This window comes from Micromonospora sp. DT47 (assembly GCF_049844475.1).
In the GTDB taxonomy this organism is placed as follows: Bacteria; Actinomycetota; Actinomycetes; order Mycobacteriales; family Micromonosporaceae; genus Micromonospora.
Genome location: NZ_JBNCLC010000007.1, coordinates 113137 through 221960, shown reverse-complemented (window position 1 = coordinate 221960; position 108824 = coordinate 113137). Strand labels below are relative to the sequence as shown.

The window sequence follows — 108824 nt, the reverse complement described above, 5'->3', positions numbered from 1 at the left end:
TCGACGCGGAGCGGGACGAGACCGCCCGGCTGATGACCACCGAGATGGGCAAGACGTACGCCGCGGCAAAGGCCGAGGTCACCAAGTGCGCCACCACCTGCCGCTTCTACGCCGCGAACGCGGAGCAGATGCTCGACGACGAACCGGCCGACGCCCGGGCGGTGAAGGCCACCCGGGCGGTCGTCCGTTACCAGCCGATCGGGCCGGTGCTCGCGGTGATGCCGTGGAACTTCCCGCTCTGGCAGGTGATGCGGTTCGCCGCGCCGGCGCTGATGGCCGGCAACACCGGCCTGCTCAAGCACGCCTCCAATGTGCCGCAGACCGCTCTCTACCTGGAGGACGTGTTCCGCCGGGCCGGCTTCCCGGAGGGCGCGTTCACCACCCTGCTGGTCGGCTCCGAGGCCGTCGACCGGATCCTCAGCGACCCGCGGGTCCGCGCCGCCACCCTGACCGGCAGCGAGAGCGCGGGCCGCTCGATCGCCCAGATCGCCGGCCGGGAGGTGAAGAAGACGGTGCTGGAGCTCGGCGGCAGCGACCCGTTCGTGGTGATGCCCTCGGCCGACCTGGACCGGGCCGCCGAGGTGGCCACCACCGCCCGTTGCCAGAACAACGGCCAGTCCTGCATCGCCGCCAAGCGGTTCATCGTGCACACCGACGTCTTCGACGCCTTCGCCGAGAGGTTCACCGCGAACATGTCCGCCCTGCGGGTCGGCGACCCGATGGACGAGAACACCGACGTGGGGCCGCTGGCCAGCGAGAAGGGCCGGGACGAGATCCACGCCCAGGTGCAGGACGCGGTGGACAACGGCGCCACGGTGCTCTGCGGCGGCGAGCTGCCCTCGGGCGACGGCTGGTACTACCCGCCGACGGTGGTCACCGACCTGACGCCGCAGATGCGGATGTGGTCGGAGGAGGTCTTCGGGCCGGTCGCCGGGCTCTTCCGGGTGTCGTCGTACTCCGAGGCGATCGAGGTCGCCAACGGCACCAGCTTCGGCCTCGGCTCGAACGCCTGGACCCGGGACCCGGACGAGCAGGAGCGCTTCGCCACCGACCTGGCCGCCGGCAACGTGTTCATCAACGGGATGACCACGTCCTATCCGGAGCTGCCCTTCGGCGGGGTGAAGAACTCCGGCTACGGCCGGGAGCTCTCGGCGCTCGGCATGCGGGAGTTCTGCAACATCAAGACGGTCTGGGTGGGGGAGGGCGCCGCCTCGGCCGGTGCGGGTGCGCAATCGGAGTAGTAGGCAGCTTTAACCGGACACCGTCATGGGTAGGGACAGTCGCCATGACGGTGTTCGGCTTCCACGCTTCGCACGAGCAGATCCATCCCGCCAAGCTGCTGGAGGCGGTGATCCACGCCGAACGGGCCGGCTTCAAGGCGGCCATGTCGTCCGACCACTTCTCGCCGTGGAGCGCCCGGCAGGGGCAGTCCGCCTTCGCCTGGTCCTGGCTCGGCGCCGCCCTCCAGGCCACCAACCTGCCCTTCGGCGTGGTCAACGCGCCGGGGCAGCGCTACCACCCGGCGATCATCGCCCAGGCCATCGGCACCCTCGGCGCGATGTACCCGGGCCGGTTCTGGGCCGCGCTCGGCACCGGCGAGGCGAGCAACGAGCACATCACCGGCGACGGTTGGCCGCGCAAGGACGTGCGCAGCGCGCGGCTGCGCGAGTGCGTCGACGTGATCCGGGCGCTGCTGGCCGGCGAGGAGGTCAGCCACGACGGCCTGGTCCGGGTGGACCGGGCGAAGCTCTGGACCCGCCCGGAGCAGCCGCCGGCGCTGATCGGCGCGGCGGTCAGCGTCGCCACCGCCCGCTGGTGCGCCGAGTGGGCGGACGGTCTGATCACCGTCAACGCCCCCACCGCCCACCTGCGCGAGATGGTCGACGCGTACCGGGGCGCCGGGGGCCGCGGCCCGCTGCACCTGCAGGTCCACGTCAGCTGGGCGCCAGAGCAGGCCGAGGCCGAGGCGATCGCGTACGACCAGTGGCGCAGCAACGTCTTCCCCCCGCCGATCTGCTGGGACCTGGACACCGCCGAGCACTTCGACGTGGTCAGCGAGGAGGTGCCGATGGAGAAGGTCACCTCCTCCGTCAACGTCTCCGCCGACCTGGGCCGGCACGTCGGTTGGCTGGAGGAGTACCTGGAACTCGGCTTCGACCAGATCGCCCTGCACCACGTCGGGCAGGAGCAGCGGTCCTTCATCGACACGTTCGGCGCTGAGGTGCTGCCGAAGCTGCGCACCGCCGGTTAATCACGGCGGAAACCCGGGGGGGCCTAGGCTCGTACCCCATGGAAGCTCTGTTCGAGGTCGTGGTCTTCCTCGCGATCGCGACCTTCGGCGCGGCGCTGGCCCGCCGGCTCGGCCTGCTCGCGCCGATCCTGCTGGTCGTGCTCGGCCTGGGGCTCTCCTTCCTGCCCGGCGTCCCCCAGGTCCGGCTGGACCCGGACCTGGTGCTGGTGGGCATCCTGCCGCCGCTGCTGTACGTCGCGGCGCTGGAGACCTCGGTGCCCGCGTTCCGGCTCAACCTGCGGCCGATCCTGCTGCTGGCGGTGGGGCTGGTGCTGTTCACCGCGTTCGTGGTGGGCACCGTCGTGCACCTGCTCCTGCCCGACCTGCCGTACGCGATCTGCCTGGCGCTCGGCGCGGTGGTGGCGCCGCCCGACGCGGTCGCCGCCACCGCGGTGGCCCGGAAGGTCGGGCTGCCCCGGCGGATCGTGACGATCCTCGAGGGCGAGAGTCTGGTCAACGACGCGACCGCGCTGGTGCTGCTGCGGGTGGCGACGATCGCCGCGACCACCGCCACCGGGAGCGTCGGGGTGGGCGACGTGGCCCGGGAGGTGCTGGTCGCCACCGGTGGCGGCATCCTGGTCGGCCTGCTCGGCGTGGTGGTCTTCGGCTTCCTGCACAAGCGGACCGCCGACCCGCTGCTGGACAACGCGCTGTCGCTGATCGTGCCGTTCGCGGTGGTCTTCGCCGCCGAGGGGATCCACGCCTCCGGGGTGGTCGCGGTGGTGGTGACCGGCCTGGGCATCGGCCACAAGATGCCGCTGCTGCTGTCGGCCGCCTCCCGGCTCCAGATCGGGGCGTTCTGGCGGCTGACCCGGTTCCTGCTGGAGGGGCTGGTCTTCCTGCTGGTCGGCCTCCAACTGCGCGAGGTGGTCCGCGACCTGGACGAGCCGTTCGGCCGGCTGGCCGGGATCACCGTCGCGGTGCTGCTCGCGGTCTTCCTGACCCGGTTCGTCTGGGTCTTCCCGGCCACCTACCTGGCCCGGCTGGTGCCCCGGGTGCGGCGCCGCGATCCCGCCCCGCCGGTGCAGATGCCGATCATCATCGGCTGGGCCGGGATGCGCGGAGTGGTCACCTTGGCCGCGGCGCTGGCGCTGCCGCTGACCCTGTCCGGGGACCGGCCGTACCCGCGGGCGCTGTTCATCTGGCTGGCGTTCGCGGTGATCGTGGTGACCCTGGTCGTGCAGGGCGCCACCCTGCCCACGGTGGCCCGGCGACTGAAGCTGCCGTCGGACGACCCGGTGCAGGACGCGCTCACCGCCGCGGCGGTGCAGCAGCAGGCCAGCCGGGCGGCGCGGGAGCGCCTCGACGCGCTGGCGGAGGGGGCGCCCCAGGCCGTGGTCGAGCGGCTGCGCGGACTGGTGCAGAGCCGCAGCAACCTGGCCTGGGAGCGGCTGGGCGGCGCCGAGCGGGAAACCCCCTCCCAGGCGTACGGTCGGCTGCGACAGGAGATGATCGACGCCGAGCGGGAGGTGTTCCGCTCGGCGCGGGACGCCGGCCGGATCCCCGAGGAGGTCCTGGTGCGGGCCTATCGTGACCTGGACCTGGAGGAGTCGTTGCTGCGACAGGAGACCGAATGAGCTGTAAGCACCTGGCCGAGGCGGGCGCCGCCGAGCCCCGGACCACGCAGGAGTGCCCGGACTGCGTCGCCATCGGCAACGACGACTGGGTGCACCTGCGCGCCTGCCTGAGCTGCGGGCACGTCGGCTGCTGCGACTCCTCGCCGTACCAGCACGCGTCGAAGCACTTCGAGTCCACCGGGCACCCGGTGATGCGCTCGATCCAGCCGGGGGAGGCCTGGCGCTGGTGCTTCGTCGACGAGGAGATCGGCTGAGCCGACCGGCTCAGGGCAGGCGGCGGGCGAGCACCTGGCCGGGCCACGGCTCACGGCCGGGCCGCTCCACCTTGAACGGGTCGGTGGCGGTGAAGCCGCAGCTCTCGTAGAAGTGGACCAGCGCCCGGTCGGCGCCGGCGTAGCAGTCCACCCGGAGCAGACCCAGGCCGCGTTCGCGGGCCAGCTCCGCCGCGTGCGTCAGCAGCCGGGCCCCGATCCCCCGACCGGCGTGTGCCCGGTCGGTGACCAGCAGGTTGACGTACAGCTCCGGCTCGGTGGGCGGGGGAACGTAGTCGGTCGCCCCGCCGACCACCAGCGCGCCGACCGGGGCGTCGCCCAGCACCGCCAGCCAGAGGCCCCCGCCCGCAGCCCAGCTCTCGGCCTGGGCGATCCGGCGCGGATCGCCGGAAGCCGGCTCGGTGCCCCACTGACCGGTACGACCCCGGGCCACCAGCCAGGCGGTGGCGGCGTCGAGCAGCCGCAGCACGGTGGCCGCGTCGGCCGCGGCGCCGGGGCGGAGGGTGAGGGTCTCCTGATCGGTCATGGCAGACATGCTGCTACAGCGGTGAGGGTCGATGCGCGGCGTGTCCGCCGGCGGTGGGGACCACGGGGTCGTCCCGGGTGGCGACGGCCCGGCGGGTCAGCGCCGGGATGCCCAGGCCAACCAGCGCGAAGAGCGCGGCGAGCCCGATCCAACCGGCGCCGCCGCCGTCCAGGACCGCCCAGGTCAGCAGCGCCGGCCCGGCGGCCCGGGCCAGGTCGGCGAGCAGCCCGTCCACCCCCTGGTACGCCCCGATCGCGTCCGGCGCCGCCAGGCCGTACGCCAGTCCCGCCCCGGCGGTGCCGTGCCACAGGTCGCCGACGGTGTAGACGGCCGTGGCGAGCAGCAGCAGGCCGGTCGCCGGCACGGCCGGCGTGCCGGCGGTGGCCGCGTAGAGCAGCATCGCCCCCGCCAACACCAGTCCCGCGCGGCGCATCGCCCGGGCGGCCGGGACGGCGGCGTCCACGCCCCGGGACAACCGCACCGCCAGCAGCACGGTGAGCACCGTGTTGACCAGCAGCACCGCCGACACCACGACCGGCGGTGCGCCGGTGCGGCTCACCGTCCACAGCGGCACGACCAGGGTGAGCGCCGTCCAGTGCAGCGCCAGCACCGCCGACGCCCCGCTGACCGCCAGGAACGGCCCGTCCCGCAGCGCCCGTCCCCGGCGCGGCGCCCCTACCCGTGTCCCGGGCGGTGCCGGCGGGTAGGCCGGCAGGCGCAGCAGCAGCGCCGCCGAGACCAGATAGGTGATCGCGTCGCCGACCACCAGCACCTGGTACGCCAGGTGCGTGTCGGCCGCCAGGGCGAACCCGGCCAGCCCGGCGCCGACGGCGATGCCGACGTTCGCCACCGCGCGTAGGGTGGCGAAGGCGTGCACCCGCCCCTCGGGTCCGCCGACGGCGGCGACCAGCGCGGCGCGGACCGCCAGGTTGCCGGAGGTGAGCAGCGCGTCGAGCACCGCCACCGCCAGGAACGCCGGGAATGAGCCGACCAGCAGGTAGGACGCGGCGACGGCGGCCTGGAGCAGTTGCAGCAGCGCCCGCAGCGTACGCGGGTCGCGCCGGTCGGCCAGGGCGCCGAGCGGGACACTGGCGGTGAGCCCGACCAGGCCGGCGACGGTCAGCCCGAGCCCGACCGAGGCGGCGCTCAGCCCGACGTCCCGGGTGAGGTAGAGGGCGGCGCCGGTCAGCCAGAGCCCCGAGCCGACAGTGTTGGCCAGGGTGGCCAGCGCCAGGGTACGCAGCCGGCCCGGCGGTGGGATCGGCGAGGCGGTGGCCCGGTTCATCAGCGCGGCGGCGTCACCGGGACGGCCGTGGACAGCTCCGCGATCAGATCGGCCACCTGGTCACCCCAGTGCGAAGTGATCACCAGGTCGCGGTCGGGATCGACCCAGAGCAGGTGCCGGCCGCCATTGCCGCGCGCGCAGCGCCCGCTGGTCGGGGCGCCGGGCTGGATCCGTCCAGCGTCGTTGCGCCACCAGAGGTAGCCGTAGTCCGGGTTGAGCGCGCAGGGCGACCAGGCCCGGGCGACCCATCCGGCGCTCAGCAGCCGCCGGCCCTGCCACCGGCCGCCGGTCAGGTGCAGCTCGCCGAGCAGGGCCAGGTCGGCGGCGGAGATCCACAGGCCGCCGCCCCAGTGCGCCCCGCCGCTGACCACCGGCACAGGGCGCCCGCCGATGTCCACGACCGAGTCGGCGTACCCGTGCCAGGACCAGGAGCGGGACGCGCCGAGCGGATCGAGCACGGACTCCCGCAGCTCGTCGTCGAGGGGGCGGCGGAACAGCAGGGTCAGCGCCAGGCAGAGCAGATTCACCCGGACGTCGTTGTAGGCCCAGCCGGTGCCGGGCGGGCCTTCTCGTTCGAAGCCTTCGCGCCGGCTCTGCGCGTCCACTCCGGTCGGTTTGCCCCACAGTTCGCCGCTCCAGCCGCTGGTCTGCTGGAGCAGGTGCTCCCAGGTGATCCCGTCCAGCCGCAGCCGGGTGAGGATCGGATGGTCGAGCGTGTCGAGCAGCAACGCGTCCGGGGCGAGCAGGCCCCGGTCGAAGGCCAGGCCCGCGAGGGTGGCCAGGACGCTCTTGGTGCCGCTGAACAGCATCTCGGGCTTGGCCGGGTCGCCCCAGGTGGCGATGACCTCGCCGCGGTGACGGACGACGCCGCTCGCCCCGGTGCCCGGCAGCAGCGGACCGGTCACCTCGCGGTGGGACTCGTCGGCGACCTGGGCGGCGAGGTAGCGCGGCATGTCGTCGATGCCGGCGGTGACCCGCTCGGCCTGGCGGGCCACCGCCGCCCGGACCGTGTCGAGGTCGGGCGTGGGCGGCTGACCTGATGCGTCGACGTTGACGGTCACGGCCTGACGCTAGGCCGACGGCGTCGCCGTCCGTGGCCCCGGCCAGGGCGACCTCGGTCACACCGCCCGACCAGCGGAGGCAGCTACGCCTGGAACGGCGTACCGACGTCCTGACCTGCGCTCCCGCCAATTCACTGGTCGCCGGCCCCGTCCTGTGGTGGAGTCAGCGGCCGTGGAGCGGATTAGAACGGCGAAGGCGGACGAACTGGCTGACCTGCAACGGATCGAGGTCGCCTCCGGGGCGCCGTTCCGGGACATCGGCATGGTCGAGATCGCCGACGCCCCACCGCTCGCGCTCGAAGTCTTCGCCGCCTGTCAGCGGGCCGGCCGGGTGTGGGTGGTGGTCGACGCCGGGGACCGGCCGATCGCCTTCGCCGTGGCGGACCTCGTCGACGACTGCGTCCACGTCCAGCAGATCAGCGTGCACCCGGACCACGCCCGGCGGGGCGTCGGGCGGCGGTTGCTGGACCACGTCGCGGGCTGGGCCGCCGCGCGAAAGCTGCCCGCGTTGACCCTGACCACCTTCCGTTCCGTGCCGTGGAACGCGCCCTACTACGCCCGCTGCGGCTTCGTGGCGCTCTCCTCCGCCGACCTCACCGCCGGGCTGGCGGAGGTGCTGGCGGCGGAGGCGGCGATGGGGCTGGACCCGGCCGACCGGGTGGCGATGCGCCGCCCGGTGCTTGCCGCGTGACCGGCTAGCCGCGGCGTGCGGTGCCGCCGTACAGGTGGACCCGGTCGTCCACGTCCCGGGCGTACGTCGGGTTGAGGAACAGTTCCGGGCGCGCGACGGCGTACGCGACGTGGACGGTCCACTGCTCGAAGTGCCACGCCGGGGCGCAGGCGCACCCGGTGAACCGGAAGTTGGCGCGGTACCGCCCGACCTGACCAGGCTCGAGGGTGAAGAGCTGGACGCTGATCCGCCGCAGCGGGTAGGCCGCGCGGCCCGGCAGTCGGTCCACCACCGCGCGACCGTCCGCCAGCTCGATCCACAGCCCCGCCTCCCGCGCCGCCTCCGCGCCGGTGCTCAGCGTCGCCACCGGCTGGTAGCCCGTCGTCTCGTCGGCGAGGACCTCGTGCACGAGGATCCGCTCGTCCGGCGGTTGCGGCAGGCGGTACGCCTGCGGGATCGACCGCCGCAGAGCGGCGTCCGGCGCGCCCCGCGCCCGCGATCCCCACCGGACCCGGACCCGCTGGACCACCAGCGCCGCGTCACCGTCCATGCCGGCCACCATGGCGTACGGATCGGACGCCGTCCATCGGATTCCGGGCCCCGGGCCGGCGGGACGGGCGTCAGGTGGTGGGGCGTCGACCGAGCGAGAGCCCGGAGTCGACGTAGCCGTGCCGTCGGTAGAAGTCGACCGCGCCGGTATTGCGGTGATGGATGCCGGCGGAGAGCCAGGAACCCGTCGGAATGTGAAACGACAGTGAGATTCACCGCGCCACGTACCGTCGTCCTGATCTCCTAGAGACAACAGCGCCCTTCGCCTGGCAGGCTGCCTCCCATGACCCTGAAGCTTCGTTCCGTCGGGACGAGCGACCGTGGGCTGATCCGCAGCGGAAACCAGGACGCCCTGCACGCCGGTGCCTGGCTCGTCGCCGTCGCCGACGGCATGGGCGGGATGGCGGCCGGCGACCTGGCGAGCCGGATCGCCATCGACGCGGTCGCTCCCCTCGACGTGGAGACCCCCGAGGACGCGCTGGTGGCCGCGCTGCAGGGTGGCATAGAGCTGGCCAGTGAGCGGATCCGCCAGGCGGTCGCAGAGGATTCGGAACGGCAGGGCATGGGTACCACGCTGACCGCCCTGCTCTTCGCCCGGTCCGGCAGCTGCCTGGCCCTGGCGCACATCGGGGACTCCCGGGCCTACCTCTTCCGCGAGGGGACGCTCAAGCAGGTCACCCGGGACGACACCTTCGTCCAGATGCTCGTCGACCAGGGCATGATCAGCCCGGAGGAGGCGGCCAGCCACCCCCGGCGGGCCGTGGTCACCCAGGCCCTGCAGGGCGACGAGGTCTCCCCGTCGTACGCGACGATGGTTCCCTGGGCGGGGGACCGCTGGGTGCTCTGCAGCGACGGCTTGTCCAACGTGGTCCGCTCGGACACCCTCGCCGAGGTCCTCGGCGAGACCCCGGACCCGGAGCTGTGCGCCCGCCGCCTGATCGACCTGGCGCTGCGCGCCGGCGGCCCGGACAACATCACCGTGCTGATCGCCGACATCGTCGGGGACTAGCCGCGGTCAGCGCCGCCGGTGCGTGGTGTGCCGGGTGGGCGCGGTGGTGGTCGGGTCCTCCGGCCAGGGGTGGCGCGGGTAGCGGCCGCGCAGCTCCGCGCGGACCTGCGCGTACCCCGTGCGCCAGAAGGACGCCAGGTCGGCGGTGACCGCCACCGGGCGGCCGGCCGGGGAGAGCAGGTGCAGCAGCACCGGCACCCGCCCGTCGGCGATCCGGGGCGCGTCCCGCCAGCCGAAGGTCTCCTGGAGCTTCACCGCCAGCACCGGGGCCGCCGGGTCGGCGTAGTCGAGGCGGACCTTCGAGCCGCTGGGCACCTCGATCCGTTCCGGGGCCAGCTCGTCCAGCCGGGCCGCCTGCGGCCAGGGCAGCAGCCGGCGCAGCGCGGTGGCCACGTCGACCCGGGCCAGGTCGGCGCGGCGTCGGCCGGCGGCCAGCTCCGGGCCGAGCCACTCCTCGGCGGCGGCGAGCAGCGCCTCGTCGCTGACGTCCGGCCAGTCGTCGCCGAGGGCGAGCCGGCAGAACGCCATCCGGTCGCGCAGCGCCCGGGCCGCCGGCGTCCAGCCCAGCAGCGCCAGCCCCTCCTGGCGCAGGCCCTCGCGCAGCGCGGCGGACAGCTGCTCCCGCTCGGGCCGGGCCACCGGCCGGGTGACCAGGTCGATCGCGCCGAGCCGGACCACCTCCCGGGCCACCACGTCGCCGTCGGCCCAGCCGACCTCGCGTCGCTCGCGCAGCAGCGGCCCGCCGGCCTCCCGCGCGGTCGCCTCGTCCACGGCGGCGGCCAGCCGGATCCGCGCGGTCGGCGCGCCGGGGGAGCGGTCGGCCACCGCGACCGCGAGCCAGTCGGCCCCCGCCAGCCCCGACCCGGGCGCCAGCTCCGCCGCGGTCCCGCCGGCCATCAGGTACGACGTCCCGCCGGTCCGGCGCACCCGGGCCAGCCGCTCCGGGTACGCCAGACCGACCAGCAGCCCGGCGGCCAGATCGTCGGGGAGACGGTCGCCAAGCGGCCGTCGGGTCCCGGCGCCGGTGTCGCCCGGGGCGGTGTCGGCGTTGCTCCGGCCGCCCCCTCGCCGGTCCGATCCGGAGTCGGGCCGGCCAGTGCGGCCGCGCCCGTGGCCGGCCTGCCCTCCGCGCGCTCCCGCCCCGTCGGGCAGCGCGGCGCGCAGCCGGCGGACCTCGGCCCGCCAGCGGGCGGTCGCCGCCGGGTCGGTGTTCGCCCGCAGCCGTCGCCACCCGGCGACGAGGTCGTCGTCCCGGCCCGTCAGGCCCTCCTCGGCGAGCAGCGCGACCAGCTCGGCCGCCCGGTCCGCGCCGACCCGGCCGGCGCCGTCGAGCAGGGCGCGGGCCAGCCGGGGATGCGCGCCGGCCGCGGCGATCGCCCGCCCCCGCGGGGTGATCCGGCCGTCGGCGTCCACCGCCCCGAGGGTGGCCAGGGTCTCCCGGGCCACGGTCAGCGCCGCCGGCGGTGGCGGGTCGGGCAGGGCCAGGCCGGCGCCGTCCGGGCTGCCCCACGCGGCCAAATCCAGCGCGAAGCCGGTCAGGTCCGCGGTGGCGATCTCCGGCTCCGGCTGCGCGGCCAACCGGTCGTGCGTCGCCTCCGACCAGCACCGGTAGACGTACCCGGGGGCCTCCCGGCCGGCCCGGCCGGCCCGCTGGGTCGCGGCGGCCCGGGACACCGGGACGGTGACCAGGGCGCCCAGCCCCCGGGACAGGTCGGTCCGGGCCACCCGGCTCAGCCCGGCGTCCACCACCACCCGCACCCCGGGCACGGTCAGGCTGCTCTCGGCCACCGCCGTGGCCAACACCACCCGGCGGCGGTCGGCCGGGCGCAGCGCGGCGTCCTGCGCTGCGCCGGGCAGCCGCCCGTGCAGCGGCAGGAGGGCCACCCGGTCGGCCAGGTCGGCCAGCCGGCGGGCGACCCCGGCGATCTCGCCGGCGCCCGGCAGGAAGACCAGCAGGTCCCCGTCGCGCTCGTGCAGCGCCCGCCGGACGGTGGCCGCCACGTGGTCGAGCAGGGCCGGGTCGACCCGACCGGCGCCGGCCGGCGCGACCGGCCGGGGCGGCGGCGCCCAGACCCGGGTGACCGGGTGCAGCGCCGCCTCGGCCCGCACCACCGGGGCCGGCCCGTCGTCGCCGCCGAGCAGCGCGGCGAACCGGTCCGCCTCGGGCGTGGCGGACATCGCCAGCAGCCACAGGTCGGGGCGAAGGGCCGCCCGGGCCTCCACCGCGAAGGCGAGCGCCAGGTCGGCGTCGAGCTGCCGCTCGTGGCACTCGTCGAGCAGCACCGCGCCGACCCCGGGCAGCTCGGGCTCGTGCTGGAGGCGGCGGACCAGCAGGCCGGTGGTGACCACCTCGACGCGGGTGCCGGGACCGACCCGGCGTTCGCCCCGGACGGCGTACCCGACCCGGTCGCCGACCCGCTCGCCGAGCAGCTCCGCCATCCGTCGGGCCGCCGCGCGGGCGGCCACCCGGCGGGGCTGCGCGATCAGCACCTTGCCGGTGACCCCGTCGGCCACCGCCAAGGGCGCCAGGGTGGTCTTGCCGGTGCCGGGCGGGGCCACCAGAACCGCGGCGCCCGCACCGGCCAGCGCCCGGGACAGCGCCGGCAGCACCGGCCGGACCGGCAGGTCGATGAGTACGTCGGAGAGCACGGCGGGGGCGGTCCGGGGGTCAGCCGGGGCGTACCGTGTCGACGCCGGTGACGAAGGACGCCCAGGCGGAGGGGGAGAAGACCAGCACCGGCCCGGGCCGGTCCTTGCTGTCCCGGACGGCGACCACGGCGCAGGCGGTGGCCACCTCGACGCAGTTACCGTTGCCGATGCTGCGGGTGCTGGTGCGCCAGTCCGCCCCGGACAGGTCGAGCGCGGTCATCCGGTACCTCACGTCTCCTGTGGCGTGCCGCGATCCGGTCACGCAAAGTGACGAGCAGTCTCCTCCAGGCGGGCCACGGAGTCCGCCGGATCCAGTGCCATCCGACACAGCTCCTCGTGCACCAGGCTATACCCGCGCACGTGCCCGGCCTCCTCCAGAGCCAGCCCCATCGTGAGATTGTCGAGGTAGACCACCGAGGCGTCGGCCGCGTCGGGGAAGTTCAGGATGACGTAGGGGGCACTCATCGCGGGGTGCCCGCCGGCCCCGAACGGAAGTACCTGGATAGTGACGTTCGGTGATCGAGCGGCGGTCGTCATGTGGTGCAGCTGGTCGGCCATCACCGCCGGGCCGCCGACCGGGCGGCGCAGCACCGCCTCGTTCAGCACCACCGACAACTCCACCGGCGACTCGCGGCGCAGCACCTCCTGGCGGCGCAGCCGGGCGGCGACCTTGCGCTCCAGCCCCTCCTCGCCGGCGGTGCGCCGGAAGACCTCCCGCGCGTACGCCTCGGTCTGCAGCAGTCCGGGCACCGCCTCCGCCTCGTACGTGCGCAGCGTCGTCGCCTCCGCCTCCAGTCCGACGTAGAACTCGAACCATTCCGGCAGCACGTCGCTGTAGCTCTGCCACCAGCCCCGCTGCCGCGCGTCCCGGGCGATCTCGATGAGCACCTCGGCGTCGGGGCCGGTGACCTCGTAGAGAGCGAGCGCCGCGCGGACGTCGCGGGGCCGGACGCCGATCTGGGCGTTCTCGATCCGGGACAGGTTGCTCTTGGACATGTCGAGCTGGCGGGCCGCGACATCGAGGGTCATCCCTGCATCTTCGCGCAGCTGGCGGAGTTCCCGGGCGATGCGGCGGCGCCGGACGGTGGGGCTGGTGGTCACCCTCCGAGTCTGTCACGGCAAGATCCGCAGGTCGCGTGAGCACGGAGTGCAACTGTCAAATCTGGGAGTTGCATTGCAAGGGCGGCGCGGGCATCCTGTCACCCGGCGTCGATCACCTGTGGACAATTCGCGTTGGAGGCTCGTTTGCTGATCGCCGACGAGTTCTTCCTCATCGCCCACAACGACAGCCGGGGCAAGGCGAAACTGCACCCGAGCGCCACCGGGCTGGGCCTCGCGGGCGCCCTGCTCGGCGAACTCGTCCTGTTCGGACAGATCACCGTCGCCAACGGACTCGTCACCGTGATCGACCGCCGCCCGCCGGCCGACGCGCTCGCGCACACCGTGCTGGACCAGTTGGTCGGCGAGTCCCAGCACCAGGCGGTCCGCACCTGGCTCAGCTTCCTGGCCCAGAGCGCCACGGGATCGGTGGGGGAGCGGCTGGCCCGCGCCGGCGTGCTGCGCCGGCAGGAGAACCGGCGGCTGCTGCGAACCACCGTCAGCTACGTCCCCATCGATCTCAACGCCGTCGCCTGGCCGGCCACCCGGCTGCGCGCCCTGCTGGAACGGGCGGACCCACCGTCCGTGCCGGACGGCACCCTGCTCGGGCTGGTCGCCGCCGCGGGGCTGACCCGCGAGGTGCTCTGGAGCGCCGGCCCCCGCGCCCACCACCGCCTCGGCGCGCTGATCCAGTCGTTGCCCGCCCCGCTGAAGGAACTCGTCGCGCACACCGAGGCCGCCGTCGGCGCGGCGGTGCTGCGCGGCGCCCCCTGATCTCCACCACCACCCCCTATCCCTCCTCGAACCGGAGCAGCCCCCATGCCCCCGACAGCAACGCTGGAACGCCCCAGCAACGTCTCCGACGCCCTGGCCCGTGGCCGGCTCGGCATCCCCTCGGTCATCTTCTTCGTCCTCTCCGCGGCCGCGCCGCTCACCGTGGTGGCCGGTGTGGTCACCACCGGCTACGCGGTCACCGGCGTGACCGGCATCCCGCTGGCCTTCCTGGCGGTCGCGGCGGTGCTCGCGCTCTTCTCGGTCGGCTACGTCGCGATGGCCCGCCGGGTGGAGAACGCGGGCGCCTTCTACGCGTACATCGCCCGCGGGCTGGGCCGACCGGCCGGCGTGGGCGCCGCCTGGGTGGCGCTGATCGCGTACAACGCGCTCCAGATCGGCCTCTACGGCGCGGTCGGCGCCGCGGCCGAGCCCGTGCTGGCCCAGCTCTTCGGCATCACCGTGGCCTGGTGGGTGGTGGCCCTGGTCGCCTGGGCGCTGGTCGCCTTCCTCGGCGTGCTCCGGGTGGACATCAACGGCCTGGTGCTCGCCGTGCTGCTGGTCGCCGAGATCGCGGTGATCCTCGTCTTCGACCTGGCGCAGGTGACCCACCCCGCCGGCGGCTCCGTCAGCTTCTCCACCCTGTCGCCGGAGAACCTGTTCGTGCCGGGCGTCGGCGCCATCCTGGTGCTGGCCACCACCGGCTTCACCGGCTTCGAGTCCGCCGTGGTCTTCAGCGAGGAGAGCAAGGACCCGAAGCGGACCGTGCCGATGGCCACCTACCTGTCGGTGGCCATCATCGCCGGCCTCTACGCCTTCTCGGCCTGGAGCATGACGGTGGCGACCGGGCCGGACAAGATCGTCGACGCGTCCCGGGAGCAGAGCACGGGGCTCATCTTCAACCTGGCCGGCGAGCACCTCGGCGACACCGCGGTGAGCATCGGCCAGGCGCTCTTCCTCACCTCGCTGCTGGCCGCGATGATCTCCTTCCACAACACCACCGCCCGGTACGCCTTCGCCCTGGGCCGGGAGCGGGTGCTGCCGGCCGTGTTCGGGCGGACCTCGCCGCGCTCCGGCGCGCCGCGCGTCGCGTCGCTGGCGCAGAGCGTCCTCGGGCTGGCGGTGATCGTCCTCTACGCGGTCGTCGGCTGGGACCCGCTGGTGCAGCTCTTCTTCTGGGGCGGCACCGGTGGTGGCTTCGGCGTGCTGCTGCTGATCGCCGCCACGTCGGTCGCGGTGATCGCGTTCTTCGCCCGTACGGCTGTCGCGGAGACCCCGTGGCGGCGTCTCATCGCCCCCGGCATCGCCGCGGTCGCGCTGATCGTCATCATCGTGGTGGCGGTGGCCAACTTCGCCACCCTGCTCGGGGTGGCGCCGGATTCGCCGCTGCGGTGGATCATCCCGGCGGTCTACCCGGTCGCCGCGCTGCTCGGCGTCCTCTGGGGGCTGGCCCTGCGCGGCAGCCGATCCGACGTGTACGCCCGAATCGGGCGCGGCGCGGAGAGCGCGGCGGCGGCCGTCCTGCCCACCACGAGCGAGGCGCCGAGGTGACCGGCGTACCGGTCGAACGGCTCGGTGCGGGCGAGACGCGCGCGGTCGCCGAGCTGATCGCGACGGCGTTCGAGCCGCTGGCGGTGACCGCCTGGCTGGTGCCGGACGAGGCCAAGCGGGAGGCCGTGCTGGCCGGCAACTTCGAGATCCTGGTCGACCACGCCATGCGCCACGGCCTGGTCCACGGCACCGCCGACCGGTCCGGGGTGGCGGTCTGGTTCCCCCAGGTCGGCGAGCCGGCCCCGCCGCCGGCCGACTACGACGACCGGGTCGCCGCGGCCTGCGGTGAGTGGACCGGGCGGTTCCAGCACCTCGACGAGCTCTTCGAGGCCAACCACCCGCACGGCGCGCACCACCACCTGGTGTTCCTGGCGATCGCCCCGGGGCGCCAGGGGCGGGGCATCGGCACCGCGCTGCTGCGGCATCACCACGCGGTGCTGGACGCCGAGGGCGTGCCCGGGTATCTGGAGGCGAGCACCGAGCGCAGCCGCGACCTGTACGCCCGGCACGGCTACCGGGAGTCGGAGCCGTTCCGGCTGCCCGACGGTACCCCGTTCTTCCCGATGTGGCGGGAGCCCGCCGGACGCTGACGACAGCGCACCACAGGGGCCTCGACCGCGGGTCGGGGCCCCTGTCCCGTTCCTCACATTGACAGCCGCCACCGGCCGGGGTGACGGGGTCAGCTGTGCGCCGGGTTCGCCCGGGCCGGGTTCGCGGCGCAGGCGCTGGAGCGGGTGCCGCAGGTCAGCGCCGGCTCGCTGGCCGTCGCCGCGACCGGGCTGCGCCGGCACGCGCACACCCCGCTGATGCTGCTCGACGACGCCTACCGGCGCGGCCTCCGGCGGCTGCGGGTCGGGGCGGAGCGCTGCCCGGACGCGCCGGTGGTGGATGTGCTGGACCTGCTGGTGCTGCGCCGGGACCGGGACACGCGGAAAGGCCCGGCCGGCGCAGCGCCGACCGGGCCCCGAGGAACGTGACGGTGACCGGGCCCGCCGGCCCGGCCGCCGTCAGCATCCCCTAGTACGTTCCGTCGAGCTGACCCCGCAGCTTGGTCAGCGCCCGGGCCAGCAGCCGCGAGACGTGCATCTGCGAGACGCCGATCTGCTCGGCGATCTGCGACTGGGTCAGGTTGCCGTAGAAGCGCAGCGTGAGGATCTTCTGCTCGCGCTCGTCGAGGGTGGCGAGCGCCGGGCCGAGGGCGACCCGCAGCTCGGCGAGCTCGAACTCGTTGTCCTCGCTGCCGAGCATGTCGCCCAGCTCCGTCGCCCGGTCGCCGTCGCCGGTGGGGGTGGACAGCGACACCGCGTTGTAGGCGCGGGCGCCTTCCAGGCCCTCCAGGATCTCTTCCTCGGTGAGCTTGAGGTGGGCGGCGATGTCGGCGACCGTCGGCGAGCGGCCGAGGGTCTGCAGCAGCGAGCTGTTGGCGTCGGAGATGGCCAGCCGCAGCTCCTGCAGGCGGCGGGGCACCCGGATGTCCCAGGTGCGGTCCCGGAAGTGCCGCTTGAGCTCGCCGATGATGGTCGGGATGGCGTAACCGGCGAAGTCGACACCGCGGGACGGGTCGAACTTGTCGATCGCCTTGATCAGGCCGACGGCGGCGGTCTGGGCCAGGTCGTCGGTGGGCTCTCCGCGGCCGCTGTAGCGGTGGGCCAGGTGCTTGGCCAGCGGCAGCCAGGCCTCGATGGCCCGGTCCCGCATGGCGGCGCGGGACGGGTGGTTGGCGGGCAGCGCGGCCATCGCGTTGAGCAGATCGGCGGCGCTGTCGGTGAGCGCGCGCGGGTCCAGCTTCTCGGTGGTGGACGGCGTTGTGGTCGCCTGCTCGCTCATCGTTGACGCGGTCATTGGTGGTCCTCCCTGCACCTCGTCCGCGGACAAAAAGACGTGACGCTTTGGTTTAGCTTCAGATGGGCCGTTCGGGACTCACCTTAGCCCGATCGGGGAACAGAAATCTAGCCGAAAGGCTGATGTACTTAAGTAATTTTCATTCATGAAAGGCCCAAAAACGGGCATAACTCAGCCGGTTTCTGATCACGGTTACCGGGCCGACCGGTTGATGTGTGGGGCGCCGTCCATCCCATACCGCCCGGCCGCCCGGACCGGAACGGTGATCGAGCGGTCAACGTGAAATGCGACAGTCGGGCAGCAGTCTCGGCTTTCCGTCAGTGTCCCGCCGACGGGACCGCCCGTAGCGTCGCTGGTGTACATCCCCTGGTACGGAGGCACCGTGCTCGATCCCGCGGATCCGCAACTCGTCGTCGACAGCCGCACACTGCACTTCAGTTGGCTGCCGGCGGATCCGGACGCGGTCGCCACCCTGGTTCCCGGCGGTCTGCGGCCCCGCCCGGACCGGCAGGTCTTCATGAACCAGTACGTGGTCGAGGACGCCGCGCAGACCTCCGGCTTCGGCGCCTACTCGCTGACCTACCTGGGGGTGGCCCTGACCGGGGCGGACGCCCCGGACGGGGTGACGCCGGGCGGCTGGTGGACCCACTACGTGGCCTCCAGCCCCCGGGTGCGGGCCTACGCCGAGGCCCGGGGCGCCCCCGCCGTGGCGGGCCGGACCAGCATCGACATCCACCGCGACGTGCTGGTCGCCGAGACCGCGGTGGGCGGGGTGCCGCTGATCCGCGCCCGGGCCCGGGTCGGGGAGACCAGTCACCAGGTGCGTACCGGGCACAACCGGTACTTCACCCGACGCGACGGTCAGCTCTACAGCGCCGTCTACCCGTTCGTCTCCGAGCCGGTCGCGCCGTTCGAGATCGAGTCGGTGGAGTTCCTCCAGCCCGCTCACCCGACCTACGCGCTGCGCCCGGAGAACCCGCTGCTGATCAACTGGGGCTTCTACTCACCGCGCACCTCGTTCGCCTACCCCGGCGGGCTGAGCCGGTACCCGGCCGGGGGGGCGATCCCCCGACCCGGGCCCGAGCGGACGGGTCACCAGGTGCCGGCGCGCCGGGCCCGCAGCGGCCGGCCGTCCGGGTCGTAGACCAGCCGGTACGCCGGCAGCGCCCAGAGCCGGGTGTGCCAGGCCAGCCGCTCCGGGCGGTGCGGGCGCAGCCGGCCCGGCGGCCGCGGGCCCTGCCGGCCCGAGTCGTACCACCGCTGGAGGGCGTCGGCGGTCGAGGTGATCGCCCGCACCGCGGCGTCCGGGTCGAGCAGGTCGCCGTCCTCCCCGCCCTCCGGGTCCCGGTCCAGGTGCTCCCGCCACAGCCGCAGCCGCAGGTCCCGGGCGAAGACCCGGGCGCCGTCGCCGTGGCCGGCCGCATCGGTGGGCGCCCGCTGGTCGCGCGTCTCGTCGACCACCGCACAGGAGAGCTCGCTGTCGTGCGTCCAGGACCGGCGGTTGAAGTTGTCACTGCCCACGCTCGCCCAGACGTCGTCGACCACGCAGACCTTCGCGTGCACGTAGACCGGCTCGCCCTCCCGGTTCTCCACGTCGAAGACGTGCACCCGGTCCGGGGCAGCCTTCTGGCACAGCGAGAGCGCCTGCTCCCGGCCCACCATGTTCGGCGGCAGGGCCAGCGCGCCGTCGACGTCCGGGTGGCGGGGGACCACCGCCACCAGGTGCAGGTCGGGCTGTGCCCGCAGCGCCCCGGCGAAGAGCTCGGCCACCTCGGTGGACCAGAGGTACTGGTCCTCCAGGTAGATCAGCCGGCGGGCCCGGCGTACCGCCTTGGTGTAGCCGCGGGCCACGGTGCGCTCGCCGTCCGGGGCGAAGGAGTACCGCGGGCGTACCGCGGGGTAGGTGCGCAGCACCTGGATGTGGTGCGGGCCGCACGGCGGCGGGTCGGCCGGCTGGTCGGGCAGCGGGTCGGGGCTGAGGTCGGAGCCGCGCAGCCGGTCCCGCAGGTAGGCCAGCGGGTTCTCCGAGTCCAGCGGCATCGGGTCGGTCCACCGTTCCCGGAACGTGGTGTCCAGCGCGCCGACCACCGGCCCGCGCAGCGCCAGCTGCACGTCGTGCCAGGGCGGGTGCGGGCCGTACTTCGGGGACATCGCCACGGCCTGCGGGTCGCCCCGGTGGTCGGCGTCGTCGCGCCGGCTGTGGCACAGGTCGATCCCGCCGGCGAAGGCGACGTCGCGCTCCGGCGCGCCCGGGTGGCGCAGCACCACCAGCTTCTGGTGGTGCGAGCCGCCCCGGCGGACCCGCTGGTCGAGCAGGACCTCGCCGCCGGCGGCGCAGACCGCCTCGCTGAGGCTGCGGTTCTCCGTCTCGCTGTAGGACAGGGCGTCGAGGTGGGAGCGCCAGATCAGCCCCTTGACGACCACGCCCCGCTGGGCGGCACGCGCGAAGAGCTGGACCACGGTCGGGCCGTCCGGGCGCATCCGCTCGTCCGGGTCGCCCCGCCAGTCGGTGAAGAAGAGGTGATCACCGGCGCGCAACGCCTCCACCTCGGTGACCAGGCGGTCGAAGTACGCGGCACCGTGAATTAACGGCTCGGCGGTGTTTCCGCTCGCCCAGACGGGTAATGCCGATAGCGGGTTGGCGCGTTCCTCAGCGGTCAGGAACCAGTCCTGTTTCGCCACGTTCCAGCCTCCCGAGGTCGACAACGTCCTCACGGTAGGTCCCCCGCCGCGGGTACGCACGCCGGCTGCCGCCGGCGACGCCCCCTGGTGAGGGCCACCGCCACAGCAAGACGCGAACGCCGAGGAGGCCACAGCATGCCCGCCGAGACCACGAACTCCGTGTCCGAGTACCGCCCGCAGGCGGTCGAGAGCGAACGGGGCGTGATCCTGGCGGTGTTGCTCATGGTGATCCTCGGCGTGGCCGGCATCTTCGCCGTCTCCTAGGCCGGACCGGTCGCCGTCCGGCGCCGGACCGGGCGCCCCGGAGGACCGGGGCGCCCGCTGGTCGGCGCGGGTCAGGGGCGGTCGCCCTGGCCGCCGGTGTGCGGCAGCCGCTCGGCCGGCACCACGCCGAGCTTGCCGGCCTGGAAGTCCTCGAAGGCCTGGATCAGTTCGGCGCGGGTGTTCATCACGAACGGCCCGTAGTGCGCCACCGGCTCCCGGATCGGCTGGCCGCCCATGATGTAGAGGTCCATCGCCGGGGTGTTGCCGTCCTGCCGGGCGTCGGCGGTGACCCGCAGCGCGTCGCCGGGGCCGTGCACGGCCAGCTGCCCGGTGCGGAACGGTCGCTGGTCGGTGCCGACCGTGCCCCGGCCGCCCAGCACGTAGACCAGCGCGTTGAAGTCCGGCCGCCAGGGCAGGCTCAGCTCGGCGCCGGGCTGGAGCGTGACGTGGGCGATGGTGATCGGGGTGTGGGTCGACCCCGGGCCGTGCTGCCCGGCGACCTCGCCGGCGATCACCCGGATCAGCGCGCCGCCGTCGGGCGTGGTGAGCAGGGCCGACTCCCGGCCGCGGATGTCCTGGTAGCGCGGGGGCTTCATCTTGGCCACCCGGGGCAGGTTGACCCAGAGCTGGAGGCCGTGGAAGAGGCCGCCGCTCATCACCAGGTGCTCCGGCGGCGCCTCGATGTGCAGCAGGCCGCTGCCGGCGGTCATCCACTGGGTGTCCCCGTCGGTGATGGTGCCGCCGCCGCCCTGCGAGTCCTGGTGGTCCATGATCCCGTCGATCATGTAGGTCACCGTCTCGAAGCCGCGGTGCGGGTGCCACGGGGTGCCCTTCGGCTCGCCCGGGGCGTAGTCGACCTCGCCCATCTGGTCCAGGTGGATGAACGGGTCCAGCTCGGTCGTCGGCACCCCGGCGAACGCCCGGCGGACCGGGAAGCCCTCGCCCTCGTAGCCGCTCGGCGCGGTGATCATGCGGCGGACCGGGCGGTAGGTGGTGGTCTCGTCGAGCCGGGGGAGGCGGGGCAGGACGAGGACGTCGTCGACGGTGATGGCGGGCATCTCGGGCTCCTTAGCTGTCGCTGTGGGTGGACGACGCGTCGCGGTCGGCGCGCAGCCGCCGGCCGAGCCGCTCGAAGACCCGGGTGAGGCAGGCGACCTCGGCGTCGTCGAGGTCGTCCATGAGGTTCCGGCGGACCGAGGCCAGGTGGTGCGGTGCGGCCTCGCGCAGGGCCAGCAGCCCCGCGGCGGTGAGCACCGCCTCGCTGCCCCGGCGGTCCTGCGGGCAGGACTGCCGGGCGACCAGGCCACGTCGCTGCATGGACGAGATCTGGTACGTCAGCCGGCTGGGGGAGAAGACCAGCCGGCCGGCCAGTTCGCCCATCCGGAGTCGTTGTCCCGGCGCCTCGGAGAGCAGGACCAGGACGTGGTAGTCGGCGAAGCTCAGCTCGCTCTCCGCGCGCAGGTCGTCCTCCAACCGGGTGAACAGCCGCTGGCTCGACTCGATGTACGCGCGCCAGGCGGCCATCCGCTCGCGGTCCAGGCTCTCCGTCATGGCTGCCACAATAACACTCTTTCAAATTTCAACAAGCCTGTCTTCGCCCGGCCGGCGCGCACCGGCCGGGGGCTGGCGAGGCGGAGATTGCAATTTGAAGAAACTGCTCGCAAAGGAGGCGCGCAGTGGTGCCTCGGCGTGCCAGACTCCGGGCCGTGGACCACTTCGAGCTGACCGCCCCCGGCCTCCTGCTCCGACCCTGGCGGGACCAGGACGCCCCGGCCGTGCTGGCCGCGTTGCGCGAGCCGGCCATCGCCCAGTGGAACCCGTCGCCCGGCGGCACCGACATCCCCGGGGCGCGCGAGTGGATCCGCCGGCGCGCCGACTGGTCCGCCGGCGACCACGTCTCGCTGGCCGTGACCGGGCCGGACGGGGGCCCTCTGCTCGGCTCGGTGTCGCTGCACCGCATCCACGCCGGGGACGCCTCGATCGGGTACTGGACGGTCGCCGGGGCGCGCGGCCGGGGCGTCGCCTCCGCGGCCGTCACCGCCCTGACCACCTGGGCGTTCGCCCGGCTCCGGCTGCATCGGATCGAGCTGTGCCACGCGGTGTCCAACCCGGCCTCCTGCCGGGTCGCCGTCCGGGCCGGCTACCCGCCCGAGGGCACGCTGCGCGAGTCCTACCTCTACGGAGACGGCCGCCGGCACGACGAGCACCTGCACGCCCGGCTCACCACCGACACCTGAACAGCCGGCTGAGACGGTGTCCACCAGCGTTCGCCGAGTTGGCCGTGAGGAATTGTCGTACGGGTGGTGTTGGCTTCGGTTCGTGCCTCGTCGTCGGGATCCGTCCGCGCCGCCAGTCGTGCACCGCACCGCGCGTGTCGGTTTGCGGGTGACGTCGGGGCAGCGGCGGCGGTGTTTCGGGCTGCTCCGGGCGGCCGGTGATGTGTGGGCGTGTGTGCTGGAGGTCAACGCCTGGCGGCGCCGCCGTGGGGACGCGCCGTTGGTCGGTTTATCAGCAGTTGTGCCGGGAGTTGGCGGCGTCGGGGCCGGGCACGTTCGGCGAACTGGACTCCACGGGCGCGCGGTCGGTGTTGCGTCGGTTTTCGGAGGCGTGGTTCGCGGCGGCGAAGCGCCGCAAAGCAGGTGACCTGTCGGCGCGGTTCCCGCGGCGGCGGCGTGGGTTGGTGCCGGTGCGCTGGTATCACGGCACGTTCACCATCGACGGGCGCAGGGTGCGGGTCCCCACCGCCAAAGGCACCGCGCCGCTGTGGGTCCGACTGGGGCGAGACCTGCCCTATCCGGTGGAACAGGTCCGGTCGATCACCCTGCTGTGTGAGGGCGGCCGGCTGTTCCTCGACGTGAGCGCCGAAGTCCCGGTCACGGCCTACCCGCCCGGTGAGGGACCGGATCCGGGTCGGGTGGCCGGGGTGGATCTGGGGATCATCCACCCGTACGCGGTGGCCGGCCCGGACGGGGAGGGGTTGCTGGTGTCGGGGCGGGCGATCCGCGCCGAGCACCGCATGCACCTGGCCGACACGAAAGCCCGCCGCCGTGCCGTCGCCCGCCGGGCGCCGAAGCCGGGTGAGCGGGGGTCGCGGCGGTGGCGGCAGTACCGGCGTCGGGCCCGGCGGGTGGAGGGTCGGCACCGGCGTAGGGTCCGCCAGGCCCAGCACGAAGCCGCCCGCACCGTCGTCTCCTGGACGGTGCGGCACCGCGTCGGTGTCCTGCACGTGGGCGACCCCCGTGGGGTGCTCGACCTGCCGGCGGGGCGGCGACACAATCTGCGGCTGCGGCAGTGGCAGATCGGCCGCCTGATCCAGGTCCTGACTGACAAGGCCACGCTGGCCGGTATCACCGTCCGGCTGGTCGACGAGCGGGGCACCTCCTCCACCTGCCCCGCCTGCCACCGGCGAGTGCCGAAACCCCGTGGGCGGACCCTGTCCTGCCCACACTGCACGTATTCCGGGCACCGCGACGTTGTCGCGGCGGCCAGCATCGCCACCCGCACGCCGGGCGGCGGATCCACCACCGGGACAGCCATCGTGCTGCCGCAGGTGGTCACGCACCGTCGAGCCGGACGGCACCTGCCAGGTGCCGGCCGGTCCCGACGTGACCCCCGCCGCCCACCACGGGCGGCGCGAGGGTCGGTTGGCCCGCGGAGGCCCGCCCCACCATCCGGTGGGGAGTCGCTCGCCCCCACGGCGAGGATCCACAACACCCACCGCAAACCCGGTGAACGTTAGTGAACACCGCACTAGGGTCGGAGAGTGGACGATCTCGAACTTGTCGACTGGCGGGAACAGGTGGCCCGGCTCTACCTGTCGGACCTCGACCTGACCGGGTTCCGCGCGGCCCGGGACGAGCTGTTCGCCGGGCACCCGCAGAGCCCGGTGCCGCCCGCCGACCGGGCCGCCTTCACCGGGCTGGGCTGGTTCCCGCCGAACCCGGACGCCGTGGTGGAGGCGCCGCTGCGCCCCGCCTCCGGCGAGGAGAGCATCGACACCGGCGGGCCCGACGGAGTGGTGCGCTACCGGCGGGTCGCGGTGGCGGAGACCCCCTGGGGGCCGCTCACCCTGTGGTGGATCGAGGCGTACGGGGGTGGGCTGTTCGTGCCGCTGCGCGACGGCACCTGCGGGGCGGACAGCTACGGCGGCGGCCGCTACCTGACCGACACGGTCAAGGGCACCTACGGCCGGGGCCTGACCGTGCTCCCCGGCGGGCGGGTCCGGCTCGACGCCAACTACCTGTACAACCCGAGCTGCGCGTACGACGACCGGTGGGCCTGCCCGCTCGCGCCGCCGGAGAACCGGGTCGACGTGCCCATCCGGGCCGGCGAGCTGGCGTACCGCCGCTGAGACGCGACCACGTCCCGGCGCGGGATGCGCCGGGACGTTGGAGTGAGGCGGGTCAGCGGGCCGTCGCGCCGGTCGGCGTCAGATGCATCCGGCCCAGCAGCTGCCGGGCCTGGTCAGCCAGGTTGGCGTCCACGGTGACCGCGTACTGGCCGGCGCGCAACGAACTCGCCGAGGTGAAGTCGCGTTGCCCGCCGGACATGGCGTGCGCGACCGCGCCGAAGACGGCGCCCCAGATCGCGCCGATCACCAGTCCGACCAGGATCACCGCCACCCAGTTGCCGACCGTGAAGATGCCGAACAACAGGCCGATGAAGAGGCCGAACCAGGCGCCGGTGCCCGCGCCGAGCAACGCCGCGCGTCCCGTGGAGAGCCGGCCGAGCACCGTCTCCACCAGGGTCAGGTTGGTACCCACGATCGCGGTGTGCTCCACCGGGAACCGGTTGTCCGCCAGATAGTCCACCACGCGCTGGGCGGAGGGATAGTCCGGGTACGACCCGATCGTCACGGTGGGCGCGCCGGCCTGCGGGCCGTGCCCGTCCCCGCTCGGCGTGGTCGGCCGTCCCGCCGGTCCGGACGGGAGGTTGTCGCCGCCCGGCATCCCGGGTCGCCAGGTGGCGGTCGGGCTCGAGGGTCTGGTCATGAGCATCCTCCTTCGTCAACGCCCCGTGTTCCCGGCGAGGTGGAGCGGTAACGCCGCCGCGGGCAGGAATGCCGGTCCGCCGGCCCGGGTAGCCACGTGGACAGCGGAGGTTGACGATCCGCGGGGCCATGCCCGTACGGACGCGGCGGGGCAGGATGACGGTCATGCGCCTGACCATCATCGCCGACACCCACGTGCCGAAGCGGGCCCGGGACCTGCCCGCCCCCGTCTGGGCGGCGATCGAGGCCGCCGACGTGGTGCTGCACGCCGGGGACTGGGTGGACGTGGCGCTGCTCGACGAGATCGAGGCCCGGTCCCGCCGGCTGGTCGGGGTGTATGGCAACAACGACGGCCCCGCCCTACGCGCCCGGCTGCCCGAGGTGGCCCGGGTCGAACTCGACGGGCTGCGGGTGGCGGTGGTGCACGAGACCGGACCGAAGAGCCGGCGGGAGGACCGCTGCGCCGCCCGCTTCCCCGACTGTGACCTGCTGGTCTTCGGGCACTCGCACATCCCGTGGGACACCGTCGCGCCGGGCGGGCCGCGGCTGCTCAACCCGGGATCGCCGACCGACCGGCGGTCCCAGCCGTACCCGACCTACCTGACCGCCCGGGTGGCGGCAGGACGGCTCGACGCGGTCGAGCTGCACCGCCTGCCCCCGCGCTGAGGCCCACCGGCCCCGGCCGGTCTCCTCCTGGAGCTCGTCGATCCGCCGGGACGCCTCGGCCTCGGGTCCCCGTCCTTCATGCCGGCGCGCAACGGGCACATACGATCACCGGGTGGATTCGGACGTGGTCGTGGTGGGGGCCGGGATCGCCGGGGTGGCGTGCGCTGGCGAGCTGGTCCGGGCGGGGATCCCGGTGCAGATCCGGGAACGCGGCCGGGTGGCCGGCGGCCGGATGGCCAGCAAGCGGTTCGACGGCCGGCCCGCCGACACCGGTGCCGCGTACCTCACCGCCGACGACCCGGACTTCGTCCAGGTGGTCGAGCGGTGGCGCACCGCCGGGCTGGTCCACGAGTGGACCGACACCTTCGTCGCCTACGACGCGGACGGCCGCCGCGAGGTGACCGGTCCGACCCGCTGGGCCGCACCGCGCGGCCTGCGCTCGCTGGTCGAGGAGCTGGCCCGGGAGCTGCCGGTGAGCGTCGACCGGCTGGTCGTGACGGTCGAGCCCGGACCGGCGGTGGACGGCCGGCGATGTGCGGCCGTGGCGCTGTGCATGCCCGGCCCGCAGGCGGCGCTGCTGCTCGACCCGGCGCTGGCCCGGGCCACCCGGGCCGCCCAGGAGCAGCGCTGGTCGCCGTCGCTGTCGGCGGTGCTGCGCTTCCCGTCCCGCCGCTGGCCGGACTTCCGGGGCGCCTTCGTCAACGACCACCCGGTGCTCGCCCTGGTCTGCGACGACGGCGACCGGCGGGGCGACAGCGCCCCGGTGCTGGTCGCGCACACCACGCCCGAGTTCGCCGCCGGGCACCTGCCGCAGCCCACCGCGGCCGGCCCGGCGATCGAGGAGGCCGTTCGCGACCTGCTCGGCCTGCCCGAGCCGGCCGAGCTGGTCCACGTGCACCGGTGGACGTACGCCAAGCCGGCGCCGTCCGGCGGCGACGGGACGTACCACCTCGAGGCCGACGGCGTCGGGCTGGCCGGGGACGCGTTCGGCAAGCCCCGAGTGCAGAGCGCCTGGCGCTCCGGGCGGGACCTGGGCCGGGCCCTGGCGCAGCGGCTGCTCGCCGAGCGTGGTTGACCGCTGCCGGTGCGCGTAGCGGCGGCCACCGTCCCCGCCCCGCGGTCAGCTCCGGACACCGCCGAGCGCGGGCTCGCCCTGCCCCCGCCGCTCTGACTCGTCGGACGTACGCTCCCCGGCCCGGTCCAGCAGCTGCATGACCGGGGTGGCCGCGATCCCGTGCACCACCACCGAGACGATCACCACCAGGCCGACGGTGGCCCAGACCAGGTCGGCCTGCGGGAAGTCCGCCTTCGTGGTGGCGTACGCCAGGTAGTAGAGCGAGCCCACGCCCCGGATGCCGAACAGCGAGATCACCCAGTGCTCGGCCGGCCGCCCGGGCGCGCCGCGCAGCGACAACCAACCGAACAGCGGCCGGAGGACGAAGACCAGGGCCAGCCCGACCGCCGCCGCCTGCCAGGTCAGCGGGGCCAGCAGGCCGCCGATCACCGCGCCGCCGAAGAGCAGCAGCAGCAGGACGGTCAGCAGTCGTTCGATCTGCTCGGCGAAGTCGTGCAGCACGGAGTGGAACTCGTGGGTACGCTCCGCGGCCCGGATCGCCCGGGCGGCGGCGAAGACGGCCAGGAAGCCGTACCCGCCGACCACCTCCACCAGCCCGTACGCCAGGAATGTGGCGGCCAGCGCGAGGAAGCCCTCGGCGTGCCGGGCCAGCCGCAGCTCGCTGGGGGCGCGGAAGAAGAGCTTGCCGAGCAGCCAGCCGATGAGCAGACCGCCGCCGACCCCGACCGCGAGCTTGTAGAGCACGTCGACGGTGAACCAGTCGGAGAACCACTCCGCCGGGGCGAGGCTGGTGCTCGCGATGGCGATGGCGGCGTAGACGAACGGGAAGGCGAGCCCGTCGTTCAGGCCCGCCTCCGAGGTGAGCGCGAAGCGCACCTCGTCCTCGGAGTCCTCCACGTCGGTCGGCTCGCCCACCTGCACGTCGGCGGCGAGCACCGGGTCGGTCGGGGCGAGCGCCGCGCCCAGCAGCAGCGCGGCCGCCGGCACCAGGCCGGCCCACCACCAGCCGAGCAGCGCCACCGCCGCGATGCAGAGCGGCATCGCGATCGCCAGCAGTCGCCAGGTGGACGACCAGCGGGCCCAGCTCAGCGGGCGGTCGATCTTCAGCCCGGCGCCCATCAGCGCGACGATCACCCCGACCTCGGTCAGGTGGGTGGTGACCTCGGGATACGCCAGCGGGTCCGGCGACGGCAGCCCGGTGGGGAGCAGGAAGACCAGCACGCCGAGGCCGAGGAACGCGATCGGCATGGACAGCGGGCGGCGCTCCAGCACCCGGGGCAGGATCCCGGCCAGCAGGGCTCCGACCCCCACCAGCGCGAACGCGACGTCGACCGGCTCCACGGCACCACCTCTCGCACCTCGCCTGCGGCGCGGGCGAGGTGGGGGACTGTGCCCCGTGATCCGGCGGGCTAAGCCTGGGTGTCCGTCTTGTTCCCGGGTGACGTCCGTCCCCCTCGGGCGAGGGGGGAGTCGGCGAGACCGGCCAGCAGGTCGGCCGGATCGTCGTAGACGGCGACCGCGCCGGCGCCGGCCAGCTCGCCCCGGCTGGTGCCGCCGCAGGTCAACCCCACGCAGGGGATGTCGAGCTGGCCGGCGGCGGCGACGTCCCAGACCGCGTCGCCGACGAAGACCACCCGCCGGGCGTCGAGGCCGGACTGTTCCAGGGCGGCGACCAGGATGTCCGGCGCCGGCTTGCTCTGCGCGGCGTCGGCCGAGGAGGTGACGGTGTCGATCACGTCGTCCGCGTCCAGCGCCGCCCGCAGCGCCGCCGCCTCGTGTTCGGCGGCCGAGGTGGCGAGGACCACCCGCAGGCCCCGGGCGGCGCAGCCCCGGAGCAGCTCCGCGGCCCCGGGCAGCGGCACCAGCCGCTCCCAGTACTCCCCGAAGAAGCTGTCGTGGGCGTCCCGGAGCTTGCCGTCGGCGCCCCGGTCCCGCTCCGGGCCGAGCAGGTGGTCGAGGAGCTTGTCCGACCCCATGCCGATGGACCGGTGGATCAGCGCCATCGGCACCCGGTGGTCGGCCTGCCGCAGCGCCTCCCACCAGCTCACCGTGTGCAGGTACGTGGTGTCGACCAAGGTGCCGTCGACGTCGAAGAGGACACCGGTGGGACGCTCGCCGCTCATGGGCGTCCTCCTACCCGCTGCGGGCCGCGCTGACGCGCCGCCTCACCCGGACGGGATGAGGATCTCGAACCAGACCGTCGAGCCGCGGACCGTGGGGTCGGTGCCCCAGGCGTCGCTGAGCTGTTCGATCAGGCCGAGCCCGCGCCCCCGGCTGCTCAGCGTGTCGGTCTGGGCGCGGGTCACCGCTCCCCGGGTGCCGGAGTCGGCCACCGATACCAGCAGCCGCTCCGGGCTCAGGTCGATCACCACCCGCGCCTCCGTGCCGGCGTGCAGCAGGGCGTTGGTGGTCAGCTCGCTGGTGCAGAGCACCGCCGCCCCGACCACCGCCTCGGGCACCTGCCACTCGGTGAGCTGCCCGGTCATCCAGTGCCGTACCCGGCTCGGCGCGGTCGGCTCGGCCGGCATCTCCATGCTCGCCGAGCGGCTCGGCTTGAGCGCGTGCTCGACCGCCAGCACCGCCACGTCGTCCTCGGTGGCGCCGGGGACCGCCGCGGTGGCCACCGCGCAGAGCGCCCGCGGGTCACCGCTGGCCGCGTCGGCCACCGCCGTGGCCAGCCCGTCCAGGCCGGCGGAGAGGCTCTGCCGCCGTCGCTCGACCACCCCGTCGCTGTACAGCAGCAGGGTGTCCCCGGGGGCGAACGGCACGGTGGCGGTGCGCGGCCGGCAGCCGAGACCGAGCGGGGCGCCCGTGGGCAGCTCGATGAACGTGGCGGTGGCCGTGCCGTCGGGCAGGCAGCGCCGGATCAGCGGCGGCGGGTGCCCGGCGCTGGCCAGGGTGATCTCACCCCGGTCGGCGTCGACCACGCCGAAGACCACGGTGACGAAGAGTTCCTGGGTGCCGGTCTCGGTGCCGAGGCTGGCCACCAGGCGGTCCAGCCCGGTGAGCACGGCGTCCGGGCGCGGGTCGGCCAGCGCCAGGGCGCGCAGCGCCGCCCGGACCTGCCCCATCCGGGCGGCGGCCTGCACGTCGTGGCCGGCCACGTCACCGAGCACCACGCCGAGGTCGCCGGTGGGCAGCAGGAAGGCGTCGTAGAAGTCGCCACCGGCGGCGTTGCCGTCGACCCCGGGGTCGTACCGGGCGGCGATCCGCAGCCGGGGCAGCGCCGGCAGCTGCTCCGGCAGCATGCTGCGCTGCAGCAGCTGGGCGGTGCCGTGCTGGGTCTCGAACCGGCGGGCCCGCTCGGCGGCCTGGCCGACCAGCTCGGCCGAGGCGGCGAGCAGCGCCCGTTCCGCCGCCGACCAGCCGTGCGGGCTCTGGTAACCGACGGCCAGCCCGCCGCGGATCACCGAGGACCGCAGCGGCAGCGTGGCGAGCGCGCGGATCTTCTGGTCGTGCCGGTCCACCGCGCTGTCCCGCAGCGGCTGACCGTCACCGGTGAAGTAGGGCACGCCGCTGCGGGCGGTCACCACCACCGGGGCGGGGGAGTTCGCCGGGGTGGGGCGCCACAGCGGGGGCAGCCGCTCGTCCGCCTCGTCCAGCAGCTCGCCCCGGATCCGCCGGACCGACCGCCAGGCCAGGCCGTCGTCGACCGCGAGGGCCACCCGGTCGGCGTCGAAGGAGTGCAGCGCGTACCGCAGGGTCACCCGGGCCACGTCGTCCAGGGTGAGCGTGCCGGAGAGCGCGGCGGCGAAGTCGCTGAGGCTCTGCAGCTGTTGGGTCAGCTGGGTGGTCTGCGCGGCGACGGTGAGCACGCCGACGATCCGGCCGGTGCTGTCCCGTACCGGGGAGTGGCCGCGGGTGAAGACGGTGTGGTCTCCGGTGGCGGCGAGGTGCCGGTCCACCGGCAGCACCGACTCCTTCTGCAGGAAGGACTCCCCCTGCCGGTAGGCGCGCTCGATCACGTCACCGACGCCGGCGGTGTGCCACAGGTCGGCGTAGACCTCGGCGGCGGGCCGGCCCAGTGCCGTCGGGTGCCGGTCGCCGATGAGCTCGGAGTAGCCCTGGTTGTAGAGCATCACGAAGTCGGCGCCGTAGTAGAGCGCCATCGGCACCGGCGAGGCGAGGATGGCGTCCACCAGCGCGCGGACCGCCGGGTTCCACTCCTGCGGCGGGCCGAGCGGGGTGCCTGCCCACGGGTGGGCGAGCACGGCGGCCGCCACCTGCGAGACCGGGGCCGGTCCGGGGGTGGCGGCTGGTGGCGTGGGGACTCGACCGACCGTGCCTGGCATGTCACGCAGCCTAGCCGGAGCGCGCGGCGGACGTTCCGATCATGCCCCCGGCCGGCCCGGCGCGCCTGCGGGAAGGGGCGTTCTAACTGGTCAGGGGCTCTTTCACGAGGGATGTCGGGAATTTGGTGGCGGCCGTCGCGGCGTGCCGCCGAAGCGACCGGGTATGCGGGCGTCGCAATCCATAGGACAGGAGGGACATCATGCCGGAAAACCTGGCGGTCAGGCAGGCCGACATCGGAGACGCCCTGGCCGATATGTGGAGGTCGGTGCTGCTCTTCATCCCGAGGGCCATCGCGTTCATCGCCATCCTCGTGGTGGGTTGGCTGATCGCCCGAGCGGTCCTCAAGATCGTGGACAAGGCGCTGGAACGGGTGGGCTTCGACCGGGCGGTCGAACGGGGTGGCGTCAAACGGGCACTCGATCGGACGAAGTACGACGCCAGCGACATCCTGGCGCGGCTCGCGTACTACGCCGTCCTGCTGTTCACCCTGCAGTTCGCCTTCGGCGTCTGGGGTCCCAACGCGATCAGCGACCTGATCCGGGGGGTGGTGGCGTGGCTGCCGCGGGCCTTCGTGGCGATCATCATCGTGGTCGTCGCGGCCGCGATCGCCAACGCGGTGCGGGACCTGGTCGCCGGTGCCCTGGGCGGCCTCTCGTACGGCAAGGTGCTGGGCGACCTGACAGCGATCTTCATCCTGGCGCTCGGTGTCATCGCCGCGCTGAACCAGGTGGGCATCGCCACCACGGTGACCACGCCGGTGCTGATCGCGGTGCTCGGCACGGTGGCCGGCATCCTGATCGTCGGCCTCGGCGGTGGTCTGGTGAAGCCGATGCAGAGCCGCTGGGACACCTGGCTGAACCGGGCGGCCGAGGAGTCGCGGGCCATCCAGGAGCACCGTCGGGCCCGGGCGGCCGGGCAGGGCGACATGAACCGGCAGATGGCCGACCGGGCCGGCGAGCGGACCCAGGCCATGCCGCGCGCCGAGCAGGCCGGGTCGATGGCCGGGGGCCGGGGCACCTACCAGTCCGGCAACGTCGGCGACGAGACCCAGCAGTTCCGCCGTCCGGGCAGCTGAGTCGGGGCGGAGCGCAGGGAGGGTGTCCGCGCGCGGCGCGGGCGCCCCCTCCCGTCGCGTCCGGCCGGGTCAGGCCGGTTCGAGGTGGCGCGGGTCGAGCGTGCGGGCCAGCGCGCAGACCGCCAGCAGGCGGGTGAGCAGCCATTCCGGCTCGGTCCAGTCGGCCGCACCCTCGGGCGGGAGCAGGCCGTGCTCGCGGGCCGTGGAACGCAGCCCCTCGGCGTAGCCGGCCAGGGCCGCCGGGGTCAGCGGGCGGCGGTCGCCGTCCAGGCTGTCGCGGACCGCCGCGGCGTGCTGGTCGACCATCGCGAGCAGGCCCGGGCGGGCGGCGGCGGCGGCGAGGCCGGCGGCGCCGACCGAGGCGGTGAGCAGGGCGAGGGTGGACCGCGCCGCGCTGGCGGCGGTCCGGGTCGCGACCTGGTGGTGCGGCACACGCATGGGGACCGAGGTTAGCCACCGGGTAACCGCCGCGGCCTCGGCCACTCGGCCGGTACCGGGTCCTCCTCCGGTCGGCCGACCTCCTCCGCGGGGATTGACCCGGGTGAGGGTGGGCAGAAGGAGAACGGCGCGCGTACGGGCGCAACCGGCACCGTGGAGGGACGGATGGGACAGCACGCGGACGGCCCCGACCAGCAGCACCGCCGGCCCGACGGGGTGACCGACGAGACGGTGGCCGCGCTGGGCAAGCTCAGCGAGGCGCTGGAGACGGTGGAGCGGGCCCGCGGGCACCTCTACGAGCTGCACCAGCTGATCGGGCACGCCGACCTGATGCTCGACGACGCGGTCGAGCAGCTCCGGGCCGCTGGCCACGACGAGCTGGCCGAGCGGGTCGCCAGCGAGATGCTCGGTCGCAACGTGATCGCCGGGCGCTGGACGTTCCAGATCGTCGAGGACTTCGACGACGGTTACTACGGGCTCTTCCGGGAGCTGGACCGGCAGGCCCGCGACGAGCTGGTCGGGGGGCGACGCCACCTGTACGAGGCGGAGATGAAGGAGCGGCGCCGGACCCGGGGCCGGCGGGGGCACGAGGCGCGCCCCGGCGGCGACGGCTAGTCGGTCGCGTCCGCCGTGCGACGCCGGCTGGCGTCGTCGGCGATGATCACGGTGGCCACCATGAGCGCGACGCAGAGGCTGAACAGCCAGGAGTCGTCGGCGGTCAACTTCGCGGCGACCGGAGCGTGGATCGCGGCGAGCAGGAAGCCGAGCCAGGCCAGGCGGCGCTGACGTGGGGTGAGGATGCCGGAGCCCTGTTGCATCCCGAAAGTCTTGCTCGACGTCCTGTGGTTGCTGCCAGCCGAGCGGTGGATTCTGGACGACCTGTCCGGATTTCCGCCCGTCCGGGCGTTGATTTTTGCCGGTTCGGGGGACGCTGCGGGCGCCGTGACTCGTTCTCGGCTGATGGGGCAGGATGGGTGCCCGTTCCGGCGCGGTGCGGCGACACGGCGGTGTCCCTGACCCGGGGATGCCGCCACGTCGCCGGCACAGGGGTCGGTCGACGCCGGGTCGTCCGGCTCACACGTCGGGACCGGTCCGTCCGGTGGTGGACGGGCGGTACGCCCGCTCCGTATCGGTCATCTCGCGCCGCTCGGCCTCCGGCCCGGCGCCCCGGTCGACCGCCTCGGGCCCGTGCCCGAAGGCGGCCTCCCCACCCGCGTCGTTGCCGGTGACGTCGTCGGCCTGCCCGTCGATGGTGGACCGGGCGATCGCCCGTTCCAGCTCCTCCAGCGGGATCTTCTGCTCGTCCCGCCACACCCTGTCGTCGTTGTCCGTCATCCCTTCGCCGTACCCGGCGCCGGTGATCGCAAACGGCCAGCCGTGGGCAGCGCGGCCGGACCCGGACACGGCGATGGCCGCCGGGAGTGCCGGCGGCCATCGGGACGTGTGTGTTCGGGGGAGGGATCAGGGCTGCGGGCGGTCGACCGCCCCGCGCCAGGCGCCGGTCTCCTGACCGCGCCGCTCGATGAACTGCTTGAACCGCTCCAGGTCACCCTTGGCCCGGCGGTCGACCACGCCCAGCTTGTCGCCGGCCTGCTCGACCACGCCGTGCGGCTCGAAGTCCATCTGCAGGGTCACCCGGGTGCTGCCCTCGTCGAGGCGGTGGAAGGTCACCACGCCGGCCTGCTGGGTGCCGCTGGACGACTTCCAGGCCACCCGCTCATCGGGGAGCTGCTCGGTGATCTCGGCGTCGAACTCACGCCTGACTCCGGCGATCTCCACGGTCCAGTGGGTCATCGTGTCCGACAGCTGCCGGACGTCCTGCACCCCCTCCATGAAGTGGGGGAACTCCTCGAACTGGGTCCACTGGTCATAGGCCGTCCGGATCGGGACGGAGACGTCCACGTGCTCGATAACGCCGCTCATGAAGGTTCCTCCTCTGCCCGCTGGTGGTCGTGGGCGGATCGTGGGCCGATCCGCCTCACCAGCGCGTCGTCTCGTTCTTGTGCCCGAGCGCGGCCCACACCTCGGAAACCGTCTGGTACCGGATACCGTCGGGCAGCCGCTCCAGCTCGGCGATCAGGTCGGCGGGCGCCTGGTTGGCCCGGGCGTTCTCGATCAGCGTCTCGCGGTCGCCGGGCAGGGCCGTCATGGTGATGAACCGGCCGAGTCGACTGCGCCCCTCGACATCGTCGGCGCTCATCCCCTGTGGGTTGCCGCCGCGAGACGCGCCGGCCGTCACCGTCTTCGGCTCCGGCTGGTCCTCGCCGGCCGGTTCCGGCTGGCGGGACTCGTTGACCCGTGAGCCGGCGGCGCCCGGCCCCTGCACGAGGCCGCTGACCTCCTGGCTCATGTTGTCGTCAACCCTGGGTCCGTGCTTGCTGCTGCCACGTTCCATGCCTTCTGAGCTACCCGCAGCGCCTCCCGGGAAACGCCGAACCCGGCACCCGGTCACGAATCGGCGGCGGCCTTCGGCGGCAGCACCGGCTCGCCCGGGTCGTCCGCCCCGGCCTGGAGCACCCGCCCGCGCTGCAACTCGGCGTTGATCTGCACGCCGAACATCAGCGCGCAGTTGGACAGGTAGAGCCAGACCAGGAAAGCGATGACCGCGCCCAGGCTGCCGTACGTGACGTCGTAGGAGCCGAAGTTGGCGACGTACAGGCCGAAACCGAAGGAGGCGACGACCCAGGAGAAGAGCGCCACCGCCCCGCCCGGGGTCAGCCAGCGGAACCGGGGCTGCCCGACGTTCGGGGCGATCCAGAACAACAGCGACAGCAGGGTCATCATGATCAGCGCGAGCACGGGCCACTTCGCCACGCTCCACACCGTGCGGGCCAGCCCCCCGGCACCGACCAGGTCGCCCACCGCGTCGGTGACCGGGCCGCTGACGATCAGCCCGGTGGCCACCACCGCGAGCAGCAGCAGAGTGAGCGCGGCCATGCCGATCTGCAGCGGGCGCAGCCGGTAGAACGGCCGCCCCTCCGGCACCCCGTAGATCGCGTTGGAGGCCCGGGTGAACGCGCCGATGAACCCGGAGGCGGACCAGAGCGCACCCAGCAGACCGAAGCTGAGCAGCACCTTCGCCCCGCTCTGCTGGTCGACCACGGTGCGCACCACGGAGACGAAGCCCTCGTTGCCGACCACCGAGCCGGCCCCGATCTCCCGGGCCAGGTCGAGCACCGTGTCCACGGTCCGCTCACCGTCGGAGACCAGGCCCACCAGGGCGACCACCACCACCGTGGAGGGGAAGACGGCGAGCACGCCGTAGTAGGTCAGCGCCGCCGCCCAGTCGGCGCAGTTGTCCTTGACGAAGTTCCGCCCGCTGCGGACCAGCGCCCCGCGCCAGGTGGACCAGCTCAGCTGGCGTACCCGGCGGGGCAGCCGCAGCCCCTGTCGGCCGCCGGCAACCGCGGTCGGCCCCGTCGTCGCTGCCATGCCCGCTCCCTGTCGCCCCGGCCGCCGGATGACGGCACCCGGCCTCGCCTGACCCGCCGGTACCCGATGCCGAAAATCGACAAACCCGGCGGCGGAGTTTGCCGATGAGGGCGCGGGGAACCGTCTACCCAGACGACGCGGAGGAGGATGAGATGCCCGGGCGCGAGGTGTTGCCCAGCACGCTGCGGCGCTCCCCGGAGAAGGCGCAGCGCACCTGGGAGAAGACGCACGATTCGGCGGTGGAGACCTACGGCGAGGGGGAGCGGGCGCACCGCACCGCGTTCGCCTCGGTCAAGCACGAGTTCGAGAAGGTCGGCGACCACTGGGAGCCCAAGGGTCGCAAGGGTCCCAGCGACCGCCAGGCCGAGGGCGGCGGACCCGCCCGGCGGGCCCCCACGGCCGCCGGGGTGGACGCCAACGCCCCGAAGGACCACCTGATGGAGGTGGCCCGGAAGTTGGAGGTGCCAGGTCGGTCCCGGATGACCAAGCCGGAACTGGTCAAGGCGATCCAGAAGGCGAACGACCGGCAGACCCGCCGGGCCCGCGGCGACTGACCGCGGACGCACTTTCTTTCACGGAACGAGTGGCTATTCCGCGCGGAATAGCCACTCGTTCCGTGAAAAGAGGTGGAGGTCACCAGTGGCCGCCGCCGGGGGCCTCCAGGTGCACCGTCTTGACCGTGCTGAACTCGTCGAGCAGCTCCGGGCCGTACCCGAAGCCCTGGCCGCTGCCGCGGCGCGGCTGCGCGGCCCCGCCCGGCGCGCCCCCGAAGACCGCGTTGACCTTGACCGTGCCCACCGGCAGCTCCCGCCAGGCGCGCTGGGCGTGGCTCATCGAGGGGGTGAGCACCGTGCCGGCCAGCCCGTACGGCGAGTCGGCGGCGCGGCGCAGCGCCTCGCTGAACGAGTCGACCACGACCACCGCCGCGACCGGCCCGAACGTCTCCTCGCGGATCAGCGCCATCTCGTGCCGGCAGCCGGTGACCACCGTCGCCGGGTAGAACGCGCCCGGCCCGTCCGGCAGCGTCCCGCCGGCGCGTAGCGTCGCCCCCTCGGCCACCGCCGCCGTCACCTGCCCGTGCACGTGGTCGCGGTGCCGCCGGTCCACCAGTGGGCCCAGCTCGGTCTCCGGGTCCCGACCGGGCCCGACCCGCAGCGCCCCGGCCCGGTCGACCAGCGCGTCGACGAAGTCCTCGGCCACGTCGCGGTGCACGTAGATCCGCTCCACCGCGACGCAGATCTGGCCCGCGTTGGCGAACGACCCGACCGCCGCCTGCCCGGCCGCCCAGACCGGGTCCACCCCCGCGTCGACGATCAGCGGGTCGCTGCCGCCGTTCTCCAGCAGCGCCTTCGCGCCGGTCCGCGCGCAGGCCGCGGCGATCGCCCGGCCGGTGGCGGTCGAGCCCACATGGGCGACCATGTCCACCGGCTGCCCGGCCAGCGCCGCGCCCACCTCGGCGCCGCCGGTCAACAGGGAGAGCACCCCGGCCGGCAGCGCGCCGTCCAGGACCTTCGCCAGCAACCAGCCGGTCGCCGGGGTCCGCTCGCTCGGCTTGTAGAGCACCACGTTGCCGGTGACCAGGGCCGCGCCGAGCAGTCCGCAGGAGACCGCCACCGGGTCGTTCCACGGGGTGATCGCGGCGACCACGCCGCGCGGCTCCGGCGCCATGAAGTCGATCGCGCCGGTGCCGCCGTGCAGCGTCCGGCCGCCCCGCAGCGGGCCCAGCTCGGCATACTGGCGCAGCGTGCCGATGCCCGCCTCGACCCCGCCCCGGGCGTCGGCGAGGGGCTTGCCCATCTCCGCCGTCGTCGCCAGGGCCAGCTCGTCGGTCGCCTGCGTCAGGGCGTCCGCGGCCCGGTGCAGGGCCGCCGCCCGCTCCGCCGCCGGAGTCGCCGCCCACTCCACGGCCACCCCCCGGGCGGCCTCCACCGCCTTGGCCGCCTCGTCCGCCGTCGCCACCGGGACGGTGCTGACCGGCGAGCCGTCGGCCGGATCGTGCACGACCAGCTCGCCGCCCGCGCCGCCCGCGCCCCATACTCCACCGATGAGCTGTTCAACCCTGTACATGCGGCGGTGGATGCCCCGGCCCCGGCGAGGCAAACGCGTTTCGCCCCATTGCGGGCCGGGTAGGCGGATCCAGTGATCACGACCGGCACGGAGACCGCGGACGCCGTCGTCGTCGGCGCCGGGCACAACGGCCTGGTGGCCGCCAACCTGCTCGCCGACGCGGGCTGGGACGTCCTGGTGCTGGAGGCGACCGCCGTGCCCGGCGGCGCGGTGCGCTCCGCCGAGGTGACCGCCCCCGGCTACCTCAGCGACCTCTACAGCTCGTTCTACCCGCTCGGGTACGCCTCCCCGGTCCTGCGCCGCCTCGACCTCGGCCGGTACGGCCTGGAGTGGACCCACGCCCCCGACGTGCTGGCCCACCTGCTGCCCGACGGGCGGGCCGCGGTGATCAACCGGGACCCGGAGGTGACCGCCGCCTCGCTGGAGGCGTTCGCGCCCGGCGACGGGCAGCGCTGGCACCACGCGTACACCGACTGGCTCGAGGTGGCCGACCCGATGCTCGGCACCATCACCACGCCCTTCCCGCCGGTGCGCGGCGGCCTGACCCTGCTGCGCCGGCTTCGGGTCGGCGGCGCGCTCCGGCTGGCCCGCCGGCTGGTCGTCCCGGTCCGCAAGCTCGGCGACGAGCTGTTCGACGGCGACGGCGGCCCGGCGCTGCTGGCCGGCTGCGCGCTGCACACCGACCTCTCCCCGGAGGAGGCCGGCTCCGGCGTGCACGGCTGGCTGCTGGCCATGCTCGGCCAGCAGGTCGGCTGGCCGGTGCCGGTCGGCGGCGCGCAGAAGATCACCGACGCGCTGGTCGACCGCCTGGTCGCGCGCGGCGGCCGGATCTCCTACGGCGCCCGGGTCGACCGGGTGCTCACCGCCCGGGGCCGGGCGATGGGGGTACGCACCGTCGGCGGGGCCACCTGGCGGGCCCGCCGGGCGGTGCTGGCCGACGTGCCCGCCCCCGCGCTCTACCTCGACCTGGTCGGCGCGGCGCTGCTGCCGCCCCGACTCGTGGCGGACCTGGCCCACTTCAAGTGGGACGGCTCCACCCTGAAGGTGGACTGGGCGCTCTCCGCGCCGGTGCCGTGGACCAACCGGGCGGTGGCCACCGCCGGCACCGTGCACCTCGGCGCGGATCTCGACGGGCTCACCACGTACGCCGCCGCGCTGGCCCGGGGCGAGGTGCCGCACGACCCGTTCCTGCTGGTCGGGCAGATGACCACCGCCGACCCGAGCCACTCGCCAGCGGGCACCGAGTCGCTCTGGTCGTACACCCACCTGCCGTTCCGGCGGGAGTGGCGGGCCGAGGAGATCGCCGCGCACGTCGACCGGATGGAGGACGTGCTGGAGGCCGCCGCCCCCGGCTTCCGCAGCCTGGTCGTCGGCCGGCACGTGGCCGGGCCGGCCGACCTGGAGAAGGGCGACCCGAGCCTGGTCGGCGGTGCGCTCGGCGGCGGCACCGCGGCCGCGTACCAGCAGTTGTTCCTGCGCCCGATCCCCGGCCTGGGCCGCGCCGACACCCCGGTGGACCGGCTCTTCCTGGCCAGCTCCTCCGCGCACCCCGGTGGCGGCGTGCACGGCGCGCCCGGCGCGAACGCCGCCCGGGCGGCGCTGGCCCGCGACCGCGCGGTCACCGGCGGCCTCTATGCCGGGGTGATCGACGCCGCCCACCGGGCGGTCTACCGCTGAGGCCCGACCGCCCGGGCCGGGGGTCAGCGGTCCAGGTTGCGGTGCCGGGTACGGAGCTTGAACGGCATCAGTGCGCTTTCCACCTTGGTGGCGGTGGTCATCTTCGAGTCGCCGTCGCGGCGCTCCTCGAAGCGGATCGGCACCTCCAGGATGGTGTGCCCCAGCTTGGTGGCGAGGTAGTGCATCTCGACCTGGAAGCTGTAGCCGTTCGACTGCACCCGGCTCAGGTCGATGTCGCGCAGCGCGTCCGCCTGCCAGATCTTGAAGCCGGCGGTCAGGTCGCGGATCCGCACCCGCAGCAGGGTGTGCACGTAGAGGTTGGCCCAGCCGCTGAGCGCGCGGCGGTAGAGCGGCCAGTTCTCGTCGAGCTGCCCGCCGGGCACGTACCGGGAGCCGATCACCACGCCGGCCTGGGTGGAGAGCAGCGCGCCGAGCATGCCGGGCAGCGCCGCCGGCGGGTGCGACAGGTCGGCGTCCATCTGCGCGACATAGTCCGCGCCGCCGTCGAGCGCCCGGCTGAGCCCGTCGACGTACGCCCGGCCCAGACCCTCCTTGCCGGCCCGGTGCACGACCTGGATCCGGTCGGGGTGCTCGATGGCCAGCTTGTCCGCCACCTCACCGGTGCCGTCCGGCGAGTTGTCGTCGACCACCAGCACCTTCAGTCCGGGCAGCGGCAGGGCGAGAAGCCGGTCGACCAGCACCGGGAGGTTGCCCGCCTCGTTGTAGGTGGGGACCACGACGGTCAGGCGCGCGTCCCGCCACGGCGAGGGCAGCTCCACGGGTTCGATCATCTCGGACATCCTCAGTCGGCCGACAAGTTCCCCCAAAGGGTAGCTAGTGGCCTGCCCGGGCCCCCGCCGAGGTTCCCCGCGACCCCGGGGTCAGCGCTCCGCGCGCTCATCCGCCGTCTGCCGGCTGGCGATGTCGGAGAGCCGGCGCAGGGTCTCGTTGTTACGCTGGTGCAGCACCAGGTCGTTGAGCTTGTTGCGGACCCGGCGCAGCGGCCCGGCGGCGAAGTCCTCACCGATGCGGACCCGGGTGGCGCCGTCGCCGACCGGTTCCAGGGTGAACACCACGATCGCTTCGCCGGCCGGCCACAGCCCGGCCTTCAGCGCCAGTAAACCCGGCGGGCGTGGTCGGCGTTAGCTTCTCCGGGGCGACGGGTAAGGCGGCACCGGCGACCCGTGCCCGGCGCGGACGGCGATGAGCCGTACCGCCGGGTAGATGATGTTTACTCCTCAGGGCTCCGGGAACCCGCCGCGCGTGCGACGGGACCAGATGGAGCCGGATCAGCGCAGGTCAGGCCGGGTTGACCCGGCGTCTGACCGGGCCGCGACCCGGCCGGGCCTGTACGACGCGGTGCTGTTGGACCGGGACGGCACGCTGGTCGAGGACGTGCCGTACAACGGCGACCCGGAGAAGGTCCGGCCGGTGCCGGGCGCCCGGGAGGCCCTGCACCGGCTCCGCGCGGCCGGGCTGCGCCTCGGCGTGGTGACCAACCAGTCCGGGCTGGCCCGCGGGCTGTTCACCGCCGACGACCTGCGGCGGGTCAACGCCCGGGTGGAGGAACTGCTGGGCCCCTTCGACACCTGGCAGATCTGCCCGCACGACGAGCGCGCCGGCTGCGCCTGCCGCAAGCCGGCCCCAGGCCTGGTGCACGCGGCGGCGCGGGCGCTGGGCACCACCCCCGACCGGTGTGCGCTGGTCGGGGACATCGGCGCGGACATGACCGCCGCCGGCGCGGCCGGTGCCGCCGGCATCCTGGTGCCCACCCCGGCCACCCGGCCCGCCGAGGTGGCCGCCGCCCCGCACGTCGCCCGTGACCTGCTCACCGCGGTGGCCGCGATCCTGGACCGTGCCGCCCTGGCGGCCGGGCCGCCGTCGCGCCCGCCGCGCGGCCGCGTACTGGTGGTCCGCAGCGACTCCGCCGGGGATGTGCTGGTCACCGGCCCGGCCATCCGCGCGGTCGCCGCCGGCGCCGAAGGGGTCGTGTTGCTCTGCGGCCCGCGCGGGCGGGACGCCGCCGCGCTGCTGCCCGGCGTCGACGAGCTGGTCGAGTGGCCGCTGCCGTGGATCGACGGCGCGCCCGCCCCGGTCGAACCGGCCGACATGCGGGCGCTGACCGCCCGGCTGGCCGGGCTGGCCGTCGACGAGGCCGTCGTCTTCAGCTCCTTCCACCAGTCCCCGCTGCCGCTGGCCCTGCTGCTGCGGATGGCCGGCGTGGCCCGGATCAGCGCGATCAGCGACGACTACCCGGGCTCGCTGCTCGACGTCCGGCACCGGGTGCCCGACGGCCTGCCCGAACCGGAGCGGGCGCTGTCGCTCGCCGTGGCCGCCGGGTTCGCCCTGCCCGCCGGGGACGACCCCCGGTTGCGGATCCGCACCGACGCCGTGCCGCCCGCCCCGGCCGGGCTCGGCGGCCCCGGGTACGTGGTGCTGCACCCCGGCTCGGCGGTCCAGACCCGGGCCTGCCCACCCGAGCTGGCGGCGCGGATCGTCCGGGTGCTCACCGCCGCCGGGCACCGGGTGGCGGTCACCGGCGGACCCGACGAGACCGAGCTGACCGCCCGGGTGGCCGGGGACGCCGGCATCGACCTGGGCGGGCGGACCGGGCTGGCCGAGCTGGCGGCCGTGCTCGCCGGGGCCGGCGCGCTGGTGGTCGGCAACACCGGTCCGGCGCACCTGGCCGCCGCGCTCGGCGTACCGGTGGTGAGCCTCTTCGCCCCGACCGTCCCGTATGGACAGTGGGGGCCCTACCGGGTGCCGGCGGTACGGCTCGGCGACGCCGCCGCGCCCTGCCGGGACAGCCGGGCCACGGTCTGCCCGGTGCCCGGACATCCCTGCCTTTCCGCGATCGAGCCGGGCCGGGTGCTGGCGGCGGTACGCCTGCTCGGCGTCCCCGCGACCGCGCCGCCCGCGACCGCGCCGCTCACGCCGGCCGAGCCGCCTCCCGCGACCGGTCGGCCGGCGGTGGGCGGCGCCCAGGCGGGCGTGACGGCGGTGGCCGCCACCGGCGGGAGCGCCCGATGAACATCCTGGTGTGGCACGTGCACGGCTCCTGGACCACCTCCTTCGTGCACGGTAAGCACCGCTACCTGGTGCCGGTCACCCCGGACCGCGGCCCGTACGGGCTGGGCCGGGCCCGCACCTATCCGTGGCCGGAGAGTGCCGTCGAGGTGACCCCGCAGCAACTGCGCCGGGAGGACGTCGACGTGGTGCTGCTGCAACGGCCCGAGGAGTTCGACCTGGCCTGCGAGTGGCTGGGCCGCCGGGTGGGCCGGGACGTGCCGGCGGTCTACGTCGAGCACAACACCCCCAAGGGGGACGTGCCCAACACCCGGCACCCGATGGCCGACCGGGAAGACCTCCTGCTCACCCACGTCACCCACTTCAACGAACTCTTCTGGGACAACGGCGGCACCCGCACCGCCGTGGTCGAGCACGGGGTGGTCGCGCCGCAGGTGGAGTGGACCGGGGAGCTGAACCGGCTCGCCGTGGTGATCAACGAGCCGGTCCGCCGCTCGCGGGTCACCGGCACCGACCTGCTGCCCCGCTTCGCCGAGGTCGCCCCGCTGGACGTCTTCGGCATGAAGGTGGCCGGGCTCGCCGGTCACCTCGGCCTCCCGGAGGAGCTGCTGACCAGCCACGACGACGTGCCGCAGCACCGGATGCACGCCGAGCTGGCCCGGCGCCGGGCGTACCTGCACCTGTGCCGCTGGACCTCCCTCGGGCTGAGCCTGATCGAGGCGATGACGATGGGCATGCCGGTCGTCGCGCTGGCCACCACCGAGGCCGTGCTCGCCGTGCCTCCCGGGGCGGGGGCGCTCTCCACCCGGGTCGACGCCCTGCTGGCGGCCGCCGAGCGGTTCGTCGCGCAGCCCGCCGAGGCGCGCCGGGCGGGCGCCGAGGCCCGTACCGCCGCCCGGGCCCGCTACGGCCTGGACCGTTTCCTCACCGACTGGGACCGCCTGCTGGAGGAGGAAGTATGCGCATCGCGATGATCTCCGAGCACGCCAGCCCCCTCGCCGTCCTCGGCGGTGAGGACGCCGGCGGGCAGAACATGCATGTCGCGGAGCTCTCCGCCGCGCTGGTGGCCGCCGGGCACGACGTCAAGGTCTACACCCGCCGCGACGCCGTCGACCTGCCCGTCACCGTCCGCGCCCCGGACGGGTACGACGTGGTGCACGTGCCGGCCGGCCCGGCCGAACCGCTGGCCAAGGACGAGCTGCTGCCGCACATGAAGCCGTTCAGTCACTGGCTCGTCGAGCGGTGGCGGGGCGGCGACTGGGCGCCCGAGGTGATCCACGCGCACTTCTGGATGAGCGGGCTCGCCGCGCTCACCGCCGGGCGGCAGACCGGGGTGCCGGTGGTGCAGACGTACCACGCACTGGGCACGGTCAAGCGGCGGTACCAGGGCGTCCAGGACACCAGCCCGGCCCGGCGCATCGCGTACGAGCGGGAGCTGGGGTGCGCGGTCGACCGGGTGGTGGCCCAGTGCCAGGACGAGGTGGGCGAGCTGGTCCGGCTCGGCGTCCCCCGGTCCCGGATGACGGTCGTCCCGTCCGGGGTCAACCTCACCACCTTCGCCCCGCTCGGCCCCGCCGCCGAACGGGAACCCGACCGGCCCCGGATCCTCACCGTCGGGCGGCTGGTCGAACGCAAGGGATTCCAGACGGTGATCCGGGCGATGGCCCTGGTGCCCGACGCCGAGTGCGTGGTGGTGGGTGGCCCGCCGGCCGGCCTGCTGGAGACCGACCCGTACGCCCGCCGGCTGCGCGCGCTCGCCACCACCTGTGGCGTGGCCGACCGGGTGAAGCTGGTCGGCGCGGTGCCCCGCGAGGAGATGGGCCGCTGGTACCGGTCGGCGGACCTGCTGGTCGCCGCCCCCTGGTACGAGCCGTTCGGGCTCACCCCGCTGGAGGCCATGGCCTGCGGGGTGCCGGTGGTGGGCACGGCGGTGGGCGGGATCAAGGACACCGTGGTGGACGGGACCACCGGCGACCTGGTCCCGGCCCGGGACCCGCGGGCCCTGGGTGCCGCGATCCAGCGCCTGCTCGACGACCGGATCCGCCGCTTCGGGTACGCCACGGCCGCGCTGCAACGGGCCCGGAACCGCTACTCGTGGGCGGCCACCGCGGAGCGGCTGGCGGAGGTGTACGACGAGGTGGCCGCGGTCCGCCGGCCGACCCGGGTGGTCGCCTGATGACGGCGGCGCCGACCCGGGACGCGGGTCTGCTCGACGCCCACCTGACCCTGCTGGCCGAGGCGCTGCTGCCGTTCCGGTCGGCGGAGCAGCGGCTGGCCCGCTGGGGCGCGGAGCTGGCCGGCACCCTCGCGGGCGGCGGCCGGCTGCTGGTCGCCGGCAACGGCGGCAGCGCCGCCGAGGCCCAGCACCTCACCGCCGAACTGGTCGGCAAGCTCCGCGACGACCGGGTGCCGCTGGCGGCGATCGCGCTGCACGCCGAGACCTCCGCGGTCACCGCGATCGCCAACGACTACGGCTACGACGAGGTCTTCGCCCGGCAGGTCCGCGCCCACGGCCGCCCCGACGACGTGCTGCTGCTGATCTCCACCAGCGGGGCCAGCGCCAACCTGCTCGCCGCGGCGAGGGCCGGCCGGGAGGCCGGTCTGCGCTGCTGGGGCTTCACCGGGCCCGCCCCCAACCCGCTCGCCGAGGCGTGCCACGAGGTCCTCGCGGTCGCCTCCCCGGAGAGCCAGGTGGTGCAGGAGCTGCACCTGGTGGCCACCCACGTGCTCTGCGAGTACGTCGACCGGGCGCTGCCCGCGGCGCTCGCCGCGCCGGTGGGTTCCGCCGGGCCGGTGCGGACCGGGGTCGAGGTGGTGGTCGACGGCGCGGGCCGGCGGGTCGGCGCGGGATGAGGAGGCGTGCGTGAGGGGTCCTCTGGTGGTCATCGGCGACACCCTGCTGGACCGGGACGTCGAGGGCGTGGTGAACCGGCTCTGCCCGGACTCGCCGGTGCCGGTGCTGGACGAGACGGCGCACGTCGACCGCCCCGGCGGCGCCGGCCTGGCCGCCGTCTTCTCCGCCGCCCAGGGTGCCGAGGTGGCGCTGGTGACGGCGCTCGCCGACGACGTCGGCGGCGCCCGGCTCAGCTCCCTGCTCACCGCCGCCGGGGTGCAGGTGTACGCGCTGCCGCTGGCCGGTGCCACCCCGGAGAAGATCCGGCTGCGGGCGCGCGGCCGGGTCCTGCTGCGGCACGACCGGGGCGGCGCGGCCGCCGAGCCGGGAGAGCCCGGCGAGGCGGTGCTGCGGCTGATCGCCGAGGCATCCGCGGTGCTGGTCAGCGACTACGGCCGCGGGGTGGCCCGGCTGCCGGCCCTGCGTGCCGCGCTCGCCGCGACCCGGGCGCCGGTGGTCTGGGATCCGCACCCGCGCGGCCCGGCGGCGGTGCCCGGGGTGCAGCTGGCCACCCCGAACGAGGCGGAGGCGCGCGAGCTGGCCAAGGTGCCGCCGGGCGGGTCCCGGCTGGGCGCCGCCGCGCGGGGCGCGCAGGGGCTGCGCGAGCGGTGGCGGGCCGGCGCGGTGGCGGTGACCCTGGGCGGCGACGGGGCCCTGCTCTGCCATGCCGGCGCCACGCCGCTGGTGGTCTCCGCCCCGGTCAGCGCCGAGGGGGACACCTGCGGGGCCGGGGACCGGTTCGCCTCCGCCGCGGGCATCGCCCTCGCCCGCGGGGCGCTGGTCTCCGAGGCGGTGCAGGAGGCGGTGGCGGAGGCATCGGCGTACGTGGCCGGCGGGGGAGTGGCCGCCGCGCTCCCGCCGCCGGTGCGGACACCCCCGGCGGTGCTGCTCAGCGGCGGCGGGGAGCGGATCGGCACCGCCGCGGCCGGCGCGGTGGTGGCCGAGGTACGCGCGGCCGGCGGCACCGTGGTGGCCACCGGCGGCTGCTTCGACCTGCTGCACGCCGGGCACGTCGCCACCCTCCAGGCCGCCCGGCAGCTCGGCGACTGCCTGATCGTCTGCCTCAACTCCGACAGCAGTGTCGCCGGGCTGAAGGGCCCGGACCGGCCGGTGACGTCCCAGGGCGACCGCAGCCGGCTGCTCGCCGCGCTGAGCTGCGTCGACGCGGTGATGGTCTTCGACGAGCCGACCCCGCACGCGGTGCTGAGCTGGCTGCGCCCGGACATCTGGGTCAAGGGCGGCGACTACGCCACCGGCGGCGGGGACGAGCCGACCCTGCCGGAGGCCGAGATGCTGCGCCGCTGGGGCGGGAACACCGTGGTGGTGCCGTACCTGGACGGGCGCTCCACCACCGACATGATCGCGGCGGCCCGCGGCGGGCGCGGCGCCGCAGCGCCCACCGGCGCCCGCCGCGCCGACCGGCCGACGGCGGAGGGAGCACGATGACCAGCAGTCCACCCGGTGCCGGCCCGACCGTCCTCGTCACCGGCGGGTCGAGCGGGCTAGGCGCGGCGGTGGTCGTCGCCGTGGCCCGGGGCGGCGGCCGACCTCTCGTACTGGACCGGCACCGGCCGGGCGACGGGGTGCCGTGGATCGAGTGCGACCTGGCCGACACCCGGGCCGCCGAGGAGGCCACCCGGGAGCTGGCCGAGCGCTCGGGCGGCCTGGACGCGGTGGTGACCGCCGCCGGCATGGACGTGCCCGGCCGGCTGGCTGACGTGCCCCGGGACGCCTGGGAGCGGATCGTCACCGTCGACCTGCTCGCCACGGTGGCGGTGGTCCGGGCGGCGCTGCCCTACCTGGAGGCATCCCGGGGCAACATCGTGACGGTCGCCTCGACGCTGGGGATCAAGGCGGTCAGCGACGCCACCGCGTACTGCGCGGCGAAGTTCGGGGTGGTCGGCTTCACCCGGGCGCTCGCCGCCGAACTCGCCGGTCAGGTGGGCGTCACGCTGTTGATCCCGGGCGGGATGCGGACCGCCTTCTTCGACGAGCGCGACCCGCAGTACAGGCCCGGCCCGGACGCGAAGCTCAACGACCCGGCCGACACCGCCGCCGCGGTGATGTTCGCGCTCTCCCAGCCGGCCGGCTGCGCGGTACGCGAGCTGGTGGTCTGCGCCGAGCAGGAGACGTCGTACCCGTGATCCTGGTGCTACGGGCCCTCGGCGTCGGCGACCTGGCCACCGCGGTGCCGGCGCTGCGCGCGCTGCGGGCCGCGTACCCGGACCGGGAGCTGGCGCTCGCCGCGCCGGCCTGGCTCGGGCCGCTGGTCGACCTGGTCGGCGGCGTCGACCGGCTGCTGCCCACCGACGGGCTCGGCGCGCCGCGGTGGCCGCCGCCACCGGTCGCGGTCAACCTGCACGGGCGCGGCCCGCAGTCGCACCGGCTGCTGGCCGGCGCCGGACGGCTGCTCGCCTTCCGCTGCCCGCAGGCCGGTCACCTCGACGGCCCGGACTGGCGCGACGAGGAGCACGAGGTGGACCGCTGGTGCCGGCTGCTCGGCTGGTACGGCGTCCCCGCCGACCGCGCCGACCTCGCCCTGCGCCGCCCGGCACCTGGTTGGATGCCGGCCGGGGGCACCGTCGTGCACCCCGGCACCAAGATCCCCGAGAAGCGCTGGCCGGTCGAGCGGTTCGCCGCGCTCGCCCGCGAGCTGACCGGCCGGGGGCATCGGGTGGTGGTGACCGGTTCGGCGGACGAGCGGGAGCTGGCCGGGCGGGTGGCCGCCGGCGCGGGGCTGCCCGGGACGGCGGTGCTCGCCGGGGGGACCGACCTCGGCGAGCTGGCCGCCCTGGTCTCCGGCGCCCGACTGGTGGTCAGCGGGGACACCGGGGTGGGCCACCTCGCCACCGGGTACGGCGTCCCGTCGGTGCTGCTCTTCGGCCCGGTGCCGCCGTCGCGGTGGGGCCCGCCGGCGGACCGGCCCCGGCACCGGGTGCTCTGGGCCGGTGACCGGTATCGGCCCGCTTCGTCCAGGATCGGAACGCATCCGACGTTGGCGGCCCTGTCCGTGGACGAGGTGCTGGCCGCCGTGGACGAGGTGGCAGAGGCGGTGCGGGTGTCCGATGCGATTGCGGCGTAGTGACCCGGGCCGGGCGGGCTACGGGCGCCGCCGGCGGGGTGAGGACTGGACGTTCCTCGACCCGCGCGGCGACCCCGTCCGCGACTTCGACGAGCTGGCCCGGCTGAACCAGCTGGTCATCCCGCCCGCCTGGCAGGACGTCTGGATCTCGCCGTACCCGAACGGGCACATCCAGGCCACCGGTGTCGACGCGGCCGGGCGCAAGCAGTACCTCTACCACCCGGAGTGGCGCCGCAAGCGGGACGAGGCGAAGTTCGACCACGTGCTGGAGGTCGCCCACCGGCTGCCGAAACTGCGGGACCGGATCGCGCACGACCTGGACGGCCGGGGACTGAACCGGGACCGGGTGCTCGCCACGGTCGCCCGGCTGCTGGACATGGGGATGTTCCGGGTCGGCAACGGCCAGTACGCCGTCGGTGAGGACGCCACCTTCGGGGTGTCCACGCTGCGCCCGGAGCACGCCCGGTCCCGGCGCGGCTGCGTGGTCTTCGAGTTCCCCGCCAAGGGCGGCATCGACCAGGTACGCCGGATCGAGGACCCGGAGCTGTGCCGGGTGCTGACCAACCTGCGCCGCCGGCGCCGGTCCGAGGAGCGCCTCTTCGGCTACTGGGACGGCCGGGCCTGGCGCGACGTGCGCAGCGACGAGGTCAACGGGTACCTGCGTGACGCCAGCGGCGGGGAGATGACGGCGAAGGACTTCCGTACCTGGCACGCGACCGTGCTGGCCGCCACCGAACTGGCCACGGTGGGCGTCCAGCGTTCCGCGACGGCGCGGAAGAGGGCGGTGGCCGGGGTCATGCGGGAGGTGGCCGAGCTGCTCGGCAACACCCCCACCGTGGCGCGGACGTCCTACGTGGATCCCCGGGTGGTCGACCTCTACCACGACGGGGTGGTCGCGCCGGTCCGGCCGGAGACGCCCCGGACGGAGGCCGAACGCTCGGTGCTGGAGTTGCTGGAGGATGCCTGACCGGCCCCGCCGTGAGTCCTGGGGGGAAGCGCGACGGGGCCGGGGTCGGTGCGGCCGGGGGAACCGGCTGGCGACACCGCCACGCGGGCGGGAACGGCACCGGGGCGGCCGCCCGTGGCTGATGCCACGGGCGCCACGCCGCGGCCCCCCGTTACCAGTGGGCCGGAACGGTCTTCCGACCGCCGGCCCGGAATCAGTATGTCGGCCCCGGGTTGACGACGGATGCCGTGCTGTTGACGATCCGTGCCCGTTCGTGCTGAGCCGTGCGGTACGCCTGTGGCGTCACGCCGTACGCGGCCCGGAACACCCGGCTGAAGTGGGCCTTGTCCGGGAAGCCCCAGCGGGCGGCGACCGCCTGGACCGGCCGCTGTGCCAGCGCCGGGTCGGCGAGGTCGCGCCGGCACCGCTCCAGCCGCAGGTCGCGCACGTACGCCGCGACCGTGGTCTCCTCCAGCTCGAAGAGCCGGTGCAGGGTGCGGACCGAGACGTGGTGCGCGTCGGCGACCGACTGCGGGCTCAGCGCGGGGTCGCCCAGGTGCCGCTGGACGAAGCCGTGGATCTGGGTGAGCAGGGCGCGCCGGCGGACCTCCCGGGGCACCGCGTCCTCGGCCACCAGGTGCCGGCCGAGCATGGTGGAGATCAGGTCCAGCCCGACCGTGCCGAGCCGGTCGGCGTCCGCCGCGTGGTACTGCTCCGGATGCGCGGTCAGCTGGGTGAGGTACTGCGCGAGCAGGGCACCCACCCCCTCGGTTCCCGACATCCGGCCGGCCAGCAGGGGCGCCAGCCGTTCCGGCGGCAGCGGCAGCGCGCCGTACGGGATCAGCGCCACGATGGAGCGGGCGTGCTCGCGCCCGTGGTCCTCCCCGTGGTGGCTGACCTCGTGCGGGCGCGCCCCGTCGTAGAAGGTGAACTCGCCGGCCCGGATCACGCTCTGCTGCCCGGCCTGTCCGGAGGCACCGGTGCCGGTGGTGGTGAGGGCGAGCAGGAAATAGTCCACCTCGGTCTGCCGGGCCAGCTTGGCGGTCCGGACGGCGTCCAGCGAGGGGTAGCGGTAGCGGACCAGCTGGATCGGCCCGAGGCCGATGAGCTCGGCCTGCGCCCGGAAGTCGTCGGCATGCGCGGTGCGCATCCGCAGCGGCGAGGCGGTGCGCGCCACCAGGTCCAGCCACATCCCGAACCGCTCGCGCGGTGGCACCAGCTCGGTGTCGATGACGTCGCGGTGCAGCATCTCCCCACCTCCCCGTCGGCCGGCACGTCGCGCTCCATTCTGAGCGAGTTGCACGGGTCGGTGCGGCGAGGGGTGGCGGAAACGACGGTCCGCGCGGCCCGGGGCGGGCTCGCGCGGACCGTGGACGCCGCGGTCAGTCGTTGAGCACGTGCGAGAGCCGGTCGCGGAAGCGCCGCTCCGAGTCGCTGACCTGGTCCCCGCCGAGGCCGAGGAGGCCGCCGGTGGGGGCCGCGCCGACCACCTGCTCGGCGATCTCCACCAGCCAGTGCTTGTACGCCCCGGCCTCGCCCTCGTCGACCCGCGCGGCCAGCAGGCCCGCCGCCTGGCCGGCCCGGGCCAGCACGTCGTCGATCAGCGCCTGCGGGTCCGCCGGCGCGATCACCGGCAGCTCCTCGCCGGCCTCCGGGTCGCCCACCCGGGACACGAGCTCCCCGGCCACCGCCGCGACCAGCGGGCTGGCCGACTCCCGGCCGGTGGAGATGGTCTCCATCCCGGCGGCGCTCTCGGCCCGGGTGCGCCGGCCGCCGTCGGACTCGGCGGCGCTCGCCGCGGTCAGGACCGACTGCGGCAGGCCGACCAGCAGTCCCCATTCCTCGTCGGAGAAGCCGAACCCGGTGTACGCCGGTTGCTCGATCACGACTGAGCCCCTCTCGCCCTGGTCATCGTCACTGTCAGTGGTTTCGTGCCGCGCGCCCGCCGGCGCCCGCTCAGGCTAGTCCAGCGTCAGCAGGCCCTGTTCGGACACCACGGGCACGGAGAGCGTCTTGTAGCCGACCTCCTCGAAGAGCACCGTCATCCGGTCCTCCTCGTAGCCGAGCACCAGGCCGGGACCCCACTCCGGGTGCCGGACCTGGCTGTGCACCGGGAACGGACCGACCGCCCCGGCGTCGGCGACGCTGGTGCCGGCGTGGCAGTTGTCGCAGTGCCCGCAGATCTCCGACATCTGCTCGCCGAAGTACGCCAGCAGCGCCTGCCCACGGCAGCCGGTGGTCTCGGCGAACGCGCGCATCATGTCGCTCCGGGAGCGGGTGACGGTCTGCTGGCGTTCCGCCTCGGCGAGCGCCGCTGCGGCGGCCTCGGCCGGCCTGGGGGAGTAGCGCGGCGCGCCGATGTTCTGCTTGGCCCGTGGCTCGACCGCGCCGACCTGCTCCAGCAGCGACAGGTACTGGCCGAGCTTGCGGGCGCCGAGGCCGGTGACCTCCCGCAGCTCCTTCTTGGTGCCGGCCTTCTTGCGTACCACCGCGGCCAGCTCGCGCAGCTCGTTCTCGTTGGGCAGGCCACCGCTGAAGTAGCGTTGCAGCCCGACGTCCTCGGCCCGCCAGAGCAGCAGCACCCGGGCCGGCTCGCCGTCCCGGCCGGCGCGGCCGATCTCCTGGAAGTAGCTGTCCGGGGAGTCGGGCAGCGCCATGTGCACCACCCAGGCGATGTTGGGCTTGTCGATGCCCATGCCGAACGCCGAGGTGGCCACCATGATCGGGACCTGGTCGGCGAGGAACGCCTCGTGCAGCTCGTGTCGGGCGTTGGTGGGCATCCCGCCGTGGTAGTACTGCGACGGGAAGCCGGCGTCGGTGAGCCGCTGGGCGAGCTCCTCGGCGGCGCGGCGGGTGGGCACGTAGATGATGCCGGGGCGCTCGTCGTCGCGCAGCAGCGCGACCAGCCGCCGCCAGCGGTAGTCGTCGGTGGGGCAGTGGGCGACCTCGACGAAGAGGTTGGGCCGGTCCAGCCCGGAGACCACCACCTCGGGGTCGTGCAGCCGGAGCCGGGCGATGATGTCGTCGCGGACCGGCGGTGAGGCGGTGGCGGTCAGGGCGACCACCGGCGGGCGGCCGATGCCCTCGATGAGGTGGCCCAGCGCGAGGTAGTCGGGGCGGAAGTCGTGCCCCCAGGCGGAGATGCAGTGCGCCTCGTCGATCGCCACCAGCGCCGGCTTCAGCGACTTCACCTCGGCCATCCGGTCCGGGTTGCTGAGCGCCTCCGGGGTGATGAAGAGGAACTCGGCCCGCCCCTCGCGGATCTCGGTGATCGCCTGGGCCTGTTGGGCCGGGGTCTCGTCGGAGCTGATCCGGACCGCCCGCAGTTCGGGGCGCTGCCGCTCGTTGAGGGCGGCGATCTGGTCCTGCTGCAGGGCCAGCAGCGGGGAGATCACCACCGTCGGACCGGGGATCAGGCTCGCCGGGATCTGGTAGATCGCCGACTTGCCGGCGCCGGTGGGCAGGACCACCAGGGCGTCGCGTCGCTTCATCACCGCGCGCATGGCGGCGAGCTGGTTGGGCCGTAGCGCGGTCCAGCCGAAGAGGCTCTTCGCAGCGCGGCGCAACGTCATGGAGTGCGTGGACAGCTTCATCGGTGGCCGGAGGTACCCGACCTGATCATCGCCGAAACCATCCGCCGGTGGCCGCCCGGCCGGCGGCCACCGGCGGGGGCGCTCAGCGCAGCTGGGGGAGCACCTCGCGCTGGTAGAGGTCGAACAGGCCCTGGGCGTTCGGGCCGGTGTTGGCCACGTAGACCTCGTCGAAGCCGGCCTTGGCGTACCGGTCGATCATCTCCAGGTGCGCCTCGGGGCTGTTGCCGCAGACGAACGACTCCTTCATCATCTCCGGCTTCACCAGCTGCGCGGCCTGCTCGAAGTGCCGCGGCGAGGGGAGCACCTGAGAGAGCTCGCCCCGCACGCCGGCGTTCGGCCACTTCTCGTACGCGATCCGCACGCCCTCCTCCTCGCTGTCGGCGTACGCCGCCTTGAAGCCGGCCTGGCACGGCTTGTCGCCGCCGCCGTTCCCCCGGAACCGGCGCACCATGTCCCCGTCCGGCATGACGCTGACGTATCCGTCCCCGATCCGGGCGGCCAGGTCGATCGCCTTCGGGCCGAAGCCGGAGACGTAGACCGGCGGCGGCGTGTCGGGCAGCGTGTAGACCCGGGCGTGCTCGACGGTGTAGTGCCGGCCGTGGTGGTTGACGAAGCCGCCCCGCCAGAGTTCGCGCATCACCTCGACCGCCTCCTCCAGCATCTCCAGCCGGACGTCGGTCGGCGGCCAGGCGTCGCCGAGGATGTGCTCGTTGAGCGCCTCGCCGCTGCCGACCCCGAGCACGAACCGGCCGCCGTGCAACACCGCACTGGTCGCCGCCGCCTGGGCGACCACCGCTGGATGGATGCGGACGGTCGGGCAGGTGACCGCGGTGGTGACGGGCAGCGAGCAGACCTGGCTCAGCGCGCCGATCGTGGACCAGACGAAGGGGCTCTGCCCCTGGGCGTCCACCCACGGGTGGTAGTGGTCGGAGATCCACAGCGCCTCGAAGCCGGCCCGCTCGGCGTCGCGCGCCTGGTCGAGCAGCTCCGCCGGGCCGTACTCCTCACTGGACAGGAAGTAGCCGATCTTCATGGGTCCCCCTCGCCGTCGCCCGCCGCCGGGCGCGCCGGGCCGCCGTGGGGAGCGGTACCCCGGTGGGCGGGGATCAGTCTCAGCGGCGGCCGAACATGGCCCGGATCGCGGCGAGCAGCAGCAGGCCGCCGACCACCACGCCGAGCAGGCGCACGCCGGGGACGTCGGCCGCGGAGGTGGCGTCGGCGAGCGGCGGGAGATCCATCTCCGCACTGTCCCACGAGGCTCCGGGCGGCGCCAGGACGGTAACAGTAAGGTTTATTGACTATTTCGTGGCGCGGTGTGACCATGGCAGCACCGCGACGGCGAGAGCCCGTCGGAGGAGAAACGGGGGTACGGGAGCCGCATGAGCGAGCGCAATCTGGCGGGCCTGGCGGCCGCCGTCCTGCAGCCCGGTTTCGTCGGCACCACCCCGCCCGACTGGGTGTGCCGCTGGCTCGGCGACGGGCTCGGCGCGGTGGTGCTCTTCGCCCGCAACGTGGTCGACCCCGGCCAGCTCGCCGCGCTCACCGCGACCCTGCACGCCGAACGACCCGACGTCCTCGTCGCCATCGACGAGGAGGCCGGCGACGTCACCCGGATCGAGTCCGCGCTGGGCAGCTCCCGTCCCGGCAACCTCGCCCTCGGCGCGGTCGACGACCCCGGGCTGACCGAGGAGGTGGCCCGGGACCTCGGTGCCGATCTCGCCGCGCTCGGCGTCACCCTCAACTACGCCCCCGACGCCGACGTCAACAACAATCCGGCCAACCCGGTCATCGGCGTCCGGTCCTTCGGCGCCGACCCCGACCTGGTCGCCCGGCACACCGCCGCCTGGGTACGCGGCCTGCAGTCGGCCGGGGTGGCCGCCTGCGCCAAGCACTTCCCCGGCCACGGCGACACCCGCGTCGACTCGCACCACGACCTGCCCCGCATCACCGCCAGCCGGGCCCGCCTCGACGCCCGGGAGCTGGTCCCGTTCCGGGCCGCCGTGGCCGCCGGCGTGCAGGCGGTGATGACCGGCCACCTGCTGGTCCCCGCCCTCGACCCGGAGCTGCCGGCCACCCTCAGCCCGCGCATCCTCGGCGACCTGCTCCGCGACGAGCTCGGCTTCTCCGGCGTGGTGGTGACCGACGCGGTGGAGATGCGCGCGGTCGCCGACCGGTACGGCTTCGCCGGCGCGGCCGTGCGTGCCCTCGCCGCCGGCGCGGACGCGGTCTGCGTCGGCGGGGAACGGGCCGACGAGGAGGCCGCCCGACACCTGCGGGACGCCATCGTCGCCGCCGTGGTCGCCGGGGAGCTGCCCGAGGAGCGGCTCGCCGAGGCCGCCAAGCGGGTCGGCCAGCTCGCGGCCTGGACGGTGGCCGCCCGCGCCGACCGGCCGGCGCACGCGCCAGGCCGCGCCGACGCGTCGACGGTCGGGCTGGCCGCGGCGCGGCGGGCGCTGCGGGTCAGCGGGGACCGCGACGGCGTCCTCCCGCTCACCGCCGCCGCGCACGTGGTGGAGTTCGCCCCGCCGCGCAACATCGCCATCGGACCGGAGACGCCGTGGGGGGTCGGCGCCCCCCTCGCCGACCTGCTGCCCGGGACGACCACCGTCCGGCTCGCCGAGGCGGACCTGCCCACCGACCCCGTCGCGGGCGCCGACGGCCGACCGGTCGTGCTGGTCGTCCGCGACCTGCACCGGCACGACTGGATGCGGGTCGCCGTCCGGCGGGCGCTGGCCGCCCGGCCCGACGCGGTCGTGGTCGAGCTGGGGGTGCCCGAGCTGGTCACCGGACGGCTGCACGTGGCGACCCACGGCGCCACCCGGGCCGGCGCGCGGGCCGCCGCCGAGCTGCTCGCCGGCCTGGGCTGACCGCGATCCCCGGCCCGCAAGCGGGGCTCCGTCCCCGTCTGCGGCGTGTCGCGGTGTCCAGTGAGGCGGACACCGCGACATGCCGCGAACCGCGACGAGCGAGGCCCCGGCCCGACGGGCCGGTGACTACGCCGGCTCGACCACCAGCTCGGCGTACTCGGGGTGCCGTTCGATGAACGCCCGCACGAACGAGCACTGCGGCACCAGCCGGCCGCCGCGCTCGCGCACCTGGTCCAGGCTGGCCCGGACCAGCGCCGCGCCCACCCCCATGTCCTGGAACTCCGGGCGCACCTCGGTATGGGTGAACACCAACACCTCGCCGCGGGGGATGTACGCGGTGAAGCCGGCAAACGCGTCGTCGACCAGGATCTCGAAGCGGTGCTTGGCGGGGTTCTCCTCGACCAGGAAGCTCACCGGCCCATTGTCTCCCCCCGCTGGGCCAGCCGGTCCAGTTCGGCCAGCAACCGGTCCACCTCGTCGGCGGTGTTGTAGTGGTACACGCCGGCCCGGACCGCCCCGCCGGTCTCCCGCAGCCCCATCGCCCGGAAGTACTCGTAGGCGTAGTAGTCGCCGGAGGAGAGGCAGAGGCCGGCCTCGCCCAGCGCCGCCGCCAACCCGGCCGGCGACCAGCCGGCCAGCCGGAACGACACCGTCGGGCAGCGGCGGGCGGCAGCGCCGTACACGGTCACCGCGGGGTGGGCGGTCAGGCCGCCGAGCAGCCGGTCGAAGAGCGACTCCTCGTAGCCCTGGGCGGCGGCCAGCCCGGCGCGGACCCGTTCCCGCCGGTCACCGGTCGCGGCCGGGTCCAGCCCGGCCAGGTGGTCCACCGCGGCGGCCACCCCGGCCAGCAGCGGGAAGCTCGGCGTGCCGGCCTCGAACCGGTCCGGCACCGCGTCGGAGCTGGGCAGCAGCTTGGCCGGGCGCAGCACTGCCCAGCGGGCCGGGTCGGCCACCATCGCGGCGAGGTGCGGGCCGGACCACTTGTAGGCGCTGGTGACCAGGAAGTCCGCGCCCAGCGAGGCGAGATCGGTCGGGCCGTGTGGCACCGAGTGCACCCCGTCGACGCAGACCAGGGCGCCCGCCTCGTGGGCGGTCTTGGTGATCGCGGCGACGTCCGGCACGGTGCCGATCGCGTTGCTTCCGGCGGTCACCGCGACCAGCCGGGTCCGCGCGCCGACCAGATCGGCGTACTGGCCGGCGGGCAGCTCCCCGGTGGCCGGGTCGAACTCGGCCCAGCGCACGGTGGCGCCGGCCGCCTCGGCCGCCTGCACCCAGGGCCGCACGTTCGCGTCGTGGTCCAGCCGGGAGACGACCACCTCGTCGCCCGGGCGCCAGGTGTCGCCGAGTGTCCGGGCCAGGGTGTACGTCAGCGCCGTCGCGCTCGGCCCGAGCACCACCCCGTCCGGCGCCGCGCCGAGCAGGTCGGCCACCGCGGCGCGGGCGGCGGCGACCAGCTCCAGGGAACGCCGGCCGGGTACGAAGGCGGTGCTCCGGTTGCCCAGCGCCGTGCGCATCGCGTCGCTCACCGCGTCGATCACCGACTGCGGGGTCTGGGTGCCGCCGGCACCGTCGAAGTGGGCGAAACCCTCGGTCAGGGCGGGGTAGGCGGCCCTGGTCCGGGCGATGTCGAACGGCATGTCGGGACCCTACCCGCCCGGGTGGGCGGCACCGGTCCCGGTGGATGATCAAGGCGGCGGTGCCGGGTGGGCGCGCGTCTCGTACCCTGGTCGGGTGACGAACCGATCCGTTATCCCCCCGCTGACCCCCTCCCGCCGGGCCGCCGGCCTGCTGGCCGGCCTGGCGCTCGGCGTGGCCGTGCTCGCCGGGTGCAGTTCCGACGGCGCCGATACCGACTGCGGCCTGGACCAGACCTGCACGGTCACCTTCGACCGGGGCGTGGACGCCAGCGCCAAGTTCCTGGGCGTCGAGGCCAAGCTGGTCGGCGCCCAGGGCGACCAGGTGACCGTCGAGGTCGCCGGCGAGCAGGTCTCCCTCACCACCGGCCAGCAGGCCACCGAGGTGGGCGGCTTCGCGGTGACCCTGGACAGCGTCACCGACCAGCAGGTCAAGATCCGCGTGGCCAAGAGTTCCGGCAGCTGACGCCGCCCGGGCGGCGGTAAACCACGTTTGGGGATCTTCGCATTCGGAGATTGTGGCGCCATGTCACTCACCGGGAATGCCGAAGCCACCGCCGCCCGCACCGCGGACAGCCGCTGGCTGGAACTCCTCGCCCGGGCCGGCTTCATCGGCTACGGGATCGTGCACCTGCTCTTCGCCTGGCTCGCCCTGCAGATCGCCTTCGGCAAGGCCGGCGAGAACGGCGACCAGTCCGGTGCGCTGCGTACCATCGCCGCCCAGCCGCTGGGCAAGTTCCTCGTGATCACGATCGCGATCGGCCTGCTGGCGATGGCGATCTGGCAGGGACTCGAGGCGGCCGTCGGGCACCGCGCCGAGCAGGGCAAGGGGCGGGTCTGGGAACGGCTCGCCTCCGTCGGCCGGACCATCGTCTACCTCTACTTCGCCTGGACCGCCTTCAAGGTCTTCAAGGACGCCGGCTCCAACAGCGCCGACCAGCAGGAGGCGCTGACCGGCAAGCTGATGACCTCCGCCGGCGGTCGCTGGCTGGTCGGGCTGGCCGGTCTGGTGCTCGCCTGCATCGGTGTCGGCCTGGTGATCTACGGTTTGGTCAAGCGCTTCGAGAAGCACCTCAAGACCGGTGAGATGAGCCCGCAGGCCCGGACCCTGGCCCGTCGGCTCGGCGTCGCCGGCTACGTCGCCAAGGGCATCGCGTACGGCATCGCCGGGCTGCTGATCATCGTCGCCGCGGTGAAGTACGACCCGGAGAAGGCCCGTGGCCTGGACGCCGCCCTGCACACCCTGCGGGACCAGTCGTACGGCCAGGCGATCCTGGTGCTGGTCGCCCTCGGCATCGCCGCCTTCGGCACCTTCTGCTTCCTCCAGTCCCGGTACCGCAAGGTCTGAGCTGGTCGATTCGGTGATCCCCGGGCACCATAGGGCTTTTGCCCGGGACCGATCAGCCGGGCTGGAGGGAGACAACCTAGTGCAGGACTACCTCGAGACGATCGCCGCCGCGGCTGCCGCGGCGGCGATCGCCCTGCTGTTCGTCGAGGTGGTGCACCGCGTGATCCGCCGGCTCGGCCGGCGCTCGCTGCTCATGACCGAGCTCACCGAGCACGCCCACCGCTCGTTCCAGGTGGCCGCCACGGTCGTCGCGGTCCAGTTCGCGGTGCGCCTCACCACCGGCTACGCCGTCGGCGCCAGCTGGCGTCAGGTGGTGCTGCACGTCCTGGTGCTCGGCCTGGTGGCCGCGGTGGCCTGGCTGGTCGCCTCGCTGCTGGTGGTGGTGGAGGACACCGCGCTGGCCCGGTTCCGGACGGACGTGCCGAACAACCGGCAGGCCCGCCGGGTGCGCACCCAGGTGGTGCTGCTGCGCCGGCTGACCATCGCGGTGATCGTCATCCTGGCGGTCGGCGTGATGCTGATGACCTTTCCCGCCGTCCGCGGCATCGGCGCCGGCGTACTGACCAGTGCCGGTGTGGTCGGTGTGGTCGCCGCGCTGGCCGCGCAGAGCCTGCTCGGCAACGTCATCGCCGGCCTCCAGCTCGCCTTCAGCGACGCGGTACGCCTCGACGACGTGGTGGTCGTCGAGGGGGAGTGGGGCCGGGTCGAGGAGCTGACCCTCAGCTACGTGGTGGTGCAGATCTGGGATGACCGGCGGCTGATCCTGCCCACGTCGTACTTCACCAGCACCCCGTTCCAGAACTGGACGCGGACCGAGGCCGCCGTGCTGGGCACCGCCGAGTTCGAGGTCGACTGGTCGATCCCGGTGCAGGCCATGCGGGAGGAGCTGCGCCGGCTGGCCGAGAGCACCGAGCTGTGGGACGGCCGGGTCTGCGTACTGCAGGTGACCGACGCGACCGGCGGGACGCTCACCGTGCGGGCGCTGGTCAGCGCCGCCGACGCCGGGAGCCTCTGGGACCTGCGCTGCCTGGTCCGCGAGCACCTCGCCGCCTGGGTCCGGGACCAGCAGCCGACGGCCCTGCCGCGCACCCGCACCGAGATCGGCGACGCCTCCGGCACGCTGCCCTGGCAGTGGGTGCAGCCCCGCCGCCCGGTACGCCGGTCGCAGGACGCCGAGGTGCCGGACGACGCCCGGGTCTTCGGCGGCAGCGACGACGGCGAGGCCCGCAGCGAGGCCTTCGTCGGCCCCGCCGACGACGGGGAGGCGCGCGGCGAGGCCCGCGTCGGGGTCGAGGAACCCGCCGAAGCCCACCGCTGAGCATCCCGAGAAGCCCCCGGAACCCACGGTTCCGGGGGCTTCCTCGTCGCCGCTTCCGCGTTTCGCCGGACGTTCCGGGCCGACCTGCGGTCAGATGATGACTGGGGTACTGCGCGCAGGATTGGCGGGCAGCGGCTCCGGGCATACAGCGCGGTGATGATGAAAGGAGGACAGCATGGCTGACGTCGCGAACCACCGCACGTCCCGGACCGGGAGCGAGCCGTCCACCGCCGAACTCGTGCAGCGGGCCACCGAGCAGGTCTCCCGTCTGGTGCGGGACGAACTCGCGCTGGCCCGGGCGGAGTTGACCCAGAAGGGCAAGCACGCCGGGATCGGGATCGGTCTCTTCGGCGGGGGCGGCGCGCTGGCCCTGTACGGGCTGGGCGCGCTGGTCGCCACCGCGATCCTGCTGCTGGACCTGGTGCTGCCCGGCTGGGCGGCCGCCCTGATCGTGGCGGTGACACTCTTCCTGCTCGCCGGGGTCCTCGCCCTGGTCGGGAAGAAGCAGGTCAGCCAGGCGGTTCCGCCGATGCCGGAGGCGGCGGTGCGCAGCGTCCGGGCGGACGTGGACACCGTCACCGCCGCGGTGAAGGACAGGGGACGGGCATGACGGGCAACGGCACCGGCGACACCGAGGCGCTGCGCGAGGAGATCCGGCGTACCCGGGTGGAGCTGGGCGAGACGATGGAGCTGCTGGCCGCCAAGGCCGACGTCAAGGCCCGGTTGCGGGAGTCCGCCGGGCAGGCGAAGGAGCGGATGCGTGAGCAGGCCGCGCTGACCGTGTCCCGGGTGCGGGGGCAGGCGGCGCAGAAGGCGGACGTCGCGCGGGTGCAGGCGTACGAGAAGGGTGCGGCGGTCCGGCGCAACCCGGTGCCGTGGGCGGCGGTCGCGGCCGGCGCCGTGGCGACCGTGATCGTGCTGTTGGTCGTCCGGGGGAGGCGCAGGTGAGCAGGGGCATTGGGAAGACCGCGTACAAGCCCGTCGGGGTGCTGCTCGGTCTGGCCGCCGGTACGGTCGCCGGGGCGATCTTCCGGCAGGTCTGGAAGGTGACCGCCGGCGACGGCGAGGCGCCCAGCGCGACCGACGAGGACCGCGGCTGGGGCGAGGTCCTCGCCGCGGCGGCGCTGCAGGGCGCGATCTTCGCGGTCGTCCGGGCCGCCGTGGACCGGGGCGGCGCGGTCGGCGTACGACGGGTGACCGGCCGCTGGCCGGACTGACCGGCAGGCGTGCAGGCCCCCCATCCGCATCGACGGGTGGGGGGCCTTTCGCATGGCGCCGACGACCCCTCCAGCGATCTCAGGCATCCGTCAGGTCACATGTCGGAAAATTTCGTCGGGCGGGCTGTGCAGAGTTTTGCGTACGTGGTTTGCTGATCTCCGCTGTTGAGAGATGGCGTGGGTTGAGAGAAGTCTCCTGCGTGGGGGCCGCCTCAGGCGCTGCTGCTCGAAAACGGCCAATCGGCCGCACGGCGTGCTCGGCCGCCAGTTTTAGAAGGAGATACACATGGCGCAGGGAACCGTGAAGTGGTTCAACGCTGACAAGGGCTTCGGCTTCATCACCGTCGACGGCGGGGGTGCTGACGTGTTCGTCCACTTCTCGGCCATCCAGACCAGCGGCTACCGCACGCTGGAGGAGAACCAGCGGGTGGAGTTCGAGATCGCCCAGGGTCAGAAGGGTCCGCAGGCCGAGCAGGTCCGCCCCCTCTGAGCAGTGCCGGTCGGCAGCCGCCGGCCCGGGTGATCCGGCCCCCCGGATCGACGAGAAGCCCCGTGTCCTCGCTGGGACGCGGGGCTTTCCGCGTATCCGGGCCCGGTGCCGCGGCGCTGCCCGACCACCGCAGGGCGGCGGCGCCGGCGAACGGGTCAGGTGCGTCGGCGGGCGCGCAGGCCGAGCCAGAGCACGACGAGGCCGATCAGCACCAGCACCGGCCCGATGACCGCCCAGATCCGCTGATCGGTCATCACGCTGCCGCTGACGTACCCGAGCCCCTGCACCGTCCACACGCCACCGACCACCACGGCCAGCAGGCCGAGGGTGAGCGTGAGCCAGCCCCTCATCGGTCCCCCTCCACTCGGCCGGTGCGTCCGGCCCCGCCGCCAGCATGCGGGTCGGCCGGGCCGGACGCGAGCACCGTGCCGACGCGGCTCACCACCGGTCGTGCACCCGGGGCCGCACCAGCTCGTCGTAGAACGACCGGACGGTCTCCCGCTCCTGCCCGGTCAGCGGCCGCAGCCCGGCCGCGGCGGCGTTGCCGCGCGCCTGTTCCGGGCTGCGGGCACCCGGGATGACCACGGCGGCGGACAGGACGTCGAGGGCGGCGCCCTCGCTGACCTGTCCCCAGTCGGCGTCGAGCTGCCAGGCGCCCAGTCCGACGACGCCCACCTGCCGGCCGAGCCGGTCGAAGCTGCGCTGTTCCATTCGGACGAGCCTAGTGACCGCCTTGCCAGCACGCAGCGCGGGCCGTAGAGTCCAACAAGACGTACGTACGGTTTGGAGGCTGCGATGTGGGATCCCACGACCTACCTGCGCTACGGCGACGAACGGTCCCGACCCTTCCACGATCTGGTCGCCCGCGTCCCGGCCGACCGGCCGCGCGCCGTGGTCGACCTCGGCTGCGGCCCCGGCACGCTGACCGCCACCCTCGCCGCCCGCTGGCCGGACGCCCGGACCGCCGGCGTCGACTCGTCCCCGGAGATGATCGACCGGGCCGCCGCCCTGGACGCCCCGGTCGACTTCACCGTCGGTGACGTCCGGGACTGGCGGCCCACGCCGGACGTCGACGTCGTCGTCGCCAACGCGGTGCTGCAGTGGGTGCCCGGCCACGAGGACCTGCTCGTGCGCTGGGCCGGTGCGCTGACCCCCGGCGCCTTTCTGGCCTTCCAGGTACCCGGCAACTTCGCCGCTCCCTCGCACCGGGCGCTGCGCGAGGTTGCCCGGGCCACCCGCTGGTCGGACACGCTGGCGCCGCTGCTGCGCGAGGCGCCGGTGCGCGACGCCGTCGACTACGCCGCGCTGCTGGCCGCCGCCGGCTGCGCCGTGGACGCCTGGGAGACTACCTACGTGCACCTGCTGCCGGCCGGCGCCGACGCCGACCATCCGGTGCTGACCTGGATGGAGGGGACCGCGCTGCGCCCGGTCCGGGCCGCGCTGGACGCCGCCGGCTGGGCCGACTTCCGCACCGAACTGGGGGTACGGCTCGCCGAGGCGTACCCGGCGCGGCAGGGTCAGGTGTACTTCCCGTTCCGCCGCATCTTCGTGGTTGCCCGCACCGGCGCCCGTGCAGAGGAGAAGCCGTGACCGACCTGTCCACCTTCATCGCCGCACTGCCCAAGGTGGAGCTGCACGTGCACCACGTCGGCTCCGCCTCGCCCCGGATCGTGGCCGAGCTGGCCGCCCGGCACGAGGGGCGCAGCCCGGTGCCGGCGGACCCGGACGCGCTCGCCGACTACTTCGCCTTCCGCGACTTCGCCCACTTCATCGAGGTCTACCTGAGCGTCGTGGACCTGATCCGCGACCCGGAGGACGTCTGGATCCTCACCTACGAGGTGGCCCGCGAGCTGGCCCGCCAGCAGGTCCGGTACGCCGAGCTGACTGTCACCCCGTACTCGCACGTGCACCGGGGCATCCCCGCGCCGGCGTTCTGCGAGGCGATCGAGGACGCCCGCAAGCGCGCCGAGGCCGACTTCGGCATCGCGCTGCGCTGGTGCTTCGACATCCCCGGCGAGGCCGGACTGCCGGCCGCCGAGCAGACGCTGCGGATCGCGCTGGAGGAGCGGCCGGACGGGCTGATCAGCTTCGGCCTGGGCGGCCCCGAGATCGGCGTGCCCCGGCCGCAGTTCAAGCCGTACTTCGACCGGGCCCGGGCCGCCGGCCTGCGCTCGGTGCCGCACGCCGGCGAGACCACCGGCCCGCAGACGGTCTGGGACGCGCTGCGCGACCTCGGCGCCGAGCGGATCGGCCACGGCATCTCCGCCGTCGACGACCCGCAGCTGCTGGCGTACCTGGCCGAGCACCGGATCGCCCTGGAGGTCTGCCCGACCTCCAACGTGCGCACCCGGGCGGTCGCGCGGATCGAGGAGCACCCGCTGAAGCGGCTGGTCGACGCCGGCGTGCTGGTGACGATCAACTCGGACGACCCGCCGATGTTCGGCACCACCCTCAACGACGAGTACGCGGTGGCCGCCCGGCTGCTCGACGCCGGCCCGGACCGTCTCGCCGCGCTGGCCCGTGACGCGGTGACCGCCTCGTTCCTGGAGCCGGCGGAGAAGACGCGGATCAGCGCCGAGATCGACGCCTGTTCGGCGGCCGCGACGTACTGACCGGCCGGGCGCCGCGCGGGCGGGCGACGTTCACCGGGCGTCGCCGCCGCGCGGCCAGCGCCAGCCCGAGGGCGGCGGCCAGCGCGACGGGCAGGTACGGGGCGTCCAGCGGCGTCCCGGCCGTGGACTCCACCACGCCGTACGCGAGGACCGGGTCCTGCCAGAGAGCGAGCGTGACGGCGATGCCCGCGCCGATCACGGTCGCCCAGCGGATCGGTCGGCTGACGGACGGGTTCATCGGCTCACCTCACGACTGTCGGCGGGTGAGGGGTGCGCGCGCGGCGGGAGTGGGTGTGGGGGGACCGTGCTCCCGCCGCGCGCACTGGCTCCGCCGGCCGGCAGGTGTCAGGGGCGACAGGCCGGCGGAACTGATGGGTTCTGGCCTGATCATGCCAGCTCACGACGGCTACGCCGCCGTCGTTAATCCGGATCTAAGGAAGACTTGCGCCCGCCCACAGCCGGGCCCGGTCGCGGCCGGAGAGTCAGCCGTCGGAGCGGCGCTGCCGGGGCCACCGGCGGCCGCCGGTCTTCTGCTCCCGGGCCTCCCGGGCCATCCTGCCGACCAGCCCGAACCGGTTGACCTGCCGGGGCGTCGCCTCCGGGTCGGCCAGCAGCATCACCACGCTGGCCCCGCCCAGCCGGGCCCGGTCGATGCTCACCGAGCCGCTGGCCTGCAACGCGACCCGCTTGGCGATGTCCAGGCCCAGCCCGGTCGAGCCCTGGTCGCTGGCGCCCCGGCGCAGCGCCCGGTCCGGGTTGGCGATCCCCGGACCGGCGTCGTCGATCCGGATCGCCACGTACCCGTCCCGGCGGGAGACCGCCACCTCGAACGCGGTCCCCTGCGGGGTGTAGCGGAAGACGTTGCCGATCACCGCGTCCAGCGCGGCGGCCAGCTCGGCACGGGGGACCAGGGCGGGGATGCGCAGCTGAGCGCCGCTCACCCGGTGCGGCCGGTTCTGGTCGCCGGCCAGGGCGGCCCAGAACACCATCCGGTCCCGGACCACCTCGCTGACGTCGCACTCGGCCGGCCCGGCCTCGTGCGCGACCGCCTTGCGGGTCGTCTTGATCAGCACGTCGATCTCGCCCTCGAGGGTGACGATCGCCTGCCGGATCCGCCGGATCGTGCGCCGCCGGTCCAGCTCGGCCGCGGTGAACGAGCCGACGCTGGTGTCGTCGGAGTCCAGCCCCTCGGCGTCCAGCCGCAGCACGGTCAGCGGCGTGCGCAGCCGGTGCGACAGGTCGGCCACCAGTTCCCGCTCGTCGGTGCGGGCGGCGACGAGACGGTCGGCCATCCGGTTGAACGCGTACCCGGCCTCGGCCAGCTCGCGCGGACCGATCGGCTCCACCCGTACGCCGAGGTCGCCGTCGCCGACGGCCAGGGCGGCCGTGACCAGACCGCGGGTGGAGTCGACCGCGCGGGCCGCCACCCGGTCGACCACGATCACGGCGGCGAGGACCAGCGCCACGGCCACCCCGGCCAGCAGCAGCCAGGTGCCGTCGGCCCCCTCGTCGAGGGCGGACGCCGGGACGAAGACCTCGACCACGGCGATCTTGTCGTCGAGCACCACCGGGTCGAGGCGGAGCACCCCGCCGTCGACGTCGGTGACCACCGACCGCTTCTCGTTGCGGGCCCGGTCGAGGTCGGTGGCCGGGGCCCGGCCGGCGGACTCGTCGGCGACGAGGCCGTGCACCACCGGCCGGGTGGCCGGGTCGTCGCCGCTGGCCTCCACGGCCCGCCGCACGGCCGCCGGGTCGGTGCTGACCGCCAGCGCCCCGGTGACCATCGCGCCGCGCCGGGCCGCGTCCGCCAGCGCCTCCCTGCGGACCTCGTCGCGCAGGCTCACCCCGAGCGGAATCAGGAACGCCAGCGCGACCAGCGCGCACATGCCGGCCGTGAGGTAGGCCAGCGCCAGCCTCAGTCCGGGGCCACCAGCCGGAAGCCCACCCCCCGCACGGTGCGCAGGTAGCGCGGCTTCGCCGCGGACTCGCCCATTTTGCGCCGTAGCCAGTAGAGGTGAACGTCGATGGTCTGGTCCTCGCCGACCGACGGTTGCCGCCATACCTCCTCCAAGAGCTCCCGCCGGGACACTACCCGGCCGGGTCGTGCGGCGAGATACGCCAGCAGGTCGAATTCCTTGCGGGTCAGCGCCAACGGCTCCCCGTCGAGCACCGCGCTGCGCTCGCCGACGTCCACCCGAAGGCCGCCCACGGCGTGCACCGCCGGCTGCACCGTCCGGCTGGCCCGGCCCGTCCGGCGCAGCACGGTGGTGATCCGCGCGTCGAGGTGGGCGCCGGTGAACGGCTTGACCATGTAGTCGTCCGCCCCGGCGCGCAGCAGCCGGACCACTGACTGCTCGTCGTCACGGGCGGTGGCGATGATGATTGGTACGTCGGTGATGCCGCGCAGCATCCGCAGCGCGTCCGAGCCGTCCAGGTCGGGCAGGCCGAGGTCGAGCACGACCAGGTCCGGGGTCTCGGCGGCGACCCGGCGCAGCGCGTCCAACGCCGTGCCGACGGCGTGCACGGCGTGCCCCCGCTCGCTGAGGGACCGCAGCATCGCGCCGCGTACGACGTGGTCGTCTTCGACCAGGAGCACGGTGGCCACGTCAGAACCGTACTGCCCGTGGCAAGTTGATCGCGTTGCGGCATCCCCGGGAACCGGGCAAGCTGGCACGACGATGTCCTTCACCCTCTTTTCCGACTCCCGGGCGGCGCTGGCCCGGGACAGCCTCGCCGGCCTCTCCGTCGGCGACGCGCTGGGGTCGCAGTTCTTCGTTCCCGGCCGCCGGCCGGAGGATTTCGCGGCCGGGCGGCTCCCGCCGCCGCCCTGGCAGTGGACCGACGACACCGAGATGGCCTGCTCGGTGGTGGCCGAGCTCGCCGAGCACGGCCAGCTCGACCGGGACCGGCTGGCGCTCGCCTTCGCCGAGCGTTGCGAGCCGTACCGGGGCTACGGGCCGGGCGCCGTGACGATCCTGCGGCTGATCCGTACCGGCACCCCGTGGCCGGTGGCGGCCGCCTCCGCGTTCGACGGGCAGGGCTCCTGCGGCAACGGCGCGGCGATGCGGGTCGGCCCGCTCGGCGCCTGGTTCGCCGACTCGGCCACCCGGGCGGCGGCGCAGGCCCGGGCCTCCGCCGAGGTCACCCACGCCCACCCGGAGGGGATCGCCGGCGCGGTCGCGGTGGCCGTCGCCGCCTCGCTGGCCGCCCGGGCCCGGCTGGACGGGGTACGGCCCGAGCCGGCGCGACTGCTGGCCGCGGTCGCGACCGCGCTCGACCCGGCCGCCGAGGTGCACCGCCGGGTACGGCGCGCGGCCGGGGTGCTCGGCCGGCCGCTCGCCGAGGCCGTCGAGGCGCTGGGCAACGGCTCCCGGGTGACCGCCCAGGACACGGTGGCCTTCACCCTCTGGGTGGCCGCCTCCCACCTCGAGGACTATCCGGCGGCGATCCGGGCCTGCGTCGAGGCGGGCGGGGACGTCGACACCACGGCGGCCATCGCCGGTGCGGTGGTGGCCGCGCACACCGGGGTCGGTACCCCGGGCGGCGTGCCGGACGGCTGGCTGTCGGCCCGGGAGCCGCTGCCGGACTGGCTCGGCTGAACTCAGCGCGATCCCGCCGGCTGCGCCGCCGCCGCGGTGCCGTCCGCCGTGGCGTTGGTCTCCGCCGCGTCCGTGCCGTCCGCCGTGGCGTCCGTGCCGGCCCGGCCGTCCGCGGTGCCGGCCGGGCCCGGCATGCGGCCGTCGAAGGTCCACGCCGAGTGCTCCCCGGCGGCCACCTCGGGCGTCGCGTCGGCGGCCGCCCCGTCGTCGGTCGGGTCGCCCGGCGTGCCGCGCCGGCGCCCGCGGCTCGCCACCCAGCCGATCGCCGCGCCGCCGCCCAGGCCGACCAGCAGCACCCCGCCGAGCAGGAGGTCCGCGCTCGGCCCGTCGCCGTCCGCCGGGGTGCCGGCGTCCCGGGGCGCGGTGCCCGTCCCGGCCATCCCGGCGTGGTCCCCGACCGCCGTGCCGGGGTCGGCCGTCGCGCCGGTGGCGCCGTGGCCGTGCCCGGTCGCCGCCCCGGGGGCCGCCGGCAGCAGGGCCAGCGTCGGGGCCGGGTGCCCGCCACCGGCCGGATCGGCCCACCACACCACCGTGCCGTCCGAGTAGGTCTGCACGACCTCGAAGCGCATCGCGTCGGCCTGCGGCAGCGGGCCCATGGCGACGGCGAGTCGGGCCGGACCGGCGTCGCCCCCGCCCGCCCGGGTCCAGATCACCGAGGCGGTCACCGTGTCGACGCTGAAGCCGTGGATGCCGGCCACCGGTCGTTCCGGCGTACGGGTGGTGATCAGCGGCGCCCAGCCGTTCACCGACAGCGGGTAGACCTCACCGATCGGGGCGTCGGCGGGGAGCTTGAACTCGATCTTCTCGGTGCGCGCGCCCGGCCGCTCCTCCGGCACCACCAGGGTCAGCTCCACCGCGTCGCCCTGCGAGGCCCGGGTCGGCGTGGTCGTCACGCCCGCCGCGAGCGCCGCACCCGGCCAGCCCAGCACCCCGGCCACCGCCGCGGCCAGGACGAGTGCGGTCCGGCTCCGACGGTTGCCGATCCGGGTCGTCGTCATCCGTGCCCCCATCCGTCTCGAGGCGGCCGGCACCGGCTCCGGCCACACCCGGTAGTTCGGACGGGGGGCCGGAAAGGTTCAATCCGCGCCCGAGGAATCGTGGCGCGCGCGACACGGCGGGCCGCCCCTTTCCCGACGACCGGGCGAAAAGGGGCGACCGATAGCATCGCAGGGAGCCGGAACCCGGCCCACTCGTACCGTCTGCAGCTGAGGAGTCACCGTGTCCGCACCCCGTACCCCCGTCGTGGCCGACCCCGTCGTCGTCGCCGCCGGGACCACGGCGGCCGACGCGGTGGCCGCGGCCGGGCTGCCCGCCAACGGCCCCAAGGCGATCGTGGTCGTCCGTGACCCGCAGGGCGTACTGCGCGACCTCGACTGGAAGCCGGCCGAGGAGACCACGGTCGAGCCGGTCAGCCTCGACTCGCCGGACGGGCTGAACGTGCTGCGCCACTCCACCGCGCACGTGCTCGCCCAGGCCGTGCAGGACGTCTTCCCGGAGGCGAAGCTCGGCATCGGTCCGCCGATCGGGAACGGCTTCTACTACGACTTCGACGTCGACAAGCCGTTCCAGCCGGACGACCTCGCCAAACTCGAGAAGCGGATGCAGGAGATCATCAAGTCCGGCCAGCGGTTCCGCCGGCGGCGCTTCCGCAGCCTGGACGAGGCGAAGGCCGAGCTGGCCGACGAGCCGTTCAAGCTGGAGCTGATCGACGTCAAGGGCGAGGGGCTGGACAGCTCCGAGGTGATGGAGGTGGGCGGCGGCGAGCTGACCATCTACGACAACCTCGACGCCAAGGAGGAAAAGGTCTGCTGGTCGGACCTGTGCCGGGGCCCGCACCTGCCGAACACCCGGCTGATCGGCGCGTTCAAGCTGATGCGCTCGGCCGCCGCCTACTGGCGTGGTTCGGAGAAGAACCCGCAGCTGCAGCGGGTGTACGGCACCGCGTGGCCGACCCGGGACGAGCTCAAGGCGTACCTGAAGCTCCTGGAGGAGGCCGCCCGGCGCGACCACCGCAAGCTCGGCGCGGACCTTGACCTGTTCAGCTTCCCCGACGAGATCGGCTCCGGCCTGGCGGTGTTCCACCCCAAGGGCGGCATCATCCGGCGGGAGATGGAGAACTACTCGCGGCGTCGGCACGAGGCGGCCGGGTACGAGTTCGTCAACACCCCGCACATCACCAAGGCGCAGCTCTTCGAGACCTCGGGTCACCTGCCGTACTACGCCGACACGATGTTCCCGCCCATGCAGCTGGAGGGCGCGGAGTACTACCTCAAGGCGATGAACTGCCCGATGCACAACCTGATCTTCAGGGCGCGCGGGCGGTCCTACCGGGAGCTGCCGCTGCGGTTCTTCGAGTTCGGCACCGTCTACCGGTACGAGAAGTCGGGTGTGGTGCACGGCCTGACCCGGGTGCGCGGCCTGACCCAGGACGATTCGCACATCTACTGCACCCGGGAGCAGATGCCCGGCGAGCTGTCGACGCTGCTGACGTTCGTGCTGGACCTGCTGCGCGACTACGGCCTGGACGACTTCTACCTGGAGCTGTCCACCCGGGACGACTCGCCGAAGTTCATCGGGTCGGACGACGACTGGGCGGAGGCGACCGAGGCGCTGCGCACCGCCGCCGAGTCCTCCGGGCTGGACCTGGTGCCGGACCCGGGCGGCGCGGCCTTCTACGGCCCGAAGATCTCGGTGCAGGCCAAGGACGCCATCGGCCGGACCTGGCAGATGTCCACCATCCAGGTCGACTTCAACCAGCCGGCGCGGTTCGGCCTGGAGTACCAGGCCGCCGACGGCACCCGGCAGCAGCCGGTGATGATCCACCGGGCGCTGTTCGGCTCGATCGAGCGCTTCTTCGGCGTGCTGACCGAGCACTACGCGGGCGCGTTCCCGGCCTGGCTGGCACCGGTTCAGGTGGTCGGCATCCCGATCCGCGAGGACCACACCGACTACCTGCACGGCTTCGTCGCGGCGCTGCGCGCCGAGGGGATCCGGGCCCAGGTGGACGCGGGTGACGACCGGATGCAGAAGAAGATCCGCACCGCGCAGCAGCAGAAGATCCCGTTCATGGTGATCGCCGGCGACGACGACGTGGCCGCCGGCACGGTGTCGTTCCGCTACCGGGACGGCTCGCAGCGCAACGGGGTGCCGATGGCCGAGGCGGTCACGCACGTGCTCGACGTGGTCAGCTCGCGCACCAACTCGGGCCCCTCCGCGGAGAGTTGAGACGCGTTGCCGGCGCTACGCACGCCGACACCGGCCCGGGCGCCGGCGCGGCCCGGAACTCACCCCGGAGCAGGCCGCCCGGCTGACCCCACGGACCTGGCCGGCCGGTGCGGACGGGTGGGATCCGCTGCGGTGACCGTAGGATCGGCGATGTGACTGGGGTGGAACGGCACGTCGACGACGGTGCGGACAACGGCTTGGCGGACGGGCTGGACCGGCTCTGGACGCCGCACCGGATGACCTACATCTCCGGCGAGGACCGGCCCGAGGGCGGCTACGAGAAGCCCACCGGCTGCCCGTTCTGCCTGGCGCCGGGGCGGCCGGCGGAGGAGAGCCTGGTGGTGGCCCGGGGCGAGCACGTCTTCGTGGTGCTCAACCTCTACCCGTACAACCCGGGTCACCTGCTGGTCTGCCCGTACCGGCACGTCGCCGACTACACCGAGCTCGACCCGGCCGAGACCATCGAGCTGGGCGTGTTCACCCAGGCCGCGATGCGGGTGATCCGGCACGTCAGCAGCGCGCACGGGTTCAACCTGGGGATGAACCAGGGCGGGGTGGCCGGCGCCGGCATCGCCGCCCACCTGCACCAGCACGTGGTGCCGCGCTGGGGCGGCGACGCCAACTTCATGCCGGTGATCGGCCGGACGAAGGTGCTGCCGCAGCTGCTCGCCGACACCCGCGAGCTGCTCGCCAAGGCCTGGCCGGCGTGACCGTCCGCGACCTGCGGGGTCACGCCGGCCGGTCGCGCAGCGCGGCCACCAGCTCCGGCCAGCTCTCCACCCGGCGTACGCCGGCCAGCTGCGCCGCGTACGCGTCGACCTCGTCCTGCCGGGGCCGGAACAGGTAGCGGTACGGCACGGTGTCGAGGTGGCCGAGCACCTCCAGCCGGTCGTCGACGAAGTGGGTCAGACCCAGCTGCGCGGCGATCGGCCCCTTCTCCGGCCGGGTCCGGCAGAAGTGCAGCCGCTCCGGCCCGATCCCGGTGCGGGCGTGGAAGTCGTGGTGCGCCAGCCACTCCCGGGTACGCCGCTCGGTCGGCTCTTCGCACTTGCTGACCACGTACGCCTCGTCGAAGCGCGGGACCAGCTCGGCCAGCGCCTCGAACACCCCCGCCACCGGCGGCGTACGAAGGTAGTTCGGGCCGAAGAACGAGGTGTCGTCGGTGCCCTCGCTCCGCTCGATGATCACCCCGCCGACATCCACGCCCAGCCGTCGCATGTCGTCGATCATGCACGATGAGCGACGTTCTTGCCGTCCAGCGCGCTGGAGGTGGCACGATGCGTCGATGGCAGGAACGACACGGACGTTGGGGCGCAGCGGCATCGAGGTCAGCGCCCTCGGCATGGGGTGCTGGGCGATCGGTGGTCCCTGGGCCGAGGGCACCCAGCCGTTGGGGTGGGGCGCGGTCGACGACGAGGAGTCGGTCCGGGCCGTCCGCCGGGCGCTCGACCTCGGCGTGACCCTCTTCGACACCGCCGACACGTACGGGGCCGGGCACGGCGAACGGATCCTCGGCCGGGCGCTCGCCGGCCGGCGGGACGAGGCGGTGATCGCCACCAAGTGGGGCTACACCTTCGACGAGCGGTCCCGGCAGGCCACCGGCGAGGACACCTCCCCGGCGTACCTGCGCCGGGCGGTGACCGACTCGCTGCGCCGGCTGGACACCGACCGGATCGACCTCTACCAGTTGCACCTGGGCGACCTGCCGCTGCCGCGGGTGGAGGCGCTGGTCGACACCCTGGAGGTATTGGTCGCCGACGGGCTGGTCCGGGCGTACGGCTGGAGCACCGACCGGGCCGACCGGGCGGCCACCTTCGCCCAGGCGGCGCCGCACGCCACCGCCGTGCAGCACAGCCTCTCGGTGCTGCGGGACGCCCCGGCCATGCTGGACGCCTGCGACAAGCACGACCTGGCCAGCGTCAATCGGGGCCCGCTCGGGATGGGGCTGCTCACCGGCAAGTACACGACCGGCTCCACGCTGCCCCGCGACGACGTGCGGGGCAGCGCGCCGACCTGGCTGGAGTGGTTCCGCGGCGGCCGGCCGGCGCCCGAGTGGCTGCGCCGGGTCGCGGCGGTCCGCGGCGCGTTGACCGCCGACGGCCGGACGCTGGCCCAGGGGGCGCTGGGCTGGATCTGGACCCGCAGCGGTCGCACGGTGCCGATCCCCGGCTGCCGCACGGTCGCCCAGGTCGAGGAGAACGTCGCCGCCCTGCGCCGCGGCCCGCTCGCCCCTGACCACTTCGCCGAGGTCGAGCGCCAGCTCGCCGCCCTGCGCACCGCCGCCCTCCGCGAGGCCGACCGCCCCTACTGGCCCATGCCGCCGATCCCCGCCGCCCGCCCCTGACCCCCCGGCGGGTGGGGGTGGGGCGGCGGGAGGTCAGGAACGCGTGGTGTGTTCCTTGCGGGCCTGGTCGGCGAGGTGGGCGGGCATGGGGTCGTAGCGGGCGAACTCGCGGCGGAAGCTGCCGGTGCCGGCGGTCATCGAGCGCAGCTCGACCGCGTAGCGGAGCAGCTCCGTGGCGGGGATCTCGGCGCGGACCAGGCTGCGCCCCTCGGCGTCCGGGTCCGGCTCGGTGCCGAGCACCCGGCCGCGCCGGCCGGAGAGGTCACCCATCACCGCACCGACCGAGGAGTCGGCGACCCGGACGACCACCTCGTCCACCGGTTCCAGCAGCGCCGGCTGCCCCTTCTCCGCGGCGTCCCGCAGGGCGAGGGCGCCGGCGGTCTGGAACGCCGCGTCGGAGGAGTCCACACTGTGCGCCTTGCCGTCGACGAGGGTCACCCGCAGGTCCACCACCGGGTGGCCGGCGACCAGGCCGCGCTCCATCTGCGCCCGGACGCCCTTCTCCACCGACGGGATGTAGTTGTGCGGGACGGCCCCGCCGACCACCTTGTCGACGAACTCGAAGCCGGCGCCGCGCGGCAGCGGCTCCACCTCGATGTCGCAGACCGCGTACTGGCCGTGCCCGCCGGACTGCTTGACGTGCCGCCCGTGCCCCTTGGCGGGGGCGGTCAGCGTCTCCCGCAGGGACACCCGGACCGGCTCGGTCTCCAGCTCGACGCCGCCGCTGCGCAGCCGGTCGAGCACCACGTCGGCGTGCGCCTCGCCCATGCACCAGAGCACCAGCTGGTGGGTCTCCGGGTTGCGCTCCAGCCGCAGCGTGGGGTCGCCGGCCACCAGCCGGGCCAGGTTGCGGGCCAGGGCGTCCTCGTCGGCCCGGCTCTTCGCCACGATCGCCACCGGCAGCAGCGGCTCGGGCATCTCCCAGGGCGCGATGAGCAGCGGCTCGTCCTTGGTGGAGATGGTGTCGCCGGTCTCCGCGCTGCCCGACTTGGTGATCGCGCAGATGTCGCCGGCGACGCAGAGCGGCACCTCGCGCAGGCTCGCGCCCAGCGGGCTGTAGATGTGTCCGACCCGCTCGTCGGCGTCGTGGTCCGGGTGCCCGCGCTCGGCCATGCCGTGCCCGGAGACGTGCACCACCAGGTCGGGGCGGAGCGTGCCGGAGAAGACCCGGACCAGGGAGACCCGCCCGACGTGCCGGTCGACGGTGGTCTTGACCACCTCGGCGACCAGCGGGCCTGCCGGGTCGCAGCTCAGCGGGGGTCGGGGCGAGCCGTCCACCCCGGTCACCGCGGGCACGTCGTGCTCCAGCGGCGACGGGAACGCCGAGACCAGGCCGTCCAGCAGCACGTCCAGGCCGACGCCGGTCTCCGCGCAGACCGGCACCACCGGGTAGAAGTGGCCCCGGACGACCGCCTTCTCCAGGTCGGTGATCAGCACCTCGGTGTCGATCTCCTCGCCGCCGAGGTAGCGGTCCATCAGGGTCTCGTCCTCGCTCTCGGCGATGATCCCCTCGATCAGCTCGTCGCGGGCCTCCAGGATGGCCGGCAGGTGCTCCGGGTCCGGTTCGCGCACCGTCGCGGGCAGCCCGTTCGTGTAGTCGAAGACCCGCCGGGTGATCAGCCCCATCAGTCCGACCACCGACTCGCCGTCGTCGCCGAGCATCGGCAGGTAGAGCGGGAGCACGTTGTCGCCGAAGACCCGCTGGCAGAGCGCCACCGCCTCGTCGAAGTCGGCCCGCGGGTGGTCCAGCCGGGTCAGCGCGACGGCGCGCGGCATGTCGACCGCGGCGCACTCCTCCCAGAGGGCGGCGGTGGCGGCGTCCATCCCGTCGGCCGCCGAGACCACGAACAGCGCCGCGTCGGCGGCCCGCAGGCCGGCCCGCAGCTCGCCGACGAAGTCGCCGTAGCCGGGAGTGTCCAGGAGGTTGATCTTGACGTCCCGGTGCATCAGCGGGGCGCAGGCGAGGCTGACCGAACGCTGCTGGCGTACGGCCGCCGGGTCGTGGTCGCTGATCGTCGTGCCGTCGGCGATCGTGCCGGCCCGGCCGATCGTGCCGCTGGCCGCGAGCAGCGTCTCGACCAGGGTGGTCTTGCCGGCACCGGAGTGCCCGACGAGCACGACGTTGCGGACCCTGTCGGGCTTGGTCACCACCGGCGCGCCGCCGGTGACACCCTTCTCGTGATTTTTCTGCGCCATCGCGGCGCACCTCCCTCAGCCGGTGGTAGGTGGCGACCGCCGCGCGCGACGGGGAAGCGGGCCCGGGCGGGTGCCGCGGCGATATCCTCCGGTGGTCTGCTGGACGACGGATACTCAACGGGCGGGTCGGTGAGCTGGCTCACCTCGCACGCTCGATCTCACACCCGTTGCCGACCCGGCACAAGCATCCGCCGGGCGGGTCGGACGACCGGCCGTATCGCCCGCCGCTGCCGGCCGTTATCGTGGGACCGCCATGGCGAAGATCTTCCAAGTAACGGCCCGCGCGGGGATGACCCGCGTCGTGGAGCCGGTCGCGCGCGGTCTGCTCCGCGCGGGTGTGTCCCCCAACGCGGTCACCGTGACCGGCACCGTCGGCGTGCTCGTCGGTGCCCTCGGCTTCGGTGCCCGCGGCCACCTGGTCGCCGGTGCCCTGATTGTCACGGTTTTCGCGCTCACCGACCTGCTCGACGGGACGATGGCCCGGATGAGCGGTGGCTCCACCCGGTTCGGCGCCTTCCTGGACTCGAGCATGGACCGGGTCGCCGACAGCGCCGTCTTCGGCGCGGTCGCGTACTGGCTGGCCACCGAGGGCGACCACGCCGGGGTGGCCGCCGCGCTGCTCTGCCTGGCTGCCGGCGGGCTGGTCTCCTACGTCAAGGCCCGCGCCGAGGGGCTCGGCATGACCTGCAACGTGGGCATCGCCGAGCGCACCGAGCGGCTGCTGATCGTCGGGGTGGGCGGCCTGCTCACCGGCTTCGGCGTGCCGCTGGCCCTGGAGATCGCGCTCTGGTTGCTCGCCGCCGTCTCGATCTTCACGGTCGGGCAGCGGATGGCGCACGTGTACCGGCAGGCCCAGCCGGTCGGCCAGGAGTGAACCTCACCGAGCTGGGCTACGTGGCCGGCTGGCGCCTGGTCCGGGCGCTGCCCCGGCCCGTGGTGGCCGCGGCCTTCCGGGCGGGCGCCGACCGCGCCCACCGCGCCGGCGGCGGGGGTACGGCCCGACTGCGCGCCAACCTGCGCCGGGTGGTCGGCCCCGAGCTGCCCGAGGCCGAGCTGGACGCGCTGGTCAAGCGCGGCCTGCGCTCGTACGCCCGGTACTGGATGGAGGCGTTCCGGCTGCCCGCGCTGAGCCGGGAGCAGATCCTCGCCGGCTTCCGGCTGGACCCGGCCGGGGTGGACCGGCTCGCCGCCGACGTGGCCTCCGGGCGGGGCGCGGTGGTCGCGCTCCCGCACGCCGGCAACTGGGACGCCGCCGGCGCCTGGGTGGCCGCCACCGGCTGGCCGATCACCACGGTCGCCGAGCGGCTCAAGCCCGAGGCGGTCTACGAGCGTTTCCTCGCCTTCCGCCAGAGCCTGGGCATGGAGATCGTGCCCACCCACGGCGGTGAGCGCCCCGCCTTCGATGTGCTGGTCGACCGGCTGCGGGCCGGGGCGGTGGTGCCACTGCTCGCCGACCGGGACCTCTCCGCCCGCGGGATCGAGGTCGACTTCTTCGGCGGCCGGACCCGGATGCCGGCCGGCCCCGCGCTGCTGGCCATCCGCACCGGCGCCCCGCTCTACGTGACCTCGATGTGGTACGAACCGGACGCCGCGTGCGCCTCGCTCGAGGGCCCGCTGCCGCTGCCGGACCCGGACGGCGCACCGCTGGACGATCGGGTCAGGATGGTGACCCAGCGGATTGCCGACGGTCTGGCGGCGGGCATCGCCCGGCATCCGGAAGACTGGCACATGTTGCAGCGGATGTGGCGGGACCAGCCGGTCACCACGCCTGCCACGGGTACGGCCTGACGGGGAGGCGCGGTGAGCGCGAGCAGCGCGGCGCGGCGGAGCCCCGCAGGCGTGAACGAGAGGCGTTGACGCGTGCGGATCGGCATCGTGTGCCCGTACTCCTTCGACGTCCCCGGTGGCGTGCAGAACCACGTCATGGACCTGGCCGAGGCGCTGATCGGGCTCGGCCACCAGGTGAGCGTGCTGGCCCCGGCGGACGAGGACTCGCCGCTGCCGCCGTACGTGGTGTCGGCCGGGCGGGCCGTGCCCCTGCCGTACAACGGCTCGGTGGCCCGGATCGCGTTCGGCCCGGTCTCCACCGCCCGGGTCCGGCGCTGGATCACCCGGGGCGACTTCGACGTGCTGCACGTGCACGAGCCGCTGACCCCGAGCCTGTCGATGCTGGCCGTGCTCTGCGCCCGCGGCCCGGTGGTGGCCACCTTCCACACCGCGATGACCCGCTCCCGGGTGCTCGCCGCCGCGCAGGGCGCGCTGCAGATCCTGCTGGAGCGGATCACCGCCCGGATCGCGGTCAGCGAGCTGGCCCGCAAGGTCCAGGTCGAGCACATGGACGGCGGCGCGGTGGAGATCCCCAACGGGGTGGCGGTGGCCAAGTTCGCCGGCGTGGAGCCGCTGCCCGGCTGGCCGGGGGAGTGTGCCCCGGGCAGCGGCGGCACGCTCGGCTTCCTCGGCCGGTTCACCGAGGCGCGCAAGGGCTTCCCGATCCTGCGGGACGCCTTCGTGGCGCTCGCCCCGCACCGGCCCGGACTGCGTCTGCTGGTGGCCGGGCCGGGGGACCGGGACGACCTGTACGGTCGGTTCCCGGCCGAGCTGCGCGACCGGGTGACCTTCCTGGGCATGGTCTCCGAGCCGGACAAGGCCCGGATGCTGCGCAGCGTGCACCTCTACGTCGCGCCGAACACCGGCGGGGAGTCCTTCGGGATGATCCTCACCGAGGCCCTGGCGGCGGGCACCACCGTGGTCGCCAGCGACCTCGACGCGTTCCGCCGGGTGCTCGACGGCGGGCGGGCCGGCCGGCTCTTCCCGACCGGGGACCCGGCGGGGCTGCGCGACGCGCTCGCCGAGCTGCTCGACGACCCTGACCGGCGGGCCGCGCTGACCGCCTGCGGCGACCAGGTGGTCGCCCACTACGACTGGCCAGTGGTCGCCCGCCGGGTCGTGGAGGTGTACGCGGCGGCCATCGAGGCGACCGACGGCCGGGTCATGGACCAGGAGTGGGTGGGGCTGGGCGGGGCGGTGTGACCACTACGATGCCGCACATGTGGTGGGTGGTGGTCGCGACGCTGGTCGTCGGCCTGGTCGCGGCGTACCTGATCTGGACGGCCGGCCGGGTCGAGCGGCTGCAGACCCGCGCGGAGTCGGCGGCCCGAGCCCTGGAGGCGCACCTGCTGCGCCGCGCGGCGGCCGCCGCGGTGCTGGCCGAGCGGCGGTACGGCGTGGAGCTGTACGCCGCGGCGCGGATCGCCCTGGACGCCGCTCCCGAGGAGCGCGAGGCCGCCGAGAACGACCTGACCCGGCAGTTGCGCGTGGTCCGGCTGGATCCGACCGACCCGGCCTGCGAGTCGGTGATCGCGGCCAGCCGGCGGCTGGCCCTGGCCCGGCAGCTGCACACCGACCTGGTCCGGGACGCCCGCACGGCCCGCAGCCGGCCGGTGGTGCGGCTGTTCCGGATGGGGCGGCGACACGAGTGGCCCCGCTACTTCGACATCGACGACCCGACCGTCGCCGTCCCCGCCGACGTTCCCGCGGGCTGACGTCCGCCGCGTCCCCGACTGTCCGCGCTGTCCGGTTCGCCGGATCCCACCACGGGGTCCACCGGCGGGTGATGACTGCCACATCGCAGGCCACCGTGGGTCTGATTGGCTGTCGGCCCGGCGTTGACCCCGTCGTAGCATGAGCCGTAGCCACCCCCCGAGCACGTCCGAGGAGCGATAACCCGTGCCCGACACCACCTCCCCGAACGCCAACGCCACCTCCGTCGTCGGCACCGCCCGCGTCAAGCGCGGCATGGCCGAGATGCTCAAGGGCGGCGTGATCATGGACGTGGTCAACGCCGAGCAGGCCAAGATCGCCGAGGACGCCGGCGCCGTCGCCGTCATGGCGCTGGAGCGGGTGCCCGCCGACATCCGCGCCCAGGGCGGCGTGTCCCGGATGAGCGACCCCGACATGATCGACGGCATCATCAACGCCGTCTCCATCCCGGTGATGGCCAAGGCGCGGATCGGCCACTTCGTCGAGGCGCGGATCCTCCAGTCCCTCGGCGTCGACTACATCGACGAGTCCGAGGTGCTGACCCCGGCCGACTACGCCAACCACATCGACAAGTGGGCCTACACGGTCCCCTTCGTCTGCGGCGCGACCAACCTGGGTGAGGCGCTGCGCCGGATCACCGAGGGCGCCGCCATGATCCGCTCGAAGGGCGAGGCCGGCACCGGCGACGTCTCCAACGCCACCATGCACATGCGGAAGATCCGGCAGGAGATCGCCCGGCTCAGCTCACTGCCGGCCGACGAGCTGTTCGTCGCCGCCAAGGAGCTCCAGGCGCCGTACGAGCTGGTCAAGGAGGTCGCCGGGACCGGCAAGCTGCCGGTGGTGCTCTTCACCGCGGGCGGCATCGCCACCCCGGCCGACGCCGCCATGATGATGCAGCTCGGCGCCGAGGGCGTCTTCGTCGGCTCCGGCATCTTCAAGTCCGGCAACCCGGCCCAGCGCGCCGCCGCGATCGTCAAGGCCACCACCTTCCACGACGACCCGGACGTGCTGGCCAAGGTCTCCCGCGGTCTCGGCGAGGCGATGGTCGGCATCAACGTCGACGAGATCCCGCAGCCGCACCGGCTGGCCGAGCGGGGCTGGTGACGATGGGCGGGCCCACCATCGGTGTGCTCGCGCTCCAGGGCGACGTCCGCGAGCACGTCGCGGCCCTGGCCGGCGCCGGCGCGGACGCCCGCCCGGTACGCCGTCCGGCCGAGCTTGACGCGGTCGACGGGCTGGTCATCCCCGGCGGCGAGTCCACCACCATCAGCAAGCTCGCCGACATCTTCGAGATGCGCGAGCCGATCGACAAGCGGATCGCCGGTGGGATGCCGGTCTACGGCTCCTGCGCCGGCATGATCATGCTGGCCACCGAGGTCCTGGACGGCCGGCCCGACCAGCGCGGCTTCGCCGGCATCGAGATGACGGTGCGGCGCAACGCGTTCGGCCGGCAGGTCGACTCGTTCGAGGCGCCGGTGGAGATCACCGGCGTCGAGGGCGAGCCGTTCCACGCGGTGTTCATCCGGGCGCCGTGGGTCGAGCGGGTCGGCGAGGGCGTCGAGGTGCTGGGCCGGGTGACTGAGGGCCCGGCCGCGGAGCGGATCGTGGCGGTCCGGCAGGGCAACCTGCTGGCCACCTCGTTCCACCCGGAGCTCACCGGCGACCTGCGGCTGCACCGCTACTTCGTGGAGCTGGTGCGCGCCGCCTGAGCGATGCGCGAGGGGGCCCTTCCGGACCGGAAGGGCCCCCTCGCGCATGTCGGACGGGCATGTTTCCGGTCCGCGGGGGTTGTCTTCTCTGTGGCTCGGGTGCCCCGAGGCCGCCCGGACGGGTGCCGGGTGTGACATGCCGGGGCACGACCTCGGTAGGATTGCCGCGGTTCGGCAGGGCCATCGCCCGCCGCAGCCGTCCACGCGGAGCCGACCGGCCGTCCTGTCGCCGGTTACGGCGTGGAGTCGGCGCGGGCAGTCGACGTAGGCGTGGAATGACAGACGGAGGTACGAGATGTCCGGCCACTCAAAGTGGGCGACCACCAAGCACAAGAAGGCCGTCATCGACGCCAAGCGCGGCAAGATGTTCGCCAAGCTGATCAAGAACATCGAGGTGGCGGCGCGGACCGGCGGTGGTGACCCGGCCGGCAACCCGACGCTCTACGACGCCATCCAGAAGGCCAAGAAGAACTCGGTACCGAACGACAACATCGACCGCGCGGTCAAGCGAGGCTCCGGCCTGGAGGCCGGCGGCGCCGACTGGCAGACCATCATGTACGAGGGCTACGGTCCCAACGGCGTGGCGATGCTCATCGAGTGCCTCACCGACAACCGCAACCGGGCCGCGACCGAGGTCCGCACCGCGCTGACCCGCAACGGCGGCTCGCTCGCCGACGCCGGCTCGGTGTCGTACATGTTCTCCCGGAAGGGCGTGGTGATCGTCCCCAAGGCCGACACCACTGAGGACGACGTGATGATGGCGGTCCTCGACGCCGGCGCCGAGGAGGTCAACGACCTCGGTGAGGCGTACGAGGTGGTCTCCGAGCCGACCGACCTGATCCCGGTCCGCACCGCCCTGCAGGACGCCGGCATCGAGTACGAGTCGGCCGAGTCCCCCCTCATCCCCAGCGTCAACGTGCCGCTGGACGAGGAGGGCGCCCGCAAGGTCTTCAAGCTGATCGACGTCCTCGAGGACTGCGACGACGTGCAGAACGTGTACGCGAACTTCGACGTCTCTGACGACGTCATGGCCGCCGTCGACGCCTGATCGGGTGTGGAGCGCGCGCGGCCGCTGACCCGTCCGGATCCGTCCGGGCGCGTTCAGGGGCCGCGCTCCACCTTCAACCACCAGTCCGCCTTCCCGAGCAGGCCGACGACCACGACGCCGGGCTCGCGGCCGGAGGGCCAGGACCACCACGACGCAGACGTCCGCCAGCGCGAGGCCGTGCCGCCACCTCATCGCCTCACCTCGATCCGTGACAGACAGGGTAGCGGCTGTCGGTCCGACGCCTTCCACGGCAGGCATCGGGCCGGCAGGTCGGGTGGGCGGGCCGACCAGGGTCGGGAACGGGAAGTCCAGGTCGCAGTTCTGGCTGGTCCGGTGTCTCGGGCCGGCCCGGGTTCTCGTAGGTGCGGTGGGAATCCGTTGTGGGTGCTCGCGGCATGCTGTCGGTGGGTCGCACCGCGCCGGGCGCCGTCCGTCCCTCGGGGGCGCCACCGCGGAACCCGTACCCTCGTCGGCGGATCGTTCGTCGAGCACGGGGGAGCGGTGGTCCGATGGAGAAGCGGTTCGCGCCGGGCGACGTGGTCGTCCGGCGGGAGATCCTGCGCGGCGAGGTCTGGTTCGGCTGTCCGACCGTCTGCGTCGAGGACTCCGCCGACCTGCTCGCGCTCTACCTGCCGCCGGGGGCGGAGTTCGGCTTCCCGGAGCACGGCACCTTCCCCTGCGGCCGGCACCCGTGGCAGACCGCGGAGCACACCGCCTGGTCCGGGCACGGCAAGCTGATGCTCCAGCGCCCCTGCGATCCGCGGCGAGGGGGACCGGATCGCCGCCCTGCTCGACGCGGGACAGCGCTGGTGGGACGAGGGCTGGGCGTCCTGGCGTCCCGACCCGTCCTGGACGGCGCCGCGGCTGCCGGAGAGCTGGGACACCGTTCCCTGCTGACCGGCGCGCGCCGCGGGCCCGCCGGCGAACCGGGGTGACGGTCACGGGCCCCGCCCGTAGCCTGCCGGCATGCTGGTTCCTGATCTCCCGGTGCGCACCGAACGCCTTGACCTGCGCGCCTTCACCCCGGCTGATCTCCCCGCCCTGCACTCCTACCGGTCCCGCGCCGACGTGACCCGCTACCTGTTGTTCGCGGCGGAGGACGAGGCCACGACCCGGGCGACGCTGGCGACGAAGTGCCGGCGTACCGCCCTGCGCGCGGAGGGCGACGTGCTCTGCCTGGCGGTGGTGGTGCGCCGGACCGGGACCCTGGTCGGCGACGTGGTGCTGACCTGGACCAGCGCCGCGCACCGGCAGGGCGAGATCGGGTACGTCTTCCACCCCGACCATGCCGGCCGGGGGTACGCCACCGAGGCCGCCCGGGCGATGCTGCGCCTCGGCTTCGACGAGCTGGACCTGCACCGGATCGTCGGCCGGCTGGATGCCCGCAACACCGCCTCGGCCCGCCTGCTGCAACGGCTCGGCATGCGCCGGGAGGCACACCTGCGGGAGAACGAGTGCGTCAAGGGGGAGTGGGCGGACGAGGCGGTGTACGCCCTGCTGGCCCGGGAGTGGCGGGCCCTTCCGCGCTGAACGGCGCCCGGCCCGGCGCCCCCGTGGGCGCCGGGCCGGGCGGCCTCGTCAGGCGTTGTGGCGGCGGGCCTTCACCACGCTGTCGACGATGTCCCAGAGCACGACCAGCGTCGTGCCGACGACCACCAGGTTGGCCACGGCGTCGAGGTGGTCGGCCTGCCGAAGCCATTCGAAGCGCTGCACGAAGTCCGGGTTGAGGAGCCGGTCGGTCAGCATCAGCCAGGCCACCGGCACCGCGAACGCCAGGTCCAGCAGCGCGTTGACCGCGACGAGCGGCCACGTCCACCGACCGGCGCGGTACTTGGCGACCTCCAGGGCCACGGTGGCGACCAGCACGGCGAGCAGGAACGGGAGCCAGATGCTCCACAACGCCGGGTCGAGGATCGGCAGGTTGCGGCCCTCGTCGTCGAAGACCCAGGACTGGAAGTGCTGCCATGGCAGGTACGCGATAGCGAGCGTCAGCCAGGCGATCGCGGCGGCGGCGTCGGTCAGGGTGATCTGCCGGTCGACCGGTCCCTCCGGGAGTTGGTCGACGCTCCACTCGGGCAGGCACAGCGGGGTGTTGGTCCGTTCCAGCACCGCGAAGACCAGGGTGACCCAGAAGCTGATCTGGACCGCCACCTGGAGGGCGCTGGCGATGCCGGCCCCGATCGCCCCGCCGGCGTTGTCCCCGGCGGTCGCCTCGACCAGGCCGACCACGACGCCGACGGTCGCCGGTACGAAGCTGAGCAGCAGCTTGAGCAGCCGTTCCCAGGCGAGGTAATAGGTTGGGCCAATGAGCTGCAACCGGCGGTCGGCGTAGCGGGCGGCGAGCTGCGCCGGGTTGCCCAGTTCGGTGAGCACCTCCCGCTCGGCGCTGGTGGTGTCCTGCCCGCCGGCCGAGCGGCCCTCGATCATGTCCTCGATCGAGGCCCGCAACTCGGTGGCGATCTCCCCCCGGCGCGCGGCGGGTACAGAGCGCAGGGTCGCGGCGAGGTAGCGGTCGGTCAGGGTGGTCATCGGTCGGCTCCTTCGATCAGCCCGGTCATGGAGGTCTGCACGGCGGCCAGGTCGTCGAGGAGTCGGCGCAGCATCAACCCGCCCTCGTCGCTGGTCCGGTAGAACTTGCGCGGCCGGCTCTCCTCGGTGTTCCACTCGCTGGTCAGCAGGCCCTGTTCCTCCAGGCGCCGCAGCAGCGGGTAGAGCGTGTTGGCGTCCACCGGGAAGCCGTGGTCCGTGAGTCGTTGCAGCAGCGCGTAGCCGTAGTCGGGGCGACGCAGCGCGACCAGGCTCGCCACCACGACCGTGCCGCGGCGCAGCTCCTGGAGGTGCGTCCGCAGAAGCTCATCACTCACCATGCGTCACACTGTACTGTGTGGCACACACTAATGTCTACCAGAACATCATCGTGTCCGCCCCTGGGAAGCCGGCGAGGACCGGCAGGTCCGCTACCGCCCTCGGGGCCACGGCCTGGGCGACTCTCCTGCCCAGGCCGGACCGGCGCCGTCCATCGGGGAGCCTGGGACGGAACTGCCCCACGCCTCCCAACGGGAGGCGTGAGGCAGCCGGTTGCCGGGGGCCTATAGCGCGGTCGGGCGGAGCAAGGTCAGCACGACGGTGGCTTCCTCGGCGTCCTCCCGGGGCGGCAGGAACCGGGCGCAGAGTTGCAGCACGTCCGGCCGCACCTCGACAAGCAGGGCGTCCAACGCCGCCCGGTCGCCCTGCGCGGCGGACCGGGCCAGGGCGTCGATGTCGTCTCCGAGGGGCATGCCGGCCCCACGTCGTCGCGTCCCGCCTGGCGGAACGGAGTCAGCGCAGTTCGCCCTCCAGCAGGCCCATCATGATCATGTCGTGCCACCGGCCGTCGCGGCGGAACGACTCCCGGGCCCGGCCCTCCTCGACGAAGCCGACCTTGGTGTAGACGCGGATCGCCGCGGCGTTCTCGTCGGCCACCCAGAGGCTGATCCGGTGCAGCCGCATCTTGTCGAAGCCGTACCGGCAGATCAGCCGCATGGCCTCGGTGCCGTAACCACGCCCCCAGCAGACCTTCTCGCCCAGAGAGATGTCCAGTTCCGCGTCACCGCAACACCGTCGCCGCGTCCTCCGGCTCCAACGGGCGCAGTCGTACGAGTCCTCCGGTGAGCATCCGGCCTCCTGGTCGTGGGCGGGCGGTCGGTCGCGGACAGGCCACCAGACGGCACGCGACAGGGCAACCGGATTTGCCGGAGGAGACGTCCGCCACCTGTTCCGAGGTCTGCCCCGCGCGGCTCTCGCCGGCCCTGATCGGATCTCGGTAGGGTGGGCCGACGGCCTTGACCAACCCATGATCCGACCCGGGGGGGGCGCTCTGCATGGGCGATTCGTTCGCGCATCTGCACGTGCACACTGAGTACTCGATGCTCGACGGGGCGGCCCGGCTCAAGGACCTCTTCGCCGAGGCCAACCGGCTCGGCATGCCGGCGGTCGCGATCACCGACCACGGCAACATGCACGGCGCGAACGACTTCTACAAGCAGGCGATGGCCGCCGGCATCACCCCGATCCTCGGCGTCGAGGCGTACGTGGCGCCGGAGTCGCGCTATCACAAGGCGCGGGTGAAGTGGGGCCGGCCGGAGCAGAAGAAAGACGACATCTCCGGTAACGGCGCGATCACCCATATGACCATGTGGGCGCGGAACAAGACCGGCCTGCAGAACCTCTTCACGCTCAACTCGCGCGCCTCGATGGAGGGCCACTACGTCAAGTGGCCCCGGATGGACATGGAGCTGATCGCCGAGCACGCCGAGGGCATCATGGCCACCACCGGCTGCCCCTCGGGCGCGGTGCAGACCCGGCTGCGGCTGGGCCAGTTCGACGAGGCCCTCAAGGTCGCGGCGAGCTACCAGGACATCTTCGGCAAGGAGAACTACTTCCTGGAGATCATGGACCACGGCCTGGAGATCGAGCGCCGGGTCCGCGACGGGCTCACCGAGATCGCCCGCAAGCTCGACATCCCGCCGGTGGTCACCAACGACTCGCACTACACCCACGAGGCCCAGGCCACCGCGCACGACGTGCTGCTCTGTGTGCAGACCGGCAGCAACATCGACGACCCCAACCGGTTCCGGTTCGAGGGCGGCGGCTACTTCATCAAGTCCGCCGAGCAGATGCGGGCGGTCGACTCCTCCGAGCTGTGGCAGCAGGGCTGCCGCAACACCCTGCTGGTCGCCGAGAAGGTCGACCCGACAGGGATGTTCGAGTTCCACAACCTGATGCCCCGCTTCCCGGTGCCGGAGGGGGAGACCGAGGAGTCCTGGTTCCGCAAGGAGACCTTCGCCGGTCTGGCCCGCCGCTACCCGGGCGGCATCCCGGAGGGGCACGTCGTCCAGGCGGAGTACGAGCTGGGCGTCATCAACCAGATGGGTTTCCCGTCGTACTTCCTCGTGGTCGCCGACTTCATCCAGTGGGCCAAGAGCCAGGGCATCGCGGTGGGTCCGGGCCGCGGCTCGGCCGCCGGCTCGCTCGTCGCGTACGCCCTGGGCATCACTGACCTCGACCCGATCCAGCACGGACTGATCTTCGAGCGGTTCCTCAACCCCGAGCGCGTCTCGATGCCGGATGTCGACATCGACTTCGACGAGCGTCGGCGCGGCGAGGTGATCAAGTACGTCACCGACAAGTGGGGCGAGGACAAGGTCGCCCAGATCGCGACCTTCGGCACGATCAAGGCGAAGGCCGCGATCAAGGACTCGGCCCGGGTGCTCGGTTTCCCGTACGCCGTGGGCGACCGGATCACCAAGGCGATGCCGCCGGCGGTGATGGGCAAGGACATCCCGCTCACCGGCATCTTCGACCCGAAGCACTCCCGCTACGCGGAGGCCGGCGAGATCCGGGGCCTGTACGAGTCGGACCCGGACGTCCGCAAGGTCATCGACACCGCCAAGGGCATCGAGGGGCTGATCCGGCAGACCGGCGTGCACGCCGCCGGAGTCATCATGTCCGCCGAGCCGATCATCGAGCACATCCCGCTGATGCGCCGGGACGCCGACGGGGCGATCATCACCCAGTTCGACTACCCGACGTGCGAGTCGCTCGGGCTGTTGAAGATGGACTTCCTCGGCCTGCGCAACCTGACCATCATCGACGACGCGGTCAAGAACATCGAGCTCAACCACGGCAAGCAGCTCGACCTGCTGGCCCTGGCGCTGGACGACCAGGCCGCGTACGACCTGCTCGCCCGGGGCGACACGCTGGGCGTGTTCCAGCTCGACGGCGGGCCGATGCGCTCGCTGCTGCGGCTGATGAAGCCGGACAACTTCGAGGACATCTCCGCCGTTCTGGCGCTCTACCGGCCCGGTCCGATGGGTGTCGACTCGCACACCAACTACGCGCTGCGCAAGAACGGCCTCCAGGAGATCACCCCGATCCACCCGGAGCTGGAGGAGCCGCTGCGGGAGATCCTCGCCCCCACCCACGGCCTGATCGTCTACCAGGAGCAGGTGCAGCGCGCCGCGCAGATCCTCGCCGGCTACACCCTCGGCCAGGCCGACCTGCTGCGCCGGGCGATGGGCAAGAAGAAGAAGGAGATCCTCGACAAGGAGTTCATCCCGTTCCGGGACGGTTGCCGCGAGCGCGGCTACTCCGACGAGGCGATCCAGGCGGTGTGGGACGTCCTGGTCCCGTTCGCCGGGTACGCGTTCAACAAGGCGCACTCCGCCGCGTACGGGCTGGTCTCCTACTGGACCGCGTACCTCAAGGCGCACTACCCGGCCGAGTACATGGCGGGGCTGCTCACCTCCGTGGGCGACGACAAGGACAAGATGGCGCTCTATCTGTCCGAGTGTCGACGGATGCGGATCCAGGTGCTGCCGCCGGACGTGAACACCTCCGCCGGGCCGTTCACCCCGGTCGGCAAGGACATCCGGTTCGGCCTGGCCGCGGTACGCAACGTCGGCGCCAACGTGGTCGCCTCGATCATGCGGTGCCGGGAGGGGAAGGGCGACTACGCCGACTTCTACGACTTCCTGTCCAAGGTGGACGCGGTGGTCTGCAACAAGAAGACCATCGAATCGCTGATCAAGGCTGGTGCCTTCGACTCGCTCGGGCACACCCGCAAGGGGCTGCTCGCCGTGCACGCCGACGCGATCGACGCCTTCGCGGACGTCAAGCGCAAGGAGGCCGTCGGCCAGTACGACCTCTTCGGCGCCGGCTTCGGCGACGCCGACACCGGCGGCAGCACCACGGTGATGCCGGTGATCGGCGACAGCGAGTGGGACAAGCGGGACAAGCTCGCCTTCGAGCGGGAGATGCTCGGCCTCTACGTCTCCGACCACCCGCTCTTCGGCCTGGAGCACGTCCTCGGCGCGGCGGCCGACACCACCATCGCCGCGCTCTCGGAGGAGGGCACCGTCCCCGACGGCGCCGTGGTCACCCTGGCCGGCATCCTCTCCGGCGTGCAGCGCCGGGTCACCAAGCAGGGCCGGGCCTGGGCGTCGGCCACCCTGGAGGACCTCGCCGGCGGGGTGGAGACGCTGTTCTTCCCCAACACCTATGAGGTGATCGGGCAGTACATCGCCGAGGACGCCATCGTGGTGGTCAAGGGGCGGGTGGACCGTCGCGACGACACCCCTCGGATCATGGCGATGGACATGTCCATGCCGGACGTCAGCAGCAACCCGGCCAACAAGCCGGTCACCCTCACCATCCCGGTGCACCGGTGCACGCCGCCGCTGGTGGAACGGCTCAAGGAGACCCTGGTGCTGCACCCCGGCGACACCGAGGTGCACGTCAAGCTGCTCAACGGCGGCAAGACCACCACGCTGCGGCTCGGCCCGTTCCGGGTGGCGGCGACCACCGCGCTGATGGGCGACCTGAAGAGCGTGCTCGGCCCGGCCAACGTCAGCTGACCGGGCCGGGGACGTCGCCGGGCTCAGTCCCGGTCCGGTGCCGCGATCTCCCGAAGTTGGCCGTCGGCCAGCCGCAGCCAGCGTTCCACCCCGATCTCGGCGAAGAACCGCTCGTCGTGGCTGACCACCACGAACGCGCCCTGGTACGCGGCCAGCGCGCTCTCCAACTGGGAGACGCTGACCAGGTCCAGGTTGTTGGTCGGCTCGTCGAGCAGCAGCAGTTGCGGCGCCGGTTCGGCGCAGAGCACGCAGGCCAGGGTTGCGCGCAGCCGCTCGCCGCCGGAGAGCACCCCGACCGGCAGGTGCACCCCGGCACCCCGGAACAGGAAGCGGGCGAGCAGGTTCATCCGCTGCGCGTCCGGCAGCCCGGGCGCGTACGCGGCGAAGTTCTCCGCCACCGTGCGGTCCAGGTCCAGCAGGTCCAGGCGCTGGGACAGGTACGCGATCCGGCCGTCGGTCCGCTTGATCTCGCCGTCGGCCGGCTCCAGGTCGCCGGTGACCAGCCGCAGCAGCGTGGACTTGCCGGCGCCGTTAGGCCCGGTCAGCGCGATCCGCTCCGGCCCACGGATCACCAGGTCGGCGCCGTCGCCGGCGAACAGCTCCCGGTCATCGAAGCGGACCCGCATCGCCCGGCCTGAGAAGACGGTACGACCGGCCGGAACGTTGGTCCCGGGCAGGTCCACGACGATCCGGTCCTCCTCGCGCAGCGCCCGGCCGGCCTCGTCGAGCCGGGCCCGGGCCTGGCTGACCCGGGCGGAGTGCGTCTCCTGGGACCGCCCCGCGGACTCCTGCGCGCCCCGCTTCATGGTGCCGGCGAAGATCTTCGGCAGGCCGGCGCTCTTCAGGTTCCGGGCGGCGTTGCTGGCCCGGCGATCGGCCCGCTCGCGGGCCTGCTGCATCTCCCGCTTCTCCCGCTTGACCTCCTGCTCGGCGTTGCGGACGTTGCTCTCGGCAACCTCCCGCGCGGCACGCACCGCCTCTTCGTAGGCGGTGTAGTTGCCGCCGTACCAGCGGATCTCGCCCCGGTCCAGCTCGGCGATGCGGTCCATCCGGTCCAGCAGCGCCCGGTCGTGGCTGACCAGCAGCAGGCAGCCGGTCCACTCCTCGATGACGTCGTAGAGCTTGTGCCGGGCGGCCAGGTCGAGGTTGTTGGTCGGCTCGTCGAGCAGCAGCACGTCGGGTCGCCGCAGCAGCTGCGCGGCCAGGCCGAGGGAAATCACCTGGCCACCGCTGAGGGTGTGCAGCCGCCGGTCCAGCGACAGTTCACCAAGGCCGAGCCGGTCCAGCTCGGCGCGGCTGCGCTCCTCGATGTCCCAGTCGTCGCCGATCGTGGTGAAGTGCTCCTCGCTGGCGTCGCCGGCCTCGATGGCGTGCAGCGCCGCGAGCTGCGGGGCGACCCCCAACACCTCGGCGACGGTGAGATCGCCGGCCAGCGGCAGGGTCTGCGGAAGGTAGCCGACCACCCCGTCGACGGTGACGCTGCCGCCGGTGGGCCGCAGCTCCCCGGCGATCAGCCGCAGCAGCGTGGTCTTGCCGGCGCCGTTCGGGGCGACCGGGCCGGTGCGGCCGCCGGGCACGGTGAAGGACAGCTCCTGGAAGACCGGGGTGTCGTCCGGCCAGGAGAAGGACAGGTTCGAGCAGACGATGAACGCATCGGACATGCGAGATACCTCGAATGGGGTGTGGGCGCGCCGGAGCCGCCCGACGAACGGGGACCGGTGAAACGACGGTTCGGCCCCGGGCGGCGCTGGTGCGCGGCGGCCGGCGGCCAAAGACATCCGGTATCACCCGGAGATGTCGTCGTCACCCGCCATGTCTGGTCTCCCTCACCCGTTGACACCCAACTGCGCCGAGTCTAACAACGGATCTTCCGCGCGCCACGGGATTGGGGCCGGGCGCCGGGAGCGGTCAGCGCGGCCGGTACTCGACCTCGGGACGCCCGGGGGTGCCGTAGCGGGGGGTGCGGACCACGCGGTCGACGGTCAACAGGTACTCCAGGTAGCGGCGGGCGGTCACCCGGGAGATGCCGGTGCGCTGGCTCACCTCGGTCGCGGACAGCCCCGCCCCGGCGTCGGCGGGGGTGGGTCGCGGCCGGTCGGCGAGGGCGGAGAGCACCCGGTGCAGGGTTTGCACGTCCAGCCCCTTGGGCAGGGTGTGCTGCGCCGCGCCGCGCAGGGTGGCGAACATCCGGTCCACCTCGTGCTGGGCGGCGACCTCACCCTCGGCGAGCGCCTGGCGGCGGTAGTCGGCGTACCGCTCCAACTTGTCGCGGAAGGCGGCGAAGGTGAACGGCTTGAGCAGGTAGTGGGTCACCCCGAGGGAGACGGCGGTGCGGACCACCGCCAGGTCCCGGGCCGAGGTCACCGCGAGCACGTCGACGCTGCTGCCCGCCGCCCGCAGGGCCCGGCAGACGTCCAGGCCGTGCAGGTCGGGCAGCCGGAAGTCGAGCAGGACCAGGTCCACGGCCTCGCCCGCCCGGTGCCGCAGCGCCGCCATCGCCTCCCGGGCGGTGTGCGCCACCCCGACCACCACGAAGCCGGGCACCCGCTCCGTGTACGCCTTGTGCGCCTCCGCCAGCAGCGGCTCGTCCTCCACCACCAGCACCCGGATGTCGGTCACGACCGGCCCTCCCGGATCGGCAGCCGGACGGTGAACACGGTCCCGCCGCCGTCGGAGGCGCCAACGTCGGAGCGGCCACCGTGCCGGCGGACCACCTGCCCGACCAGCGCCAGTCCGAGGCCGCGGCCGGCGCTCTTGGTCGACCAGCCGCGCCGGAACGCGTCCGCGACCCGGTCGGGGTCCAGCCCCGGTCCGTTGTCGCCGACCCGGACGACGATCTCGGCGTCGACAGTGCCGACGAAGACGCGTACCCGGCGCGGCGGTTCGGTGCCGGCCACCGCCTCCAGCGCGTTGTCGACCAGGTTGCCGACGACGGTGAGCAGGTCGGCGGTGGGCAGGGGGCTGTCGTCGAGCCGGCAGTCCGGGTCGATCACCAGGTCCACGCCGCGCTCGCCGGCCCGCGCCGACTTGCCGAGCAGCAGGGCGGCCAGCGCCGGCTCGGTCACCGCGCCGACCACCCGGTCGGTCAGCTGCTGGGCCAGCGCGAGGTCCCGGGTGGCGAGTCGGACGGCCTCGTCGGTGCGGCCCAGCTCCACCAGGGTCAGCACGGTGTGCAGCCGGTTGGCCGACTCGTGGGTCTGGGCCTGCAGCGCCTCGGTCAGCGCGCGTACCGAGTCCAGCTCGCTGGCCAGGTTGCGCAGCTCGGTCTGGTCGCGCAGGGTCAGCACGGTGCCGAGCGCGGCCCCCTCGAACCGGGTGATCCGCTGGTTGGCCACCAGCACCCGGTCACCTGCCAGCACCGGCTCGTCGTGCGCGTCCCGCCCGGAGGCCAGCAGCTCGGCCACCGCGGGCGGAAGGTCGATCCCGGCCACCGGCCGGGCGGTCGCCGCAGCGTCCTCGTCGAGCCCGAGCAGCCGGCGGCCCTCGTCGTTGACCAGCGCCACCCGGCGGTCGGTGGTCAGCACCACCAGCCCCTCCCGCACCGAGTGCAGGACCGCGTCGTAGTACTCGTACATCCGGGTCATCTGGGCCGGCCCGAGGCCGTGCGTCTGCCGGCGGAGCCGGCGGCTGAGCAGCCAGGAGCCGGTGGCGGCGAGGGCGAGCGCCGGGGTGGCGGCCCCGAGGAGCACCGGGAGCTGGCCGAGCAGCTTGCGGTTGATCGCCTGGGTGGTGATGCCGACCGAGACCAGGCCGATGATCCGGCGGTCGTCGGCGTACACCGGCACCACCGCGCGCACCGACTCGCCGAGCGTGCCGACGTTGGTGGTGGTGAACGGCCGGCCGGCGAGGGCCGGCCCGATCTCGCCGACGAACGGCTGGCCGATCCGTTCGGGGTGCGGGTGGGAGTACCGGGTCCGGTCGGGGGCCATCACCACCACGAAGTCGGTGCCCGTCGCCACCCGGGTGGACTCCGCGTACGGCTGCAGGGTGGCCGCCGGGTCGGCGGAGGTCAGGGCGGCGCGGACGTCGGGGGAGCGGGCCACGGTCTGCGCCACGGCGAGCACCTCCTCCTCCGCCGCCTGCCGGGAGTCGCTGCGGGCGAGCCAGACCGCGCCCGCCGCCCCGGCCAGGACGAGCAGCGTCACCACCACGGCCTGGAGGGCGAACAGCTGCCCCGCGATGCTCCACTGGCGTCGGGCCACGTCCACCTCCTCGTACCGCTCGGCTTCCGCCCGCAAGTGTGGCGCACCGGTCAGGTCCCGATTTCGAACGCGAGTCACACGGGTGAACAGAATGAACGCAAGGATGCCTTGTGTTGAGATGCGCTTCACATTGTGGGGATGGACACCACCACACCCACCCCCGTGGCCGCCCGGCCCGCCCGCCGGGACCGGACCCGGTACCTCTATCTGGCGGTCATTCTGGCCGTCGCCGCCGGCATCGTGGTCGGCCTCGCCGCCCCCGAGGTCGGCAAGGAGCTGAAGCCCCTCGGCACCGGCTTCGTCAACCTGATCAAGATGATGATTGGGCCGGTCATCTTCTGCACGATCGTCCTCGGTGTCGGATCCGTCCGTCAGGCGGCCAAGGTCGGCAAGGTCGGCGGCCTCGCCCTCGGCTACTTCCTGGTTATGTCGACCGTCGCGCTGGCCATCGGCCTGGTGGTCGGCAACCTCATCCACCCCGGCGCCGGCCTGAACCTGGGCCCGGACCTGGCTGGCGCGGGCAAGGCCGCCGCCGGTGGCGAGAGCGGCGGGACGGTCGACTTCCTGCTCGGGGTCATCCCGACCACCCTCTTCTCCGCCCTGACCGAGGGCGAGGTGCTCCAGGCGCTGCTGGTCGCCCTGCTGGTCGGCTTCGCCGTGCAGGCCATGGGCACCCGCGGCGAGCCCGTGCTGCGGGCGGTGGGCGTGCTCCAGCGGCTCGTCTTCAAGGTGCTGGCGATGATCATGTGGGTCGCCCCGATCGGCGCGTTCGGCGCGATCGCCGCGGTGGTCGGCGCGACCGGGGTGGACGCGCTCAAGAGCCTGGCCCAGGTCATGTTCGGCTTCTACGCCACCTGTGTGCTCTTCGTCTTCGTGGTGCTCGGCGCGCTGCTCTGGTTCGTCGCCCGCATCTCGATCTTCAAGCTGCTCGGCTACCTCGGGCGCGAGTTCCTGCTCATCTTCTCCACCTCGTCGTCGGAGTCGGCGCTGCCGCGGCTGATCGCCAAGATGGAGCACTTCGGGGTGAGCAAGCCGGTCGTGGGCATCACAGTGCCGACCGGGTACTCGTTCAACCTCGACGGCACGGCGATCTACCTGACCATGGCGTCGCTCTTCATCGCCGACGCGCTGGGCAAGCCGCTGTCCATCGGCGAGCAGGTCTCCCTGCTGCTGTTCATGATCATCGCGTCGAAGGGTGCCGCCGGGGTGACCGGCGCCGGGCTGGCCACCCTGGCCGGCGGGCTCCAGTCGCACCGGCCCGACCTGGTCGACGGGGTCGGCCTGATCGTCGGCATCGACCGGTTCATGTCCGAGGCCCGGGCGCTGACCAACTTCGCCGGCAACGCGGTGGCCACCGTGCTGGTCGGCACCTGGACCGGCGAGTTCGACCGCGACCAGGCCCGGGCGGTGCTCAGCGGCCAGCGTCCGTTCGACGAGGCGACCATGCTCGACGAGGAGGAGCCGGCCGAGGAGCGGCCCGCAGGGGACGAGCCGGGCCCGCGCCCGCCGGCGCTGGTGGGCGCGTCGGTCTGAGCCGGCTCGTACCACCCGGGGTCGCGCCGGAGAGTCCTCCGGCGCGACCTTGGGCGCGTCTCAAGTCGCCGGGCTCGGCGCTCAGGACGGGCGCGGCCCCAGCACCTCGACCGACTGGTCGGTCTCCAGCACCACGGTGTGGTAGCTCTCGATCCGGGACAGGATCGCCTCGCGCGGGCCGTCCCGCCAGGCGTCGCTGCCGTAGAACGCCTCCTCCTGCTCGTCGCGGACCGCGAGGGAGGGGAAGGCTCGGATCAGGTACGCCTCCTCGTGGCCGTCCTCGCGGACCAGCGAGGCCCCGGCGGTCACCACCGTGATGCCGAAGCGCGCCAGCAACGGCGTCGCCTCCTCGCGCATCACCCGGACGAACTCGTCGATCGTCCCCGGCCTGAGGCGGTACGTGCGGATCTCGAGAATCATCGGCGGCCTCCAAGGGGCGGAACCCCGACGGTAACCGCCGCGTCCGATGGGCCACCATCGCTCAATTGGCGCTGACCGCCGCCGGTTGACCGCACTAGCGTCGTCGGAATGGAGCTGGAACAGGCACGCAAGTTGTGGCAGCCGCAGCCCGGCTGGCTGAACACCGCCAGCTACGGGTTGCCGCCCGAACCGGCCTGGGCGGCACTGCAGGAGGCGCTGGCCGACTGGCGGGTGGGGCGTACCTCGTGGGAGGCCTGGGGCGAGGCGGGCGAACGATCCCGGGCCGCGTTCGCCGGGCTGGTCGGGGTGCCGGTGGCGGACGTGGCGATCGGCAGCACGGTGTCGCAGCTGCTCGCGCCGTACGCCGCGGCGCTGCCGACCGGCGCGACCGTGGTGGTGCCCGAGGAGGAGTTCACCTCCAACCTCTTCCCGTGGCTGGTGCAGGCCGAGCGGGGCGTCGAGGTCCGCACGGTGCCGCTGGCCGGGCTGGTCGACGCGATCGACGCCGACACCGACCTGGTGGCCTTCAGCCTGGTGCAGTCCGCCGACGGCGCCGTCGCCCCGTACGACGAGATCGTGGCCGCCGCCCGGGCGCATGGCGCCCTGGTCGCGGTGGACGCCACCCAGGCGTGCGGCTGGCTGCCCTTCGACGCCGCCCTGGCCGACGTGGTCGCGGTCGGGGCGTACAAGTGGCTGATGGCGCCCCGCGGCGCCGCCTTCGGCTACCTGGCCCCGGCGCTGCGCGACCGGCTGCGTCCCGACGCCGCCGGCTGGTACGCGGGCCGCGACCCGCACGCCTCCTACTACGGGCCGCCGCTGCGGCTGGCCGAGGACGCCCGGCGCTTCGACATCTCCCCGGCCTGGTTCTGCTACGTCGGGGCGGCGCCCGCCCTGGAGCTGCTCGCCGAGATCGGGGTGCCGGCGGTGCGCGACCACGACGTCGCGCTGGCCAACCGCTTCCTTGCCGGACTGGGCCGGCCGCCGGGGGAGAGCGCGATCGTCACCGTGGAGGTGCCCGGCGCGCAGGAGAAGCTGGAGCGGGCCGGCGTGCGGGCGGCGGTGCGCGCCGGACGGGTCCGGGCCTCGTTCCACCTCTACTCCGGTGAGGAGGACGTCGACCTCGCCCTGGACGCCCTCACCGGCTGAGCTGGGCTCGCCCCGCCACCTGCGCTGCGGCATGCGACGGGCGGCCACATCACGGCAGCGGCCACCTCCGGCGGCGGAGAGTGGGGCCGCGTGTCGACCGAACCGACGGAGATTTGCCCGAATTGCCGCTAAAGTCGGCGCGTGCCCAGTCGAGCGCGGATCGCCACCGTACTGGCGGCGATCCTCCTCGCCGGCCCCGCAGCCTGCACCCGGACCGAGGGCGAGGAGCGAACGGCTGCTCCCTCCCGGAGCTCGCGTCCGCCGGCCGCGTCCCCTGCGCCGTTCGGCCCGCTGCTCCCCGGCATGCCCGTGGCCGGCAACGTCTACGCCGATGCGGGGCCGGGCATGCTCAGCGAGGCCGTGCGTGGCGACCGAGCCCTGGTGTACGTGCCGAACACCAACAGCAACGACGTGTGGGTGATCGACCCCGCCACCTACAAGGTGGTGGCGAAGTTTCCGGGCGGTCCCGAACCGCAGCACGTTGTGCCGTCGTACGACCTGCGCACGCTCTACGTCGCGTCCAGCCGTATCCCCGACGGTGGGGTGGTGCCGGTCGATCCGCGGACCGGCCGACCGGGGCGGTTTGTCAACCTGCAGGACGTCTACAACCTCTACTTCACGCCGGACGGCCGGGAGGCGATCGTGGTCGCCGAGGCGTACCAGCGGCTGGACCTCTACGACCCGCGGACCTGGCGCCGCACACGGTCGGTCCGGTTCCCGCAGTGCGGCGGCATCAACCACATGGACTACTCCGCCGACGGCAAAACAATGCTGTGGAGCTGCGAGTTTGCCAACCGGATGCTCGTGCTGGACACCGCCACGCTCGGCAACCTGCGGGAGTTCCCGCTGCCCCGTGCGCCCGACGGGATGCCGCAGGACACCCGGCTCACCCCGGACGGGCGGCACTTCCTCGTCGCCGACATGCGTGCCCACGGCGTCTACGTCTTCGACGGCCGGGCCACCAGGCAGACCGGGTTCATCCCGACGGGGCGCGGGGCACACGGCATCTACTTCAGCCGGGACGGTCGGCTCGGGTACGTCACCAACCGGGACGCGGGCACCATCACTGTGCTCGACCTCGCCACGCTGAAGCCCACCACCACCTGGCGGATCCCCGGCGGCGGCAGCCCGGACATGGGCGGGCTCGCCGCGGACGGCCGGGTGCTCTGGCTCTCCGGCCGCTACCACGACGAGGTTTACGCGCTCAGCACCGCGGACGGCAGACTCCTCGCGCGGATTCCGGTGGGTCGGGGCCCGCACGGGCTGACGGTCTGGCCACAGCCCGGCCGCTACTCGCTGGGCCACACCGCCAACATTCGGTAGCGGCCCGGGCCCGCGACGCCGTGACCTCTCGCGGCCATCCCCGCCGAGTCGGGGCCGCCCGGCCTCAGGCCAGATGGCCGCCGATCTTCGTGTACCCGCGCAGCAGGTCGCGGGAGATGATCAGCCGCTGCATCTCGTCGGTGCCCTCGAAGATCCGGTACAGCCGCACCTGCCGGTACCAGCGCTCGATCGGCAGCTCCCGGGTGTAGCCCATCCCGCCGTGGATCTGCAGCACCCGGTCCACCACCCGGTTGACCATGCCGGCTCCGTAGAGCTTGCCCATCGAGGCGGCGTGCCGGGCGTCCAGTCCCTGGTCGACCGTCCAGGCGGAGCGCAGCACCAGCCAGCGGGCAGCCTCCAGCTCGGTCTCCGAGTCGGCGATCATCCACTGGATGGCCTGGTTCGTGCCGATCTTCGCGCCGAAGGTCTCCCGGGTGTTGGCCTGGTCGATGGCCATCTGCAGCACCCGCTCGGCGATACCGATCGCGTGGGAGGGGATGGTGTACCGGCCCTTGCCGATCCACTCCATGCCCAGCGTGAAGCCCTGACCGACCTCGCCGAGGATGTTGCGGTGCGGCACCCGGATGCCGTCGAAGATCAGCGACGCCGGGCCACCCTCGCCCATGGTCTGGATGAACTCCGAGCGCCAGCCCATCGCCCGGTCCACCAGAAAGGCGGTCGCGCCGCCGTTGCGGGCGCCCTTCTCCCGGTCGGTCACCGCCACCACGATCGCGAAGTCCGCGTCGTTGCCTCCTGTGATGAAGGTCTTCTCGCCGTCGAGGACCCAGTCGTCGCCGTCCCGGCGGGCGGAGAGCCGGATGTTCGCCGCGTCCGAGCCGGCCCCCGGTTCGGTGATCGCGAAGCAGGAGATTCGTTCCCCCTCGATGGTCGGGATCAGGAACTCGCGCTTCTGCTCCTCGGTGGCGTGGAAGAGGATGTTGTCCGCCTCGCCGCCGAAGCGGAACGGCACGAAGGTACGGCCCAGCTCGGTCCAGATCAGCGACTGCATGACCGCGGGCAGGTCCATCCCGCCGCACTCCTCCGGGGTGGCCAGCCCCCAGAAGCCGAACTTCTTCGCCTTCTGCTGGAGCTCCCGGAGCTCGCTGCGCTCCAGGCCGGGCTGGTGCGCCCGCTCGCGGCGCAGCACCTCCTGTTCCAGCGGCATCACCTCCCGGGTGATGAACGACCGGACGGTGCCCCGGACCGCCCGCTCCTCGTCGCTCAGTGAGAAGTCCATGCCGATCCTTCCGCCGTCGCGCTGCCGTCTCCGCTTAAACTAGCGGTGTAAGTTTTGTGGCGTCCAGACCCCCGAGGAGCCGACGTGCCCCGACCCCGGCAACCCGTGCTCACCCGGGAGCGGATCGTCACCGCGGCCCTGGCGCTGATCGACGCCGGCGGGCTGGCCGCGTTCTCCACCCGACGGCTGGCCGCCACGCTCGGCGTGCGGGGGCCGTCGCTCTACAACCACTTCGCCAACCGGGACGCCATCCTCGACGCGGTCGCCGACAGCGTCACCGCCACCGTGGACACCAGCTTCTTCGTCCGCCACGACTGGCCGGAGGCGCTGCGCCGGTGGGCCTGGTCGTACCGGCAGGCGCTCACCGCGCACCCCAACGTCGTGCCGTACCTGGCCCAGGGACCGGGGCGACGGCCGGCCGCGCTGTCCATGGCGGACGCCGTCTACGGCGCGCTGGTCAAGGCCGGCTGGCCGCCGGCCCGGGCCACCCACGTCGGCGCCGCGCTGCGGTACTTCGTCGCCGGATCGGCGCTCGGCTCGTTCGCCCGCGGCTTCGTCGAGGACCCCGAGCTGTACGCCGCGCACTACCCGCACCTGCGCCAGGCGCACCGGCTCGCCGAGCACCAGCGCAGCGTCGACGAGGGCGCCTTCGCGCTCGGCCTGGACGCGCTGCTGCACGGCCTGGTCGCCGAGCACGCGCGCGGCGCCGCAGCGGTGGAGCCGACCGGCCGTTCGGAGTAGCGTCAAAACTCCCAGCGCTAGTTTCCTCACCCCCGAAGGACGACATGGATCTCGCCGCCGCGCCCCCCGCGCTCCTGGTCCGCCGGCACCTGTACGTCGACGGCGGCTGGGTCGACCCGTCCGACGGCGACACGATCGCCGTGGAGAACCCGGCCACCGGGGAGATCGTCGGGCAGGTCCCGGCCGGCGCCCCGGCCGACGTGGACCGGGCCGTCGCCGCCGCCCGGGCCGCCTTCCCCGGCTGGGCGGCCACCGACCCGGCCGAGCGGGCCGCCCACCTGGACCGGCTGCACGCCGCGCTGGCCGCCCGGGCCGACGACATCGCCCGGACCGTCGCCCTGGAACTCGGCACCCCGCTCAAGCTCGCCGCCCGGGTGCAGACCGGGCTGCCGCTGACCGTGCTGCGCTCCATGGTCGAGCTGGCCGGCCGCCCGCCGGTGGAGGAGACCGTCGGCAACTCCCTCGTCGTCCGCGAACCGATCGGCGTGGTCGGCGCGATCACCCCGTGGAACTACCCGCTGCACCAGGTCGTCGCCAAGGCCGCCCCCGCCCTGGCCGCCGGCTGCACCGTGGTGCTCAAGCCCAGCGAGCTCACCCCGCTGACGGCGTACCTGCTCTTCGACGCGGTCGCCGAGGCCGGGCTGCCGGCCGGCGTGGTCAATCTGGTGCCCGGCACCGGGCCGGTGGTCGGCGAGGCCCTCGCCGCCCACCCCGACGTCGACCTGGTCTCCTTCACCGGCTCCACCGCCACCGGCCGGCGGATCGCCCACCTCGCCGCCGACCGGATCGCCCGGGTCGCCCTCGAACTCGGCGGCAAGTCGGCCAACCTGATCCTCGCCGACGCCGACCTGCCCACCGCGGTCAAGGTCGGGGTGGGCAACGCGCTGCTCAACTCCGGGCAGACCTGCACCGCCTGGACCCGGATGCTGGTCCACCGGAGCCGGTACGACGAGGCGCTCGACCTCGTCGCCCGGGCTGTCGGGGCGTACCGGCCGGGGGATCCGTTCGACCCGGCCACCCGGCTCGGCCCGCTGGTCTCCGCCGCCCAGGCGGAACGGGTCCGGGGCTTCGTGGACCGGGCCCTCTCCGGCGGGGCCCGGCTCGTCGCCGGCGGCCCGCACGCCGCGCTGCCGTCGCGCGGACACTTCGTCGCGCCCACCGTCCTCGCCGACGTGCACCCGGACAGCGAACTGGCCCAGGAGGAGGTCTTCGGTCCGGTGCTCGCGGTCATCCCGTTCGCCGACGACGACGAGGCGGTGGCCATCGCCAACAACTCCCGCTACGGCCTGGCCGGCGCGGTGTGGTCCGCCGACCCGGACCGCGCCCTCGCGGTCGCCCGGCGGCTGCGTACCGGCCAGGTGGACGTCAACGGCGGCGCATTCAACCCGCTCGCCCCGTTCGGTGGCTACAAGCAGTCCGGCCTCGGCCGGGAGCTCGGCGCCCACGGGATCGACGAGTTCCGCGAGATCAAGGCGATCCAGCGGTGAGGGCGCTGGTCGCCCGCGGCCCCGGCGCGCCGCTGCGGGTCGAGCAGGTGCGCCTGCCCGCGCCCGGCCCCGGCGAGCTGCGGGTCCGCATCCGCGCCGCCGGGGTCTGCCACTCCGACCTGTCCATGGTCAACGGCACCCTCGCCCCGGCGTACCCGCTGGTGCTCGGCCACGAGGCGGCCGGCGTGGTCGCCGAGGCCGGCCCCGGCGCCCGGGTGCCGGTTGGCACGCAGGTGGTGCTCAACTGGGCGCCGGCCTGTCGGCGCTGCTGGTTCTGCCGGCACGGCGAACCCTGGCTCTGCGCCGCCAACACCACCCCCGCGGTGCCGCGCGGCGAGATGGCCGACGGCACCCCGCTGCACGTCACGCTCGGCCTGGGTGCGTTCGCCGAGGAGGTGGTGGTGCCCCAGGCGGCGGTCGTCGCAGTCCCCGGCGAGCTGGCGCCGGAGCGGGCCGCCCTGCTCGGCTGCGCGGTGCTCACCGGCACCGGCGCGGTCCGTAACACCGCCCGGGTGGCCGCCGGGGAGTCGGTCGCGGTGATCGGCCTGGGTGGGGTCGGGCTCTCCGTGCTCACCGCCGCCCGGGCCGCCGGCGCCGGCCCGATCGTCGCGATCGACGTGGCCGAGGCCAAGCGGGACCTCGCCCTGGCCGCCGGCGCCACCGACTTCCTCGTCCCCGACGACCGGCTGTCGAAGCAGGTACGGGCGCTCACCGAGGGGCGCGGCGTCGACCACGCCGTCGAGTGCGTCGGCCGGGCCGCCACCATCCGGACGGCCTGGCGGCTGGCCCGGCGCGGGGGAGCGGTCACCGTGGTCGGCATGGGCGCGAAGGACGACCTGGTCAGCCTCGCCGCGCTGGACATCTTCCACTCCGCCCGGACGCTGCGCTCCTCGGTGTACGGCTCGTCCGATCCCGACCGCGAGGTGCCGGCACTGGCCCGCGAGGTCGCCGACGGGACGCTGGACCTCAGCCCGTTGATCAGCGGACTGATCTCCCTCGACGAGGCGCCGGCCGCGTTCGACCGGCTGGCCCGGGGCGAGGGCGCCCGCTGGGTGGTCACCTTTCCGGACTGACCGGGACCGCCGCGCCGCCCCCGGGCGGCGCGGCCACCGGGTCAGCCGGCCGGCGGGCGGAGCGCCACGACCAGCGTGGCGTAGCCGTCCAGCCGGATGAGGCGTCGCCCCGGCCCGACCCTGGCGGTCCGGCACCCCGAGGCGGGGCGGCGGCAGGTGGCCGGACCACATGGGAGCGGTCACGGACAGCGTTCGCTGATCACCGTCGATGCCGTCCGAGTGCCCTCGAGGGAACGACCATGTACGCTGGCCCCGCGTCGACCGGTCGGAATGTGTGTGGTGCCGACATGGCTCGACTCTGGCGACCCGCCGTAGGTTTCCTCCACGCGACGGCCCTGTGACCCCAGTCACCGACCCGGTCGTCGCCGGTGACCTGCGGAGGATGAGGCGATGGCCGGGCAAGCGCTCCTGTCGGCCCGCGGGCTGACCCGCGACTTCCGGGGCTTCCGGGCGGTCGACGACGTCGACCTGGACATCGCGCCGGAGAGCGTGCACGCGCTGGTCGGCCCGAACGGCGCCGGTAAGACCACCCTGTTCAACCTGCTCACCGGCTTCCTGCCGCCGTCCTCGGGGCGGATCGAGCTGGCCGGCCGGGACATCACCGGCCTGCCGCCCGAACAGGTCTGCCGGCTGGGCGTGGCCCGGTCGTTCCAGATCACCAGCCTCTTCCCGCAGCTGAGCGCCCGCGAGCACGTCGAGCTGGCGTTGCAGAGCCCGAGCGGGCTGGGCTGGCGGTTCTGGCGCTCGGCGAAGCTGATGGACCGCTACCGGGACCGGGCCGGGGAACTGCTGGACATGGTCGGCCTCGGCGCCCTCGCCGAGGCCCCGGCGGAAGTCCTCGCGTACGGGCGCAAGCGGGCCCTGGAGCTGGCCATCGCCCTCGCCCTGGACCCGAAGGTGCTGCTGCTCGACGAGCCGACCGCGGGGATGGGGTTGGAGGACGTCGACCGCACCGTCGAGCTGATCGCCCGGGTCCGCACCGGCCGGACCGTGGTGATGGTCGAGCACAACATGAGCGTCGTCGGCCGGCTCGCCGACACCGTCACCGTCCTGCAGGCCGGCAAGGTCCTGGTCGAGGGCCCGTACGAGCAGGTCCGCGCCGATGAGCGGGTCATCACCGCATACCTGGGAGCCGCTGATGCTGCGCATTGAGAACCTCTCCGCGTTCTACGGCGAGGCGCAGGTGCTGCGGGAGGTGACCCTGGACGTCGCCGCCGGCGAGGTGGTCACCCTGGTCGGCCGCAACGGCGCCGGCAAGTCCACCCTGCTGCGCTGCGTGATGGGGCTGCACCCCGGCCAGCGCGGTACCGTCGAGTTGGACGGCCGGGACGTCACGAGGCTGCCGGCGTACAAGCGGGCGCGGCTCGGGCTCGGCTGGGTCCCCGACGACCGCGGCGCGTACGCCACCCTCACCGTCACCGAGAACCTCACCCTGCCGCCCCGGGTCGGCCCCGACCCGTGGCCCCTCGACCGGGTCTACGAGGCGTTCCCCGCCCTCTGGCAGCGGCGCGACTCGGCGGCGACCATGCTCTCCGGCGGCGAGCAGCAGATGCTCGCGCTGGCCCGGGTGCTGCGGATGGGCGCCCGGCTGCTGCTCTGCGACGAGCCCACCGAGGGGCTCTCGCCGCTGCTCGTGCAGCAGGTCGGCGACCTGCTGCGGGAGGCCAAGAAGCACGGCGTGACCGTGCTGCTGGTCGAGCAGAACCTGCACTTCGCCACCAGCGTCGCCGACCGGCACTACCTGCTGGCCGAGGGGCGCGTCGTGGAGGCGATGGACAACTCCGAGGTCCGCTCGCGGGAGCGCGAGCTGCTGGCGTACCTGGGGATCTGAATTTTTGACGGCTGACCCGCGCGGTGCCCGTGCGGTACGAAAGGGATGGACATGCGTAGGAGCGTGGGTGTGGCCGCGTCGGCGGCGGCGGTGCTGCTGGCGACCGGCTGTGGCGGCGGCGGTCCGCAGTCCGGCGGCGACCAGAAGCTGACCGGCGACAAGATCGTGCTGGGGGTCCTCAACGACCAGTCCGGGGCCTACTCGGAGCTGTCCGGCAAGAACTCGGTGAAGGCCGCGGAGATGGCCATCGCCGACTTCAAGGCGAAGTACGGCGACAAGGCGGTGACCACCGACATCACCGTGCAGACCGCCGACCACCAGAACAAGCCGGACGTGGCGAACGCCAAGGCCCAGGAGATGTACGACCGCAAGGGCGTCGACCTGATCCTCGACGTGCCGACCTCCTCGGCCGCGCTGAAGGTCGCCGACGTGGCGAAGGAGAAGAAGAAGCTCTACTTCAACATCGGCGCGGCGACCACCGAACTGACCGGCAAGAGCTGCAACAAGTACACGTTCCACTACGCCTACGACACGTACATGCTGGCCAACGGCACCGGGAAGACCACCACCGAGCAGGTCGGCAAGAACTGGTACATCCTGTACCCGAACTACGCCTTCGGTCAGGACATGGAGAAGAGCTTCTCCGCCGCGATCCAGCAGGCCGGCGGGACGGTGGTCGGCAAGGACGGCGCGCCGTTCCCGAACACCACCGGCGACTACTCGACGTTCCTGCTCAAGGCGCCGACGCTGAACCCGAAGCCGCAGGTGCTCGGCACCATGCAGGCTGGCGCGGAGCTGGTCAACGTGGTCAAGCAGTACAACGAGTTCAAGCTCCGGGAGAAGGGCGTCGGGCTCGCCGTGGGCCTGATGTTCATCACCGACATCCACTCGCTGACCCCGGCCGCGCTGGCCGGCACCACCTACACCGACGCCTGGTACTGGAACTTCGACCAGCAGAACCGCGAGTTCGCCGACCGGTTCCAGAAGGAGACCGGCACCCGGCCGTCCTTCGCGCACGCGGCCAACTACTCCGCCGCCATGCAGTACCTGGAGGCGGTGCAGGCCGCCGGCACCGACGACGCGGACACCGTGGTGAAGGGGCTGGAGGGCAAGAGCGTCAACGACGTCTTCCTGCGCAACGGCAAGATCCGCGCCGAGGACCACCGGGTCATCCACGACGCGTACCTGGCCCAGGTGAAGCCGCAGTCCGAGGTGACCGAGCCGTGGGACTACGTCAAGGTGCTCAAGACCATCCCCGCCGCCGAGGCGTTCCGGACGCCCTCGGCCGACTGCAAGATGTGACGGACACATGTCAGGCTTCGCGCAGAACACGTTCAACGGGCTGGTGAGCGGGGCGTTCTACGCCCTGCTCGCCCTCGGGCTCGCGGTCATCTTCGGCATGCTGCGGGTGGTCAATTTCGCCCACGGCGCCTTCTACATGCTCGGCGCTTTCGGGGCGTACGTGCTGCTCACCGAGGCGGGCGTGCCGTTCTGGGCGGCGCTGGTGATCATGCCGGTCGGTCTCGGCCTGCTCGGCATGGCGCTGGAGCGGGCCGCCATCCACCGGCTCACCCGGCTCGACCCGCTCTACAACTTTCTGCTTACCTTCGGCCTGACGCTCATCCTCCAGGACCTGGTGAAGACCCGGTACGGGGTCCAGTCCAGCCCGTACGCCACCCCGGCCGCGCTCAGCGGCTCGATCGACTTCGGGCTCTTCGACTTCCCCACGTACCGGGTCTTCATCCTCGGCTTCACGGTGCTGCTCTGCGTCGCGGTCTGGTGGGCGCTCAGCCGTACCCGGGTCGGCATGGTGGTGCGGGCCGCCACCGAGCGGCCCGAGCTGACCCGGGCCCTCGGCATCGACGTCGGGCGCTGGGTGACCCCGGTCTTCGGCTTCGGCATCGGCCTGGCCGGCCTGGCCGGGGTGCTCGCCGCGCCGATGCGGGCGGTGAACCCGCTGATGGGCGCCGACCTGATCATCGTGGTCTTCGCGGTGGTGGTGATCGGCGGTCTCGGCTCCATCTTCGGCTCGGTCGCCGCCGGCTTCGGCATCGGCCTGGTCCAGGCGTGGGGGGAGGCGTACCTCTCCGACTTCCCGATCGTGTCCCAGACGATCGTCTTCGTCGTGATGGCCGCCGTGCTGCTCTGGCGGCCGGCCGGGCTGTTCGGCCGTGAGGAGGCACCGGCATGACCAGCACCGTCGACACCCCGGCTGAGGCGGCCCGACCGGCGCCGCGGTCCGGGATGGTCGCCGTGACCCGGGCACCCGGCTGGGTCCGGTACGCGCTGCTCGCCGCCGGTCTGGCCGCCGCGCTGTGGCTGCCGAACGGGCTCTACCCGGCGGTGGCGGTGGACATTCTCTGCTGGGCGCTCTTCGCGGTCTCGGTGGACTTGCTGCTCGGCTTCACCGGGCTGATGTCCTTCGGGCACGCGGCGTTCTGGGGCACCTCGGCGTACGTCACCGGCCTCGTCGCGATCCACGCCGGGCTGCCCTTCCCGGCGGCGGTGCTGGCCGGGGCGCTCGCCGCGGCGCTGCTCGCGCTGCCGATCGGCTACCTGGCGGTGAAGCGGACCGGCATCTACTTCGCGATGGTCACCCTGGCCTTCGCGCAGATGGTCTACTACGTGGCCAACGAGTGGCGTTCGGTCACCCGGGGCGAGAACGGCCTGCAGGGCGTGCCCCGTTCGTTCTTCGGGGTGGACCTGACCGACGACTACTACTTCTACTACGCGATCCTGCCGATCGTGGTGCTCGGCCTGGCCGCCGCCTGGCGGATCGTGCACTCGCCGTTCGGCCGGGTGCTGGTCGGCATCCGGGACAACCCGGCCCGGGCCCGGGCGCTCGGCTATCCGGTGCACCGGTACAAGCTGACCGCGTTCGTGCTCTCCGGCTTCATCGCCGGGCTCGGCGGCGGGCTCTTCGCCGTGGGCCACCGTTTCGTCTCCCTCGACGTGCTGCACTGGACCACCTCCGGCAAGGCGGTCATCGTCGTGGTGCTCGGCGGGATCGGCACGCTCTGGGGCGGGGTGCTCGGCGCGGCGATCGTGGTCCGGCTGGAGGACTGGTTGTCGTTCTCCGGATTCGAGGCGATCGGCCTGGTCACCGGCGGGATCTTCGTCCTCGTCGTGCTGCTGTTCCGGCGCGGCGTGTGGGGCAGCGTCGCCGCGCTCGCGCTCCGCTGGCTGGCCGCCCGGCGCAGATAACCGCGCCGACGGCGCATCCGAACCGAACCGCGCCGTCCCAGCGAACCGTTTCCTCTCATGTAGCAGGAAGTAAGCACATGATTGGATGTCCTTCCTTGCGGTGGGACGGTCCCGGTCTTGTCCGCGGTGGCGGTGCCGGGTTGACGTTTCACAGCCCACCAGCCCCGCGGGTGGGGTCTTACGGTCGGCTCCGCGTCCGTTTCGCGTCTCCGGGCCACTCCCGGCGACGGTGGCTGCCAGGGCGGCCAGGTTCCGTGCGGCGTTGACGTCGCGGTCCAGGGCCAGGCCGCAGGTGGTGCAGGTGTAGGTGCGTTCGGACAGGGCCAGTTTGGTTTTCACCGCGCCGCAGCCTGAGCACGTTTTCGAGGAGGGGTACCAACGGTCGGCCACCACCAGGTGGCCGCCGTACCACAGGGTCTTGTAGGCGAGTTGCCGGCGGATCTCGGCGAAGCCGGCGTCGGCGATCCGCCGGGCCAGCCGCCGGTTACGCAGCATCCCGGCGACGTTGAGGTCTTCGACCACGACTGTGCCGTAGGTGGTGGCGAGGCGGGTGGTGAGCTTGTGCAGGCCGTCGCGGCGCAGGTTCGCCACCCGCGCGTGGACCCGGCCCAGCGCTGCTTGCGCCCGTTCCCACACGTGCCGCTGCTGGGGGCGCTGCGCGGCACACCGCCAGCGAGATCGCCGTCGAGCACGAGCCTCGGGCTGCACGCCTGCCCCTCCCGCCCCCTCGGTACGC

At 73.9% G+C, this 108824-nt stretch carries 110 protein-coding genes and 3 pseudogenes (2 of these 113 only partly in view); 64 read left to right on the top strand and 49 right to left on the bottom strand.

Going from position 1 to position 108824, the window contains the following annotated elements:
- The 4 genes in view from ACLQ2U_RS14055 to ACLQ2U_RS14040 are tightly spaced (at most 44 nt apart) and all read left to right on the top strand, a layout consistent with a single transcriptional unit that may run on beyond the window.
- Positions 1–1241, top strand: the 3' portion of a protein-coding gene (locus ACLQ2U_RS14055) for an NADP-dependent succinic semialdehyde dehydrogenase (RefSeq protein ID WP_425751054.1). It extends 172 nt beyond the left edge of the window; the window shows 1241 of its 1413 coding nt (coding positions 173–1413); its start codon lies off the left edge, out of view; it ends in the stop codon at positions 1239–1241.
- Positions 1242–1285: 44 nt separating this feature from the next.
- Entirely contained in the window at positions 1286–2251 is a 966-nt protein-coding gene (locus ACLQ2U_RS14050) for a TIGR03885 family FMN-dependent LLM class oxidoreductase (protein ID WP_425751053.1), read from the top strand.
- Between the two features lie 38 nt (positions 2252–2289).
- The gene (locus tag ACLQ2U_RS14045; RefSeq protein WP_425751052.1) at positions 2290–3867 is read left to right on the top strand and encodes a Na+/H+ antiporter; all 1578 of its coding nucleotides are present in this window, start codon (positions 2290–2292) and stop codon (positions 3865–3867) included.
- Complete coding sequence (locus ACLQ2U_RS14040; protein ID WP_425751051.1) at positions 3864–4121, top strand: UBP-type zinc finger domain-containing protein; 258 nt, start codon at positions 3864–3866, stop codon at positions 4119–4121. Before ACLQ2U_RS14045 ends, ACLQ2U_RS14040 begins: the two co-directional genes overlap by 4 nt.
- Positions 4122–4131: 10 nt before the next feature.
- Here the strand turns inward: ACLQ2U_RS14040 and ACLQ2U_RS14035 are convergent, their stop codons facing one another.
- The 3 genes from ACLQ2U_RS14035 to ACLQ2U_RS14025 are packed head-to-tail and all read right to left on the bottom strand — an operon-like array spanning position 4132 to position 7011.
- Positions 4132–4665, bottom strand: a complete 534-nt coding sequence (locus ACLQ2U_RS14035; protein ID WP_425751050.1) for a GNAT family N-acetyltransferase — start codon at positions 4663–4665, stop codon at positions 4132–4134.
- Positions 4666–4678: 13 nt separating this feature from the next.
- Positions 4679–5950 carry an MFS transporter gene (locus ACLQ2U_RS14030; RefSeq protein ID WP_425751049.1) on the bottom strand — a complete coding sequence of 424 codons (1272 nt, stop codon included), beginning with the start codon at positions 5948–5950 and terminating at the stop codon, positions 4679–4681.
- Complete coding sequence (locus tag ACLQ2U_RS14025) at positions 5950–7011, bottom strand: serine hydrolase domain-containing protein (protein ID WP_425751048.1); 1062 nt, start codon at positions 7009–7011, stop codon at positions 5950–5952. Before ACLQ2U_RS14025 ends, ACLQ2U_RS14030 begins: the two co-directional genes overlap by 1 nt.
- A 157-nt stretch (positions 7012–7168) precedes the next feature.
- Between ACLQ2U_RS14025 and ACLQ2U_RS14020 the strand changes: the two genes are divergently transcribed.
- On the top strand, positions 7169–7702 hold the full coding sequence (locus ACLQ2U_RS14020) for a GNAT family N-acetyltransferase (RefSeq protein WP_425751047.1): 534 nt from the start codon (positions 7169–7171) through the stop codon (positions 7700–7702).
- Positions 7703–7706: 4 nt separating this feature from the next.
- On the opposite strand, the gene ACLQ2U_RS14015 is transcribed toward ACLQ2U_RS14020, so the two are convergent.
- Complete coding sequence (locus tag ACLQ2U_RS14015; RefSeq protein ID WP_425751046.1) at positions 7707–8231, bottom strand: hypothetical protein; 525 nt, start codon at positions 8229–8231, stop codon at positions 7707–7709.
- A 282-nt stretch (positions 8232–8513) separates the two neighbouring features.
- Between ACLQ2U_RS14015 and ACLQ2U_RS14010 the strand changes: the two genes are divergently transcribed.
- Positions 8514–9239, top strand: coding sequence for a PP2C family protein-serine/threonine phosphatase (locus tag ACLQ2U_RS14010; RefSeq protein ID WP_425751045.1), 726 nt, complete (start codon positions 8514–8516; stop codon positions 9237–9239).
- Positions 9240–9245: 6 nt separating this feature from the next.
- Here ACLQ2U_RS14010 and ACLQ2U_RS14005 read toward each other — a convergent pair whose 3' ends face one another.
- From ACLQ2U_RS14005 to ACLQ2U_RS13995, 3 genes are read right to left on the bottom strand one after another with little or no spacing between them, the layout of a single operon-like run.
- Positions 9246–11888: an ATP-dependent RNA helicase gene (locus ACLQ2U_RS14005; RefSeq protein WP_425751044.1), complete on the bottom strand. Its 2643-nt coding sequence runs from the start codon at positions 11886–11888 to the stop codon at positions 9246–9248.
- Between the two features lie 19 nt (positions 11889–11907).
- Positions 11908–12108, bottom strand: a complete 201-nt coding sequence (locus tag ACLQ2U_RS14000; protein ID WP_425751043.1) for a DUF397 domain-containing protein — start codon at positions 12106–12108, stop codon at positions 11908–11910.
- Positions 12109–12146: 38 nt separating this feature from the next.
- Positions 12147–12989: a helix-turn-helix domain-containing protein gene (locus ACLQ2U_RS13995; protein ID WP_425751042.1), complete on the bottom strand. Its 843-nt coding sequence runs from the start codon at positions 12987–12989 to the stop codon at positions 12147–12149.
- Positions 12990–13133: 144 nt separating this feature from the next.
- On the opposite strand from ACLQ2U_RS13995, the gene ACLQ2U_RS13990 reads away from it, so the two are divergent.
- From ACLQ2U_RS13990 to ACLQ2U_RS13975, 4 genes and pseudogenes are all read left to right on the top strand, one after another.
- Positions 13134–13760, top strand: coding sequence for a GOLPH3/VPS74 family protein (locus ACLQ2U_RS13990; protein ID WP_425751120.1), 627 nt, complete (start codon positions 13134–13136; stop codon positions 13758–13760).
- A 45-nt stretch (positions 13761–13805) separates the two neighbouring features.
- Entirely contained in the window at positions 13806–15308 is a 1503-nt protein-coding gene (locus ACLQ2U_RS13985) for an APC family permease (RefSeq protein WP_425751041.1), read from the top strand.
- Positions 15305–15898, top strand: coding sequence for a GNAT family N-acetyltransferase (locus ACLQ2U_RS13980; RefSeq protein WP_425751040.1), 594 nt, complete (start codon positions 15305–15307; stop codon positions 15896–15898). The genes ACLQ2U_RS13985 and ACLQ2U_RS13980 overlap by 4 nt, the downstream gene beginning before the upstream one ends.
- A gap of 99 nt (positions 15899–15997) precedes the next feature.
- Positions 15998–16222: pseudogene (locus ACLQ2U_RS13975) on the top strand (SAM-dependent methyltransferase); the annotation flags it as partial.
- 103 nt (positions 16223–16325) lie between these two features.
- Here the strand turns inward: ACLQ2U_RS13975 and ACLQ2U_RS13970 are convergent.
- Positions 16326–17150, bottom strand: a complete 825-nt coding sequence (locus tag ACLQ2U_RS13970) for a SigB/SigF/SigG family RNA polymerase sigma factor (protein ID WP_425751039.1) — start codon at positions 17148–17150, stop codon at positions 16326–16328.
- 382 nt (positions 17151–17532) lie between these two features.
- Here ACLQ2U_RS13970 and ACLQ2U_RS13965 point away from each other — a divergent pair, with 382 nt between their 5' ends.
- A complete protein-coding gene (locus ACLQ2U_RS13965; RefSeq protein ID WP_425751038.1) occupies positions 17533–18294 on the top strand; it encodes a hypothetical protein in 762 nt (253 codons plus the stop codon).
- Here ACLQ2U_RS13965 and ACLQ2U_RS13960 read toward each other — a convergent pair.
- Entirely contained in the window at positions 18243–19832 is a 1590-nt protein-coding gene (locus ACLQ2U_RS13960) for a phospholipase D family protein (RefSeq protein ID WP_425751119.1), read from the bottom strand. The genes ACLQ2U_RS13965 and ACLQ2U_RS13960 overlap by 52 nt on opposite strands.
- A 135-nt stretch (positions 19833–19967) precedes the next feature.
- On the opposite strand from ACLQ2U_RS13960, the gene ACLQ2U_RS13955 reads away from it, so the two are divergent.
- The gene (locus ACLQ2U_RS13955; protein ID WP_425751037.1) at positions 19968–20096 is read left to right on the top strand and encodes a hypothetical protein; all 129 of its coding nucleotides are present in this window, start codon (positions 19968–19970) and stop codon (positions 20094–20096) included.
- A 71-nt stretch (positions 20097–20167) separates the two neighbouring features.
- On the opposite strand, the gene ACLQ2U_RS13950 is transcribed toward ACLQ2U_RS13955, so the two are convergent.
- A complete protein-coding gene (locus tag ACLQ2U_RS13950) occupies positions 20168–21154 on the bottom strand; it encodes a pirin family protein (RefSeq protein WP_425751036.1) in 987 nt (328 codons plus the stop codon).
- A 10-nt stretch (positions 21155–21164) separates the two neighbouring features.
- Positions 21165–21647 (bottom strand): MarR family winged helix-turn-helix transcriptional regulator, encoded by a 483-nt coding sequence (locus ACLQ2U_RS13945; RefSeq protein WP_425751035.1) that lies wholly within the window; start codon positions 21645–21647, stop codon positions 21165–21167.
- A 155-nt stretch (positions 21648–21802) separates the two neighbouring features.
- On the opposite strand from ACLQ2U_RS13945, the gene ACLQ2U_RS13940 reads away from it, so the two are divergent.
- From ACLQ2U_RS13940 to ACLQ2U_RS13930, 3 genes are all read left to right on the top strand, one after another.
- Positions 21803–22333 carry a GNAT family N-acetyltransferase gene (locus tag ACLQ2U_RS13940; RefSeq protein WP_425751034.1) on the top strand — a complete coding sequence of 177 codons (531 nt, stop codon included), beginning with the start codon at positions 21803–21805 and terminating at the stop codon, positions 22331–22333.
- A 200-nt stretch (positions 22334–22533) separates the two neighbouring features.
- Positions 22534–23835 carry an RNA-guided endonuclease InsQ/TnpB family protein gene (locus ACLQ2U_RS13935; protein WP_425751033.1) on the top strand — a complete coding sequence of 434 codons (1302 nt, stop codon included), beginning with the start codon at positions 22534–22536 and terminating at the stop codon, positions 23833–23835.
- Positions 23836–23859: 24 nt separating this feature from the next.
- Entirely contained in the window at positions 23860–24447 is a 588-nt protein-coding gene (locus ACLQ2U_RS13930) for a DUF1684 domain-containing protein (RefSeq protein WP_425751032.1), read from the top strand.
- Positions 24448–24499: 52 nt separating this feature from the next.
- Here the strand turns inward: ACLQ2U_RS13930 and ACLQ2U_RS13925 are convergent, their stop codons facing one another.
- Positions 24500–25087 (bottom strand): general stress protein, encoded by a 588-nt coding sequence (locus ACLQ2U_RS13925; protein ID WP_425751031.1) that lies wholly within the window; start codon positions 25085–25087, stop codon positions 24500–24502.
- 164 nt (positions 25088–25251) lie between these two features.
- On the opposite strand from ACLQ2U_RS13925, the gene ACLQ2U_RS13920 reads away from it, so the two are divergent.
- Together ACLQ2U_RS13920 and ACLQ2U_RS13915 are read left to right on the top strand one after the other, a co-directional pair.
- Positions 25252–25752 (top strand): metallophosphoesterase family protein, encoded by a 501-nt coding sequence (locus ACLQ2U_RS13920; RefSeq protein WP_425751030.1) that lies wholly within the window; start codon positions 25252–25254, stop codon positions 25750–25752.
- A gap of 124 nt (positions 25753–25876) precedes the next feature.
- Entirely contained in the window at positions 25877–26827 is a 951-nt protein-coding gene (locus tag ACLQ2U_RS13915) for an NAD(P)/FAD-dependent oxidoreductase (protein WP_425751118.1), read from the top strand.
- A gap of 45 nt (positions 26828–26872) precedes the next feature.
- On the opposite strand, the gene ACLQ2U_RS13910 is transcribed toward ACLQ2U_RS13915, so the two are convergent.
- From ACLQ2U_RS13910 to ACLQ2U_RS13900, 3 genes are all read right to left on the bottom strand, one after another.
- Entirely contained in the window at positions 26873–28168 is a 1296-nt protein-coding gene (locus ACLQ2U_RS13910; protein WP_425751029.1) for a cation:proton antiporter, read from the bottom strand.
- 68 nt (positions 28169–28236) lie between these two features.
- Positions 28237–28950 carry an HAD family hydrolase gene (locus ACLQ2U_RS13905; protein ID WP_425751028.1) on the bottom strand — a complete coding sequence of 238 codons (714 nt, stop codon included), beginning with the start codon at positions 28948–28950 and terminating at the stop codon, positions 28237–28239.
- A gap of 42 nt (positions 28951–28992) precedes the next feature.
- Entirely contained in the window at positions 28993–31119 is a 2127-nt protein-coding gene (locus tag ACLQ2U_RS13900; protein WP_425751027.1) for an ATP-binding SpoIIE family protein phosphatase, read from the bottom strand.
- Positions 31120–31319: 200 nt separating this feature from the next.
- Between ACLQ2U_RS13900 and ACLQ2U_RS13895 the strand changes: the two genes are divergently transcribed.
- Entirely contained in the window at positions 31320–32195 is an 876-nt protein-coding gene (locus ACLQ2U_RS13895) for a mechanosensitive ion channel family protein (protein ID WP_425751026.1), read from the top strand.
- Positions 32196–32264: 69 nt separating this feature from the next.
- Here the strand turns inward: ACLQ2U_RS13895 and ACLQ2U_RS13890 are convergent, their stop codons facing one another.
- Entirely contained in the window at positions 32265–32633 is a 369-nt protein-coding gene (locus tag ACLQ2U_RS13890) for a DUF6401 family natural product biosynthesis protein (RefSeq protein ID WP_425751025.1), read from the bottom strand.
- A gap of 165 nt (positions 32634–32798) precedes the next feature.
- Here ACLQ2U_RS13890 and ACLQ2U_RS13885 point away from each other — a divergent pair, with 165 nt between their 5' ends.
- Positions 32799–33248 carry a hypothetical protein gene (locus tag ACLQ2U_RS13885; RefSeq protein WP_425751024.1) on the top strand — a complete coding sequence of 150 codons (450 nt, stop codon included), beginning with the start codon at positions 32799–32801 and terminating at the stop codon, positions 33246–33248.
- Here ACLQ2U_RS13885 and ACLQ2U_RS13880 read toward each other — a convergent pair.
- The 5 genes from ACLQ2U_RS13880 to ACLQ2U_RS13860 form a co-directional block, all read right to left on the bottom strand.
- Positions 33245–33451 (bottom strand): hypothetical protein, encoded by a 207-nt coding sequence (locus ACLQ2U_RS13880; protein ID WP_425751023.1) that lies wholly within the window; start codon positions 33449–33451, stop codon positions 33245–33247. The genes ACLQ2U_RS13885 and ACLQ2U_RS13880 overlap by 4 nt on opposite strands.
- Before the next feature lie 256 nt (positions 33452–33707).
- Complete coding sequence (locus ACLQ2U_RS13875) at positions 33708–33968, bottom strand: hypothetical protein (protein ID WP_425751022.1); 261 nt, start codon at positions 33966–33968, stop codon at positions 33708–33710.
- Between the two features lie 126 nt (positions 33969–34094).
- On the bottom strand, positions 34095–34556 hold the full coding sequence (locus ACLQ2U_RS13870; protein WP_425751021.1) for an SRPBCC family protein: 462 nt from the start codon (positions 34554–34556) through the stop codon (positions 34095–34097).
- A 55-nt stretch (positions 34557–34611) separates the two neighbouring features.
- Complete coding sequence (locus ACLQ2U_RS13865; protein WP_425751020.1) at positions 34612–35028, bottom strand: DUF2795 domain-containing protein; 417 nt, start codon at positions 35026–35028, stop codon at positions 34612–34614.
- A 53-nt stretch (positions 35029–35081) separates the two neighbouring features.
- A complete protein-coding gene (locus ACLQ2U_RS13860) occupies positions 35082–36065 on the bottom strand; it encodes a YihY/virulence factor BrkB family protein (protein ID WP_425751019.1) in 984 nt (327 codons plus the stop codon).
- Between the two features lie 152 nt (positions 36066–36217).
- Here ACLQ2U_RS13860 and ACLQ2U_RS13855 point away from each other — a divergent pair, with 152 nt between their 5' ends.
- Positions 36218–36619: a ChaB family protein gene (locus ACLQ2U_RS13855; RefSeq protein WP_425751117.1), complete on the top strand. Its 402-nt coding sequence runs from the start codon at positions 36218–36220 to the stop codon at positions 36617–36619.
- A gap of 79 nt (positions 36620–36698) precedes the next feature.
- Here the strand turns inward: ACLQ2U_RS13855 and ACLQ2U_RS13850 are convergent, their stop codons facing one another.
- Positions 36699–38132, bottom strand: coding sequence for an aldehyde dehydrogenase family protein (locus tag ACLQ2U_RS13850; RefSeq protein WP_425751018.1), 1434 nt, complete (start codon positions 38130–38132; stop codon positions 36699–36701).
- Between the two features lie 72 nt (positions 38133–38204).
- On the opposite strand from ACLQ2U_RS13850, the gene ACLQ2U_RS13845 reads away from it, so the two are divergent.
- Entirely contained in the window at positions 38205–39809 is a 1605-nt protein-coding gene (locus ACLQ2U_RS13845) for a phytoene desaturase family protein (RefSeq protein WP_425751017.1), read from the top strand.
- A gap of 23 nt (positions 39810–39832) precedes the next feature.
- Here ACLQ2U_RS13845 and ACLQ2U_RS13840 read toward each other — a convergent pair whose 3' ends face one another.
- Positions 39833–40600 (bottom strand): polyprenol monophosphomannose synthase, encoded by a 768-nt coding sequence (locus ACLQ2U_RS13840; RefSeq protein ID WP_425751016.1) that lies wholly within the window; start codon positions 40598–40600, stop codon positions 39833–39835.
- Positions 40601–40690: 90 nt separating this feature from the next.
- On the bottom strand, positions 40691–40885 hold the full coding sequence (locus ACLQ2U_RS13835; RefSeq protein WP_425751015.1) for a hypothetical protein: 195 nt from the start codon (positions 40883–40885) through the stop codon (positions 40691–40693).
- A 202-nt stretch (positions 40886–41087) separates the two neighbouring features.
- Between ACLQ2U_RS13835 and ACLQ2U_RS13830 the strand changes: the two genes are divergently transcribed.
- The 8 genes from ACLQ2U_RS13830 to ACLQ2U_RS13795 are packed head-to-tail and all read left to right on the top strand — an operon-like array spanning position 41088 to position 49778.
- Positions 41088–42839, top strand: a complete 1752-nt coding sequence (locus ACLQ2U_RS13830; RefSeq protein WP_425751116.1) for an HAD-IIIA family hydrolase — start codon at positions 41088–41090, stop codon at positions 42837–42839.
- A complete protein-coding gene (locus ACLQ2U_RS13825) occupies positions 42836–43810 on the top strand; it encodes a glycosyltransferase (RefSeq protein WP_425751014.1) in 975 nt (324 codons plus the stop codon). The genes ACLQ2U_RS13830 and ACLQ2U_RS13825 overlap by 4 nt, the downstream gene beginning before the upstream one ends.
- Positions 43795–45012 (top strand): glycosyltransferase, encoded by a 1218-nt coding sequence (locus ACLQ2U_RS13820; protein ID WP_425751013.1) that lies wholly within the window; start codon positions 43795–43797, stop codon positions 45010–45012. Before ACLQ2U_RS13825 ends, ACLQ2U_RS13820 begins: the two co-directional genes overlap by 16 nt.
- Positions 45012–45689 (top strand): D-sedoheptulose-7-phosphate isomerase, encoded by a 678-nt coding sequence (locus ACLQ2U_RS13815; RefSeq protein ID WP_425751012.1) that lies wholly within the window; start codon positions 45012–45014, stop codon positions 45687–45689. The genes ACLQ2U_RS13820 and ACLQ2U_RS13815 overlap by 1 nt, the downstream gene beginning before the upstream one ends.
- Positions 45690–45699: 10 nt before the next feature.
- Entirely contained in the window at positions 45700–47175 is a 1476-nt protein-coding gene (locus ACLQ2U_RS13810; RefSeq protein WP_425751011.1) for a PfkB family carbohydrate kinase, read from the top strand.
- Positions 47172–47873, top strand: coding sequence for an SDR family oxidoreductase (locus ACLQ2U_RS13805; protein WP_425751010.1), 702 nt, complete (start codon positions 47172–47174; stop codon positions 47871–47873). The genes ACLQ2U_RS13810 and ACLQ2U_RS13805 overlap by 4 nt, the downstream gene beginning before the upstream one ends.
- Positions 47870–48811: a glycosyltransferase family 9 protein gene (locus ACLQ2U_RS13800; protein WP_425751009.1), complete on the top strand. Its 942-nt coding sequence runs from the start codon at positions 47870–47872 to the stop codon at positions 48809–48811. The genes ACLQ2U_RS13805 and ACLQ2U_RS13800 overlap by 4 nt, the downstream gene beginning before the upstream one ends.
- Positions 48795–49778 carry a DNA topoisomerase IB gene (locus ACLQ2U_RS13795; protein ID WP_425751008.1) on the top strand — a complete coding sequence of 328 codons (984 nt, stop codon included), beginning with the start codon at positions 48795–48797 and terminating at the stop codon, positions 49776–49778. The genes ACLQ2U_RS13800 and ACLQ2U_RS13795 overlap by 17 nt, the downstream gene beginning before the upstream one ends.
- Positions 49779–49971: 193 nt before the next feature.
- Here ACLQ2U_RS13795 and ACLQ2U_RS13790 read toward each other — a convergent pair whose 3' ends face one another.
- The 5 genes from ACLQ2U_RS13790 to ACLQ2U_RS13770 all read right to left on the bottom strand — a co-directional run bounded on the left by ACLQ2U_RS13790 (position 49972) and on the right by ACLQ2U_RS13770 (position 54588).
- Entirely contained in the window at positions 49972–51006 is a 1035-nt protein-coding gene (locus ACLQ2U_RS13790) for a helix-turn-helix domain-containing protein (RefSeq protein WP_425751007.1), read from the bottom strand.
- Positions 51007–51139: 133 nt separating this feature from the next.
- Positions 51140–51643: a hypothetical protein gene (locus tag ACLQ2U_RS13785; RefSeq protein WP_425751006.1), complete on the bottom strand. Its 504-nt coding sequence runs from the start codon at positions 51641–51643 to the stop codon at positions 51140–51142.
- A 75-nt stretch (positions 51644–51718) separates the two neighbouring features.
- Complete coding sequence (locus tag ACLQ2U_RS13780; RefSeq protein WP_425751005.1) at positions 51719–53350, bottom strand: RecQ family ATP-dependent DNA helicase; 1632 nt, start codon at positions 53348–53350, stop codon at positions 51719–51721.
- Between the two features lie 82 nt (positions 53351–53432).
- A complete protein-coding gene (locus ACLQ2U_RS13775) occupies positions 53433–54383 on the bottom strand; it encodes a TIGR03557 family F420-dependent LLM class oxidoreductase (protein WP_425751004.1) in 951 nt (316 codons plus the stop codon).
- Between the two features lie 79 nt (positions 54384–54462).
- A complete protein-coding gene (locus ACLQ2U_RS13770) occupies positions 54463–54588 on the bottom strand; it encodes a hypothetical protein (RefSeq protein ID WP_425751003.1) in 126 nt (41 codons plus the stop codon).
- A 141-nt stretch (positions 54589–54729) separates the two neighbouring features.
- Here ACLQ2U_RS13770 and ACLQ2U_RS13765 point away from each other — a divergent pair, with 141 nt between their 5' ends.
- On the top strand, positions 54730–56217 hold the full coding sequence (locus ACLQ2U_RS13765) for a glycoside hydrolase family 3 protein (RefSeq protein WP_425751002.1): 1488 nt from the start codon (positions 54730–54732) through the stop codon (positions 56215–56217).
- A gap of 126 nt (positions 56218–56343) precedes the next feature.
- Here the strand turns inward: ACLQ2U_RS13765 and ACLQ2U_RS13760 are convergent, their stop codons facing one another.
- Complete coding sequence (locus ACLQ2U_RS13760; protein ID WP_425751001.1) at positions 56344–56631, bottom strand: GNAT family N-acetyltransferase; 288 nt, start codon at positions 56629–56631, stop codon at positions 56344–56346.
- Positions 56628–57854, bottom strand: a complete 1227-nt coding sequence (locus ACLQ2U_RS13755) for a cysteine desulfurase-like protein (RefSeq protein ID WP_425751000.1) — start codon at positions 57852–57854, stop codon at positions 56628–56630. Before ACLQ2U_RS13755 ends, ACLQ2U_RS13760 begins: the two co-directional genes overlap by 4 nt.
- A gap of 94 nt (positions 57855–57948) precedes the next feature.
- Between ACLQ2U_RS13755 and ACLQ2U_RS13750 the strand changes: the two genes are divergently transcribed.
- The 7 genes from ACLQ2U_RS13750 (at position 57949) to ACLQ2U_RS13720 (ending at position 62224) form a co-directional block, all read left to right on the top strand.
- Positions 57949–58317 (top strand): hypothetical protein, encoded by a 369-nt coding sequence (locus ACLQ2U_RS13750; RefSeq protein ID WP_425750999.1) that lies wholly within the window; start codon positions 57949–57951, stop codon positions 58315–58317.
- A gap of 60 nt (positions 58318–58377) precedes the next feature.
- A complete protein-coding gene (locus ACLQ2U_RS13745) occupies positions 58378–59199 on the top strand; it encodes a DUF1206 domain-containing protein (protein WP_425750998.1) in 822 nt (273 codons plus the stop codon).
- Between the two features lie 79 nt (positions 59200–59278).
- A complete protein-coding gene (locus tag ACLQ2U_RS13740; protein ID WP_425750997.1) occupies positions 59279–60517 on the top strand; it encodes a mechanosensitive ion channel family protein in 1239 nt (412 codons plus the stop codon).
- 175 nt (positions 60518–60692) lie between these two features.
- Positions 60693–61127, top strand: coding sequence for a phage holin family protein (locus ACLQ2U_RS13735; RefSeq protein WP_425750996.1), 435 nt, complete (start codon positions 60693–60695; stop codon positions 61125–61127).
- Positions 61124–61465 (top strand): DUF3618 domain-containing protein, encoded by a 342-nt coding sequence (locus tag ACLQ2U_RS13730; RefSeq protein WP_425750995.1) that lies wholly within the window; start codon positions 61124–61126, stop codon positions 61463–61465. The genes ACLQ2U_RS13735 and ACLQ2U_RS13730 overlap by 4 nt, the downstream gene beginning before the upstream one ends.
- Positions 61462–61734 carry a DUF4235 domain-containing protein gene (locus ACLQ2U_RS13725; RefSeq protein WP_425750994.1) on the top strand — a complete coding sequence of 91 codons (273 nt, stop codon included), beginning with the start codon at positions 61462–61464 and terminating at the stop codon, positions 61732–61734. The genes ACLQ2U_RS13730 and ACLQ2U_RS13725 overlap by 4 nt, the downstream gene beginning before the upstream one ends.
- A gap of 286 nt (positions 61735–62020) precedes the next feature.
- Positions 62021–62224, top strand: a complete 204-nt coding sequence (locus ACLQ2U_RS13720; protein ID WP_011905669.1) for a cold-shock protein — start codon at positions 62021–62023, stop codon at positions 62222–62224.
- A 155-nt stretch (positions 62225–62379) separates the two neighbouring features.
- Here the strand turns inward: ACLQ2U_RS13720 and ACLQ2U_RS13715 are convergent, their stop codons facing one another.
- Together ACLQ2U_RS13715 and ACLQ2U_RS13710 are read right to left on the bottom strand one after the other, a co-directional pair.
- Entirely contained in the window at positions 62380–62574 is a 195-nt protein-coding gene (locus ACLQ2U_RS13715) for a hypothetical protein (protein WP_425750993.1), read from the bottom strand.
- A gap of 88 nt (positions 62575–62662) precedes the next feature.
- A pseudogene (locus ACLQ2U_RS13710) lies at positions 62663–62812 on the bottom strand (aldo/keto reductase); the annotation flags it as partial.
- A 207-nt stretch (positions 62813–63019) separates the two neighbouring features.
- Between ACLQ2U_RS13710 and ACLQ2U_RS13705 the strand changes: the two are divergent.
- Positions 63020–63814, top strand: a complete 795-nt coding sequence (locus ACLQ2U_RS13705; protein ID WP_425750992.1) for a trans-aconitate 2-methyltransferase — start codon at positions 63020–63022, stop codon at positions 63812–63814.
- On the top strand, positions 63811–64836 hold the full coding sequence (locus ACLQ2U_RS13700) for an adenosine deaminase (RefSeq protein ID WP_425750991.1): 1026 nt from the start codon (positions 63811–63813) through the stop codon (positions 64834–64836). Before ACLQ2U_RS13705 ends, ACLQ2U_RS13700 begins: the two co-directional genes overlap by 4 nt.
- Here ACLQ2U_RS13700 and ACLQ2U_RS13695 read toward each other — a convergent pair.
- The 3 genes from ACLQ2U_RS13695 to ACLQ2U_RS13685 all read right to left on the bottom strand — a co-directional run bounded on the left by ACLQ2U_RS13695 (position 64793) and on the right by ACLQ2U_RS13685 (position 67441).
- Complete coding sequence (locus ACLQ2U_RS13695) at positions 64793–65074, bottom strand: hypothetical protein (protein ID WP_425750990.1); 282 nt, start codon at positions 65072–65074, stop codon at positions 64793–64795. The genes ACLQ2U_RS13700 and ACLQ2U_RS13695 overlap by 44 nt on opposite strands.
- A 244-nt stretch (positions 65075–65318) precedes the next feature.
- Positions 65319–66722 carry a HAMP domain-containing sensor histidine kinase gene (locus ACLQ2U_RS13690; protein ID WP_425750989.1) on the bottom strand — a complete coding sequence of 468 codons (1404 nt, stop codon included), beginning with the start codon at positions 66720–66722 and terminating at the stop codon, positions 65319–65321.
- A gap of 29 nt (positions 66723–66751) precedes the next feature.
- Positions 66752–67441, bottom strand: coding sequence for a response regulator transcription factor (locus ACLQ2U_RS13685; RefSeq protein WP_425750988.1), 690 nt, complete (start codon positions 67439–67441; stop codon positions 66752–66754).
- Between the two features lie 73 nt (positions 67442–67514).
- Here ACLQ2U_RS13685 and ACLQ2U_RS13680 point away from each other — a divergent pair, with 73 nt between their 5' ends.
- On the top strand, positions 67515–68435 hold the full coding sequence (locus tag ACLQ2U_RS13680) for an ADP-ribosylglycohydrolase family protein (protein WP_425750987.1): 921 nt from the start codon (positions 67515–67517) through the stop codon (positions 68433–68435).
- Positions 68436–68437: 2 nt separating this feature from the next.
- Here the strand turns inward: ACLQ2U_RS13680 and ACLQ2U_RS13675 are convergent, their stop codons facing one another.
- Positions 68438–69433: a DUF1775 domain-containing protein gene (locus tag ACLQ2U_RS13675; protein WP_425750986.1), complete on the bottom strand. Its 996-nt coding sequence runs from the start codon at positions 69431–69433 to the stop codon at positions 68438–68440.
- Positions 69434–69653: 220 nt separating this feature from the next.
- Between ACLQ2U_RS13675 and thrS the strand changes: the two genes are divergently transcribed.
- Together thrS and ACLQ2U_RS13665 are read left to right on the top strand one after the other, a co-directional pair.
- Positions 69654–71660, top strand: coding sequence for a threonine--tRNA ligase (thrS, locus tag ACLQ2U_RS13670; protein ID WP_425750985.1), 2007 nt, complete (start codon positions 69654–69656; stop codon positions 71658–71660).
- 197 nt (positions 71661–71857) lie between these two features.
- Positions 71858–72370 (top strand): HIT family protein, encoded by a 513-nt coding sequence (locus tag ACLQ2U_RS13665; RefSeq protein ID WP_425751115.1) that lies wholly within the window; start codon positions 71858–71860, stop codon positions 72368–72370.
- 19 nt (positions 72371–72389) lie between these two features.
- Here ACLQ2U_RS13665 and ACLQ2U_RS13660 read toward each other — a convergent pair whose 3' ends face one another.
- Complete coding sequence (locus tag ACLQ2U_RS13660) at positions 72390–72878, bottom strand: hypothetical protein (protein WP_425750984.1); 489 nt, start codon at positions 72876–72878, stop codon at positions 72390–72392.
- Positions 72879–72945: 67 nt separating this feature from the next.
- Here ACLQ2U_RS13660 and ACLQ2U_RS13655 point away from each other — a divergent pair, with 67 nt between their 5' ends.
- The gene (locus ACLQ2U_RS13655; RefSeq protein ID WP_425750983.1) at positions 72946–74004 is read left to right on the top strand and encodes an aldo/keto reductase; all 1059 of its coding nucleotides are present in this window, start codon (positions 72946–72948) and stop codon (positions 74002–74004) included.
- A gap of 33 nt (positions 74005–74037) precedes the next feature.
- On the opposite strand, the gene ACLQ2U_RS13650 is transcribed toward ACLQ2U_RS13655, so the two are convergent.
- Complete coding sequence (locus tag ACLQ2U_RS13650; RefSeq protein WP_425750982.1) at positions 74038–76200, bottom strand: elongation factor G-like protein EF-G2; 2163 nt, start codon at positions 76198–76200, stop codon at positions 74038–74040.
- 253 nt (positions 76201–76453) lie between these two features.
- Here ACLQ2U_RS13650 and pgsA point away from each other — a divergent pair, with 253 nt between their 5' ends.
- The 9 genes from pgsA (at position 76454) to ACLQ2U_RS13605 (ending at position 84027) form a co-directional block, all read left to right on the top strand.
- Positions 76454–77074 (top strand): phosphatidylinositol phosphate synthase, encoded by a 621-nt coding sequence (pgsA, locus tag ACLQ2U_RS13645; protein WP_425750981.1) that lies wholly within the window; start codon positions 76454–76456, stop codon positions 77072–77074.
- On the top strand, positions 77071–77988 hold the full coding sequence (locus tag ACLQ2U_RS13640; RefSeq protein WP_425750980.1) for a phosphatidylinositol mannoside acyltransferase: 918 nt from the start codon (positions 77071–77073) through the stop codon (positions 77986–77988). The genes pgsA and ACLQ2U_RS13640 overlap by 4 nt, the downstream gene beginning before the upstream one ends.
- Positions 77989–78060: 72 nt before the next feature.
- Positions 78061–79230, top strand: coding sequence for a glycosyltransferase family 4 protein (locus tag ACLQ2U_RS13635; protein ID WP_425750979.1), 1170 nt, complete (start codon positions 78061–78063; stop codon positions 79228–79230).
- A 17-nt stretch (positions 79231–79247) separates the two neighbouring features.
- Positions 79248–79742, top strand: coding sequence for a hypothetical protein (locus tag ACLQ2U_RS13630; RefSeq protein ID WP_425750978.1), 495 nt, complete (start codon positions 79248–79250; stop codon positions 79740–79742).
- A 184-nt stretch (positions 79743–79926) separates the two neighbouring features.
- Positions 79927–80844 (top strand): pyridoxal 5'-phosphate synthase lyase subunit PdxS, encoded by a 918-nt coding sequence (pdxS, locus tag ACLQ2U_RS13625; protein WP_425750977.1) that lies wholly within the window; start codon positions 79927–79929, stop codon positions 80842–80844.
- Between the two features lie 2 nt (positions 80845–80846).
- The gene (gene pdxT / locus ACLQ2U_RS13620) at positions 80847–81449 is read left to right on the top strand and encodes a pyridoxal 5'-phosphate synthase glutaminase subunit PdxT (protein ID WP_425750976.1); all 603 of its coding nucleotides are present in this window, start codon (positions 80847–80849) and stop codon (positions 81447–81449) included.
- Between the two features lie 295 nt (positions 81450–81744).
- On the top strand, positions 81745–82497 hold the full coding sequence (locus ACLQ2U_RS13615; RefSeq protein WP_425750975.1) for a YebC/PmpR family DNA-binding transcriptional regulator: 753 nt from the start codon (positions 81745–81747) through the stop codon (positions 82495–82497).
- A 509-nt stretch (positions 82498–83006) separates the two neighbouring features.
- Complete coding sequence (locus ACLQ2U_RS13610; RefSeq protein WP_425750974.1) at positions 83007–83432, top strand: hypothetical protein; 426 nt, start codon at positions 83007–83009, stop codon at positions 83430–83432.
- A gap of 31 nt (positions 83433–83463) precedes the next feature.
- A complete protein-coding gene (locus ACLQ2U_RS13605; RefSeq protein WP_425750973.1) occupies positions 83464–84027 on the top strand; it encodes a GNAT family N-acetyltransferase in 564 nt (187 codons plus the stop codon).
- A 48-nt stretch (positions 84028–84075) separates the two neighbouring features.
- Here ACLQ2U_RS13605 and ACLQ2U_RS13600 read toward each other — a convergent pair whose 3' ends face one another.
- The 4 genes from ACLQ2U_RS13600 to ACLQ2U_RS13585 all read right to left on the bottom strand — a co-directional run bounded on the left by ACLQ2U_RS13600 (position 84076) and on the right by ACLQ2U_RS13585 (position 86331).
- A complete protein-coding gene (locus ACLQ2U_RS13600) occupies positions 84076–85026 on the bottom strand; it encodes an HAAS signaling domain-containing protein (protein WP_425750972.1) in 951 nt (316 codons plus the stop codon).
- Positions 85023–85364 (bottom strand): PadR family transcriptional regulator, encoded by a 342-nt coding sequence (locus ACLQ2U_RS13595; protein ID WP_425750971.1) that lies wholly within the window; start codon positions 85362–85364, stop codon positions 85023–85025. The genes ACLQ2U_RS13600 and ACLQ2U_RS13595 overlap by 4 nt, the downstream gene beginning before the upstream one ends.
- Positions 85365–85586: 222 nt before the next feature.
- A complete protein-coding gene (locus ACLQ2U_RS13590; RefSeq protein WP_425750970.1) occupies positions 85587–85775 on the bottom strand; it encodes a hypothetical protein in 189 nt (62 codons plus the stop codon).
- 40 nt (positions 85776–85815) lie between these two features.
- Positions 85816–86331 carry a GNAT family N-acetyltransferase gene (locus ACLQ2U_RS13585; protein WP_425750969.1) on the bottom strand — a complete coding sequence of 172 codons (516 nt, stop codon included), beginning with the start codon at positions 86329–86331 and terminating at the stop codon, positions 85816–85818.
- 26 nt (positions 86332–86357) lie between these two features.
- Here ACLQ2U_RS13585 and dnaE point away from each other — a divergent pair, with 26 nt between their 5' ends.
- Positions 86358–89891 (top strand): DNA polymerase III subunit alpha, encoded by a 3534-nt coding sequence (gene dnaE, locus ACLQ2U_RS13580; RefSeq protein ID WP_425750968.1) that lies wholly within the window; start codon positions 86358–86360, stop codon positions 89889–89891.
- A gap of 23 nt (positions 89892–89914) precedes the next feature.
- Here the strand turns inward: dnaE and abc-f are convergent, their stop codons facing one another.
- The 3 genes from abc-f to ACLQ2U_RS13565 form a co-directional block, all read right to left on the bottom strand.
- A complete protein-coding gene (gene abc-f, locus ACLQ2U_RS13575; RefSeq protein WP_425750967.1) occupies positions 89915–91552 on the bottom strand; it encodes a ribosomal protection-like ABC-F family protein in 1638 nt (545 codons plus the stop codon).
- A 247-nt stretch (positions 91553–91799) separates the two neighbouring features.
- The gene (locus ACLQ2U_RS13570; RefSeq protein WP_425750966.1) at positions 91800–92510 is read right to left on the bottom strand and encodes a response regulator transcription factor; all 711 of its coding nucleotides are present in this window, start codon (positions 92508–92510) and stop codon (positions 91800–91802) included.
- Positions 92507–94129 carry an ATP-binding protein gene (locus tag ACLQ2U_RS13565; protein WP_425750965.1) on the bottom strand — a complete coding sequence of 541 codons (1623 nt, stop codon included), beginning with the start codon at positions 94127–94129 and terminating at the stop codon, positions 92507–92509. Before ACLQ2U_RS13565 ends, ACLQ2U_RS13570 begins: the two co-directional genes overlap by 4 nt.
- A 102-nt stretch (positions 94130–94231) precedes the next feature.
- Here ACLQ2U_RS13565 and ACLQ2U_RS13560 point away from each other — a divergent pair, with 102 nt between their 5' ends.
- Complete coding sequence (locus ACLQ2U_RS13560) at positions 94232–95626, top strand: cation:dicarboxylate symporter family transporter (RefSeq protein WP_425750964.1); 1395 nt, start codon at positions 94232–94234, stop codon at positions 95624–95626.
- Between the two features lie 81 nt (positions 95627–95707).
- Here the strand turns inward: ACLQ2U_RS13560 and ACLQ2U_RS13555 are convergent, their stop codons facing one another.
- Positions 95708–96046 (bottom strand): NIPSNAP family protein, encoded by a 339-nt coding sequence (locus ACLQ2U_RS13555; protein WP_425750963.1) that lies wholly within the window; start codon positions 96044–96046, stop codon positions 95708–95710.
- A gap of 108 nt (positions 96047–96154) precedes the next feature.
- Between ACLQ2U_RS13555 and ACLQ2U_RS13550 the strand changes: the two genes are divergently transcribed.
- The gene (locus tag ACLQ2U_RS13550; protein ID WP_425750962.1) at positions 96155–97192 is read left to right on the top strand and encodes an aminotransferase class V-fold PLP-dependent enzyme; all 1038 of its coding nucleotides are present in this window, start codon (positions 96155–96157) and stop codon (positions 97190–97192) included.
- Positions 97193–97333: 141 nt separating this feature from the next.
- Positions 97334–98515 carry a hypothetical protein gene (locus ACLQ2U_RS13545; RefSeq protein ID WP_425750961.1) on the top strand — a complete coding sequence of 394 codons (1182 nt, stop codon included), beginning with the start codon at positions 97334–97336 and terminating at the stop codon, positions 98513–98515.
- Between the two features lie 64 nt (positions 98516–98579).
- Here ACLQ2U_RS13545 and ACLQ2U_RS13540 read toward each other — a convergent pair whose 3' ends face one another.
- Positions 98580–99752, bottom strand: coding sequence for an acyl-CoA dehydrogenase family protein (locus tag ACLQ2U_RS13540; protein WP_425750960.1), 1173 nt, complete (start codon positions 99750–99752; stop codon positions 98580–98582).
- An 84-nt stretch (positions 99753–99836) separates the two neighbouring features.
- On the opposite strand from ACLQ2U_RS13540, the gene ACLQ2U_RS13535 reads away from it, so the two are divergent.
- From ACLQ2U_RS13535 to ACLQ2U_RS13500, 8 genes are all read left to right on the top strand, one after another.
- The gene (locus ACLQ2U_RS13535) at positions 99837–100493 is read left to right on the top strand and encodes a TetR/AcrR family transcriptional regulator C-terminal domain-containing protein (RefSeq protein ID WP_425750959.1); all 657 of its coding nucleotides are present in this window, start codon (positions 99837–99839) and stop codon (positions 100491–100493) included.
- 44 nt (positions 100494–100537) lie between these two features.
- Positions 100538–101980 carry an aldehyde dehydrogenase family protein gene (locus tag ACLQ2U_RS13530; RefSeq protein ID WP_425750958.1) on the top strand — a complete coding sequence of 481 codons (1443 nt, stop codon included), beginning with the start codon at positions 100538–100540 and terminating at the stop codon, positions 101978–101980.
- Complete coding sequence (locus tag ACLQ2U_RS13525; RefSeq protein WP_425750957.1) at positions 101977–103053, top strand: alcohol dehydrogenase catalytic domain-containing protein; 1077 nt, start codon at positions 101977–101979, stop codon at positions 103051–103053. The genes ACLQ2U_RS13530 and ACLQ2U_RS13525 overlap by 4 nt, the downstream gene beginning before the upstream one ends.
- 390 nt (positions 103054–103443) lie before the next feature.
- Positions 103444–104205 carry an ABC transporter ATP-binding protein gene (locus tag ACLQ2U_RS13520; protein ID WP_425750956.1) on the top strand — a complete coding sequence of 254 codons (762 nt, stop codon included), beginning with the start codon at positions 103444–103446 and terminating at the stop codon, positions 104203–104205.
- Positions 104192–104884, top strand: coding sequence for an ABC transporter ATP-binding protein (locus tag ACLQ2U_RS13515; RefSeq protein ID WP_425750955.1), 693 nt, complete (start codon positions 104192–104194; stop codon positions 104882–104884). The genes ACLQ2U_RS13520 and ACLQ2U_RS13515 overlap by 14 nt, the downstream gene beginning before the upstream one ends.
- A gap of 45 nt (positions 104885–104929) precedes the next feature.
- A complete protein-coding gene (locus ACLQ2U_RS13510) occupies positions 104930–106186 on the top strand; it encodes an ABC transporter substrate-binding protein (protein WP_425750954.1) in 1257 nt (418 codons plus the stop codon).
- A gap of 7 nt (positions 106187–106193) precedes the next feature.
- Complete coding sequence (locus ACLQ2U_RS13505; RefSeq protein ID WP_425750953.1) at positions 106194–107075, top strand: branched-chain amino acid ABC transporter permease; 882 nt, start codon at positions 106194–106196, stop codon at positions 107073–107075.
- Entirely contained in the window at positions 107072–108088 is a 1017-nt protein-coding gene (locus ACLQ2U_RS13500; RefSeq protein WP_425750952.1) for a branched-chain amino acid ABC transporter permease, read from the top strand. The genes ACLQ2U_RS13505 and ACLQ2U_RS13500 overlap by 4 nt, the downstream gene beginning before the upstream one ends.
- Before the next feature lie 300 nt (positions 108089–108388).
- Here the strand turns inward: ACLQ2U_RS13500 and ACLQ2U_RS13495 are convergent.
- Positions 108389–108824: pseudogene (locus ACLQ2U_RS13495) on the bottom strand (RNA-guided endonuclease TnpB family protein); its annotated part runs 5 nt beyond the window's last position; the annotation flags it as partial.

Bases quoted from the DNA above. Each gene is read 5' to 3' on its own strand.
- ACLQ2U_RS14050 (WP_425751053.1), top strand. From the start codon at position 1,286: ATGACGGTGTTCGGCTTCCACGCTTCGCACGAGCAGATCCATCCCGCC.
- ACLQ2U_RS14045 (WP_425751052.1), top strand. From the start codon at position 2,290: ATGGAAGCTCTGTTCGAGGTCGTGGTCTTCCTCGCGATCGCGACCTTC.
- ACLQ2U_RS14040 (WP_425751051.1), top strand. From the start codon at position 3,864: ATGAGCTGTAAGCACCTGGCCGAGGCGGGCGCCGCCGAGCCCCGGACC.
- ACLQ2U_RS14035 (WP_425751050.1), bottom strand. From the start codon at position 4,665: ATGACCGATCAGGAGACCCTCACCCTCCGCCCCGGCGCCGCGGCCGAC.
- ACLQ2U_RS14030 (WP_425751049.1), bottom strand. From the start codon at position 5,950: ATGAACCGGGCCACCGCCTCGCCGATCCCACCGCCGGGCCGGCTGCGT.
- ACLQ2U_RS14015 (WP_425751046.1), bottom strand. From the start codon at position 8,231: ATGGACGGTGACGCGGCGCTGGTGGTCCAGCGGGTCCGGGTCCGGTGG.
- ACLQ2U_RS14010 (WP_425751045.1), top strand. From the start codon at position 8,514: ATGACCCTGAAGCTTCGTTCCGTCGGGACGAGCGACCGTGGGCTGATC.
- ACLQ2U_RS14000 (WP_425751043.1), bottom strand. From the start codon at position 12,108: ATGACCGCGCTCGACCTGTCCGGGGCGGACTGGCGCACCAGCACCCGC.
- ACLQ2U_RS13985 (WP_425751041.1), top strand. From the start codon at position 13,806: ATGCCCCCGACAGCAACGCTGGAACGCCCCAGCAACGTCTCCGACGCC.
- ACLQ2U_RS13970 (WP_425751039.1), bottom strand. From the start codon at position 17,150: ATGACCGCGTCAACGATGAGCGAGCAGGCGACCACAACGCCGTCCACC.
- ACLQ2U_RS13955 (WP_425751037.1), top strand. From the start codon at position 19,968: ATGCCCGCCGAGACCACGAACTCCGTGTCCGAGTACCGCCCGCAGGCG.
- ACLQ2U_RS13950 (WP_425751036.1), bottom strand. From the start codon at position 21,154: ATGCCCGCCATCACCGTCGACGACGTCCTCGTCCTGCCCCGCCTCCCC.
- ACLQ2U_RS13945 (WP_425751035.1), bottom strand. From the start codon at position 21,647: ATGACGGAGAGCCTGGACCGCGAGCGGATGGCCGCCTGGCGCGCGTAC.
- ACLQ2U_RS13935 (WP_425751033.1), top strand. From the start codon at position 22,534: ATGTGTGGGCGTGTGTGCTGGAGGTCAACGCCTGGCGGCGCCGCCGTG.
- ACLQ2U_RS13925 (WP_425751031.1), bottom strand. From the start codon at position 25,087: ATGACCAGACCCTCGAGCCCGACCGCCACCTGGCGACCCGGGATGCCG.
- ACLQ2U_RS13920 (WP_425751030.1), top strand. From the start codon at position 25,252: ATGCGCCTGACCATCATCGCCGACACCCACGTGCCGAAGCGGGCCCGG.
- ACLQ2U_RS13905 (WP_425751028.1), bottom strand. From the start codon at position 28,950: ATGAGCGGCGAGCGTCCCACCGGTGTCCTCTTCGACGTCGACGGCACC.
- ACLQ2U_RS13900 (WP_425751027.1), bottom strand. From the start codon at position 31,119: ATGCCAGGCACGGTCGGTCGAGTCCCCACGCCACCAGCCGCCACCCCC.
- ACLQ2U_RS13895 (WP_425751026.1), top strand. From the start codon at position 31,320: ATGCCGGAAAACCTGGCGGTCAGGCAGGCCGACATCGGAGACGCCCTG.
- ACLQ2U_RS13890 (WP_425751025.1), bottom strand. From the start codon at position 32,633: ATGCGTGTGCCGCACCACCAGGTCGCGACCCGGACCGCCGCCAGCGCG.
- ACLQ2U_RS13885 (WP_425751024.1), top strand. From the start codon at position 32,799: ATGGGACAGCACGCGGACGGCCCCGACCAGCAGCACCGCCGGCCCGAC.
- ACLQ2U_RS13880 (WP_425751023.1), bottom strand. From the start codon at position 33,451: ATGCAACAGGGCTCCGGCATCCTCACCCCACGTCAGCGCCGCCTGGCC.
- ACLQ2U_RS13875 (WP_425751022.1), bottom strand. From the start codon at position 33,968: ATGACGGACAACGACGACAGGGTGTGGCGGGACGAGCAGAAGATCCCG.
- ACLQ2U_RS13870 (WP_425751021.1), bottom strand. From the start codon at position 34,556: ATGAGCGGCGTTATCGAGCACGTGGACGTCTCCGTCCCGATCCGGACG.
- ACLQ2U_RS13865 (WP_425751020.1), bottom strand. From the start codon at position 35,028: ATGGAACGTGGCAGCAGCAAGCACGGACCCAGGGTTGACGACAACATG.
- ACLQ2U_RS13860 (WP_425751019.1), bottom strand. From the start codon at position 36,065: ATGGCAGCGACGACGGGGCCGACCGCGGTTGCCGGCGGCCGACAGGGG.
- ACLQ2U_RS13855 (WP_425751117.1), top strand. From the start codon at position 36,218: ATGCCCGGGCGCGAGGTGTTGCCCAGCACGCTGCGGCGCTCCCCGGAG.
- ACLQ2U_RS13850 (WP_425751018.1), bottom strand. From the start codon at position 38,132: ATGTACAGGGTTGAACAGCTCATCGGTGGAGTATGGGGCGCGGGCGGC.
- ACLQ2U_RS13840 (WP_425751016.1), bottom strand. From the start codon at position 40,600: ATGATCGAACCCGTGGAGCTGCCCTCGCCGTGGCGGGACGCGCGCCTG.
- ACLQ2U_RS13830 (WP_425751116.1), top strand. From the start codon at position 41,088: ATGGAGCCGGATCAGCGCAGGTCAGGCCGGGTTGACCCGGCGTCTGAC.
- ACLQ2U_RS13825 (WP_425751014.1), top strand. From the start codon at position 42,836: ATGAACATCCTGGTGTGGCACGTGCACGGCTCCTGGACCACCTCCTTC.
- ACLQ2U_RS13820 (WP_425751013.1), top strand. From the start codon at position 43,795: ATGCGCATCGCGATGATCTCCGAGCACGCCAGCCCCCTCGCCGTCCTC.
- ACLQ2U_RS13815 (WP_425751012.1), top strand. From the start codon at position 45,012: ATGACGGCGGCGCCGACCCGGGACGCGGGTCTGCTCGACGCCCACCTG.
- ACLQ2U_RS13805 (WP_425751010.1), top strand. From the start codon at position 47,172: ATGACCAGCAGTCCACCCGGTGCCGGCCCGACCGTCCTCGTCACCGGC.
- ACLQ2U_RS13795 (WP_425751008.1), top strand. From the start codon at position 48,795: ATGCGATTGCGGCGTAGTGACCCGGGCCGGGCGGGCTACGGGCGCCGC.
- ACLQ2U_RS13790 (WP_425751007.1), bottom strand. From the start codon at position 51,006: ATGCTGCACCGCGACGTCATCGACACCGAGCTGGTGCCACCGCGCGAG.
- ACLQ2U_RS13780 (WP_425751005.1), bottom strand. From the start codon at position 53,350: ATGAAGCTGTCCACGCACTCCATGACGTTGCGCCGCGCTGCGAAGAGC.
- ACLQ2U_RS13775 (WP_425751004.1), bottom strand. From the start codon at position 54,383: ATGAAGATCGGCTACTTCCTGTCCAGTGAGGAGTACGGCCCGGCGGAG.
- ACLQ2U_RS13770 (WP_425751003.1), bottom strand. From the start codon at position 54,588: ATGGATCTCCCGCCGCTCGCCGACGCCACCTCCGCGGCCGACGTCCCC.
- ACLQ2U_RS13765 (WP_425751002.1), top strand. From the start codon at position 54,730: ATGAGCGAGCGCAATCTGGCGGGCCTGGCGGCCGCCGTCCTGCAGCCC.
- ACLQ2U_RS13755 (WP_425751000.1), bottom strand. From the start codon at position 57,854: ATGCCGTTCGACATCGCCCGGACCAGGGCCGCCTACCCCGCCCTGACC.
- ACLQ2U_RS13745 (WP_425750998.1), top strand. From the start codon at position 58,378: ATGTCACTCACCGGGAATGCCGAAGCCACCGCCGCCCGCACCGCGGAC.
- ACLQ2U_RS13735 (WP_425750996.1), top strand. From the start codon at position 60,693: ATGGCTGACGTCGCGAACCACCGCACGTCCCGGACCGGGAGCGAGCCG.
- ACLQ2U_RS13730 (WP_425750995.1), top strand. From the start codon at position 61,124: ATGACGGGCAACGGCACCGGCGACACCGAGGCGCTGCGCGAGGAGATC.
- ACLQ2U_RS13720 (WP_011905669.1), top strand. From the start codon at position 62,021: ATGGCGCAGGGAACCGTGAAGTGGTTCAACGCTGACAAGGGCTTCGGC.
- ACLQ2U_RS13715 (WP_425750993.1), bottom strand. From the start codon at position 62,574: ATGAGGGGCTGGCTCACGCTCACCCTCGGCCTGCTGGCCGTGGTGGTC.
- ACLQ2U_RS13705 (WP_425750992.1), top strand. From the start codon at position 63,020: ATGTGGGATCCCACGACCTACCTGCGCTACGGCGACGAACGGTCCCGA.
- ACLQ2U_RS13695 (WP_425750990.1), bottom strand. From the start codon at position 65,074: ATGAACCCGTCCGTCAGCCGACCGATCCGCTGGGCGACCGTGATCGGC.
- ACLQ2U_RS13690 (WP_425750989.1), bottom strand. From the start codon at position 66,722: ATGTGCGCGCTGGTCGCGCTGGCGTTCCTGATTCCGCTCGGGGTGAGC.
- ACLQ2U_RS13680 (WP_425750987.1), top strand. From the start codon at position 67,515: ATGTCCTTCACCCTCTTTTCCGACTCCCGGGCGGCGCTGGCCCGGGAC.
- ACLQ2U_RS13675 (WP_425750986.1), bottom strand. From the start codon at position 69,433: ATGACGACGACCCGGATCGGCAACCGTCGGAGCCGGACCGCACTCGTC.
- ACLQ2U_RS13660 (WP_425750984.1), bottom strand. From the start codon at position 72,878: ATGCGACGGCTGGGCGTGGATGTCGGCGGGGTGATCATCGAGCGGAGC.
- ACLQ2U_RS13655 (WP_425750983.1), top strand. From the start codon at position 72,946: ATGGCAGGAACGACACGGACGTTGGGGCGCAGCGGCATCGAGGTCAGC.
- ACLQ2U_RS13650 (WP_425750982.1), bottom strand. From the start codon at position 76,200: ATGGCGCAGAAAAATCACGAGAAGGGTGTCACCGGCGGCGCGCCGGTG.
- pgsA (WP_425750981.1), top strand. From the start codon at position 76,454: ATGGCGAAGATCTTCCAAGTAACGGCCCGCGCGGGGATGACCCGCGTC.
- ACLQ2U_RS13630 (WP_425750978.1), top strand. From the start codon at position 79,248: ATGTGGTGGGTGGTGGTCGCGACGCTGGTCGTCGGCCTGGTCGCGGCG.
- pdxT (WP_425750976.1), top strand. From the start codon at position 80,847: ATGGGCGGGCCCACCATCGGTGTGCTCGCGCTCCAGGGCGACGTCCGC.
- ACLQ2U_RS13615 (WP_425750975.1), top strand. From the start codon at position 81,745: ATGTCCGGCCACTCAAAGTGGGCGACCACCAAGCACAAGAAGGCCGTC.
- ACLQ2U_RS13610 (WP_425750974.1), top strand. From the start codon at position 83,007: ATGGAGAAGCGGTTCGCGCCGGGCGACGTGGTCGTCCGGCGGGAGATC.
- ACLQ2U_RS13605 (WP_425750973.1), top strand. From the start codon at position 83,464: ATGCTGGTTCCTGATCTCCCGGTGCGCACCGAACGCCTTGACCTGCGC.
- ACLQ2U_RS13600 (WP_425750972.1), bottom strand. From the start codon at position 85,026: ATGACCACCCTGACCGACCGCTACCTCGCCGCGACCCTGCGCTCTGTA.
- ACLQ2U_RS13595 (WP_425750971.1), bottom strand. From the start codon at position 85,364: ATGGTGAGTGATGAGCTTCTGCGGACGCACCTCCAGGAGCTGCGCCGC.
- ACLQ2U_RS13590 (WP_425750970.1), bottom strand. From the start codon at position 85,775: ATGCCCCTCGGAGACGACATCGACGCCCTGGCCCGGTCCGCCGCGCAG.
- ACLQ2U_RS13585 (WP_425750969.1), bottom strand. From the start codon at position 86,331: ATGGGTTGGTCAAGGCCGTCGGCCCACCCTACCGAGATCCGATCAGGG.
- dnaE (WP_425750968.1), top strand. From the start codon at position 86,358: ATGGGCGATTCGTTCGCGCATCTGCACGTGCACACTGAGTACTCGATG.
- abc-f (WP_425750967.1), bottom strand. From the start codon at position 91,552: ATGTCCGATGCGTTCATCGTCTGCTCGAACCTGTCCTTCTCCTGGCCG.
- ACLQ2U_RS13560 (WP_425750964.1), top strand. From the start codon at position 94,232: ATGGACACCACCACACCCACCCCCGTGGCCGCCCGGCCCGCCCGCCGG.
- ACLQ2U_RS13555 (WP_425750963.1), bottom strand. From the start codon at position 96,046: ATGATTCTCGAGATCCGCACGTACCGCCTCAGGCCGGGGACGATCGAC.
- ACLQ2U_RS13550 (WP_425750962.1), top strand. From the start codon at position 96,155: ATGGAGCTGGAACAGGCACGCAAGTTGTGGCAGCCGCAGCCCGGCTGG.
- ACLQ2U_RS13540 (WP_425750960.1), bottom strand. From the start codon at position 99,752: ATGGACTTCTCACTGAGCGACGAGGAGCGGGCGGTCCGGGGCACCGTC.
- ACLQ2U_RS13530 (WP_425750958.1), top strand. From the start codon at position 100,538: ATGGATCTCGCCGCCGCGCCCCCCGCGCTCCTGGTCCGCCGGCACCTG.
- ACLQ2U_RS13520 (WP_425750956.1), top strand. From the start codon at position 103,444: ATGGCCGGGCAAGCGCTCCTGTCGGCCCGCGGGCTGACCCGCGACTTC.
- ACLQ2U_RS13515 (WP_425750955.1), top strand. From the start codon at position 104,192: ATGCTGCGCATTGAGAACCTCTCCGCGTTCTACGGCGAGGCGCAGGTG.
- ACLQ2U_RS13510 (WP_425750954.1), top strand. From the start codon at position 104,930: ATGGACATGCGTAGGAGCGTGGGTGTGGCCGCGTCGGCGGCGGCGGTG.
- ACLQ2U_RS13505 (WP_425750953.1), top strand. From the start codon at position 106,194: ATGTCAGGCTTCGCGCAGAACACGTTCAACGGGCTGGTGAGCGGGGCG.
- ACLQ2U_RS13500 (WP_425750952.1), top strand. From the start codon at position 107,072: ATGACCAGCACCGTCGACACCCCGGCTGAGGCGGCCCGACCGGCGCCG.